The sequence below is a fragment of the Mesorhizobium sanjuanii genome, assembly GCF_002529485.1.
GTDB classification, from domain to species: Bacteria; Pseudomonadota; Alphaproteobacteria; order Rhizobiales; family Rhizobiaceae; genus Mesorhizobium; species Mesorhizobium sanjuanii.
This window is the reverse complement of sequence record NZ_NWQG01000013.1, coordinates 1-82,865: the sequence shown is the minus strand read 5'-3', so window position 1 is coordinate 82,865 and position 82,865 is coordinate 1. Positions and strand designations below refer to the sequence as shown.

Here is an 82,865-nt window from a genome sequence, read left to right as displayed (position 1 = left end):
GTATTCCGGGATGACTTGAGGTCAATTGCGCAGATAGGGTACCTTCTTACAGAAAATCAACCCGGTCACATCGCTACTGCACGGTGAAGCCGCCTTGCCGAGGTAAGATGAAGCTGCAAGTCTAAAAGGGCCTGGGACAAACGATACAGCCTGAGATGCTCGTGCGGCCAGAACGCTCGGACAATGCATTCGAGCAAAGAGGGATATCCGTGACGGGCGGCGAGAGCGCTCGACGGTCGCCACAACTCATTCGGCGCCAGCCGGAACACGAGCCGAGCCGACCGGTGCGCAGAGGCTGGTTGCCGCGCCGATCAAGTCGGACACGTCCGCCTCGGTCGTCGCGAAAGAGGTGACGAACCTCACGATTCCGGGCTCCCAGCGATCATGGTAGAAGCGGAATCCCATGTCGAGGAGCCCTCGGATCAGGGGCGTGGGAAGTCGGCAGAACAGGATGTTGGCCTCGGGGCGCTGCTGGATTTTCACGCCCGGCACCAGGGCCAACCCCCGCGCGAGCGCCGATGCCATCGAATTGGCATGGGTCGCGTTGCGAAGCCAGACGCCGTCCCTCAGATAATGGTCCATTTGCGCCGCCATGAAGCGCATCTTGGAACTCAACTGGCCGGCTCGCTTTTGGCGAAAAGCTATCGTGCTCGCGAGATCTCTGCGGAACGAGACGACCGCATCGACCCCAAACGTTCCATTCTTGGTGGCGCCAAATGACACAAGGTCGACGCCGGCCTTCCACGTCATCTCGGCCGGCGAGCAGCGCAGAGTGACGAGGGCGTTGGCGAAGCGAGCACCGTCCATGTGGAGCGGCAGGTTCGCTGACCGGCAGATATGTCCGATCGCCTTGATTTCGTCGAGCGCGTAGACCGATCCCATCTCGGTCGCCTGCGTGATGCTGACGCTGGAGGGCTGGACCGAGTGGATATCGCCCGCCATACGCGTTGCATTGGCCGCCAAGGCGTCGATGTCGATTTTGCCGGCCCCGCCTGGAAGCTGCACCAACTTCGCACCGGCGGTGTAGAACTCCGGCGCGCCGCACTCGTCGCGGTTGATGTGCGCGTCGGCGTGCGAGAGGATGCTGCCCCATGGCGGGGTAATCGCCGCGAGCGCCAGCGCGTTCGCCGCCGACCCCGTCGAAACGAGGAACACGTCGACCGCATGCTCGAACAGCTCGGCGAGCTGGCGCTCGACGGTATGCGTCAGCTCATCGTTGCCGTAGGGAGCCGCCTGACCCGACGCGCATGCGGTGATGGCTGCGATCACCTCGGGGGAGACGCCGGCGATGTTGTCGCTGGTGAAGCCGCGGGGGCGGGTCTGCTTGCTTTCGTTCATGGTCTTGACGCTCTTTTCTGCCATTGAGCGTCCAAGCTAGACGGTTCGCCACGCGCTATATTGAACGATATTCAAACCGAGAGGTAACGTGCCGGCGTCACCCCCAACACGGCCTTGAAATGCCGGGTCAGGTGGCTCTGGTCCGCGAACCCGACCGCGACGGCGACTTCGGCGACCTGCTGACCTCGCCTCAGCAGCCGTCGCGCCTCGTCAATGCGAACCTGGATCAGGTAGCGGGTGGGGGGCAACCCGAAATGCGCCTTGAAGCCATCGATCAACGTCGCCTTGGAGCATCCGGCGAGGGCGGCCAGGGCGGCGAGCTGCAGAACTTCGTCAAAGTGGGCATGGATGAAGTCACGCACGTCGCGGAACCTCGACGGCACGAATTTTGGCTCTGCAACGCGCGACCTGCCGACTTGTGCGAGGACGTGGGGCAGGAAACGGATTAGATACTCCTCGATCTCCAGTGCCGAGCTATGCCCATGCTCAAGCAGGCGCCAAAACGCGCTGAGGCCGTGTGCAACTGGGGCATTCTCCTGGAACGGGCTTTTGAAGTCGATCGTTCCGGGTTCGTTTTGGCCGCTGTCCTCAAGGACTTGCCGGACAAGGCCTTCGGGCATGTAGAAGATCTTCTGGGTCCAGCCAAGATCGTCACCAGCACCCCCGAAATGCGGTTCGCCGGGCGCGAAGGTCGCGATGGTGCCGCTACCGGCGTGCCAAACCTCACCTCGGCACCAGACATCGTGGACGCCTCGCTCGATCAGCCCGATTAGATACTCGTTGTGGACATGCTTGGAGAAATCCTGCCGGTGATAGTCCGCCGCCAGGTAATCGAGCCCGCCAAGGACATCGGAGTGCTTCATCACCGCACGATTGCGCGGCGGCCGGCCCGGGGGTTGAGAGCGACTACGCGCCTTTTCGTCGCATTCTACGGCGGTATCGGCCACTTGATGATCAATCCAGGTCGGTCGTCACAACGATATCGTGCTCTCGTAGCGAATTTCAAACCGAAGCAGGATTAATTGCCGCAAGAAGAGGGGCCTGCTGCAGGGGGGCAGCGGATTGGCGGGATTAATCGTGTTTCAAGCTTGGGATGTGGACCCGAGCGACGCGTGGCCGGATGGCCGATATCAAGAAGAAGACCAAGCGCTATCCCCTCCGATCTGACGCATGAGGAATGGTCGCGGATACAACCGTTCCTGCCGGGCGCGGCCAAGACCGGGCGGCGCGTGGCGACGGAGCTGCGCGAGGGCTTGAACGCGATCCGCTACAAGCCCGATCGCGTGGCGGCTGGCGCATGCTGCCAAAGGATTTCCTGCCCATATCGGTCGCGGTCGAGACGCCTTACGGACACGCCCACGGACTGCGCCAACTGGCTGGAACGTCCCCCCGCCTGACGGCGAAGCAGCAGGCGACGATCAAGGCGCTGAGCGCAGAATACGCCAGAGTACGAGCGTGCCAACGAACTGGCGGCCGATGTTGACGAACGGCTACCGGGGGCGGCCACGGCTACACTCATTGTCGGATCTTCGACGAAGTCGGACATGAGACACAGCGCTATCAGAATGATCGCGTTGTTTTGCAATGATTTTCTCATTTGGCACGACACATGCGGGGGCTCTCCCGCATGAGCGCTCCGTCAATCTCGATTGATGCGAGCAGGATTCAATCAAGGCGCAGTGCGTCGCTTCTGAAGATCAAGGAGAGAAAAGTATGGCGAGAGCGCGAATTGGCGTGGCGCGGGCAATGACAGCGGCTGTCGTCCTCATCGTTGCGGGACAGGCCGGCGCGGCAGATGTTCATCAAGCCGCGAGCGTCCCGCAGGCAGAAGCCTGCGTCGCGGAAGCGCCAAGCCCCTGGCAGATCCGCCTGCGTGCGTTGGGGGTGATCACCGAGGATTCGGGCTATGTCAATGCGGTGCCCGGCTCCGGTCTTTCGTATTCGAACACCGTGACGCCGGAACTCGATATTTCGTACTTCTTCACGGACAACATCGCCGCCGAACTCATACTCGGCACCACCTATGCCAACATCGATGGCCAAGGTGCGATCGGCGGGCTGGGCAAGGTCGGCAAGGTTTGGCTGCTGCCGCCAACGGTGACATTGCAGTATCATTTTACCGATTTCGGCGCCTTCGAGCCCTATATCGGCGCCGGCGTGAACTATACGATCTTCTATCATCAGCAAGTCGGCAGCGCCGATGATCTCAAGGTTAAGAACACATTCGGCGCCGCGCTGCAGGTCGGATTCGACTACATGGTGGACCAGCACTGGGGCGTCAACTTCGACGTGAAGAAGCTTTTCCTCAAGCCCGACTTCGACGTCACTGTCGCCGGCGCCAAGCTCACGGGCAAGGCCAAGCTCGATCCCTGGTTGATAGGCGCAGGTCTCACCTACCGCTTCTGAGGACGAACCACACAAAAGGGGCACTTTCGAAGTCCGCGCGCGGATCATCCGTGCCGAGAAGTGGACCCGCGATGGTTCTTAAAGGAGTTGTTGGCATGCGCGTAGAAAACGATCATTGCGACGTGATCGGTGTGCCGGCCGCTCCCACGCAACTTGATCGTCTTTCTTCTGCGATTCTGCAGCAGGGGGGGATGGCGCGAGTGTCGCTGCCAGGCGGTGTGGTGGCCTGGGCGGCAGGCCGTCACCAGACGATCAGGCAGATGCTTTCCGACCACCGTTTCAACAAGGACTGGCGACAGTGGCGGGCGCTGCAGGACGGCGAGATTCCCGAGGATCATCCGCTGATCGGGATATGCAAAGTGGACAACATGACCACGGCGCACGGCGCCGATCACCGTCGCTTGCGCGGCCTGCTGTCCAGCAGCTTCGCGCCCAGTCGTATCGCCTTGCTGGCGCCACGGATCGAACAATGCGTCGATCGACTCCTGGCCGAGATGGCGCAGCGCGGCGGCAGTGCCGATCTGATTTGCGAGTTCGCCGTTCCGCTGCCCACCAACGTGATTGCCGAACTGTTCGGTTTGCCGGACGAACAGCGTGAAGAGATCGTCGCGCTCACCTACAGCCTGGCCAACACCTCCGCCACAGCCGAAGAGGTGCGACAGACGCGGCAGCGCATCCCGGAGTTCTTCCGTCGCCTTATCGCGCTCAAGCGGGGCCAGCTCGGCGATGATCTGGCTTCGGCCCTGATCGTCGCCCGCGACAAAGGCGAGCTCGTTTCCGACACCGAGCTCATCGACATGCTGTTCATGGTGCTCTCTGCGGGCTTCGTGACCACCGCCGGCGTCATCGGCAATGGCGTGCTGGCATTGCTGACGCATCCGCAGCAACTGCACTTGGTGCGCAGCGGCCAAGTTCCGTGGTCACAGGCGATCGAGGAGATCCTGCGCTGGGGCAGCTCAGCGGCCAATCTGCCGTTCCGCTATGCCACCCAGGACGTGGAGATCGACGGATGCATGGTCCGCCGCGGCGATGCCGTCCTGATGGCGTTCCATGCGGCGAACCGGGACGAAAAGGCCTTCGGTCCCGGCGCCGACAGGTTCGATGTCACCCGGCGGCACAACCCGCATTTGTCATTCGGCGAGGGGCCGCATTCCTGCCTGGGCGCTGCGCTGGCGCGCCTGGAATTGCGCTGCGCCTTCCCCGCGCTGTTCGGGCGGCTGGAGGATCTGGCGCTGACCATCGCTGCGGAGGACGTCGTCTACATGCCGTCTTACGTCATTCGCTGCCCGCAGCGTCTGCCGGTCACCTTCCGCGCTTCCATCGCTTAGAGAGTCCGGCATTCACCCCGGATTCGGTGATTCTCGGTTCGCCGGGATGGCTGGTCTCGCACGAGGGGGCGAGCATGCCCGGTTACGCACGATCGTGGCGCCGGCCTTCAGCAACCGCAGGGCGAAGCTGCTCGCGCAGCAGGTCGAGGCGATCGCCGCGCAATTGTTCGAGACGCTGGCGGCCCAGCCCCAGCCCGCCGACCTGAGGCGCCACCTCTCCTTTCCGCTTCCGGCCATGGTCATCAGCGCGCTGGAATGCGCAAGCACGCTGAGCGAAGCCGAGCGGGGTACAAATACTGTGATTCCCGGCGGACCGTGACAACCTGGCCCGACTTTACGCCCTTGAGCCCGGCGACCTCGATCTGATCCGGCGTCGCCGATGGGGACAAGGACCTCTCCGAGCCTGCACTGATGAGAGGCCGCATCGTATGCAGCTTTGGGCGAAAGAGACCGATCAGCACAAGGGCATTATTCGCATCATCACATAAACATCTCGTTATATGTATTGACAAGGAGCGAAGCGGCTGTGATTGTGCGCATGTCGTGGTTCTCCGCGCGGCACTGCCGTAGCGGAGCTAAGAGGGAAGCCGGTGCGATGCCGGCGCTGCCCCCGCAACTGTTAGCGGCGAGCCAAGCCCATTGGTGTCACTGAGGCGAACGGCCTCGGGAAGACGGGCAGAGGCTTTGACCCGCGAGCCAGGAGACCTGCCACGACGAACAACGTCCACGGGCGGGGTGTCTCGGTGGCCGCGGTAGCCCGGCTTCGTGCCGCCTGCTCGCGCGTTCCTTGTCCCCACGCCCCAACCATCGGGGTATGGCATGACTGTCTCTCAACGAATTCCTGTGGCGACGCTCGGCGTGCCGCGTATCGGTCGACGGCGGGAACTGAAATTCGCGCTTGAAAGCTACTGGTCCGGAAAATCTCCCGCTGCCGACCTGCTCGCGATGGCGAAGGCGCTACGCGCCGCTAGCTGGAGGGAGCAGCACGATCGCGGCGTGTCGAAAATCCCCTCCAACGATTTCTCGCTTTATGACCATGTGCTCGACACCGTTGCCATGGTCGGCGCCGTGCCGGCACGATACGCCTGGACTGACTGCGAGGTCCCACTCGATATCTATTTCGCAATGGCGCGCGGCAACCAAGATCAGGCCGCTGATTGCGGACATGCCGGTGACGAGCATGCGGCCAACGGGCATGGCCTTGCCGCGATGGAAATGACCAAATGGTTCGACACCAACTATCACTACATTGTGCCGGAACTTACCGACGATCAGAGCTTTGCCCTCTCGTCGGCGAAACCGGTCGATCATTTCCTCGAGGCCAAGGCGCTCGGCATCCACACGCGCCCGGTCCTGCTTGGACCGGTTACTTTTCTCAAGTTGGCGAAGTCACCTGAGGAAGGTTTCAACCCTATCGCGCTCCTGCCACGGCTGCTGCCCGTCTACGAGGAGCTCCTGCGGAGGCTGAAGCTCGCGGGAGCCGATTGGGTGCAGATCGATGAGCCGGCGCTCGTGGTCGATCTGGTTCCCAATGAACGGGATGCGCTCCAATTCGCCTACTGCCGGCTGTCAAAAGCAGCACCGGAGTTGAAGATCATGGTCGCTACCTATTTCGGATCGCTGGGAGACAATCTCGAGACCGCAATTTCTCTGCCCGTGGCGGGACTGCACGTCGATCTCGTGCGCGCTCCAGAGCAGTTGGAGACCGTCGGCCGGCTCGCGCAGAAGGAACTTGTGCTCTCGCTCGGACTGATCGACGGCCGCAACGTCTGGCGTGCGAACCTGCCTGCCATACTTGACCGCATCAAGCCGATCGTCGCCGGCTGGCCGCTGGACCGCGTGGAGATCGCCCCATCCTGCTCGATGCTGCATGTGCCGATCGACCTGGACATGGAGACGGAACTCGATGCGGATGTGAAGTCGTGGCTCGCCTTCGCGGCGCAAAAGACCGGCGAGCTGGTCGTGCTCGCCCGTGCCCTGGCCGAAGGCCGGGACGCGGTCGCCGCCGAACTGGAGGCGTCGGCTGAGGCTGCCGCCGTTCGCGCGACATCCGCGAAGGTGCATGATCCGCTCGTCGAAGGCCGGGTCGCCAGCATCAAGGTCGGCATGACGCGCCGGAAGAGCGCATTCGCCGTGCGCTCCAAGCTTCAGGCCGACACGTTTGGCTTGCCTTCCTTTCCCACCACGACGATCGGCTCCTTCCCGCAAACAGCCGAGGTTCGCAAGGCGCGGGCAGCCCATGCCAAAGGCGATTTGAGTTACGTCGACTATGAGGCGTTCCTGAAGAAAGAGATAGAAGCCGCCGTTCGCTGGCAAGAAGAGATCGGACTCGACGTGCTGGTCCACGGCGAATTCGAGCGCAACGATATGGTGCAGTATTTCGCTGAGCAGCTCTGCGGCTTCGCCTTCACGCAACACGGGTGGGTGCAGAGCTATGGCTCGCGCTTTGTGCGACCCCCGATCATCATTGGAGATGTGTCGCGACAAAATCCGATGACACTACACTGGTGGCGATATGCCCAGTCGCTGACGCCAAAGCCGATGAAGGGCATGCTTACCGGCCCGGTGACGATCCTCAACTGGTCCTTCGTCCGAGACGATCTTCCGCGCTCAGCCGTCTGCCGCCAGGTCGCGCTCGCCATTCGCGATGAAGCGAGCGACCTCGAAAAGGCCGGCGCCAGGATGATCCAGATCGACGAAGCGGCACTGCGCGAGGGCTTGCCGCTGCGCGAGGCCGACTGGGAGGCCTATCTCGACTGGGCCGTCGAATGCTTCCGGCTGGCTTCAACGGCGGTCGGCGATGCGACCCAGATCCACACCCATATGTGCTACTCCGAGTTCGGCGATATCGTGGACGCGATTGCCGAAATGGATGCCGATGTGATCTCCATTGAAACCTCGCGCTCGCAGATGGAACTGCTCGATACGCTTCGAACCTTCAAGTATCCGAACGGGATCGGTCCTGGCGTCTATGACATTCACTCGCCGCGGGTCCCGGAAGTGGGGGAGATTTCCAACCTCATCATGCTTGCGCGCGAGCGATTGTTGGATGGCCAACTGTGGGTGAATCCCGACTGCGGTCTCAAAACGCGCAGATGGCAGGAGGTCCGCCCTGCCCTGATGAACATGGTGGCTGCGGCACGCGCAATTCGGGAAAAATCGCAGACCGCGTAGGGCTCGCTCACCCTCCCCCGCCGGGGTCGCCGGGGTCGTGTCCCATCAGGTGGTGTAGCTCGGCGGTTACGAAGCCGCTCGCGAGCGCGCCGTTAGTAGCGAGTGAGCGGCGTGTCGGTGGTCATCGGCGCTTTCCGGTAGGGTTTGGTTGTTGACGCCAACCCATTTCGGAAGGACCACCGATGACCGACGACATGATGAACCTGCGCACGCTCGTGGAGAAGACCCCGGATGCCGATCTGCTGCGCGAGATGATCGGCTTTGCCGCCGAGCGGCTTATGGAGCTGGAGGTGGGCGCGGCCACCGACGCCGGCTATGGCGAGAAGACCCCGCTGCGGCTCGCCCAGCGCAATGGGTACCGCGACCGGGACTGGGAGACGCGGGCCGGCACGGTTGAGCTGCGCATCCCGAAGCTCAGGAAGGGAAGCTACTTCCCGGGTTTCCTCGAACCGCGCCGCATGGCCGAGAAGGCGCTGACCGCCGTCATCCAGGAACTTATGTGCAAGGCATCTCGACCCGGTCGGTTGACGACTTGGTCAAGGCCATGGGGATGAGCGGCATCTCCAAGAGCCAGGTCTCGCGGCTGTGCGAGGAGATCGACGGCAAGGTGAAGGCCTTCCTTGAGCGGCCGATCGAGGGCGATTGGCCATACCTGTGGATCGACGCCACTTACCTGAAGGTCCGCCGCGGTGGGCGGATCGTCTCGGTCGCCGTCATCATCGCCGTCGGCGTCAACGCGGACGGCCGGCGCGAGGTGCTTGGCATGGAGATCGGCACGTCGGAGGCCGAGCCGATCTGGACCGAGTTCCTGCGCAAGCTGACCCGTCGCGGCCTGCGCGGCGTCAAGCTCGTCGTCTCCGACGCACATGAAGGCCTCAAGGCGGCTGTCACCAAGGTGCTCAGCGCCACTTGGCAGAGGTGCCGCGTCCACTCCATGAGGAACGTGCTGGCGCACGCCGGCAAGAGCGGCCGCAGGGTCGTCTCGGCCTTCATCGCCACCGCTTTCGCCCAGGAAACGCCCGAGGCCGCAAGCGCCCAATGGCGCGCCGTCGCCGACCAGATCCGGCCGAAGGTGCCGAAGCTGGCGACAATCATGGATGACGCCGAGCCCGACGTGCTGGCCTACATGACCGTCCCGAAGGAACATCGCGCCAAGCTCCACTCGACGAATCCGATCGAGCGTCTCAACGGCGAGATCAAGCGGCGCACCGAGGTCGTCGGAATCTTCCCGAACGACGATGCGATCGTGCGCCTCGTCGGCGCTATCCTGCTCGAACAGAACGATGAATGGGCAGTGCAGCGGGCCAGATACATGACCCTGGAAACGATCAGCCAGATGAGCGATGATCCCCTCATCAGCCTGCCAGCCGTGGCACGCTGATCAGCCCGGCCCATGCCGGAGAGCACGGCGACCAATGCCGCCAGCTACACCACGCCCCGGGACACGATCCTCGCCGGCGGTGAGCGGCGACTCCACACTCGGAAGATCTAGTCTAGGGAAGTCCATCCGGCGCACCCAAGGAAATCGAGCTGCCGAAGCGCCTCGGCAACCTTGGCCTGGCGGAGGCCCTTGTCATGGCGCGTCGAAGTCAGCTGTTCCAGAGGCCGCCGTTGGCGGACGATCGAAGGAGGCTTGGGCCTCAAATGAGCCGGCCAGAAACGAGACGGCTCACAGCCAGCCAGTTTCGGATTATTCCCTTTTGGGATCATCCAGTATCACTATCGTCTCCCCGATCTTGATCGCCGAAACCCCGCTCCCGACCATCGGGAGAGGCATTGGCGATCACGCGGCGCCGGTCCGCGGAGCGTGTTCCGGGAAACCGGATGCAGGGCCAAGCTGGGGGAAGGTTCAAACGGCACTTCTGGAGACTTTTGAGGCGGCATCGACGCTCCACCATCTGCAGCGGGCCAACTCCCGCTCAATGGCCCGGTCTGCCTCTGTTTCCAATCACGATCACCGCGACGGCGAAGCCGAGCGGCCGCAGCTGGCTGGCGGACCCCCGTGTTTTGATGGTGAAGATCCGGCGCCGGACCAGGAAAGCCATCGCGGAAAGTGCGGGGTTGGCTTGCTCCTGGCCGATGCCGGCAAAGGTGTTCGGACCGCGCCCAATCGCGATGCGCAGATGCCCGAAATTCATGAGCGGCGTCCTAAATCTCAATCGCTGCGCAGAATGCGTGCTTCGAGCGCGGCTGCGACGAAAGCTCGTCGGGCGGCTGGTGGATGGGTCTTACCGCGTAACACCTGCAGGCAGGTGTCCATCGCGATCCTGCGTTTGTCGGTCTCATGATGCAGATCCCGCAGCAAGATAGCGGCCGCGTCTTTGACGTCGGACACAACACGCTCCGAGCTGCGGCGGCTAAGCTGAACAACGACTGGCCTCTCAAATCTGATCAACCCGGTCATCCCCCTCCTCCACAGCCACTATGCGGCAAACAGCCCGGGTCGCATTTCTTTACTCAGCCGAACGCGACGGCTGCATCTGCGCCACTGAGCTTGCGTGCGACCTGCGGTTTTGCAGTCGGTGGTGAGGAACAGCTTCTCATTCGCGTGGTCTAGCTGTGAAACCTGGACATAGTGCACCCTTTGACGCGCCTCGCCAGTCTCAAACAAGTCGTCGAGGTCTACACCTGCACTTTTCCACTGCCCGATCTGCAGGCGGCGATCCACTGCATCGCGGAGGTTGCATCTTCCAATATGGCGACCCGCTTCGCAAAACCGAAAAAGGCGTTGCGCGCCGTGCTTACCGGCTTGCGCCCATCGTATGCATCGTAGCATGCCCTCAGGGCGGCTTCGTGGATCAGGTCTCTGCGGTCTTCCGGCCATTCGTTGAGAAAATCGATTGCATCGGCAAGGCCGGCAATCTCTTGGATGATGTGCGTTGCGCGCCTCACGAAAAGCGGGCTGCTGAAAGCCTCAGCGTTCATTAGTTCCTCCAACCTTCCAAATAGCCAATTTGTGTGAAGAGGCGCCGCATCGACGCGAGCCGACCCTGGCACAATGTGTTGTCAGGGCGATGACGGTTCAAGAGGAAGATCCGTAACAGCGGCCGGGTGTGTAGCGATCCGCCAGCACGTCATGCAAATGGCTTGGTTGCCATCAAACGCGGTCGTCACTATTAAGCTATGAAGTGATTCTTAACCGGCTAGTCTAATTCCGCAGGAGCGTTTTCATGACCGACGAAACCGAGAGCAAAGCTGACAACCTCATCGAACTCACCGCCCATGTCGTCTCAGCCTATGTTTCGAACAATCCGGTTCCCGTCGGTGAACTGCCTGGGCTTATCGGCCAGATCCACATCGCATTGAAAGGCACTGCTGGTGGCGCCGCACCAGAAAAGCCGGAAGCTCTCAAGCCTGCCGTACCGATCAGGAAATCGGTTATGCCCGATTACATCGTCAGCCTTGAGGACGGTAAGAAGTTCAAGTCGCTCAAGCGTCACCTGGCTACCCACTATGGCCTTACGCCCGACGAATATCGCGCGAAATGGGGGCTGCCGGCGGACTATCCCATGGTGGCGCCGAATTACGCTGCGGCGCGCTCGGCATTGGCCAAGACCATGGGTCTGGGCCGCAAGCCGAAGGAACCGGGAACGCCGGTACCTGCCAAGCGTGCCCGCAAGAAAGCCGCAGCCTGACCGCAATTTTTTAAGGATCGACTAAGCGGATCCGACATCATTTCGCACTTGCGATATAGAATTTGTGCATTGCAATATCCGCGACGATCGGTATGATCATGGTGTCGGCCATCTACTCCTCCCAGATGTGGTGCCGACGCTGAATGGGGCGCACCTCCTCCCGCGTCTCATTCGAAATAGAGCCCGCTGCCACCTCCTCCCGGTAGCGGGCCTTTTCTTTGTCTGAGGCGCGATTTCGGTGGGGCCAACGCCTTTGGCTCTAAGCGAGCCGAATGCTCCGAACTTCCAGGCCTTTCTTGCCCTGCCCGCATTGGACAAACACCTTCTGACCCTCCATCAGCATGCTCAGTCCTGAGCGGGTCAGCGCGGTGGCATGTCTGGTGTTGTCAAGTGTGCGACAGAAGAGTGTTCAGCCGAACCCTTAGCTGGATTTAGCTAAATCGTTGACCAAACAGCATATCTAACCTCATTGTCATCCTGCGAGAGTTGGCACGAATCTTGAGCGTTGATGCGGGGCGGCGGCAAAAACCGCCGACCGGCTGTGCGGCACGTGCAGGTGCTGTATTCAGCACCGCTCGGCGCGTGCCGCCGCCGGCATCGACAAGCGTGTGACGGTCCACACGCTCAGGCATAGCTTCGCCACGCATTTGCTGGAGAACGGCACCGACATTCGCATTATTCAAGGTGCTGCTCGGCCACAACACCCTCGGCGAAGGCACTCAACGCTAGGCTACCTGAGCCCGGTCGAGTTCGAGGAACAAGCTATGCTAGCTTAACCTCGTGTCCGAAAAACCGACAGCAGGCCACACGCAGCTAGCCAACGACCACCTTCCCAAGCCTTGCAACCTTCATCCATGGCCGAACGTCGGCTTCGTCGTCAATGCGTATTCCAATGGCAGTCCGAATCAGATGAAGCTTAAACTTCGTCGTACCCATACAAGTCCCAAGTGCCACCGTCGTCATTCGACGTTTTGTGTCAGCCGTGTCCGATCGAAGACGTTTATGTTCGGGACGGGACACACTGGGGCACAAATATTCCGCCGGCGCGGCGTGAAACATCCGGGTTTGTGCCTCTTACTCGTACGATTCTTCGGTGGCACGCGGATTGCATGGGACAGGGTGAAGAGCCGTCACGACCATAGTGGCCCGGCAGTGTCCGACGGAGGAGGTCTATATGAGACTTGCTCGAACAATCCAACATCCAAGGAGTAGCTCATGCGGGTAGCTGTAGTATGGAACCACGATCATGCGGGCGTGATCAACCGGTTCGGTCAGCCGGTTCAGGAGGTCTGCGACCGCCAGGAGGTCGAAAGCTTGCTGGCGGCATTGCAAGAAGGCGGTCACGAGACGCTGCTGTGCGAAGGCGACAAGGAGCTGCTCGCTACGCTGGAGCGGTTCATGCCTCCTGATCCGCAATCCCGCCCCTCCGGAATTGTCTTCAATAGGGCCAGCGGAATTCAAGGCGAGAGCCGTTTCAGCCAAGTTCCAGCCATGCTTGAGTTGGCCGGCGTTCCATATACTGGATCGAGCCCGCTTGGACACGGCCTGTCGATGGACAAGCTCATCGCCAAGACGCTGATCCGCGATCGCGGTGTGCCGACGCCTAACTTCCGCGTGATGCGTAACGGCACCGACAGTACCGGTGACCTGCGGTTTCCTTTGGTAGTGAAGTCTCGTTGCGGAACCAGTAGCTTCGGATTGCAGCTGGCACATGAGCCTGCTCAGTTGGATGAGGCCGTAGAAATAATCCGCACTCGATACCGGCAAGATGCGCTCGTGGAGGAATACATCGAGGGGCGGGAAATCACCGTGGCGCTGCTGGGAAACGACGAGCTCGAACTGTTGCCTCTGGTGGAGCAGGACTTTGGCGACCGAAAAATCCGTATGATGACTTGGGAGGCGAAGTTTATGGCGGACGGGCCGCAGAAAATTTGCCCGGCTCAAATAGGAAGCAAACTTGCGGCAAGGCTGCGGGATGTTTCGGTTGCGAGTTTCCATGCCTGCCAATGCCGGGACTACGCTCGCGTTGATTTCCGGATCGACCACTCTGGCCAGCCCTTCGTCCTGGACGTCAACGCAGATCCGGCACTCGGCATGGGTACTTCATATCCCCTAGCCGCGATGGCCGCCGGATACAGCTTCTCAAACTTGGTCAACCGCATCCTCGATGTCGCCCACGTGCGGTATTTCGGAGTCGGCATCCCCAAGGCCTGACACGCGCCGAATCGCGACCAGCGGAAGAGCGGCGCGGCGCGTGCCCAAGGACTGCTAGGCAGCGGGCAGGATCTATCTCAGGCTCCCCGTCGACACGGCCAATGAGACGGCCAAGGCTTTCTATGAAAGCTCGGCATCGGCCCGTCGAGTTGCGAGCAGGTCCAGAAGACCAGCGGCAAGGCCTTCTTCGCCTTTGCCGATGCGCCAGAGGAGTGACGATGAAAGCCTTCTACGCCAATGAACAAAAACGCCACAAGCCCAAAGCGTACCTCTCCAGCGGCACAGCCCGGCCCCACCCTGAAAAGCCGGAACGGGTCGAGATATTGTTAGCTGGCGCATCATCAGCCGGTTTGACCGTTGAACGGCCCAAGAATCATGGCCTTGGGCCGATCACCGCCGTGCACACACCCGAATATCTCGACTTCCTGGAGCACATTTTCGCGCGGTGGCAGCGCATCGATGGCGCCTCGGCAGAAGTTATCCCGAATATCCATCCAATCACCCGCAACGGCTCTTACCCCGCTTCGGCGGTCGGCCAGGCCGGCTATCATATGGCCGACACCGTGTGCCCGATCTCAACCGAGACCTGGAAGAGCGCGCTCTGGAGCGCCTGGAGCGCAGTCGAAGCCGCCGAAGCCGTGAAAGCAGGGGCGCCTTCGGCCTACGCGCTTTGCAGACCGCCCGGCCACCATGCGTTCGCTGACGTCGCTGGCGGCTTCTGCTTTATCAACAATTCGGCGGTCGCGGCGCTGGCCCTGCGCAGGAGTGCTGCGCGCGTCGCGATCCTCGACGTCGACTTACATCACGGGAACGGCACGCAAGGCATCTTCTACGCAAGGCCTGACGTGCTCACCGTCTCGCTGCATGCCGACCCGGTGTGCTTCTATCCCTTTTTCTGGGGCTACGCCAGCGAGCGCGGCGAAGGCGCCGGCCTCGGCTACAACCTCAACCTGCCGCTGCCACACAAATCCGGCGACGCGGCATTTCTAGAAGCGCTCGCAATTGCCCTCCGGCGCATTCTCGCCTTTGCGCCCGAAGCACTGGTGGTGGCGCTCGGTCTCGACGCCTTTGAGGGCGATCCGTTCGGTGGCCTGTCGGTGACGACGCTTGGCTTCTCGCGCATCGGCGAGGCGATAGCCGGGCTCGACCTGCCGACGGTCATCGTCCAGGAAGGCGGCTATCTTTGCGATGCGCTCGGTGACAACCTCACCGCTTTCCTGACCGGCTTCGGCGGTAGGAGAGGCCCTGGATGAGCGGCTCGACACCAAAGGTCTCGAAGCGCTGGCCCGGCAACAGGACATAAGCGCTCGAGATTGCCAAGGGCATCGCTGAGTCAGATTTTGAAACAAACACGGCTACTGGGCCGAACAAAGGAACTCAACAAATGAGCCGAAATCAGGCTTGTCGATGTCATCCGTCGACTTCGAATCCTTGTGGTTCTGACATAGTAAGCGAAGGAAAAGCCCAGTATACTCAATGGGCTCTTCAACCCAGTTCGTCAGTCGCGGATAGCGGGCCGACTATCTGGCTATACTGCGAGATTGGCCTTGACCTCGGAGAGGTCGTGCAGCCAAGCAGCTCCTGCGGCAGCCATCGCCGGGCCCGCGCAGCAGGCGATCGAGGGCGTTCTTGAGGAAATGCACGTAAGGGCCGTTGAACAAGTCCGTTTCAGCGGGCTGCGTCGAGACGAGATGTGATCCGCTATACGGTAGCTCAAATCAGTCATCGAACGGAGGAGGGCGGCAATGAACGCGTCCACTCTTGGGACTATGGCCGTTATCGGCAACGGGGTGATCGGACACGGAATCGCGGAGGTGTTCGCGAAGGCGGGCTGGGAGGTCTGTCTCATTGGTCGCAGCCAGGAGAGTCTCGAGAGAGCGCTCCAACGGATTGGCGCGAGCCTCAACGAATTTGTTCAGGCTGAATTGCTGAGCGCTTCGTCCGCGAAAGCAGCGGTGGCTAGGATCCGAACTTCAACCCAGTTACAAGCAACGGCAGCGGCGGAATTCGTTATCGAAGCCGTTCCTGAGGACATGGAGCTCAAGCTCGACATATTCTCCAAACTCGACGGGATCTGTCAATCCGGTACCGTCCTCGCGACTTCCAGCGGCCATCCGGCCAGTGCCGTCGACAAAGGCGTCGAGCACAAGGAGCGAGTCATTGCTGCCCATTTTTGGTATCCGCCCCAGTTGCTTCCGCTCGTTGAGGTTTGTGGCAGTCGTGCCACGACCAAGGCCGTGATCGCGCGTACATGCGCGATTCTTGGCGGGGTTGGAAAGAAGCCCGTCGTCATCGATTGCGAAGTGCCTGGATTCATCGGCAATCGCATCCAATTTGCAGCACTTCGTGAGGCTTGGGCGCTTTGGGCTGCGGGTGTTGCTTCGGCCAAAGCAATCGACTCGGTGATCCGGCATTCGATCGGACGACGGCTTGCTGTGACCGGACCAATCGAATCAGCGGATCTGGGCGGTCTTGACACAATGTATCATTTTGCTCGTTTCCTGCTGCCGTCGCTCGACACTTCGTCTGAGCCACCCGAACAGGTTGCGGCTTTAGTGCGGGGTGGGCATTGCGGAGTCCCCAGCGGCAAGGGTGTGTATGATTGGACCGAACGAGATAGCACAGGACTGCTGTCAGCACGGCGCCGTGAACTGATGCGATGGCTGCAAGTGGACCAGCAAGGATCGTGACTCTGATAACGCGCTCGGACTCGCGCAGCAACCGTACGCCAAATAGTGCAAGGCGGCACAAACCGGGGCTCAGCCGATCCGGCCCGAGATCCCGGTAGATGTCTCGGGCTTTCCTAAGAAAGGCGAATAGGATTCTTCCGGAGGCGACGGGGAATTCGCGCGGCGGTCAACGCATCTCGTTGTCGCATGTCCGACCAAGTCGGACATGCGAACAGCAGTACTAGCGCTACCATGTTGTTGTAAAAGGATTCTCTCCTTTGGCAAGGTTCATGCGTGTCCGCAAACGCGTCACCGACCGGGAGAATCGTTCATGACCACGCTCACCGACTATGCTGTTGCCGCCGTCACGTCGGAGCTCCTCGCGAAAAGCTGCAGATTGACGGCGGCGCCATCGACGAGGTCAGCATCCCTCCTCTTTTCAGCTCGAGCGAAGTTCCGATGACCCGTATTGCGGATGAGATGAGGCACGGGTTCGGCGACGCTGCATGGCAAGAGCGCCATGCTGTTACTCGCGTTGACCAGTTGCGCGAATGGATGGGAGTCGACACCGACGGCAGCCTCATCCGAGACATTCAGCTCGGCCTCGCGCGTGCGCCAATGGCGATGCGGATCACGCCTTATCTGCTGAACCTGATTGACTGGTCGAACTTCCTTCAAGACCCAATCCGCAAGCAATTCATTCCCGTTGGAAGCGAAATTCTTCCATCTCACCCGTTACTAAAAATGGATTCGTTGCATGAACGAGAAAGTTCACCTGTAGATGGACTGGTGCATCGCTACCAGGACAAAGCACTTTTGCTCGCAACGGATAGGTGCCCGGTCTATTGTCGTTTTTGCACCCGCAGTTACAGCGTTGGTCTAGACACGGACTCGGTCTCGAAGAAACGGGCGTCGCCATTCCAGATGCGCTGGAATACTATCTTGACATATCTTCGTGCGAGCCCAGCCATTGTTGACGTAGTAGTGTCGGGAGGAGATTGCTTTCGGCTCAAACCTTCCCGACTTTTGGCGATCGGCATGGGGCTTCTGTCCATCCCCTCAATTCGCCGCATCCGATTCGCGACGAAAGGCCTCGCTGTACTGCCTATGAAAGTTACAAGCGATCATGAATGGACTGATGCTCTTGTCAACATTAGCGATTTTGGTCGGGATCAGGACGTAGAAATTTCATTTCACACCCACTTCAACCACCCTGGAGAAATCACCGACTACACGATTGCGGCTGCAGAGCTTCTTTTCAAGCGGGGAATAAGGATGCGCAATCAGTCGGTTCTGCTGGCTGGTGTCAATGACGATCCCGAGGTTATGAAACAGCTCGTCAAAAAACTCTCAGACCTACATATACAGCCGTACTACGTGTACACTTGTGATCTTGTCGACGGAATCGAGCACATGCGGTGCTCGGTAAAACTAGCGTGTCAGATAGAAAAGGCCGTACGCGGGATCACGGCTGGGTATAACACTCCGTTGTTCGTCATAGATACGCCGGGAGGTGGTGGAAAGCGCGACGTCCACAGCTTCGAGCATTATGACAGACAAACAGGGCTTGCTGTATACCGGGCTCCATCTGTCCGGCCTAACCAGCTGTTCACATATCCGGATCCTTTGCAGTCTCTCTCTCCAGATGCGCAGGCGGCATGGTTAGATCCCCAGCGCGCCAAACGCATATTGAGCGATGCGGTTGAGACCGCTCGAGTAAAATCGATGGCGGTTTGAATGAGCAACTCTGCTGCATGCAAAAGAGTTATCGCGAAGCCTGAGTTTGACGAGGGCAGCGTATCCAGGAATCCGGAAGTGCAGCTATCGCCTGATGCCGTAGCACGGCCACCGTCGCACCTATTCTATCTGTCTAGCCTGCGCCGACCACTGGTCGACCGCGCCGAAGGCATCTATATGTGGACGCAGGACGGCCGCCGCTTCATCGACGGCTCTAGCGGTCCGATGGTCGCCAATATCGGCCATTCCAACCGCAACGTGCTCGACGCCATGAAGCGGCAGATGGACCGCGCCACTTTCGCCTATCGCCTGCATTTCGAGAACGAACCGGCCGAAGAACTGGCGCGTGAACTGGCTGAAAAACTGCCGGAAGGCATTGACCGCATCTTCTTCGTCTCAGGCGGTTCCGAGGCGACAGAATCCTGCATCAAGCTGGCGCGGCAATGGGCGGTCGCCACCGGCCAGGCCAGTCGCTGGAAGGTGATCACACACTTCCCCTCCTATCATGGTGGCACGCTGGGTTCGCTCTCGATCACCGGCGACGTTGCGCTGACCGAAACGTTTGAGCCGATGATGCGCGTCATGCCGACCGTGCCGGCGCCGACGGCATGGCGCGACCGGGACAACCTTTCGATGGAACAGCGCGGCATCCGTTATGCCGACATGCTGGAGGAGAAGATCCTGGCCGAAAGTCCGGAGAGCGTAGTCGCCTTCATCATGGAACCGATCGGCGGTGCGGCGACCGCAGCCCTGCTGGCGCCGGACAATTATTATGCGCGCATCCGCGAAATCTGCGACCGATACGGCATCCTGCTCATCCATGACGAAGTGATGAGCGGTGCCGGCCGCACCGGCAAATTCCTCGGCGGCGACCACTGGAACTGCAGGCCCGACATCGTCGCGCTGTCCAAGGGGCTGGGCTCCGGCTATGCGCCGCTTGGGGCGCTGGCTGCACCGATGCGGCTGGTGCAGCCGTTGCTCGCCTCCGGCGGCTTCCAGCACGGCCACACCTATGCCGGCAATCCGCTGGCCTGTGCCGCCGGGCTGGCTGTGCTCGGCGAGATGGACCGGCTCGACCTGATCGCCAATGCAGCCGCGATGGGCGATGTGCTGATGGACGAGCTGAAGGGGTTGGCGAAACGGTTTCCATTCATCGCCGACGTGCGCGGCAAGGGCCTGCTCACCGGCGCGGAAATGGTTGCCGATCCCGAGACGCTACGACCGATCGAGCGGAACAAGAACGCCACGCAGCGGCTGCTCGACCTCGCCTATGAACGCGGGTTGATCATCTATGGCCGTAGGGTCAAGGGCGGCGTCGACGGCGACAATTTCATGGTCGCGCCGCCAATGATCGTCACCAGGGAACAAGTCGGCGAGATCGTCTCCATCATCGGCGACTCGTTACAGGCGCTCGCCGGCGAACTCGAGCTGCCGGTCGAAGGGTAAAAAGCATGGCGCCGCGAAGAGTCATCATCACCTGCGCCGTCACCGGCTCGGTGCACACGCCATCCATGTCGCCCTACCTGCCACTGACGCCCGACCAGATCGCAACCGATGCGATCGCCGCAGCCGGAGCCGGTGCTTCTAGGCGGTGACCGGGTGGCGCTTTGAGGCGATGGTCCCAGATGGTAGCGTTCCTTCGCTTTCCCCTCTGTCTTGCCGAACATCTCCCCCACTTGGGGGAAAATTGGCCATCACGACGGCCTTCACCAAACTCAAAACCCGCAGGAAGAGGGCCAGCGCCCTAACTGCCGATCTCCCCAGTCCGTACACCCAAGTGGGGAGATGTTCGGCAAGACAGTGGAGAAGCGTGCTCGCGCCCTACTCTCAATGAGCACGGCCACAGCCGTGCAAACCGTCACGCTGCGCCCCGGCCGGGCCAACGACGTCGAGACCGTTCTTGCCGCGCTGCTGCGCCTCGGCACCGATAGCGGCGCGCATAAGGAAATCAAATCGATGCCAGAAGATCTGCACCGCCACGGCTTCGGCGACAAACCGGCCTTCTCGACTCTGATCGCGGAGGTGGATGACCAGTTCGCCGGCCCATGCCTGCACTTTCCGTGGCCAGGGAGTGCCGAGCTGCGGGCGGTGCCTATCTGAGGCTCTCGGTCGATACCGACAGCGAGACGGCCAAGGCCTTCTATGAAAAGCTTGGCATTGGCCGGTCGGACTATGAGCAGGTGCAAAGGATTGTCGCCGGGCTTTTTTTGCCTTTGCCGACGCGCTTGGGGGTGCGGGAAGGGCTCGCCGGCAATGGCGACGCCGAGGCCGTCCGTGATGTTAAAATCGGACGGTGCCTGGCGGTTGGGATTATGGCGCTGCGTCGGTGACGGCAACCCGAGCGGCTTGTTCGGGGCAGACGTGCGCAGAACACATTCAGAGCGGACCGGCCCCAATGGCGACGACATAGGGACAAGCTGTCATTTGATTTCAATTGGTTACACATTGTCCAGTGCCGAATAAATCCAGCACCCGCTACGTCTGCGACTAGATTGCTGCGAGCGCTCCGTCAACTGCTGAAAGGATTTCGCGCGCATCATTTTCGATCATCGGGGTGGAAAGCGCGAAGAGGCCGTAACTCGCCGAAAGTACTCCCCGATCGAGCAGACCCTTGTGGAACAGGTTGAGCTTCTTACGTTCGGACGCTCCCGGATAAACCGACCGGTAGTCCGTGATCGGCAGCGCAGTAAAATGAACCTTGAAAAGCGAGCCGAGGCCGACGCACTGTCCGTTGAGGCCATGGCGCGCCAAAGAATTCGTGATCCCTTTACGAAGCAGGGCGCCGATAGAGTCCAGATGCTCAAAGCTGGCCGGGGTCAGCGCGCGCATCGCCGCCAAGCCGGCTCGCATAGTCACTGGGTTGGCGGTGAAAGTGCCGGCGTGCGGCAAGGCAGGCTTGCCGCGGGTCGGATCGAACACTGCCATCACCTCGGCACGGCCACCGACGGCACCAACCGGAAAGCCGCCGCCGATGATTTTGCCAAGGGCCGTCAGGTCTGGTTCGATGCCCCAGAGGCCCTGCGCACCAGAGTAGCCCAGGCGGAGTGAGATCACCTCGTCGAAGATTACCAGCGAGCCGGCAGAATGAGCGATCTTGACCATCGCCCCTAGGTAGTTCTTCTGGGCGGGAATCAGTCCAGCGCGGTTCGGCATTGGGTCGATCAGAACACCCGCTATCGTTTTGCCATGCGCGTCAAAGACAGCACGCAGCGCCTCTGTATCGTTGAATGGCACCGCGATCACATCGTTAAGTACTCCTGCGGGGGTGCCTTTCGCATATGCTGTAGAGGCTGGCATGTCACCCCAATTGGCGGGCGAGCTGTCGAGGCTGACTTCCGCAAAGTCATAAGAGCCATGGTACGCGCCTTCGATCTTGACGATTTTCGGTCGACCGGTGAACGCCCGAGCCGCCTTGATCGCCATCATGACACCTTCCGTGCCAGAGTTGGCGAAGCGAACCTGCTCGACCGACGGGAGGCGCTCGACCAACAGTTCGGCAAGATCAAGCTCGCTCTCGGTGGGCGCTCCGAAAGCCGTTCCGTGGGGCATCTGACTTACCACCGCCGCCGTGACGTCGGGATGACCATAGCCATGGATCATTGCTGTGAAATTGTTGATGCAGTCGTAGTAGACGTTGCCGTCGATGTCCCAAATGTGACAACCTTCGCCGCGGTCGGCGTATATCGGAAAAGGGTCGATGAAGACAGTTGTCCGCGTATTCCCGCCCGGCATGACCTTGCGGGCACGCTCGTACATCTCGCGGGATTTCGGCATTGAATCTGGATAGTGGTGCATGATCTCGCAAATCGAAAAGAAAGAAGTTTAGGGTTGGGTCGTGAAAAGCGCTGCGATCCTCCTTCAATCACTTGGTCATGATCGTCTGGCTCTGCTCGCGCAGATACTGCGGCAAGAACCAGGTGCCGAGACCACCCTTGCCACTGACCCCAGTCCCCTTCCAGCCGCAGAACGGCTGCGCACCTGGCCACGCGCCCGTGGTCGCCCCACTCGCGCGGTTTGCATAGAGAACGCCCGCTTCGGCAAAGTCTAGGAAGTACTGCAACTCACTTTGATCATTGGTGAAGATGCCAGCCGACAAGCCGTAGGCGATGTTGTTGCCCTCGTGGAGGGCAGCGTCCAGACTGTCAAAGCTGCGGACGACCAGAAAAGGCATAAAGAGTTCCTCGCGGGTCAGCCGGCTAGGACCGTGCAGTTCGACAATCGTCGGCAACACATAATTGTCGGGAAAGCCTTGTCCCAGTGCAGCGCCCCCAAAGTGCACCGTGCCCGTGCCTTCGACTTCAGCCAACCCCGTCTTGTACCGATCGACTGTGGCGTCGCCGTAGACAGGACCCATGAAGGTCTCGGCCTTGCGAGGATCGCCCACGACCAGCTTCCCAGAAAACACTACGAGCTTGTCAATAAATTCAGCTTTGACCTTCTCATCGACGTACACGACCGAACACGCCGAGCACTTTTGCCCTTGCAAGCCGAATGCAGAACGCGCCACGCCCTGCGCCGCCCGATCGAGATCAGCTTTGCTGGTCACGTACGCGGGGTTCTTTCCGCCCATTTCTGCAATGACAGGCTTCATATATGGCAGCGTCGCCAGGTGACGGAAAATGCTCATCCCGGTCTTGTGGGAACCGGTAAATGCTACACCATCGATGCCATCCTCGGTGACAAGAAGGCGGCCCACCTCGCCGTCGCCCAGCACGATATTAAAGACACCTTCCGGCAGTCCTGCCACGCGCAGCGTTTCGGCGAGCAGCAACCCGGTCAGTGAGCAGCCGGGCGAGGGCTTGTAAACCACCGCGTTGCCCGTCAGCAGGGCGCCGGAAACCATGTTAGTTGACAAGGCCAGCGGAAAATTGAAAGGAGCGATTACCGCGAAGACGCCATATGGTTTCAAGATGCTCGCGGCCGTCTCGTTCTCGACCAGTTCGTTCATCGGCCGAACAAATCCGTTGTTCGCTTTTAATTCAGAAGCGTAATACGCGACAAAGTCGAGGCATTCCTCGGCTTCGCCGATAGCTTCTATGCGGGACTTTCCGATTTCGTAGAGCGCCGCGAGGCCAAGGTCAAACTTACGTTCCGCCAGGGCCTCAAGCCACCGTGCGCCGAATGCGAGACGATCGTCGAGTGTCGAACGATTCCACAATTTCGCGCCGGCTCGCGCAGCCTTGATCGCGGACTTGACGTCGGTCGCGGTTGATACTGGGAACTTGCCAAGAGAGATCGTCTTTTCGATAGGGCTGAGGATTTCTGTCCTTGAGCCCGTCGCGAATGGCGTTGACCAGTCGCTCGCAAGCATATTCTTCTCGAAGTCGGGCATTATTGTATCGAGGTGAGCGTGAACCGGAGAAAAATCCACTCCGATGTTCGAGTATGTCACGCGCGGAAGTTCAGCCATTTTCAGTCTCCGAAAAACGGTATTTGTACCGACCGATAATCAGGATTTCCCTTCCGTGTCAATCTAGAACACCATAAAATGGATCTAAATACCGTATTTCGGATCGCCATCGCAAGATCGATCCGGCCTCGTCTAATCCACTGAGAACCGCCCTAGGCCCGTCGCAGCTGAGCTGGGGGCGCATTTAACATACGGTCGGCAAGTAGAGGCGCCGCCCTGGTTGGCCGGCGCAGCGACTGCTTCAGAATTAGGCCGATCAGACACAATGCCGTCGGCGCAATGAAGAATGACCCATCCCTGTCGGACATGGTCGCGCCACTCGCTGCCGACGCACCCGTCGTTTCAGATGCTCGCGTTCTTCCCGCCCCAGACCCGGAGGCGCCCTCGGTCGGCGTGTCGCGTTTGCCATCGCTGCACCCGCCATCGAATAGGCGCACAGCTTACAGTGTAACGAACTTCAGATGACTAGGTCTCGATGATCTCGAAGCTATATCGCATTCGCGCGCAAACTCGCGACACCCGGAGCGATCGGCGCATATGACCGCAGTTGTTGGTTCCAGCCAGGCTCTCACGCTTCTCGCTTATAGCCTACGGTCTTTTCTTCCCATTTGGAGTAAAGACATTTGCAAACTCGGCAGCCGTCTGCTGCAGCTTCGTTACCAATAGCGAGAGCGGCTGGCTTCCCATTCTCTCAGCCGGCCCTGTCATTCCCAGGGCGTAAATTGGAGCCTGCCCTTCCATCAGAACGATAGGGCACGCGATCGTAAATAAACCTCTCACCTGCTCGCCGTTCTCAACGGCATAACCCTGCACGCGGATCCGATGGTACTCCTCCTCCAGTTCCGCTCTATCAACTATCGTGTGAGGCGTGAGTCTCTTCAGTTCAGTCTGCAAGATCGCCTCGCGCAGACTTGGTTCCTGCATGGCAGCTAAAAGCTTGCCTGTTGCCGTTGCGTGCGGAGGTAGGATGTGACCGGGAGTGACGTAGACTCCTACACTTGCATCCGGCGATTCCATAACCAGGGACCGCACGGTCGCCCCATAGAGCCGTACGATAAAGCAAGTCTCTCCGCTCTCCTCTGCGAGAGACTTGAGCAGGCGCTTGCTAGCGAGCTCAATCCACGCGGTATCTGATTGAAGGATTTGAGATAAACGCGGGCCTAGGATGAATGAGCCTCGCCGTTTGCCAGATACCAAAAGGTCGCTTGCCGCCAGGGCAGAGAGGAGCCGATTGACCGTCGTCTTCGGCAGACCCAGCATGGTCTCGAGATCACGTGTAGTCAGACCGTCCGGCGCGCTGACGACCGTTTCCAGGACCGTGACATAACGCTCCAAAGGTCCGGATTTCGGCTCGTGGATCTTGCTGACGGGCAAGTTGGCTATCCCTTCTTCGATACATCGCGTCCCGACGAAGCTAGATCGGATTCAGGGTCTCCGGTCAAGGAGGTGCAGGCGCGACCTCTGCCTTGCGATGTAATGCAAATCAGCGCGATCGGGCGATCCGTTTTGTGATCTCACGCCCCTAATGTACCCGCCAACCCCCTTGACTCCCGCGCCGCTGCGGTAATAAATCCGAAAACTGGTCACAATGTCCGAAAAGCGGGAGCCACTGGTCGATGTCAAATGTAATTCTTCCGCCCCCCGGAACCCCGGCCGGCGACGAAGAAATAGTGGTAATGACGGCTCGCGGAATGCCGCCGCTCGCTCCGGCCAGTGGCCGCGACCGCGGCGTGGGACCATTTCCTCGAATGGTTCTTCGGGGTGCGACGGTTATCGATGGCACCGGGGCTCCTCCAATGGGGCCCATCGACATCGTGGTTGAGAATGGCCGCATAACCCAGATCGTAAGTGTCGGCTTTCCCGGGTTGCCGATCGACCCAGAACGCCGCCCACCTCAAGGGGACTTCGAGGTTGACTGCCATGGGAAATGGGTAACTCCGGGATTCATCGATTCCCATGTACACATCGGTCACTTTCTCCACGCGTCGAACGGAGAGCAGGCACCTGTCGAATACGTCTATAAACTGTGGTTGGCGCACGGCATCACGACCGTCCGCGATATGTGGTCGGCAAACGGGCTGGGCTGGACGCTCCAACAAAAAGCCGCATCTGAAGCCAACGAGATCACCGCGCCCCGGATCATGGCCTATGCCGGCTTTCCATCGAACGACGAATTCCTCAACATCATTCACACGCCGGAAGAAGGGCGGACCTGGTTGCGAGGAATCGCGGAAAGAGGCGCAGACGGGGTCAAGTTCTACGGCGCCTCGCCGGCTATCTTCAAAGCCGCCCTCGAGGAATCGAAAGCGCTTGGCCTGCGCACTGGCTGTCATCACCCACAAATGGCGCTGTCCAGGCTTAACGCGCTAACGACGGCCAGCTGGGGGCTTACAAGCACCGAACACTTTTACGGTGTTCCCGAAGCCATGTTCGAGCGAACCAGCATACAGCCATACCCGGCCAACTACGATTTCATGGACGAATACCTGCGCTACAACAGCAGCAGCCAGAACTTCATACATGCGGCTGAGCCTGGCAGCACGAAGTGGAACGAAACGCTCGACCGTTTCCTCGAGCTTGACCACACGTTCGTCCCCACCCTTGCCATCCTGGAGGCCAACCGGGACCTGATGCGGGCTCGGCGCGCCGACTGGCATGACAAATATACGCATAAGAACCTGTGGGACTTTTTTGAGCCGCAGCGCCAAAACCATGGTTCGTATTGGTTTCAGTGGTCGACGCGAAACGAGGTCGAATGGAAGGAACATTTCCGTCGATGGTCTGCATTCGTGTACGACTATATGAAGAAAGGCGGGCGCGTTTGCCCGGCCAGTGACGCAGGATTCCTTTATCAAATTGATGGCTTCTGCTTCATCCGCGATCTCGAATGGTTCCAAGAAGCCGGTTTCCACCCTCTGGAAATCATCCGAGCCGCAACGATGCGCGCCTCAGAGCTCATGGGGCTGGCCGACGAAATCGGCACTGTCGAGGTAGGGAAGTGCGCCGACCTACTAGTCCACCAAGAAAATCCGCTCGGGGATTTGAAATTCCTTTATGGGACGGGCGCGCTGCGCCTCAATGACGCGACAGGTCGGTCAGAATGGCGCCGTGGCCTCCAGTATACAATACGCAACGGCGTGGTCTACGATACGGCCGAACTGCTGGCGGATGTGCGTGAGATCGTGGCGCAAAGCTGGGCTGGAGCGAACATTGACACGTTGCTGGGTCAAGACAACGTATGAGCTTCAATGCCCAACGATTCTACCCGCAAATCTTTCTGCTGACCGGCTTTCTCGGAAGCGGAAAAACTTCGCTAATCCTTGACCACATACGGGATCCAGGGACCGCGAATACTGGCGTTATTGTCAACGAGGTAGGTCAGATCGACGTGGATGGGGCGCTCATAACGACGGGGCGCACTGGGTTCCCCGTCGCGACACTCGATAACGGCTGCGTATGCTGTTCGCTCAACAGCGACCTGCCCAACGCCATCTTGGAACTGCTCGCGGAGAGGGAGGCAGCAGGAGGGCAACCGTTCGAGCGCATCATTATCGAAACGAGCGGCGTGTCGAAGCCTTCTCCCATTCTGAGATCGCTCCTAAATACCGGGATGCCTCTGCGCACAACAGTTTTGTCGACCTATGATTGCGAACAGGGGCCAGACATGACAGCTCGCTTCGAGGAAGCCGTTGCTCAGCTCGCGGCCGCGCAGACGATCGTCGTCAGCAAGGTGGATCGCGCTGACGACCTCGCATCGAGCAGGGCGAGCCAAGCCGCCGCGTATCTGAATCCGCTCGCGGCGATCGTGAACGAGCGCGACCGGACGCAACGGGCGCGGCTTGCCTTTGCTGGTATTCAAATGCCACTTCGATCGAGTTTTTCCATAGTGGCGCGTCAGGAGCCGAACAACTCCAAGCACACCAGGATGAACGTTTTCTTGATCAAATTTGAAGAGCCCAAATGGGATCAACTTTCTGAGTGGATTGAGAACTTGGTCGGGTACTGCGGTGATCGCCTGTTGCGGACGAAAGGATTCGTCCGGACGGAGGGACGTCGAGTCCTTATTCAAGGAGTTGGCGGGTCATTTGACCCTCCGCGCGAGATCGCAGACGGATTGGAGCGCGAGGATGGGCTGGTCATCATCACGCGCGACCTAGCTCGAGAGGACTTCTCCACCATAGAGCCTCCGCTGAAGCTGCAAGTGCATGGACTTTAAAGGCCCGAGATCATGAAGAAAATCCTGCAACTGATCGCCAAACGGATTGCATTCGGCGCTGCGACGCTCTTCATCGTCTCTCTGATCCTGTTCGTTGGAGTGGAACTGCTACCCGGCGATGCCGCCCAATCCATACTGGGCCGGGATGCGACTCCCGAAAATGTTGCCGCTTTGCGGCAAGAGCTTGGTCTCAACGTGTCACCTGCCGAACGGTACATCAATTGGCTGGGCGGGGTTCTGAGGGGCGATCTGGGTCAATCAGTAGTGACCCACCGCAAGATTTCCGATCTCATCAGCACTCGAATCTGGAACACGCTGTTCCTAGGAGGCTTCGCCGCTGTCTTCGCAGTGCCGTTTGCGCTGGGCTTTGGGATACTGTCCGCGACTCACAGGCATTCACTGTTCGACCGGGCGATCAATATCACTGCGTCGATTTCGATCTCGCTCCCTGAATACTTTCTTTGCTATCTCCTCATACTCGTCTTCAGCGCCAAGACTGGACTCTTCCCGGGCATCTCGAACATTCGCCCCGATCTCAATTTCGGCGAACGTCTTTACCGTACAGCGCTACCAGCGTTTGCCCTCACCCTTGGGGTGTTCGGCTATATGATGCGCATGACCCGCGCGGCGATCGTCAATCTTTTGGCGCAGCCATACATCCAGATGGCGCGGCTCAAAGGCGCGACGCCGGGTAGCGTAATCGTGCGGCACGCGCTCCCTAACGCATTCGCCCCGATCATCAACGTCGTGGCCCTCAGCCTGGCTTATCTCGTCGTTGGTGTCGTGGTGGTGGAAGTCATCTTCGTCTACCCGGGCGTCGGTCAGCTTCTGGTCGACTCCGTCGCCCGCAGGGATGTTCCGGTCGTTCAGGCATGCAGTATGTTCTTCGCGCTGACGTACGTTTCGCTGAACCTGATCGCCGACGTTTTGACAATTCTAACCAATCCCCGCCTTCTCCACCCGCGCTGAGTCAGAGGAGCTACATGACTGATCTTGCAATCCGACGCAGCGTCACGGTCTGGCTCGCGATCGGCGCCACCGGACTTGTCTTTGCGGTCTTGGCGAATGCCGCCTGGGCCCAGGGGAATCGAGGCGCAATCGCTCTTGCAGCCGCCGCTTTTGGCGGGATGGCTACGATCCTCTTAAGGTGGACGCAAGGCCGGTGCGTAGAGTTCGGGATCCTGCTTGCCTCGCTCCTCTACGGATCCGCCGTTGCGGCTGCGCAAACCCGCTTTGCGGCATTCCCTGCCTCGGGCATTGCCGGCTTGATCGCAGTCCAAGCCATGACGTTGCTGGCCGGGAGGCAAGCGCGCCTGCTGAGATCCGCTCCGGTTTCTGCCTGGATTGGCCTCATCCTCATAGGGGGGTACATCTTCGTCTGGGCGCTAGCGCCCATCCTGGCACCCTACTCTGAATCGCAGATCGTAGGAGTTGAGTATGTACCGTGGGGACCCAACTTCCTGTTGGGTACGGATTATCTGGGCCGCGACATGCTGAGCCGGCTTCTGTATGCGACAAGGAATACGATCGCCATTGCCCTGGCCGCGACATTGATTGGATTTCTCAGCGGCACCGCCGCGGGTCTGCTTGCTGCCACGATCGGAGGCTGGGTCGACAACGCGCTCGGCCGGTTCATGGATATTGCAATGGCCATCCCGCAACTCATTTTCGCTTTGTTGATCCTTACGCTTACGGGTACCTCGATCACGGCGCTGATACTCGTCATCGCCTTCGCCGACGCGACGCGCGTGTTTCGCCTCGTGCGAGCGGTTTCATCAAACGTTCTTGCGCTCGATTTCGTTGAGGCAGCCCGCTTACGCGGCGAGGGCCTCAACTGGATCATGCGGCGAGAAGTCTTGCCCAACATCAATGCACCGCTTCTGGCGGAGTTCGGGATGCGATTCTGCTTTGCGATCCTTTTCGTCAGCAGTTTGTCGTTTCTAGGCTTAGGTATGCAGCCTCCAACTGCCGATTGGGGAAGTATGGTTCGAGAAAACGCTGGGCTCATTGTGTACGGCGAGGTCGCACCGCTATTGCCTGCCGGAACCATTGCTGTGTTGGCGGTCGCGATCAACCTGACGGTTGACTGGTTGTTGTATCGAGCGAGTGGACTGAAAGCATGAGCGGCGTAAGCGTATCCACCGACCCATTGCTCCAGATCACCGGCCTCACGGTTGAGGTAAGAGCGGATGATACCTGGCGCCCGGTGCTCCACGAGTTGGATCTTACGTTGCATCGCGGCGAAGTGCTCGGTCTCATAGGGGAATCCGGTGCCGGTAAGTCCACTGCTGGCCTCGCCGCGCTCGGCTATGTAAGGAACGGCAGCCGCTTCGCAGAAGGGTCAATCCGCTTCGACGGGCGAGAGCTCGTGGGGGCACCTGAAAGGCAATTGCGGGCGCTACGCGGGCTACGGGTAGCCTACGTGGCGCAAAGCGCCGCTGCATCCTTCAATCCGGCATGGAACCTCATCACCCAATACACAGAAATACCGGTCAAGCGGCGGCTCAGGACAAGGCAACAGGCGGAAGCCGACGCCCAGAATATGTTTAAGACGCTGCTCCTGCCCGACCCAAAAGGCATCGGGTACCGCTATCCGCATCAGGTTTCGGGCGGCCAGCTTCAACGCGCCATGATTGCCATGGCAATGTCATGCCAGCCTGAGCTAATCGTCTTCGACGAACCGACGACGGCGCTGGACGTGACGACACAGGTAGAGGTACTCACGGCAATCAAGCTGATTGTCGAACGGTTTGGTACCGCGGCGCTGTATATCTCGCACGACCTCGCGGTTGTCACCCAGCTCGCCGATCGCATCATGGTGCTCAGGCATGGCTGCAAGGTCGAGGAAGGCGATACCCGTCAGATACTCGACAAGCCGCGAGAACCTTATACGAAAGCGCTGCTCGGCCAGAAAATCGAGCGACGGCGGTCTACCCCATCGCCTGCGGGCCAGCCGCTCCTCCGCATCGACAGCCTGAGCGCGGCCTACGCACGACGAGTAAGCGTCCTTCAGAACGTAACTTTTGAGGTGGGACGTAAGCAGACGGTCGCCGTCGTTGGTGAGTCGGGCAGTGGAAAGAGTTCGCTCGCTCGTGCGATCACCGGCCTTCTGACGCCGACCCGAGGCACGATTGCGCTGGACGGAAAACTACTTTCTCCCCGCATGCAACAGCGGTCCCGCTCCGACCTGAAGCGCATCCAGATGATTTATCAATCGCCTGACACCGCACTTAATCCGAGGCAACAAATCGGAGAAGTGCTGGGACGGCCGCTTGAATTCTACCTCGGTCTGCGAGGCAAAGCCCAGGAAAGATACGTAGCTAGACTGCTTGAGATGATTGACTTGGACCAAAGCTTTGCGCGTCGGTTTCCCGAGGATCTGTCTGGAGGGGAAAAGCAACGCATCTGTATCGCGCGCGCGCTGGCTGCGGAGCCAGAACTTATCATATGCGATGAAGTAACATCTGCTCTTGATCAGCTCGTCGCTCAAGACATACTACGATTGCTTCAGCGCTTGCAGCAAGAGCTCTCGGCCTCCTTCCTATTCATTACGCACGACCTGGCAACAGTAAAGGCCATCGCTGACCAGATCGTCGTCATGCAAAACGGAATGGTCGTCGATCAGGGGTCGCGGGATTCCGTCTTGAAGCCGCCACTCCACCCCTATACTAACCTTCTGCTCTCCTCTGAACCGAAGCTTGACCCGAATTGGCTCACGCAGCTGCTGGCGACTAGAGCACAAGCATACGGTTAGGGTTCAGCAGCGAAAGCTATCGGCTTGATCCAGGTCTGCTCAACGCTATGTCAAGAGAGGCCCTCGCGTTGCCGCTTTTCGCACGGGCTGCGTCTCCGACATGAACTTTCCACAGTAAGCCGCTCACCGGAAGCAATTTCGGGAGCCCGCAACTCCCCGCGCCGGCGCGTTGCACCTAATAGCGCTGTGCCGATCTTTCAAAAGGTTACGGTGCTCTTGGTCGTGGCATTCAAACCCGTCCTATCATCGGTGTAAACCCCCAGATCCAAGTGGATGCCGGTCCATCTGTTCGAAATACGGCGCCGTTTCAACGTCGATTGCGTGATGCACGCGCCGCTGCATCACACTGGTCTTGCCGCCATAAACCTGCGTGCTTATCCTTGCCCACGGCCTGTGACCGCTTCTCGGGGGCGCAAGTCTCTATAAACGCGGCCAAATCTGGTTATTAGTCGACCTCGAATGGAATAGCGTCCAACGTTTGTCACCCTCTCCACCGCTTCGCTGTTGACATTCCTGTGTGTTTGGAATTGTGTATCGGAAATAGGGACGAAGTCCCGAAAATCGGTGCGGCCGATTGTCGACCGCGAAAGGGGAGGTTGATATGGACAAATTGCACGGGCTTGACATGGATGCGCGGCTTGGGAGGCTTGACCGGCGCTCCTTCCTGAAGGCGGCATCCGCCTTGGGTATCACCGCCGCATTGTCGCTGTCGACTGCCAACCGCGTCTTCGCTCAGACGCCGAAAAAGGGCGGTCACTTCCGCATCGGCACGGGTGGCGGCTCCACGACGGATACCTATGACCCGGGCACTTACAACAACAGCGTCCTGCGAATGATAGCTGGCTCTGTCTGCAACTACCTCATGGAGGTCGACAGCCGAGGAGAAGCGACTCCGGAACTCGCGGAGAGCGTTGAGACCGTCGACGGCCTCCGTTTCATCATCAAGCTCCGCAAGGGCATTGAATTCCACAACGGCAAGACATTCGGCCCCGAAGATGTGATCGCTTCGTACAATCACCATCGCGGCGAGGGTTCAACCTCAGCTGTCAAGGGCCTCATGTCGCAGATCACCGAAATAAAGGCGGACGGCCCGAGCACGGTCGTCCTCTCCCTCTCGGCTCCCAACGCAGACTTTCCCGCAATCTTGTCGGACTATCACCTACCTATCTTTGCCGCCGACGGCGATCGCATCGACACATCACAGATGGTTGGAACGGGAGGCTACACCATATCATCCAACGAACCAGGCGTCCGTGCAATTCTGCAGCGTCATCCGAACTACTGGCGCGAAGGCCGAGGCAATTTTGACTCCGCCGAGATCCTGGTGGTGGCGGACGTCGTCGCCAACACCAACGCGCTCATCTCTGGGGAGGTCGACGCGATTGAAGGTTGCGATGTGAGCACCGTCGACCTGCTGGTGAAGCGCGAAGGGATCAAGATCCTCGAAGTGACCGGCAAACAGTACAACTCAATGCTGATGTTCACTGACGTCGAGCCCTTCACCGACAACAAGGTCAGGCTCGCCCTCAAACACGCTATCGACCGCGAGGCCATCGTAAAATCGGTATTGAAAGGCTACGGCAAGGTCGGGAACGACAATCCGATTACGCCTTCGTACCGGTTTTACAACGACCAGTTGGCGCAGCGAGTCTACGATCCTGACAAAGCGAAATTCCTCCTAAAGCAGGCCGGCCATGACAGCCTAGAAGTCGAGCTCTCGACGTCCGCCGCGGCCTTCACGGGCGCGGTGGACGTGGCCGTGCTGTTCAAGGAGCAGGCTGCCGCCGCTGGCATCAACGTGAGCATCAAGCGCGAGCCGGATGACGGATATTGGGCGAATGTGTGGCAAAAGAAGCCGTTCATCATGGGGTCCATGCTTGGCCGCGCGACTGCCGACTGGATGTTCTCAACATCGTTCGCGTCCGACGCGTCTTGGAACGATACACATTGGAAGAACGAGCGCTTTAACCTCCTTCTAAAGCAGGCCCGTTCCGAGGTGGACGATACCAAGCGCAAGGAAATGTACTTTGAAATGCAGCAGATCGTTCACGACGAAGGCGGCACGATCGTTCATTCACTTCCCAGCCTAGTCGATGCGGTCAACGATAAGGTGCAGCATGGCCCACTCGCCAGCAACTTGAACCTGGATGGAAACCGCTGCATCGATCGCTGGTGGTTCGCCTGAGAGTATACGTAAGACCTCCCAAGAAAAGGGCCCGGCTATCGCCGGGCCCTTTTTCATTCGGTAGTGTAGCGTGACAAGAAGCCTGCCGCCGCGGTCTAAAGGGTCTCCGCCGATACATTGCCGTCGCTCTGCGCCCGACGGTTAGCAGATTTCCTGGGACGGAGCCGTTACGCTATTCGCTGACCGGAAGGGCTTGAGGCGTCTGACCGTAGTAATTGCGAAATACCGGACTCAAGTGCGATCCGTCACAAAAGCAGCACTCCAATGCGATTACGGAAATCGACTTGTTCGTTCTCTGCAAAGATGGCGGGCATGATCGAGCCGTAACTGTGTGGAGACCGCCTGGAGTTCGAAGCGGAAGCGGCGCTCGGCCAGCCGTTTGCTTAGGTTCGGCTAGGCGACAAATGGTCAGCGGGGCCTCGAGGTGATGTTGCATCCGCAGGCTGCTGATTATCGGGGCGATGTGCGCCAAACTGGCTAGGCCCCAAATCGATCCCGGGAAGGTTCGTGCCGGCGCGGATGACGGCACACAAGTCGAGGATTCTCGTGGCGCTCGCTTTGGTCAATAAGATGGCGCGGACCATCTGGGCCATGGTGAAGAAGAATGAGGACTACAGGGATCCGGTGCCGGCTTCAGGCCGATTTTGCCGCATGTCGGTCAAGCCGCCCCGGCCCGCTTGCGGCCGCGGTAAGCAAAGCAGAGCAAAACATGTCGGCTCGCATCAGCAAGGGGGCGTAATCGGCAGAGCGTGGCAAGTTGCCGCCGGCTGCCAGCGTGCTCAGGGTGTTGCGGTAATAGCTTTGCAGCCGGGAAATCACGACGCGATCGGTCTCTCCGCATTTACACGTAGTGCTGCCGAGCAAGCTTGAGCGCCGTTTCAACAGCTCCCGAGCCGTCGCTTAGTCAGCACGAGACCAAAAGGTCGGCGAGCCGCTGGCAGGTTCGCTCGTGAAGAAGGAATTGTGCCCGTATCCGCCTTTTGCGACTTGCCGCGCAAATCGCGTCCGCATCGAGGCGGTTTCCGTGGCCAATGTATGACAGAGGCCCACCCCCGCTGTCTTCGAGCCAACTGCCCCGTCCTGAGGTCAAGAGTGGTGGCGTCGACGGCTGGTACGACGGAGCACGTGGCTCATCAGAAACTCCTACGAGTGCCGGCCGGCACGTAACCTACAACCGCGATTGACGAGACCATACATGCGAAGTATGTACCCGGTAAACGGAATTTTGTCCCTAAAAACGGTTTTCATTCACTCGCACCGATAGATTGGCCACCAGATGCATCACATCACGACTTCTGATTTCAAATTCCAGCCCTATTGGTGGGATGCTGCGGCACCTACTGTAATTGAAGCAGACAACCCCGATGCCGAATATGATGTCGTGGTTGTCGGCAGTGGATACACCGGCGTCAGCGCGGCGCTCCATCTAGCGCGCGCCGGGCGCAGCGTCGCGATTTTCGATCGGCAGGATCCGGGCGCGGGCGCTTCACGCCGCAATGCGGGCTTCATCGGAAGGGTGCTTAAGAAGTCGTATTCCGACCTCTCGGCTTCAAAGGGTAAGGGAGACGCCAAGGCCATCTATGCCGAACTTCACTCCGCCTACCGCTTCACGCTGGATCTCATTGAAAGCGAGGCCATCGCCTGCTTCGCTTCACGCCCGGGCCGCTTCATCGGCGCGACGTCGAAGGGGCATTTCGATGCGCTTGCAGCGGATCTCGGCAGGATGCAAGCAGAGATGGGCTTCGACTATGCGATGGTGCCAGCAGGACGCCAACGGGAAGAACTGGGCACCGATCTTTACCTGGGCGGAGCGGTGATTCCAGACAGTGGCTGCCTTCATCCAGGTCTCTACCACAAGGGCTTGCTTGACCGTGCCATGGCGGCGGGGGTCACCGTTTTCGGTCGCACTGAGGTAGAGGAGATCAGGGCGTCTAGCACTGGAAGCAGCGAAATCCGCACCACCAAAGGGGTCGTAAGGGCACGTGACGTGGTGGTGGGCACCAATGGCTACACTACAAACTTGGGGTGGTTCCGCCGCCGCATTGTTCCTTTCCGTGCCTATATGGCTGCGACCGAGGAGATGCCGCGGCCGCTGTTGGAGAAGCTCATCCCCCTTGGACGGACAGTCGTCGATTCCAACACGAACATCGACTTCTTCCGTCCTGCACCGGATTCGAACCGGATCTTGTTCGGTGGCGCAACTGCGGCACCGCTTGGGGGGCAAGACGAGATCGTAAGGCGCATGAAAGCGATTCTCGATCGCGTGCTGCCTGACGCGCGTGAACTGAGGTTGAGCCATGCGTGGAGCGGCTATTGTGCTGGGACGTTCGACCTGATGCCGCATATGGGCAGCAACGGGCGCGTCCACTACGGCATGGGCTATAATTTCTCCGGCATCACTCTGGGAACTACCTTCGGCAGGAAAATCGCCGGGCGCATTCTCGGCGAGCCTGGCGTGGACAGCATGTTCGCAACCAGCAAATTTCCAACGATGCCCCTCTATAGCGGAAGGCCATGGTTTCTCGGCCTCGTCATGCGTTATTTTGATTGGCACGACCGCCAGATCGCGCGGCGCGGGACTTGATTTGGACTAGCCGCGCTTCTTTCGACCTAGCGAGAAGACATTGGCAAATTCAGCGGCTGTCCGCTCGAGCTTTTCCTGGAGAACCGGCACAAGTTGTGATCCAATGCGTTCCGCGGGGCCTGTGATACCGAGCGCATATATCGGCGGCTGATCCGGCACCAGAATAACCGGATAGACGATGGTGAAGAGGCCGCCTATGTGCTCGCCATTCTCGATAGCATAGCCCTGCTTCCATGTCTTTCGATACTCTGCCGCATGGGGCAGCAGAACGTGGCCGGGTAGAACACCGCCGACACTTGCATCGGGCGGTTCCATGACGATTGACTGTATTGTGGCCCCGTAAAGTCGTGCAATAAAGCAAGTCTCTCCGGTCTCCTCGGCGAGGGCCTTCAGGAGTCGCTTGCTGGCGAGTTGTAACCAGGCATTGTCTGACTGGAGGATTTGCGAAAGCCTTCGGCCAAGCTTGAACGTGCCACGTCGGCCGCCCTTTTCGATCAAATCGCTGGCGGTCAGCGCGGATAGCAGTCTGTTCACCGTGGTCCGGGGCAGCCCAAGCATCACCTCGAGTTCACGCGTATTGAGCCCATCGGGCGGGCCGAGAACGGCTTCGAGGATGGCGATATACCGCTCGAGCGGACCGGATTTCGGTTCACGGTTCCTAGTCGAGGTCACGGCAAGATTCCCTCCCTTTGATCCGCTTCTACGAAGGATTTGTGTTGCTTGGTCAACCTTATCGGGCCTCGAAGGCTCTAACGTAGCGTTAACTCTCAGCGATACGCTCATGCTCCTCATCAGTCAGCTAGGCCGTAAAGGTGAACTCACGAAAGACGAATGCGGTGGGCGGTCGAAGTCCCCATTATGCCGGCGCAATAATAGGGCCTTATGCGAATTCTTCGACTAGTACCCTCGGCGAAGACCGCCATGTGCTTCCCGCCCAACAGCTCTGTAGTATGTTAGGCTAACTCATCGACGTTGCCGTTCAATCGGAAACCCATGATGCCAACTGCTGACTTAAGAATCACCGGCAGGCCGATCTCCGCGGCAGCGCTTTCTACGTCCGCAGCACCTTGCCAAGCGATAAGCTGCTATAGGAACGCCGACTACGCGAGAAGCTGACGTTGACGAAATTGTCGCAGTATAATCGATACGGGGTTTGGTCCTGGCAGATCGAAATGCCGTAAAAGCTTGCCAACTGTCCCATATACCACCTCGTCGGCGCTCGTAATGCCAGCAACGTCATGGGTCGCGCAGCCGAGAACATTCGCGGATCAGCGCGTCGAGATTGCTGTATCGACACGGATTGCCTCGACCCTTTCCGCCGCGAGATAGTCGTACCGAGCTGGATCGGCCGACGGAGCAATTGGACGAAGGCCAGACGCCGGGCTGCTTGGACGAATAGCAGACCATTGCTGCTCGTGCCTTCATGCAGGATGAGCGCTCTTCTTGCCATTGGCTGTTAACTCCGACCTTGCATCCTTTGCGGCCGTGCGAGTGAACATAGCAAAGCTTTCAGCCGTGCTTGACCTCGGACCCTCGTTGAGATTGCCGTCAAATTTGCGAGGGACCATACCACTATCAGCGACTTGCGGTCGTGAAAGTTCTGTAAACTTATTTGAAGGATTTGTTTCAACGGTCGATGATCGGCGGTGTGGCACGGCTTGCGGCGCGGCACTCAGCGGATCTTCCTCATATTTGGTGCAGGGGCGCCGTCTGTTTCTACTGTCGTTAGGCGGCTGCCAGCAGTCTGTTTCTCAGCAGCGTATACCCGGAGCGCCCTTACATCTGGCGCTTGATGGTTTTGAGACGGTTGATCTGTCCCTCGACGGGATTGGTGCTCCAGGGCTGGGTGATTGCGGCCCGAACAGCGTCAATGTCACGCCCGATACCTGCTGCAAGAGAAACCAGTTCGCTGTCCGTGGTGTGCTCGATCCATTGCTCGAGGCCGGCATCATCGTCGCCGCAGGGCGACCGTCTACAGGTGGACCTCCGCCCGCGAGGTGCATTTTAGTATACGATGATTCCACGGGACGAAATCCCGACGCGGGAGAGGCTTGCGCGACAATGTGCTTCGGGCCCGTCAGATTGATCAGCCACCCGCTTCGCGGACTTCATCGAGGCCAGCGGCATGGGCCGCGCTTGGGGGCCGGACATCGCTGGCCCAACCCAAACCGCCATCCCCATGTGCGTCGCCGGTCTGCGTCAGCACTATCACACCGTCTGGCATGACAAGCCCCGGCCCGGTTCATCGCGTCGTTGAGCGCTTGGCATCAATCATCCAGCAGCCGGGTTACTGTCTTTCTTTACTGCTACAGTCTATCGGCGCGGCGGCTCCGCGGTTTTTAACGGCAACCTCGGCCCGAGCATCCACTCGAAATGATGGTATAGTCACTGGCGGTTCGTTGGTACACACCCAATTCCGAGTGAGAATACAAGCAGCGCGTTGTATGTTACAACGCCCAACTATGATCGGCTCTGGCGATCCGTTGCTCGCGAGCTCCCTGCGGCCCATCTGTCAACTTAAATAACTCAAGTAAGGACTGTACAACGGAAAAGTCACAGATTCAGGCCTTTTGGCGATTACTGCCAATGCCGTGATCGCGTTGTAGTAGGCGACTTCTGTCGGCATTCCAATGTCCGCATGCGCCAGCGCGTGCAATACAGGTCCATGTGAAAAATCGATATTGAACGAAATCGAGGTCGATAAGCTGCGAACAGGTGGAGGGTTCCTGGTGGCATATACAGGATGTCGCCAGCACATACGGTGACGACGACGGGTGTCGCTTGCTCATATTGCGGAAAAGCGCACATGGTCCGGTTGCTCGGGATCCACATCAAACCACGTGCAACTGCGGGACCACAGCACTTAGCTTGGCTAGGTGGAAGGATGGTGAACTGCTTGTCGCCGTAAATCTGGAAGAAGAGGTTGTGACTTAGCAAGGTGTCGAAGTGGAGTGGGGTAACGGTGCCGGCCGGGCCCATGAAGAACTGGGAGTAGCGCCACCAATGCGAGCGATACGACGGATCGAGAAAATTTGCCGGAAAGGGCTGACAATCCTCCGCCAGATTTTCCACCAAGCCGAGTAGGGGAATGTCATGGAAGTACGGATCTGCCGTCGCGTTCGATGAGGCCCCATACCCCTCCGGCGGTTGCTCCATGACGAACCGAGCGTAATCTGCGAGCCGCCAGGAGGAAACTTTGATTTCGCTCCTGTCTAAGCGTCTTGACGGGCACAGTGAGTGATCCGGCGATCTCTTCAAAATACTGCGGCGACCAGCGCTGGCAGGCCTTCCGGGGGAGCATGAGGTTTTGTGGGGTAGTCACGTTGCGGCCGACCAGACAGACACTTTCTGTGGCGCAGTTCCGGCCCGCTTAGAGAGCCTCCGTGGCCAACCGCCCCACAGTTCCTCTTGCTCTCCAATCTGATTTGCTGGCCCTTGGGAATCCCCTTCGATTCAATCCAAATTCATCCCGCTCTAGGCCGTTCGCTGCGCGACATGATCGAGACCGCCCATGATCTTCAGGGGCACGATCGCCAAGTATTTCCTCGACCTCAACTGCGAACGGACGATGGAGGGGCTGAAAGCCGCCCTCGCCCGAGGCCTCAAATGCGGGCGACGCAGGAAACTCAGCGAGGCTGATATGAAGAAGGCCCCGGCGATATTGAAGATGTCGAGATTCCGGGGCGCACATCGATAAGCACCTTGGCGTGTCACGCACGACGTTCTACGCCTACTTTCCGGCTGCCCGACGCAAGAAAAAGGCCGCGTAATGCCAATCCGTTCGCATCGCCGCTGGTTTTATCCCGTCGATTGGCGACAATTGTCGGAATGGGTGCGCTTCGAGCGTGCCAATGGCCGCTGCGAGCGCTGCGGCCGGCCGCATAGCAAGACTGTCTCCCACCTGAGCGATTGGCCGATGGTACGACGAGGACGCCGGCAGCTGGCGCGACGCTGACGGCCGGGCGGTCGCAAACTCCCTGCCCTGCCCGAATGCGTTGGCCTCACGAGGTCCGCATGCTCAACGGAGCGAGCCGGCTGATTGTCGGACCTCATTGTAAGCCGGATTGAGCGAAGCTGCGGGTCGGCCTGGCGCTATAGGGATTGTAGCCTGGAGGAGCCGTCGGGATTGTCTTCGCCAGGCCGATGAACGGCGCTCGCGATTCGACCACAGCGATGGACAACATGGCGGAAGGCAAAACCGTGATGGCGTGAGCCGTCAGACAGGCAGCAATGGCCTCTATCGCCGGGCTGGCTGCTTGCGGCTTTGTGCGGTGGGACAAAGGTCCGGGTGCCGGCGCGTATGGCGACGGGGTCGAACCAGATGATGTGGACGCACCCGGCGTGATCATGAAGTGTCATTCCAGAAGGGGTTCGGCGGCGCCTGCCCGCACCGCCAGGTGGCGAGCGTAACCATCGCCCCTCCGAAAAGACCGGCCGGGCCACAATCGTCGCCGGGGCGGGTAAGGAGCAAAGAATCGCGCAGCGCCGCTTCATCCTCGATGCGCCCCGCCTGCCTTGCCGTCACCGCGGCCGCCGCAAGCGCCAGCCGCTACCGCCAGGCGCCAGCCCATTTTTCGTCCCGGCGCACCACCGCGTCGAGCGCGCCGATGGCGGCGCCGGCGGTGATGGCAATGTCCTGAACCTCTTTTCCCGCAAGGCTTTGCGCATCCGGGACGGTCCGGCGCAACCAAGCAGGCACCGTTGCTATCGGCGCGGAGCCTGCGAGTGCACCGACGGGTGTGCCTTGGTGGCGCGGGAAAGGTTTAGGCCGAAGAATCATCGACGAGAAGCATGATTCACGACGGCGGTTTTGGCAAGCATTACCGCCAATAACCGCCGCGCTTGTCGATAAGCCTTTACGTCCGATAACTTGGGCGGGTTCAACCGATCGCTGCAACACACTCAGCGAACTTCTCCGCTGGGGTCTGATAGAGCAAGGTCTTTCTGGGGCGTTCGTTGAGCTGCCGCGCGATGGCGCTGAGCTTTGCCTGGCTGTGCAGGGATAGGTCGGTGCCACGTGGCAGATATTGGCGCAGTAGTCGGTTGGTGTTTTCATTCGAGCCGCGCTGCCAGGGCGATCGAGGATCGCAGAAGTAGACCTCGACGTCCGTGGCCAGCGTCAGCCGCTGGTGGTCGGCAAGCTCTTTGCCTCGGTCCCACGTCAGCGATTGATAGAGCTCTCCGGGCAATTTCTGCGACTGCTTGATTAGGGCTGAGACGACGCTTTCGGTATCTTTATTGGCGACCTTGATCAGCATCACATAGCGCGAGTGACGCTCGACCAGCGTCGCCACGTAGCTGTTCTTGGACCCGCCGATGAGGTCGCCCTCCCAGTGGCCGGGAACTGCTCGATCTTCGACGGTGGCGGGCCGTTCGCTGATGGAGATTGCATCCTTGATCTGGCCCAGCCCACTCCGCTTCATGCTGGCGTGCCGGGAACGGCGGATCGTGCGCCTGGCTCTAAGATGCTCCAGCAGTTCCTTTTTCAGCACTCCGCGTGCCTGAATGAACAGGCTGCGATAGATCGTTTCGTGCGACACCTGATTATGCGGCTCCCCTGGGTAGGTGCGCTTGAGCCAGCCGGCAATCTGCTCTGGCGACCATTTCCGCTGCAGCTTGACCGATACTGTCCGGGCTAGGGACGGACAGCAAGCCAGCTTGCACAGCTTGGGGCGCAGGGCCCGATCCCAAGCGGCGTGATCGGAACGTGCTGCTCTATACCGATCAGGCCCGCCATTGCGAAGGACCTCACGACTGATCGTGGACGGCGATCGACCCAGTGTGTGGGCGATCGAACGCAAAGAGCACCGCGTACTGAGCCCTCGGGATATCTCCTCCCGCTCGCCCAGACTGAGCGCCTTGGGCGCCCGTCGCCGCTCGGCTGGTCGAATGCCGCCGGCTGGGGAGATCACCGAGAACACCGATGATGACGCCCGATCAAACCGCCGCCCAATCGACTTCATCGACTCGCCAGCCTGCCATCGATCCCAGATCTCCGATCGCTGGGCGGCAGAATAATAGATGCGACGTCGCTGCTTCATGGCCCACACTCCATCTTTGATGAAAGACTAGTGTGTTGCCCTCACCGATTGAGCCCACCTGCCTTATCGGACGTATGGCGAGCCTGCTGTTGGTCATCCAAAAATGCAGTTGCAAGGTGAACGCAAGGTGGTCTCCATGCATCGGCTACCGCAACAGCATGTCTGCAGTATATCAGGCGCAATTGTTAGTTCGCCAGGCAACTTTGACGGGCTCGTGTTAAATGACGTTACGATATATTGTAAACGAGGTAACGTATGATACATACATGTCGCGCAACGCGCTCCCGACGAAGATCGAGAATCGCCGCTAGACTAGTTCGCAGACAGTCAGGTATGCGCGCAAAGGCCCAGGATCCGAAGGCGATTAAGACGTGCGCCTGTCGTTAGGCGATCGACCAGTATCATCATTGGTCAGCACGACGCCAAATAGAAGAACCGAACCATCGTCGTGCTGCTTTGTCATTCGCGCTCTTCGCAAATGCTGTTCGGCAGCGAAACACAAAACGACACCAGATTTTTGCTGCCGCTGAACCTGAAAGTTGTGGTGAGCTTACCATTGACAGCGATTTGTGGTCGCAAAGATTCCATGAATTTGCTTGAAAGATCTGTTGCAATGCCTAAACAAGAACGCAACGAGATTGGCGAGGTGCTGGTAAGACGGCAAGCTGGCGAACTCCTTCAAAGCGAGGTCGCTGAATCAACACCTTACAGAGGGAGGCGATCGGCGCCACCTCTACCTAAGTGACAGTGCTAACCTGCACCGGGCACCTGATCCGCCATCTGCTTGAGTTCGTGTCGAGCAAGGTCGCGAAGCCGTTGTGCCGACGCTCAGCGCCATCTGCCGGGGGGCGGACGCTAAGCCGGCATGAAGGCTCTTGAAGACTTCGAGAACCCGGCGATCACTCAAGCTGGCGGCGCGGCTGGCAGCACGTCGTGCCGGTCTTCGCCTATCCGAGTGTGCGCAGCATCATCTACACAACGGATACGGGGGTCGAAATGTCCGCGGCGTGTCGGCGCCATCTCCAATAGCGCTTAACCCCTGGTCACTCAGGTCGCACCAGATCGATATGGCTGACGCGGAGGGCATGACGATAGTGGGGTTCCTTTTGCCCATCTTCGGCCCGCTGATGTATTGCTGGCTGAAGCCGGAGATCTCGGCAAGCTGCTTCTGCGTAAAGCCGGCCTTCTTCCTGATCCTGCGTGCATTTCGTCCGACTAGCTTGCGCGCTCCATGCGAAGGTCAGCAAGTCAAAGCCATTGAGTTTATGCCATCGATGTGCCCGAACCATCTGCCGCCGGGGGCAGCAAATCCAGGCTACGATTTTGGTGACTTGTCGCTTGCCAAGCAGCACAAGCTATCGGTCACGCAAGCGACGCACACGTGCGAGAACCTCGCAAGGGTCGATTTCGAGCGCTTCCGCTACATCGAGGAACTCAATGACGTCCATGCGACGTTCACCGCCCTCATACTTGGCCACGAAAGACTGCGGGCGGCGAAGCGCTTCGGCAACCTTGGCCTGGGTTAAGCCCTTGTTCTTGCGCGCAGCTATCAGCTGTTCCAGCAGCCGGCGTTGGCGGGGCGATCGAAGGGATTTCGGCATCAGATGAACCGGCCAGAAGGGAACCGGCTCATCGACTAATCCCAGTTTCGGATTATCCCATTTTAGGATAAATTTGCAATCCACAAGGCAGGCCGCGCCATGGAGCAAACTGTATGGTCGAGACCATGTCGAAGAAAAGCGGGCTCAATTCATGGGCGGCGGTTGCGCGCCATCAAAATCGATTTCGGCAATCCGGGATGGACCGACCGCCTTTGTTACTGCGGCGGCCTAATCAACTCACAAGGATCAACGTCAAGCGCTTTTGCGAGCCGGCCAAGCACACTGACACTTGCGGAAACCCGAGCACGCTCGATCGAGCCCACATAGCGCATGCTCAGCTCTGCGCGGGCAGCCAATTCTTCCTGCGTCAGGTCCTGATCATGGCGCAAACGACGCATGTTGATCGCCATGACTTCCGTGAGGTCCATGGCGAGATAGGGACCAGAACCGGAACTATCGTTCTAGGAACTATCGTTCCTATTCGCTATGGTGAGCCAACCGAGGAGAAGCCGTGCCCGATCACAACAAACCCCAAACCGGCAAGAGGGTCGCGATGAAACGCAAAGTCCAAGACGAAGTCCCCTGGTCGGACAGCCTGACCGCTTACGACAATGAGCACTTCACGATCTATATGAGGCTCCTGGACGCGTCCGCCGACGATGCCAGCGAAGACGAGATGGCGCAGCTCGTCCTCGGCATCGATCCGATGCGAGAACCTAAGCGCGCCCGAATGGCGGTTCGCAGCCATCTCGATCGGGCAAACTGGATGGTTACGACTGGATACAAAGAACTCTTCGCGCGCTGACCGCCTCCAGGTGAGCTATTCCAACCATCTTAGACGAGGAAATCCCGATAGCCACGATCCATGAGCATGTGACCGCGCCGGACGGCACGGCGGATTCGATCGCGAAGGTGGTTGCGCGGATCCGTCCAGTCGGCCTGGACGCGTTGCTGGGCCAACAGGGCCATTGCGATTTGGCGGTGCGATGCCCCGCCTTGTGAGCCGTCGAGCGCCTGGAGGACAAAGCGCAGACGGCTGGCGCGCGCTTCGGGGGGAAACAGCCTGTCGGGAAGTTGTCCAGTCGCGTAAAGAGCATTGAGGCATTCGAGCGCATTCAGGTGCTGCCTCATTCGATCGGCGGGCCAGATCGCGTCGACGGAAAGCCGAACGGGGCGCAAAACCTCCGCGCCCGCCACGACAAGCTGCAGGTTCCGGTGAGCATTTCGCAGCACGACGTGCTGGCGACCGTCCGCTGTGATCACGATTGCTACCCGACAGGGCAATGCAGCGAGATCAAACGAAAGAGTTTCGGGCGACATTGCCTTTTCCGCAATGACCGGCAGGACATGGCGGCATTGGCGGGAGCACCAGAACACAGCCGCATCAGGCCTCAAGGAGCTTGCGAAACAGGAGCCCCCACCGCGTCAGATCGAGCAACGATCTCACCACTTCTACTTCGAAGCGCCTTTCTGCAATTTCTGCCTGCTCAAGGGCACGCCTCAAGTCACGCTGGAAGGCCGGATTGCGCCGCAGGAATTCCCAGGCCCAGCCGCGTCGGGTCAGGTAGCGCGTATAGCGATAGGATTTCTCATCCTGCCAGTCCGGCCAGTCGGCGTCATTACCTATCATAACCATGTCAGGCGCCCGTGCAGAGCACGGGCGCCCGCAGCACGGGACCGCCAAGAACGCCGTTGTGGCGGGCCGCAGCAAGGCTCTCCTCTGACACATCCAAAAAGCCGGCAACGGCGCGCGTGGTGCCGATTGTCGGGGGCGGACCTATCCGGTCCAGCGGCCATCCGGCGCGACGCAGGGTTCGCTCCATGCGCAAATCCGTGACCGTGACGATATGGGTCAGCCGCCGCGACAAACCGAACTCGATCATGCCGGCGAGGAGTTCATAGGTGGCAACAGCAATGCTCCCACTGCCCTTCGGTGCAGATGGTGGGAGATCAAGGGCGAAACAGCTGCTTTCCCAGACACTCGGTTCCTCGGATGCCGTTCTCCCCTCCAAGAGCCTCGAAAAGACATCTCGCAGCATCGTCGGCCCCGTCGAGGGCAGAAGGCGTACGCCGCCCCCGACGCGACCGGCGGAATCGCGCAACACAAGATAGTGCGGTTTCAGGGGATCGAATGAATCGATCTCGAAGCCGCCGGTCGTGCGCACGTTCCGGCCGAGCCGCTCCTTGAAGACGCGGTAGCGCAGGCGGTGCATTTCGTGAAGTTCGTCGGCAAAGGCGCCGTACCAGCCGGACGCGATAAGCTCAATCATGATGGTCTCCTCGCAGGTATGGTCCTGCCATTGGAGGGGAACCTTCATGCCGCGACTGCCTGTGCATTTGCACAGGTAGATCAAAGAGGGATTCTGTCCCTCAGAGAATTGATGATCGTGAGGTGGCCAGCAGCGTCACCGCCTGATTTTTGGTGCGCACGCCGAGCTTCTTCTTGGCATTGTCCAGATGGAAAGCGGCCGTGCGCTCCTTGATGCCCAAGATGCAGCCGATCTCCCAGGCGGACTTGCCCTTTGCCGTCCATTGCAGGCATTCGTACTCACGGGGCGTCAGCGAAACACCATCCACCGCCAGACCGCCCGAAAGCTTGCGGCGAACAGAGATGTGAAAGCACATCGCCATAATCTCGAGCGCCTGTTCATATTGCTCGGCGAAGCGCATGAAGGTCGGATCAAGTCTGTCTGCCGCGAAGGTCATCGCAGCGACACCGCCGCGGCGATCAACAAGTGGAATCGTCAGTCCGCAGCAGATGCCGAATTCGGCAGCCTCATCGAAAAGCTGTTGCTGTCGCGTTGAAATGCCGGCATGGCCTAATCCCGGTCCCCACTGAAATGGACATTCGCTGCATCTTGCCCATTGTATGACCGGGTCGATCCTTTCATATTGGTGGCGCAAGTAGTGCGACGCCCAGCCCGAATGATAGTTCGATATCAGCCTGGGTTTTGTGACGCGATCAGACACCAGAGACAGATAGGCGAATGCGGGAATGTCGAAGGCGCCGGCAGCGTTGGCCAATGCGTTATGGAAATCGACTTCGTCGACGCTCAAAGACAACTGTTCCAGCAAAGTTTCGAAGACGAGCTGCATTTTCTCCTGCGGCTGTTTTCAATAATACATGTGGTTTTCTGGCTTCTTGCCAGCTACGGCGAGGAGAGTCGCCCCCGAGATATTCGACGCTGGAGAAAATTCACCGCGGTGACTACTCCCCGGACCTTCGCCGTGGCGGCGCTGTTTGCGTCGGGTGGCGGGGCCCATGCCGAAACAGGCCTGAAAGGCACGTGAGAAATGGCTGCGGTTGGAAAAACCCGTGGCAAGCGCCACTTCGACGAGCGGAAGGTTCGACTGCAGCAGGATCTCGTCGGCCTTCTCCAACCGCAGAGATCGATAGAACTGCATCACGCCCTGTCCCAACTGTTCCGTTGCCAGCCGCTCCAATTGTCGCACCCTGTCTGGACGTCCAAGCGGCCCAACGTCTTAGCCTTCATAACCCTGTCGCTATGCAAACGAGTACCGTTGCCCGGCTGTTCGTCGATGAATTTGTAGCTGTACATCTCACGTGGCGAACAGCGTTCCTAGTCCCGTCAGCGGCTGAGTATACCCGGCTATTCGCAAGGCATCCCACAGCATCGCCTGGTGGGCAGTAATCACAGGCTTACCTAAGCTATTTTCCAGAGAATCGATAATACTGGAAGTGCGAAGACCTGTACAAGGGATGAATATCGCCTGGGCATCGGGCGAATTGATAGCTTGGCCAGCCGCTTGAATGCTCTGCGGCGTGACGTTAATTATTTCATAGTCATTTTCAATCTGAAACGAGCCGCAGCAAACGACCGAAATCCCAGCGCCTCTCAAGCAACCGATCATTGCCTCGGTGACTTTATCCGGGTACGGAGTCAACATTGAAACACGCGCAATCCCAAGCTCTCGGAAAGCCTTGTACGCGCCGGTCATGGGCGACGTTAGCTTTGCTCCGGGAACAGTCCGATGAAGTTCTGCTTCGAGTTTAGCTTGCGAGATAAGGGCAGATCCAGATGTGCAAGCGTATGCAAACACATCCACTGCCTGGCGCGGAACAAACAACTCCGCTGCCTTTGCTATCTCATGTGCATGGCCCTGCAAATTCTCAATGGTGATCGGATTGTGCGTCTCAATCCGGGTAGCGGATATGCTCACTCCATCATCCGGCAACATTTTCCGCAGTTCATACTCGGTGACCACATCCGTCGAGAGAGCAATCAAGCCGATGACGACCTGTCCTGCCATTCCAGCATCGAGTGAGGCTTCAACATGCTTGATCGGTATTGTGCTCATGACGGTCTGGCCTCATTTGCTGAACGCTGAAGGGTTCTGACTATGGCCCAGGCAGCGCGCGCCGCGCGCAGCACATCATCGTCCGAAACTCCGAACTCTGAGGTATGGACATGGGTCCTGTTTCCCAAGGCTTCATTGTGGCAGCCGAACCAGAAATAAACTGATGGGAGTTTCTCAGCGTAGAATCCGAAGTCGTCAGCTCCCGCGAGAGGCCTCGTCGGGACGAGCGATTCAATCCCATAGATATTGGCAATCGCCTTTTTTGCTCGCTGACTAATGTTCGGATCGTTGACGACAGGTGGTTCTCCGGAAACCAGTTTGAACTTAGCCTCTCCGCGATGCATCGCGGCGATGTGGGTGGCGAGTTTTTCGAGGCGTGCGCCGAGTCTATGACGCGCTTCCGGTGATCGGGTGCGCAGTGTGCCATCGAGAACTGCTCGATCGCAGACGATGTTGGTTGCCTCACCGCCGTGGAAACGACCGATAGTAATTACAGCGGCTTCATCCGCGTGGCTTTCCCGAGAAATCAGCTTCTGGACTTCGGTGACGAAACTGGAGGCCATAGCTATGGCGTCGATACCTAACTCGGGCCACGCGTCGTGGCTTTTCTGCCCCATGAAGACGATCTGAAATTCATCGGAAGACTTGGTTACCGGACCTGCCAGGACCGAAAATTTCCCAGATGGTATTTCCGGGTTCGCGTGCATGCCCACCGCGCAATCGAATCCGTTTAAGAGACCCTGCTCAGCAACCGTCCGGCCGCCAAGCGGCTCAGCCTCCTCCGCAGGCTGAAAGATGACGCGGACTTTGCCCGCGAAATGCTGGCGATAGGCAATAGCCGCCAAAGCGACCCCAAGCGCAGCCGACGCATGTGCGTCGTGGCCGCATGCATGCATTTTTCCAGGAACGCGCGACCGGTATGGGAGGTCAGGTCGCGCCTCTTCGATCGGCAATGCATCGATGTCACCGCGAACGACGACATTGAACGGAAAACCATTGCCTTCACCGACTACATCGATGAACAGGCCAGTCTTGTGAAAGACGTCAGCATTCCGGATCCCCGCACAAGCCAGAAACTCAGCAATTTTTGCCTGAGTCTTGTACTCTTCGTTCGAAAGCTCCGGATTTTCATGCATGTAGTGTCGGAGAGAGAGGATTTTCTCCTCGCTCCACGCCGGCAGACCAAATCCCTCGTCGCCGAGGCCGAGTTCCATGCCGTTGAATGTGCGCATCAGTCGATCACAATTAATTGTCGTGGAGAGTTCGCCAGGCATTCCGGCTGACTGTCAGTGATCAAAATGCTCTCGGTGATTTCGATGCCCCAGTCGCCGAACCAGAGGCCAGACATAAAGTGGAAAGTCATTCCGGGACGCAACTCGGTACGGTCGCCGGTCCGGAAGCTCGCGGAGTGTTCGCCCCAGTCCGGGGGATAGGCAAGGCCGATCGAGTAGCCGGTACGGCTTGGCTTTTTCAGTCCGTAACTTTCAATGACTCCGTAGTAGGCCTGCGCAACGTCTTCGCAGGCATTGCCCGGTACAGCCTTCTCGAGTCCAGCCGCCATACCCTCAAGCACGGCCGTTTCCGCGTCGATGAACTTCTGGTCAGGCCTACCGAGGTAAAAGGTTCTCGAGAGTGGGCAATGGTACCGCTTGTGGACGCCCGCGAGTTCGAAGAAGATGCTTTCCCCTGAACGAAGCTCACGATCAGACCACGTTAGGTGGGGCGCGGAGGCATCGATCCCGGCGCCGATCATGGGAACTGCCGCGGGGTAATCACCCCAAATGCCGTCAACGCCATGAATGGCGGTATGATAGATCTCAGCAACTACGTCCGATTGCTTGACGCCGGGCCGAAGCACTTCGGCTACCCGCTGATGCATGGCTGTCGCGATTTTGCCCGCCGCGCGCATGTACTCGATTTCGCGAGGCGACTTGACGATCCTCTGCCACTTCACGAGACGGGTGGTATCCTTGAACAGCGCATTTGGAAGCACCGTGGACAGCGCCTCAAAAGCCGCGTGAGTGAAGTAGTAGTTGTCTTTCTCAATCCCGATGACACCTTTTGACCAGCCAAGATCGGCAATCAGCGAACCGAGCGCAGTCATTGGGTGATACTGAGATGATTGAACGTAGTGGTCTCCATAGGACTTGATCCGGCTCTCATCCATGTAGACAGTTCTGCGCGCGCCGTTGGCATCCATTTCGCGGCCGAACCAGATGGGGTCTTCGTCCTGGCGAACGAGCACACACTGATGCACGTAGAATGACCAGCCGTCATAACCGGTGATCCATGCCATGTTTGCGGGGTCTGTGACGATCAGAAGGTCAACACCATCGCGCTGCATTGCTTTTCGGGTCGCCTCGAGCCGAGCTCGATACTCTGAAATTTCGAAGCGTAACGTTGGTGCGGTCATGTTAGCCCTTTTGTTCTACTGCTCAAGAAGCACGAAGGTTCAGATAGTTTTCAAGAAGCTTGATGATGGCCGCGGAGCATAGACTGACAATCAGGAAGCCGGCTGCCACGAGCGTGATTGGTTCGAGATAGCGATAGTTGAAGTTGGCCTGGGCAAGAGCCTCACCCATCAGGTCCATTACGGTTATCGCGGAGAGTATCGGCGTCTCCTTGAACATCGCGATCACATAGTTCCCCAGCGGCGGTATCATCGGCGGGATCGCTTGAGGCAGAACAATTTCTGTCCAGGTCTGTCGGGACGTCAGGTTGCACGCTCTTGCCGCTTCCCACTGGCCAACGGGAACGTTGATAATTCCCGCCCGGTAGACCTCCGACAAATAGGTGCCGTAGTGCAGCCCGAGACCGATCACGCCTGCTGCAAAAGGAGACAGAAGCACTCCAAGGTCGGGCAGAACATAGAAGAGGAAGTAGAGCTGCACCAGCAGCGGCGTTCGCCTGATCCCTTCCGTGACAATTACGGCCGTCCGTCGTAAGGAATTGACCGGCGACATCTTCGCTACTGCAAACAAGAGACCAATGACCATCGCAACGACGGACGACACTAGTGTAATCTCCACCGTCACGATGAGCCCCTGGATCAGGGCAGGCACTATTTCCGTAACAAAATCCCAACTCCAGTCCATGTCTCCTCACGCTCCCATAATCGCCATGCCGCGGCTAGATCGTCTCTCCAGCCAGCGCACCAGGCCCATAAGGACCGAGGCGATCACAAGGTAAGTGACCAAAATCAGCATGAACGGCATTGCGGTCTCACCGGTTTGAGAACGCACCATCTGCGCTTGAAACGTCAGTTCGGATACGGTGACGAGCGAGGCAACCGCCGTGCTTTTCATGATTTCGATGGCGAGATTGCCGAAGCTCGGCAGCATCACGACGACTGCCTGCGGGAGTATGATCCACCACATGGCCTGACGACGGCTTAAGTTCAGCGCGATTGTGGCTTCTTTCTGATCGCGTCCGACAACCTGAACTGCGGCTCGAACGACCTCTGCCCCGTAAGCACTCCCATTCAAGCCGATCGCGAGAAAACCTGCTTGCACAGGGCTCAGGGAAATTCCGGCCAGGGGGAGCACGAAATAGGCGGCAAACAGCTGGACGAAGATCGACGTCCCACGGAAGAACTCCACGTAGATGCGCGAGACAGCACGAACCCCCAGCAGCCGGGACAGCAGAGCCAGTCCCGCCACGAACGCCATTAGCAATGCGAGTACACAACTAAGGACCGTGAGCTCAATGGTTGCCAACGCTCCACTGAGGATGAACTGCCCATATCCGAGAGTGGGTTCTAAGTTTTGCACGCCATCATCACCAATTATTTGCTGGCCCGCTGGATCTAAAGCGCCTTGCCGTCACGCCCGTTGTCCCGCCGCGATCACCTTGCGCAAGAAGCTCTTCGTGCGTTCGTGGTGCGGTGACTGGAAGATTTCGCCGGGAGGCCCATCTTCGATGATCTTGCCCTGTTCAAAGAAGAGAACCCGATCGGCAAAGTCCCTCGCAAAGCCCATCTCGTGGGTCACGAGAAGCATCGTCATATCCGTTTCGTTTCGCAGATCGGTGATGACGTTGAGCACCTCCTCGACCAGTTCCGGATCGAGCGCGGATGTAATTTCATCAAGGAGCATGATTTTTGGCTGCAGCGCGAGCGCCCGTGCGATGGCTACACGCTGCTTCTGACCACCCGATAACCTCGACGGATACTCGTCCGCCTTGTTTGCTAACCCTACTTTGTCGAGGAACTGCAAAGCTCGCTCATTCGCCTCCAGCTTTGTCAATCGTCCGGTCAGGACCGGCGCCAACGCCACGTTCTGAAGTGCCGTTTTATGCGGGAACAGATTGAAGTGCTGGAATACCATGCCAATGTCGGCCCGCATTTTGCGTAGGTGCGATTCCGATGCGGGAAGATTCTTGCCGTTTTTCTGCTCGCGGGTGAGCGACACGCCGTTGATCAGGACGTTGCCTGAGCTGATGGTCTCAAGTGTCATCAAGATCCGCAGAATGGTAGTCTTCCCGGAACCAGATGGACCGATAAGGGCCAGATGCTCGCCAGGCTTCACAGAAAAAGAAAGCTGGTTCAGCACGTTGAAAGTGCCGTAGCTTTTTCCTACGCCTCGGAATTCGATTATCGGCGCTGCGGCAGACTGATCTGGTGCAATATACAGTCTCATCGAGAAGGCTCCTTTCTCGGGAAATGCTTCGCCGCTTGACGGATCATCGCCAAGCCGCGTGATTTTCGAGCGGAGATTCTAGCGGCACATCTCAGCAGTCGACTTGGCTTTCGAGAGCAGCTCAACATTCGCCTGCAGACCATACTTCGACATAATGTTAGCGAACTCCCCGCTCGCAACCAGCTTCTCGAGACCGGTGTTGTAGGCGTCGCGTAGCGCGGTATCAGATTTGTTGAAGGCCGCCGCCGCACAATCAATCGGCGTATCAGAGATAGGGATTACGGCTTCAAGAGAGTCATCACCGGAGCGTTTCTTCATGTCGAGGACACCATCTCCGTTGAGAGCAATAGCGTCGATGCGCCCGTCCTGAAGCATTTTGACCGCGCTCGTATTATCAGGGAAGTTGACGATGTTCCCCAATTTGATCCCTCGGGCGACAGCATCCTTGCCTTGAGTACCTCCAGCCGGAACACCGATCTTTATGCCGAGTTCAGCGGCCTGGTTATAGCTGTTCACACGCCCGGCCATGTCGTGGCGCAAGAGAAAAGCTTGCGCGGTGCACATCACCGGCTCCGAGAAGATAACCTGCTGGCAACGCTCCGGGCGGATGTTAAGACCACCCGACGAAACCATCTTAACACGATTAGCTTGAAGCGCCGGAATCATTGCGCCGTAGGCCATGGTAACGCCTGAGAATTGTTTGAAGCCAGATTCCTCGAGAGCGGCTCGGTCAATATCCGGACCAGCACCAGACAATGTTCCATCGGGCTTCAGTTCAGTGTAAGGGGGCTCGTTGCCAATGGCCACAGAAACATCCTGACTGACGTCTAGATCTTGTGCCGAAGTGGACGTGATGGTCAACACTGCTAGCATTGCTCCAAGCGCCAGGCCGCATGGACGGATATCAACTCGAAAAAGCTGACTGCGAGTCTTCGGTGCCATTGCTGTTCCCCTTTGCGTTAGTTTCTCTATCGATTGCGTAGCTTCTGTTGCAGCGCCAGCTTTTGCAGCACTAGCGTTTAGGTCAGACCGTTGGCCCAGCGCATCTTCAAGCCCGCCAGAGGTCCATTTGATCTGGGGTTCCGCTCCCATGTTTGGTCGCCTTCATTAAACATGATAATTGTGGAAAATTTAGTCAATTGCCAAAATTGTACAAGAACAATAAACATGCTGGATCGACTGCCTCTCAGGCTTGCAGTAAGGTGGGTATTCGAGCAACCGGCTAGGGATGAAGCATGACAATTTGGGCACCCTCAAAGGAGGGTCTTTCACAACCATACTTTCAGGCTATTGCCGATCAGATTTCTCAGGCCGTTTTGCGCGGCGAGCTCAAACCGGGCGAGCAGTTGCCGCCTCAGCGGCAGCTTGCACATAAACTTGGCGTATCGCTGCCTACCGTGTCACGCGCTTATGAGGAGCTTGCTCGCCGAGGTTTCACAGCTGGAGAAACGGGGCGCGGAACGTTTATTCGCAACAATAACCCGAACCCAGAGGCAGTGTCGCCCTATGTTCCGGAGCGGCAATCGGGTCTCATCGATTTGTCAATATTAAAGCCGATCTGCGATACCATACATCTTGAACGCATGAAGTCCGCGCTTGCCGCGCTTGCCGTCGATATTCCTCCGAGCACGGTCCTCGGTTCGCGCCCAAGCGCTATGTTTGCGCGTCACCGCTCAATCGCTGTGGAATGGCTCAGGCGCTGCGGTTTGGAGGCGGACGAAAAAACTATCCATCTCACCAACGGCGGGACGCCGTCGCTGACAGTCGCTTTGATGACTGCTTGTCAGCCTGGCATGATGATTGCCACGGAAGCAACGGGGCTTCACGTCATGCTGCCTTTGGCCTCGTATTTAGGGGTGAAGGTCCAGGGGGTGCAGATAGATGACTGCGGAATTGTTCCGGAAGCGTTGGAGAGCGCATGCCAGCATAACAAAATCCGTGCGCTTTTCATGATGCCAAATGCTCTGGGTCCAACCGCCTTCTTAATGGATGAGAGCAGACGTATCGCGATTGTGGAGATCGCCCGGAAGCACGACCTAATCATCATCGAGGATGATGCGCTTGGCCCACTCGTCGACAAGAGGCCGCCGCCATTTCAAGTACTCGCACCAGAGCGAACGTTGTATATTACTAGCTTTACTAAGCCTGTGATGCCTGGGTTGCGCACTGGCTATCTGGTCGCGCCAGAGCGCCTTCTCCCAGCCGTCGAGAATCGGCAACTTGTCACGAACTGGACCGCGACTCCCTTAATCGCGGAAATTGCGGCCCGATGGGTTGAAGATGGGACTTGCCTAGAGCTAGTCGAATGGCAGCGAGCCTCTCTCGCCCGACGTCACAAACTTGTCGCGAAGGTTATGAGAGAATTTCCGTATCGGTTTCATCCGCAGAGCCTGCATATCTGGCTTCCGCTTGGTCCAAGATATCCCGAAGACGAATTCGTGTCACATGCGCGTAAGCAAGGGGTGGCAGTTGCGCGGGGTGCAGCGTTCGCGATTTCTGAATCTCAGCCGGCAGTGCGAATATCGGTTGGGTCCACGACAGAAGAAGACCTGGAAAGAGGGTTGACCGTGATTCACAATTTGCTGCACAGCGAGCCGGAGCCGATCCTCTTCGACCTGTAAGGCTTTGATCATCCAAGCCAACTCCCAGGCGAACTGACGAATTGTTCACCAGATCATGCAGATACTTTTCCGTTCGTATCCGATGAAGGCCGCCTTGCAGGATTAGCCGAGGCGTAGCTGACTGTCGATATGGATATCCCTATTAACAATCATCATCTCACTCGCCTCGATGTTGTTGACATGGGCCGTCGCCGCCGATGGTCGCAAGAAGCGATGCCTCGGATCGTGTGCGCGACTTTGGCGCCGTTTCGCGGCTTGTCTCCCCTTCGGAATTGTCAAGTTGCGCAACGGGAGCGTCGATTCTCAACATATTCGGGCACTGCGCTGTTTGCGACACATCGGAACGCGAAACGGCGTGGTCGAGATGAAGACGCAAATCCGCTGTCCTGCCGACATCTGCCCGACCAGCGCGTCCTGCGCATCGTCCTCGATCGCATCACGCGGCTTGTGACATGCCTACGGGGGCCGACGTCCCGAAAAACAAACCCGCCGACGGCAACCCGCAGATTCTCGCCTTCCACCACGGCGGGCACCGCCCGTTTGCGACCAAGCCGAAAGATCAACATCATGACCCCTTGGCACCTCATCATTGGTCACGCTCCCGGCCGTTGATTTAGGAGTACTAGGCCTCTTTAAACACAATTTTGCAAAACCTTAATCCCTATCATTTCTGCGAATGATATCTTCCAGGCCGCTGCAGTTCGGAGCAAAGATTCTTAGAACAAGGATCTTTGCCAGAGGCCGCGGCGATTGCTTCGGAACTTTGGTCAAGCGACCGGTAGCCGCCTGGGAAACGAGACAAATCCTCGGGGAAGCGTGGCGTGTTTGGCCGCTGGCTTTGTTAGCATCGCAGGGCCTGCGGCGCCGGGGTGCTTAACACTGCCAATGTTGGGGTGCGAGGCGCGGTGGTGTTCGCTTGGAGGATTCGAATGGTCAATGATTCCCAGAGCTTCTCGTTGCGACGCAACGTCCAGTATTGCGAGCCCTGCTTAGCAGCGATTTTGCCGACACCTGCGTGCTCGCTGAGCGCGCCGGCGCGGTGGTTGGCTGGTTGTCGGCCTATCGACGCCGAGCGACCCATCCACGCGCTTGATAGCCATCGACCCCATCGCATGCTTTGAAGCCTTGCAGGCATGCCCGCCTGCCTAGCCAATACCTAAGGAGGCAACGATGACCGACCAAAATGCAAGGTATCGCGAGGAGGAATTCGCGATCTTCAACCATCTCGAGTCAGAAGTTCGCAGCTACGCCCGCAGCTGTCCCGTCGTTTTCGCGACGGCACGAGGCGCCCAGCTGTTTGCGCGCGATGGGACAGCCTATCTCGACTTTCTCATGGGATGCTCAAGTTTAAACTATGGCCACAATCCCCCTGAGCTGAAGGCCGCGCTCACAGACTACATTGCGAGTGACGGCATCACCCATGGCCTTGATCTGTATAACGAAGCCAAGGAGTCTTTTTTGCGGGAATTGGAGGAGACGATTCTTAGACCGCGACAACTCGACTACGTCGTTCAGTTTCCCGGTCCGACCGGGGCTAACGCGATCGAGGCTGCCCTCAAGCTAGCGCGCAAGGTAACTGGTCGGTCCAACATCATAGCCTTCACCAATGGCTTTCATGGCCTGAGCCTTGGCGCTCTTTCCTGCACCGGCAGCCGATTCCACCGCGCTGCCGCCGGCCAGTTGCTCGGCGCCGTCACGCGGCTACCCTATGACGGCTATCTTGGATCCGCTGTAGACACCGCCGACTACCTTGATCACCTGCTCTCTGATCCCTCCAGCGGAGTGGATCTCCCGGCTGCGGTGATTCTCGAGACAGTCCAGGGCGAAGGTGGCCTGAATGTCGCCGGCCCGGAGTGGCTGCGCAAGGTGGCCGCCATTGTGCGCACTCACGGGGCATTGCTGATCGTCGACGATATCCAGGCGGGAATTGGCCGGACCGATGCGTTCTTCAGCTTCGAGGCGGCCGGTTTCCGCCCGGACATCGTAACAATGGCCAAATCGATATCGGGCTATGGTTTGCCTATGGCTGTCTTGCTAATTGACCGATTACTAGATGTGTGGCAGCCGGGAGAGCACACCGGCACATTCCGCGGCAACTGCCATGCTTTCGTCACCGCCCGCGCAGCCCTGCAGCACTTCTGGCGAACGGACAGTTTGGCAGCTTGCGTCAGGGAAAAAGGCAACCTGCTGAAAAGTCGCCTTGATCAGATCGCGGGAAAGTACGACCCAAGTCGAGTGTCAGCTAAAGGTCGGGGTATGATGCGGGGCATCGATCTGAAGTCTGGCGAGATTGCCAGTCAGGTCGTTAGGACCGCCTTTCAGAGGGGCCTCGTCGTCGAGGCCGCCGGTCCTAAAGACGAGGTCGTGAAATGCCTGCCGCCCCTTGTCATTGGGGAGGATCAGCTTAGCCAAGGCCTCGAGATCCTCGAGGACGCGATCGACAGCGTGATCGGCGGATAGTGAAGACGGCAGCTTGGGAGGTGAACCATTGTGGCCCGGCGGATCCAGACGACGGGCTGGGAAAGCGTGCGGTTACTCCTCGGGATGGGCTTCTCCTTCCATATCATCACGATCCTTTCGGGCACCTCACTCAAGATGCACTATCGGAACCACCTTGAGGCGGTTTATCTCTGGAACGGGCTCTATCGAGGATTCCCAAGCGGATGACGTCCATGTCATCGTCGTCATTCTAGCTGCCTTACACCGTACTACGGACACAGCAGCAGACCAAAATAAGACGGCCCGTCGAATTTCGATGGATCTGCCGTCGTTAGCTGTCCGTTGGGACTTCGCATTGTACGACATTGCGATGCGGGAAGCTCGCGACATTTGGCCTGATTTTCAGTGCATATCAATCTAACGCTAGAGTACCCTGCAATGCATGACGACGCGACCGCCCTTGAGGTATCCACATATATCTGCTCGCTTGACCGAAAGGCCCGCAAAGCGGGCGTGCGTTTCAGGATGGGGGACGATTTTGAGGAGTACCTTTCAATTACCAGTAAGATTGCCGGGAAATATCCTACCTTTCCGAACTTCCGCCCGGATTGTTCACAGCTTGAGCCCGGCAAGGCTTTTTGGGTGGTTGGAGAAGATAGATTCAGTAAAGTAGCGCATGTCCAGGCAGTTCGTGTGGATGATCTGGCGCCCACCAATTTGGCTGACCATCTTGAGTCATTGAAAGCCTGCTATGTGGATCCTGCAAGGCATGCCGGCCCGGGTTCGTCGTGTGTTTGTGTCGCGCCGACTGCTCGGATCATAAGCGGGATCGTAGCGTATCATGGCGATTTATGGCTCCGAAGTGACCTTAGAGGACGGGGCTTAGCACGCACGCTTGCAGGTGTTGCTTTTGGGCTGGCATGGGCGAAATGGTCCCCCGATTTCATCTATGCTCTTGTGCCTTCTTGGCTTATCCAAAAGGGAGTCGCCGATCAGTACGGCTACCTTCACAGAGAAGCACACGGATCCGTCCTGAGTTTACCTGATCGAGACATCGAAGATGATGACTGGCTCATTTGGCTAACTCAACCCGAGTTATCCCAGCTAATCAAATCCTCGGCGACTGAAACGATCGAGCGGCTTTCCTGAGCAAAGCTTTGGTTTTTACTTGTCGGATTTAGACTAGACGTCACAGAAGGCGCTATCCACGTCAACCCGCGAGGGACCAGGACCGACGGACGTAGAGCTCGCTGCATCATGGTTGATCCCTTGTGAAACCAACCAACGCGAGCCAGCGCTCGAACTTCATCAAAAGTGAGTCGAGCCCTTTTTGGGTGCCGATCCAGGGTTCCCATTCCGTGCATGGCCGACAAAAAAGCCCTGGGCCATCAATCACACGTGAAATGTGCGGCGCTCATGTTATGGCACGCAAACGGCTGATGAAGGTGCGCGAAATTCCTAGTTTGTCGACCAAGTGGTCAAAACAGACTGCGGCATTTGCGCCATCGGCCACCATGGCTATGTCATCGGTGAGATCGAAAAGCAGATGGCGGCGGATGAGGAGTTTAAGAGCATAAGTAAGCAGTTTGGCGATCGGGATTTTTTGTTCCCAGAGATCGTCGCCTACCTGCGATCGGACGATATCTGGAACCAGACTCGCCGGTGGCGCACTGGTCAGAGAATCACAAACTGCAGTAGGATAACCCGCCTACGAAACGATACGCCCCGGAGAGATGATGACCCCGCTCGGACTCCAAGCAACCGCTCGGCTATGTTTCTGAACACGCCGACTGTTGCAGGGTTGCCGGCTTTGGCTTTGCGCTGTCCAAACAACTATCGCGCTGGTTTGCTCGAGGCATCGCGCCGAGGACGATTACCATTTCTGAGAGGATTGATGATGCGCCTTACCTTTGCCGATGAGCTTGAATAGGCTGCAAATCAGATAGCGGACGCATTCCGCGTGGATATGCACGTGACGCTGCGCAGGACGTTCTTGCAACCGCCATCCGATTCTATTTTAAGCGTAAAAGCGTCGTGGTTGCCAGGCTGGCGACCCTCCTGATGGTCGCGGTCAGCGTTGCGACGAAGGAAGCCACCGATGTGGGGCAATGTGCCGCGCCTCGCTGCTCGTGGGCGACGAGATCGACTATCTGCCGGTCGTGCCCGGCGGTGAAAACTTTCCTAGCCCTAGTTTAAGTTTAGAACGCGGCTGCAGCACGGCATTACACCCAAGCGTCCAATTGTGATGGCAGGCCGCGCATGATGATCTTTTGAGGAGCATGCGACGCTAAATGCCCTACCAATGGCCCGCAGATTGGGAGTGCGTTGAGGTAATATTGCACGTTATCAAATTGCACGGCCGGCTCATACCAGCCCGTATAAAGGCCGCGCGGGTCTTGGCGGAGACCAAGACCGGCGCATTTCAGTACGGCCTCTTTTCTGGTCCAGAGCTCCAAGAACTTCCGCACAGTCAACTCGCTCGGACTGTCTTCAAAAACTCCTGCCTCTTGGTCGGTCATAATGTGGCAAGCCAACTGGCGGTAATCTGCCAGGGGGCGCCAACGCTCAATATCTATCCCGACCAAGCCCAAAGCTGATACGGCGACGGCGGACCAATCGTGGCTATGAGACTGGCTCACTTCAATACCGTGCGCCGGTAATTGGGGCTTGCCGAAGCGCGAAACGGTCATCTGGAGATCTCTGGGCGGAACATGCAAGTGCGCTGCAAGGATGATTCGAAAAGCGCTCTTTGCCTGAAGATATGAAAGGCGCGTGTCCATGTGACGAATTTTTTCCGCCCGTTCCCGCTCAGCTGGACTCAGCACTTCGCGCATGTGTAACGCCGGGACCGTCAGCTGTGCATGCCGGAAAACCCAAACGTCGATTGCGCCCGTCTGCCTATTCGAATGCATGCATCAAAGCTTGCTCCACCACAAAACAGTCAAGACGTTGACGTTTTGGCCATTTATACCCTTCAACTGCCTTACGTGTCTTGGGTCGTCGTTACGGACTAGGAGCCACTTCTACACTGCCGATGGCTCGCGATGTGTAAAGATATATGAAGCCACGTAAACGATCGCGAAGCGGGTTGTTACCACGGCTGCCCACCTTTTTGAATCGTTTCAAAAAGCATATCCCAGCAATTATAAATCCGCGTAAATATGTATTGTTTAATGCGGCAACGAACGACACAATAATTCTCCTAAACTTCAAACCGTCTCCAAGAGAAGGCGGGTAGGCTCTCCATACCACTACATGGCTGGAGAAAGCCATGAATCATGTTACGCGTCCGCTATCGCATGGCCAGATGGGGCTTTGGATCCATAATCAAAAAAGACCAACCGGGAGCGGATACAACCTGCCAGTCGAGTTGCACAGAAAGGTAGCGTTCGACATTGAGGTCTTGCGCCGCGGGCTCCAGGCATTGATAGATCGCCATGAAATGCTGCGCACGACCTTTCACCAGGAAGGTGAGCAGGTCGTTCAGCGCATTCATGAGGCAGCCCTTCTGAGTTTTGAGGTCGTTCGGCTACAAGGTCTCGAAGAGGCGGACTTCTATCACTCCATCGCAGCGGAAGCTCGCTCGCCTTTCGATCTGGAACATGGGCCCTTGTTTCGCGCACACCTGTTCATGCGCAGTGCCAGGGAAGAGGTTCTCCTCCTCAATTTCCATCACATCGTTTCAGACAGCTAGCATTCGCACCTCCTGCACGAGTTCGGCAGGCTCTGGCGACACGGATATACCGGATCTTACCACGGCGGCTCCTTACAAGGACTTCGTAGCTGGCAAGAGCGCCTACTTGCCGGGGACGACGGCGAACGCACGTGGGCCTACTGGCGCAGCCAGTTTGTTGAACATGAACCTGACCTGGCTCTTCCGACCGACAGACCGCGAGCCGCGCTTGCCACGCACACCGGGTCGGTTTTCTCCGTTTATATTGAGATGCCGCTGGTCGCGCGCTTGGAGCAACTGGCGCACCAGAAAAAAGTGACTCTCGCCATCGTGCTGCTTGCTTCCTGTTATGTCCTGCTGCTGGAGTGCGCCCCTAGGGGTGGACAGACCGTCCTGAGGAATTGACCATGGCTGTCGGGTTTTCGAAGCAGAACCATGGCAAGACATCGTAGTTGCAGCATCACGTTTAAGCGTCAGGTGCCCGCCTGACGGCCGCCGCCTTGCGCGCCGCAAATCGGGCGCAGAAAGCCACCGCCAGGTTGCGTTCACCATTCCGATCGCGGCTCCCAAGGCGGATTCAAACGATCGTCGCAACACCGTATTCACTGATGGCTGCAAATCGTCAAGCGCCTCTGCCGGCGTTTTCCAACCCAGGTCTTTCTCGGTCGGGCATTGAGGGCCGTTGCCACGGCGGTGATCTCATCAGCGCTGTGGATGCTCAGGTCGGTGCCTTTCGGGAAGTGCTGACGCAGCAGCCCATTGGTGTTCTCGTTGTACGCTGCCAAGGGCTTTGCGGGTCGCAGAAGTAGACCTAGACACCCGCATCGATCTTGAGGCGATCGTGCTGGGCCATTTCGGCTAGGTGATGATGGTGCGCGTAATTGCGTCGCGCACGGCTTCGGCCCGTGTCCCGCGAGAGCAGGGCCATTCTTCATGCGCGGAGTTTCGCCATGCCCCCGCGAGCCGGGAAGATGCAGCAACATCGTGAAGCGTGTCGTACGCTCAACCAGCGTGCCGATCGCCGAGCTGCCAAGACCAAGGATGAGGTCTCCTTCCCAGTGACCCGGCACCGCGCGATCGGCCGCTTCGGCGGGGCGTTGACTGATCATGATCTCCGGCAAGACAAAGCTCTTACCTCGACTGCGTACGCGGGCTCTGGGGACCCGCAGCACGCGCCCCGTTCGCGAGCAGGTCGACAGTTCGCGGCGTAGCGCTCCCCGACCCTGAACGAAGAGGGCTTGATAGATGGCTTCGTGGCTGATGCGTAATCGTCTTGTCGTCCGGCAAGTCGATCGGCAAGCGTCGGGCGATCTGCTCCGGGCTCCAAGCCCTGGCCCATCGCCGATCCTTTCGCGGACCGTGCCGGCGGCCCTTCAACCGAACGGCCGCACCAGGAACGGCGGCGCCACTTGGGGACATGTCGACGCCGGCCAGTCGCTGCTCCACTTAAGTGCGCAAGGTTGCGTTGAGCGCAAGCTTGGTCGGTTTGGGCCGACAGGCCGATCGGTCGGCGTGCCATTGGGCTGTCGATGCACGATATTCCAGCCCGCCGCTGCGCGTCGCGGCATTGCGTCGTAGCTCACGGGAGATGGTCGAGAGGCGGATCGGCGAAGCCGGGGTCCGATCTCGCGTCTCGAAAGGCCCTGAACGCGAAAAGTGCGATCTCCTCACGTTCCGCAAACGAGAGATACCGCCCGGACGACGGCTTGGTCGAAGATCTGAACATCGCTGGTGGCATGCTGCCTGCCTGTCGGAACAATCTGGTTCCGACAAGTTGCGACATACCAGCCGCCAGCGCAGCATCTTCGCTGGTCATTCCCTGCGCTAACAAGAATCGCTGGAGTTCAGATCGCCCCGCTACTGGCGGACGTCCCGGTGACGGCAACGGCGCTCGTGCAGAACGGTGTGATCGTCGCTTTCGAATGCCCATCGCAACCTACCTTCGTTTAGGTGTTGCGACGATCGTTTGAATCCGCCCAATATGCCGCCGAGACTTACCAGCAGCTTCTCGCCGGCCACGGTCTGGCCGGCTCGATGGGCCGCAAGGGCAATCCTTATGACAACGCAAAGGCAAAGAGCTTCATGAAGACCCTGAAGCTCGCGGCGGTCTATCCGATGGCGATTGAAACCTCCGACGACGTTGCCGAGCACCTTCCCCACTTCATCGACGAGGTCTACAACAAACGCAGGCTCCATTCGGCGTTGGGATATCTCAGCCCGCAACAGTTCGAGGATCAACATCTGGCAGACGGCCAAAACCGCAGCCTGATCAGTGTCCACCCCTAGGGGCGCACTCCATTTGCATGGCAATTTTTATGGAGGTTTTTTCACCCTGTCGGATTCTACCGGCGACATTCACAAGTATTGCGCGGGCTTGGAGAAGGCCTGCACAAAGCGTGGCGCTCAATTTATCTATGACGCTGCGGTGACCCGGATTGAACACCGGAATTGCTTTAACCTCGTTTGCACAGCTGGGGGCGCCGATCAGACGTTGGAAGCCGACGGCATTGTTGTGCGTGCGGGAACAAATAGTCGCGATATCGCTGTGATGTTCGGGGATCGCATCAATATTTATCCGGTGAAAGGGTATTCAATTACAGTGGATTTGGATGGGTTGGCGGCAGATTCCTCGGCGCCTTGGGTAAGCATTCTGGACGACCGGGCCAAAATTTGTGACCAGCCGCCTCGGTGCAGCGCGCCTGCGCGTCGCAGGTACCGCAGAGTTCAACGGCGTCAATTTCGACATCCGCGAAGATCGCATCAGACCTTTGGTCGACTGGACGCGGATGGTGTTCCCGAAAGTCGCAACTGAACACGTTGTGCCGTGGGCAGGGCTGCGGCCGATGATGCCGAACATGATGCCCCGGGTCGGCAAAGGCCGAGTTCCAGGTGTCTTCTATAATACGGGTCATGGACATCTCGGGTGGACGCTTTCTGCCGCAACATCGGCCATGCTGGCCACGGTTGTGGCTGCGGATATTCCGGTCGATGCTCGTTTGGCGGGCGTAGAAGACGCCGCCGCTAACAAGCTCAAGGGAAAATCAAATGACCAAGCTGACTTGGAAGTTGCCAATTCCATCATTATCGGGCTTGGTCGACGGCAAGCGGGAAGGGTCTTAAGCCCCGGAGCGTTGCGGTTCTGGATGCTGGCGGCCACTTGGTCGCGTTTCAGAAGCAGGACGGGCTTCAATGCTCCGCTTTGAAATTGCATTCGGCAAGGCGTACGGAGCTCTGGCCGTCGGTTTCGGTTCGCGCTGGCTCGACAAAGCATCAGGCGACCGCCCTCACTTTGTAGCCGGCCTGACCGCTTTATTAGGCGGCAAGATTCTTGGGGCGTGCTAGTGCTAGACCAGGCCGGTCGGTTGCTCGCCGGAGATACATCTGACAACGATGAAGCAGCGGCCGTGGAAGCAATTGAGATTGGCGGTTTGAATGCTCAGGCGGCCTGATTGAGGCTACCCACTGAAGCGCCTCGCGCTCGTAGAGAGACGCAAATCTGGCGGGCGATCAGGCACATTTGAAATAGCATCTGCGCCGTCAGCGCGATTTTGGCATCTTTCGTGCACTGAGCGCCTTTAGGATGGTGGTAGATGCAGCCGCCACGGCCGAGAACGTTGGATAGACAGGGTTATAGAATGGATCTAGAGGCCTCCTACGGCTTTGCGCCAACCGAGTTCGAAGACCGCGTTGTACGGGCTCAGCGGTTAATGGAGCTACATCACCTTGACGGCCTATTGCTCACTTCGATGGACAATATTCGATACTTTATCGGTGTCGATTCCACGTTCTGGGAGAGCTACACCCGGCCCTGGTTCGTGCTAGTGCCTGCTACCGGGGCGCCCCTTGCGATCATTCCAGAGATCGGAAGGGCGATCATTGAGAAGACATGGATCAAGGAAATCAGATCCTGGTCGTCGCCTCGGCCCGAGGACGAAGGGACCTCTCTTGTTGTCGCTGCGATATCCGACCTGCCCCGGCGACACGGACGGGTCGGGGCTGAGCTTGGTTTCGAACTGCGACTGGGAATGCCGGTAACGCAATTGAATGCGATCATTGGCGATCTGAAAGGCGTCGAGATTGTTGACGGCGCAAGCCTCATTTGGCAGCTCCGCATGATCAAGAGCCCGGCCGAGGTCAGTAAAATCAAAAAGGCAGTCGGCATCGCGGGTGCCGTATACGCCCAAGTCCCCGGTTTCGTTAAAATCGGCGATACCGAGCGTACGATTCTTCGGGAATTCCGCGGTCGCCTGAATATGGGAGGTGCCAGCGCTATTCCAACCCTCATTTGCAGATCCGACGTCGGCGGGCCTTTCGAGATTACAGGCGGGCCAAGGAACCGACCGATCGCCGATGGCGACCTGCTCTTCATAGACACGGGTACCACCTTTGATGGGTATTTTTGCGACTACGATCGCAACTACCAGGTTGGTAGGGCTACAGATGCCTTACGGTATGCTCAAGAGAAGGTGTGGGACGCGCACGAGATTGGGCTTCAAGCGGCAACAGCAGGGGTTACGGCAGGATTTGTCTTTGAGCAGATGGCTAAGGCACTCTCTTCGGGTGGGGCGGACCTCAATAGCAACGGACGCATGGGGCATGGACTTGGGTTGCGGCTAACCGAACCGCCGTCAATTCGACTGGAGGACAATACGGTGTTGCAGCCAGGCATGGTGCTCTGCATTGAGCCTGCCTTGGAGTACGAGCCCGGTAAAATCGTCCTGCATGAGGAAACAGTCGTGATCACTGACGGAAAGGCCCAACTGCTCACGGTTCGGGCGCCGAAGCAGCTAGCGCAGATACGCTGATAAGGTGCTGGCCTAGGCATTCGCGCGAAATTTGGCGGCGAGTCAGTCAGATTCTGCGGGTCATATAATCGAAAGTTCCCTTGCTACCGCCGCAAACGCCGCCACGGCGCGATCGATGTCGGAAGTGGAATGCGCCGCCGACATCTGTGTGCGGATGCGCGCCTGGCCCTTCGGCACCACCGGGAAGGAAAAGCCGATGACATAGATGCCGCGCTTCAACATGCGCGCCGCCATCTCCTGCGCCAAGCTGGCGTCGCCCAGCATCACCGGGATGATCGGGTGGTCCGCGCCGGCCAGCGTGAAGCCGAGCTTACCCATCTCAGATCGGAACCGCGCCGCATTGGCATAGAGGCGTTTGCGCAAGGCATCGCCATTGCGGATCAGGTCGAAGACCTTGATCGAGGCGCCGGCGATCGCCGGCATCAGCGTGTTGGAGAACAGATAGGGTCGCGAGCGCTGGCGCAACCAGTCGACCACCTGACTTCTGCCGGAGGTGTAGCCACCGGAAGCGCCGCCCAGCGCCTTGCCCAGCGTACCGGTGATGATATCCACCCTGCCCTCGACACCGCAATGTTCGGCCGAGCCACGGCCGTTTTTGCCGACGAAGCCGACCGCGTGGCTGTCGTCGACCATGACCATGGCATCGTATTTGTCGGCAAGGTCGCAAACACCCTTCAGGTTGGCGATGATGCCGTCCATGGAAAACACGCCGTCGGTGGCGATCAAGCGGAAGCGGCAATCCTTCGCCTCCTTCAGCCGCGCCTCGAGATCGGCCATGTCGTTGTTGGCATAGCGGAAGCGCTTGGCCTTCGACAGTCTGACACCGTCGATGATCGAGGCATGGTTCAGCGCATCCGAGATGATCGCGTCTTCCTCGCCAAGCAGCGTCTCGAACAAGCCGCCATTGGCGTCGAAGCAGGAGCCGTAGAGGATCGTGTCTTCCAGGCCAAGGAAGGACGAGATCGTCGCTTCGAGCTCCTTGTGCTCCTCCTGCGTGCCGCAGATGAAGCGCACCGACGCCATGCCGTAGCCATAGCGGTCCAGAGCCTGCGAGGCCGCCTTTCGCAACTCGGCGCTGTCGGCGAGGCCGAGATAGTTGTTGGCGCAAAAATTCAGCACGTTCTCGCCACCGACCTCGATTTGCCCCGATTGCATCGAGGAAATCACCCGCTCGGATTTGTAAAGGCCCGCAGACTTCAGGCCCGCGAGTTCGTTCGAGAGATGAGAAATGAAGGCGTCGGTCAAGGCAGCAAGTCCTCGCCGCACGGGCGAGGATCTCTCCACAATATTTCGCCGTCCTACGCGTAATTTACCGGGGTCGACCATGCCGGGTCGGCATGCTTCTTCCAATACAGCTCAGTCAACTGACGTGTGAGGGCGCCGATCTTGCCGTCGCCTACAACGGTTTCGTCTATCTTGGACACCGGCATGATCCCGCCGGCGGTAGACGTGATGAAAACCTCATCGGAGCCCTTCAGCTCGTCGCGATCAATGTCGCCGGCGCTGACGGGTAGGCTGAGTTCGTCGCAAAGATCAAATACGGTCTGCCTGGTAATGCCCGCAAGGACGCCATAAGCCGGTGTCTTCAAGCGGCCGTCCTTGACGGTGAAAACGTTGAAGCCAGGCCCCTCGGCAATGTTGTCATTGATGTCGACAATCAATCCCGTTTCGGCACCGTAGTCGTACGCATCGAACAGGCCTTTCACCAGATCGAGCCAGTGATAGTTCTTGATGGTCGGATCGATCGACTTGGGCGGGATCCGGACGGTGTTGCTGATGGCGACATGTAGGCCGCGCTCCATCTGCTCCTTGTTGGCAACCGACCCGAAAGGCACCGCGAATGCGATGAACCTGTTCTCCGACTGGCGGGGGTCGCGGCTAAAGGTGGGCGAGCAGCCCCGCGTGCAGATCATTTCGACATAGGCCGACTTGTGCCCGGACAGCGCCACACAGGTCGACAGGATCTTTTCGATCTCACTGCGGTCATAGGGAAGCTTCATGCGCAGCTTTTCCATTCCGCGGAAGAACCGGTCCAGGTGCAGTTCCAGCCTGAAGAACCTCCCGTCCCAAACATGAACGGTGTCGTAGGTGGCGTCGGAATGCAGAAAGCCCCAGTCCAGAACGGACACCTTGGCTTCGGACATCGGCAGGTACTGATCATCCATGAAAGCTACGCCGTGAGGATAATGCCGTGGATCGCAGTGCCGTTGCTCTATGGCTGGGAGAGTCGTTGCAGCTTCGACTGCAGCAAGTGTCATTCCTGAGTCCTCCAAATCTTGCAATACAGGGGCTACGCACACACCCGGTTACGATTTGCCGCCGAGGGACCGCCCAGCGGCTCCACGTCCTAGCAATTCAAGTGCTGGCGCATCTTCAGACACCCAGCACGCTGCGCGTGCCAGATGTCGTCGCCGCTATCGACTGGCGCATGACCCCTTTCGGGGCTGCCCCGGTCATCCAGTAGTCCATTAAATTGCAGACTTCGATGCGCTGATTGCGATCAAACTGGCCCTCCGGCTGCAACGACCGCTTCAAAAAGGGGCAGAAGTGACGGAAACGTTCAGCCGTACCACAGCTACAACAGAGCCCGAGGCTCAAACTTCACGCGGTCCAGAGCAATCATGCTCTTGAATTTGCGCACATTGGGATTTGTGTAGAGTTTCGTCTTTACAAAAATGTCAAAGGCTTCGACGTCCTCCACCGCTACAATAAGAACAAAGTCAGCATCACCTGTCACCATATAGCATTGAGTGACTTCTTTTGCCGCCCTCATTGCTCGCTTGAACTCGTCGACTAGATCTAAACGCTCGCGATCGAGCTCCACCGTTACGACCACGGTCAGCGACTTCCCAAGTGCTTTGGGGTCAACCAGGGAGATATCAGCGGTGATAACGCCATCGGCGCGTAACTTGTTGACGCGGCGCATGCATGAGGCAGCAGATGAGCCCACGAGATCCGCAAGTTCGGCAAACGACAACCTGTTGTTCTTTTGAAGAGCGCCCAGTATCCGCCGGTCAAGGTCATCAAGCATCCCAGCACCTTAGAGGCGAAGCCACGATTATGCAAAGCGTACCGAAACGCTGGTTGCAAAATCGGAAGCTCAATGAAACGCTACCCCATTCAAAAGTGCCATTATTGCAAACGTCGCGGATATGCGAGCGTTTCTTTTCACCGGAATGCAAATTTTGGCCAAACTATTCCAAACGCTTAGGGCAGATTATGCACATAGGCACGGACCACGGCCCTGCGATGGCCGCCAGACGTCGCTTAAGGGAGTCTGCATGCACTCAGTCGACGAGCTTTATCACCTGACCGACGAGATCACGGCCTGGCGCCGGCATCTTCATCAAAACCCCGAACTCGACTTTGCTGTGCACGAGACGGCACAGTTTGTTGCAGACAAGCTGGCGTCCTTTGGAATCAACCACATTGAAACTGGCATGGCCGGCACCGGCATAGTCGCTTTGATCCAGGGCGAGGGTGGCGAGGGGCCGACAATTGGCCTGCGAGCAGATATGGACGCCCTGCCGATCCATGAAGCGACGGGAAAGGATTGGGCCTCGAAGATCCCCGGGAAGATGCACGCCTGCGGTCATGACGGCCACATGGCCATGCTGCTTGGTGCTGCCAAGTACCTCGGTAGGAGACGGAATTTCAGGGGCGGAGTCGCGCTTATCTTCCAACCGGCCGAGGAGGTCGAATTGCCCTCGGGCGGGCTCAAGATGGTCGAAGACGGCTTTTTGGACCGTTTTCAAATTTCCCAGGTCTTCGGGATGCACAACTGGCCAGGACTCGATGTTGGTAAGTTCGCCATTTGCGCTGGCCCGATGATGGCCTCGCAGGATGATTTTGACATCGTTGTAAAGGGTCGCGGCGGGCACGCTGCAGCCCCGCACTTAACAGTTGATCCGGTCGTAATAGCCGCTCAGGTCATTATTGGCCTGCAGGCCTTAGTATCGCGCAGCACCGATCCCGTCGAGTCGCTGGTAATCTCCGTCACGAAACTCCGCGCCTCGAATGCTTATAACGTGATTGCCGATGAAGTCGAACTGGCAGGAACAGTCCGCGCGTTGGCCCCTGCCCTGCGTGACTTCGCCGAGACTCAGCTGGAGATCACTGCGCGGACAATTGCGCAAGCCTTCGGAGGAGACATTGCCTACCGGTACCGCCGATCGGTTCCAGCGACCGTGAATGATACGGCTGCCACAGCTCTTGCCGTCCGCGCGGCTGGAGGTACAGGCGCGGCAGCGATAGACGAGATGTTCAGACCGGTCATGGGTGCAGAGGATTTCGCTTACATGCTTCAGGCTCGCCCCGGAGCTCTCATATTCATCGGCAACGGCCCGTCGGCCGCTTTGCACAATACAGCCTACGACTTTGATGACGCTGCAATCCCATACGGAATGGCCTACTGGGTAAACGTCGTCGAGGCCGCTCTCGGAAGCGCCGCCCGCTGAGGTCCCAGCGTTTCAAACACCTCGGATTTGCGTTTTATCCGTTTCACGCATCCAGAAGTTTTGGCGGAATAGTATCTAACGAGTGTTCCATGATGCCCAAGAATTGGCGGTGGACCAGTGCTCATCCCACGTATTTGAAATTCTGTCTGTCCGCGGTGAAAGGGTGAAAGGCGTTGGCTGCCGCCGCTGCGTCCACCTTCATATGAGGAGAACTAAATGCCCCTATCCATCAACCGCGAGGTTTTTATCACGTGCGCTGTGACTGGTGCAGCGGACACCGCATCAACGTCCCGCAACGTACCTCGCTCACCGAAAGAGATTGCAGCCGCGGCCGTCGAGGCCGCCAAGGCGGGCGCTGCAGTTGTCCACATACATGTTCGTGATCCTGAGACCGGTGCCCCTTCCAACAGTCATGATTTGTATAAAGAGGTTACCGACCGAATTCGACAGGCAGATACTGACGTAGTTCTGAATATTACGGCCGGTATGGGTGGAGACCTTCTACTTGGAGGTGTGGAGCAACCGCTTCCCCTAGACCCGAGAACCGACCTTTTGGGGGTCACGGAAAGATTTGCCCATATCGTTAAGTGCGTTCCAGAAATTTGTACGCTGGACTGCGGCACGATGAATTTCAACGCCGGCGATCTTATTATGACCAACTCGCCAGCGACGCTTCGTGTTCTGTCGAAAATGATGACCGATTTCGGCGTTCGTCCTGAGATCGAGATATTTGATACCGGGCAGCTGTGGTTTGCCAAGCAACTCGTCGAGGAAGGCTTAATTAAAGATCCCGTCTTGGTTCAACTTTGCATGGGGGTGCCTTGGGGTGCACCGAATGACCTGCTCACCTTTGCGGCAATGGTGAATAGCATCCCTTCGAACTGGACATTTTCAGCATTTGCTATCGGCCGCCACGCGATGGCCTATCCAGCAGCTGCCGTTCTAGCCGGCGGCAATGTCCGCGTAGGGCTCGAGGATAATCTGTACGCTGCAAAAGGTCAGTTTGCCACGAACGGTCAGCTCGTCGAGAAGGCTGTCAATATCGTTGAAAATATGGGCTCGCGGATCATCGGCCCAGAAGAAGTTCGTCGTAAACTAGAACTAACGAAACGCTGAGCCGTACTTGCAGCGCTCGTCCCCAATCGGCAGTAAGGCGGACGTTGACGAGCCCATCATAGGCGGCGGCTGGATTGCCCGCTTTCATCTGGCCGGCGTCGATGTGGCGAATGCCAAGAGGACTATCCCTTCTGACGATGGCACCTTTGCCCAAACGCGGCAGTCTCACCTTTTATGCGCCTCGAAGAAGTGGTTGCCTACCCAGAAGGCGTGCCTGAAACCGGGATGTGAACCGTAGCGTACTGACCAAGGCGCTGCTGGCCATTCCAAAGCTCTAACCATATGGGAGCAGTTGCTTACACTGACCCTGGAGCGCCTTCCTACCCCGTCGGCGTCAAGGGGCGTAACGCACATGAACATTTCCGCCACTTTTGTCTAATTTTGATGTGTGCGTTGCGAACTGCAGGCCATTTTGATCGCAATGCCAGTACGAACGCGCTAAACTCACGATCGGGCGACCGAAATCGGCCTCATTTGGCCAATGCTTCGCTCAGAAAGCGGGCAAGCGGGTCAAATAGTCGCGAGACAACAGGGGAGTGCCCGGGCAGTGACGAAAGCGTAGGCACAGCTTCCAACTCAATCACAAAGTCGAATTGCTGGTCCAACACCCTTCTCGCAACTCAAGGAAATATTTAGCGCTATGGGCCGCCCCGATCCCAAAAACGTTAAGCAAGTTGGATGTATCGGTTCAGGAACCATAGGAGCGGGATTTGCAGCTCAGTTCCTTGCCAACGGATATGATGTGATCGCACAGGATCCGGGCAGAGATGCCCGCGACTTCCTTGAGCGACTGCTTGACCAGGCGTGGCCAGTGCTTGAGCAGATTGGGTTGAAGACAGGCGCTTCGCGGGAACGTCTTCGCTTTACTCACGACATCGAGGAAGCGGTTTCTGGGGCGGAGTTCGTCCAGGAAAGCGTCCCTGAAGACCTTGAGTTCAAAGTGCGCGTTTATGAGAGGCTTGAAGAGCTGGTCCCGCCGGAAATCGTTATTGGCTCGAGTACGTCAAGCTTTCCAATGACCGAAATTCAAAAGCGCTGCAAGTATCCCGAACGCACGGTTGTGGCGCGTCCCATTAATCCGCCATACCTTATTATTATCCCGCTCATCGAAATCATCGGCGGAGAAAAGACCGACGTCGCTATTTTGGACTGGGCGGCTGCGTTTTACGAAGCAGCTGGAAACCGCGTTCTCCGCATGGAGAAAGAGATCAACGGCTTCATGGCCAACAGGCTTCAAACTGCTCTGTTTCGTGAAGCGCTACATATGATCGCGGCAGGACAAGCTACTGTCGCCCAGGTTGATGACTGCCTAACTGACGGATTAGGGCTACGATGGTCATGCATGGGCCCTTTCGCAACATTTAGTTTGGCAGCGGGTGACCGTGGCTTAGGCCCATTTATGGATCTTCTTGGAAGTGTAGAGTGGCGGGCACCTTTGGTCACAGAGTCCCCGTTGCCAGATTGGAGCCCCGAGCTGCGCGCGCGTATCGTTGATCAGGCGCAGGAGGTTATTGCTGGAAGAACGATTCCGCTGATCGAAGAACGAAACAACACGATTCGCGACGTTAGCCGAGCGAATGCTTCGGGAGGTCGTAGCGGTATCATACGTTAAGTACTCCATACACGCGGCCCCGCCCCGCAAATATGGTGAAAACAGGGGTGAAGTTCGTTGAGGATGCGGAGGTGTCTCATAAGTTGCTTTCTGTGTTGCGACCGCATCCTCAGAAGACAATAATGCTGATAAGCCGACGGCTGAATTTACTGAGAGGATGGCTGAGAAATGATCTCCGAGAAAACGCAAAACTTTTGGAACAACAATATTATATGGGACATGCTTTTCCCACTTGACCTACCCAACCAGTCATATGGCTGTCCGCCAAAGTATCTTGATCATTATGTTGACGCGGGAGTGTCGTTTACTGCAATCTCATTTGCTGAAGACGCCAGCGACCTTGATTACGCTGTCAAGGGCATTGCATCCCAAAGGCGGCTAATTCATTCAAAGCCCGACAAGTTTATCCATGCACTGACTGTCGACGATGTTGTGCGTGCAAAGACTGAAGGAAAACTGGCTGTCGGAATGCAGACCCACGGCACCGCTTGGTTTGGAAAGAATGTTGGTGTCTTGGAGGTATTTCGGGAGCTCGGACTGCGTGTCGTTCAGCTAGTCTTTAATGCTTCAAATTTTGTCGGGGGAGGATGTTCCGACCAAGCCGACGGTGGTCTGACAAGCTATGGTAAGCAAGTTGTGCGCGAAATCGAGCGCCTGAAGATGGTCGTAGATCTTGCTCATACCGGATATCGTACTACGCTTGACGTATTGAACATGGCGGAGAGACCGCTGATGTTCTCGCATGTCGGCATAATGGCTCTTCATGAACACTACAGAAATCTTCGCGACGACCAAATATTGGCACTGGCGGCGAACGGTGGAGTGATTGGTCTCTCAGGAAACAATGCCTATATCGGCGATGAACACGGGGCGATGTCGGCCATATTCAAGCATCTGGATCACGTTGTCCAGCTTGTCGGCCCGGACTATGTCGGTTTTGGTTTTGACTTTGTGTTTGAGACTGACTTGCTGGACCAGTGGGCTCGCGAGATGGTGAGCGAATGGCCCGACTTTGCAGATCCGAACTGGAAAGGGTTTCGCTTTCAGAGGCCCCAGGATGTAATTAATCTGGTGCAGTTGATGTTTGATCACGGCTATCCCGAAGATGCAGTCAAAAAGATTGTGTCACGAAATTTCATGAGGTTGTGCAAAGAAATCTGGTGAAACCAATCACACAATTGGCGTTTAACCGAAGTACGACATCGTATACGGTTGGCGTGAGCTGACAAGAGGGCGTTTTAAGCACTTTTTCACGGTTGGGAATGATCGGAGAGTTTGGTCGAGATCACCAAACTTGATTTCAGGCGATGACTGCCTAGACCGCGATTTTGCGCTTACGCGTTAAGCGCCATCGGTTAGATGCGGAGCAGACTACAGCCAATGCAGCAATCCTCTCATCACCTCTATTATCCTCGTCATCTTCTTCAGACCAAGTAGGTATCAACATGCGTGATGGAAAGCCGTCCACAAAGCTGGGTTGCCTGTTTGCACAACTCCGTGAGGAATCCCTCTCTGGGGAGCCTCGTGTTTGTCTTGAAACGATGTCGGGGATGACACGACAGGTGGAAGGACTACGGTCGGAATCGCGTTTTGGTGGGCTCGCCATGACAATTGATGAACCGGTCAGCTTTGGCGGCACAGGAACAGCCCCGAATCCAGCCGAAGTGATGCTCGCCGCGCTTGGCGCCAGCATTGAAGTGACGGTCCGATGCTATGCCGATTTTTTGGGCGTGCAGGTAAGGTCAATCGGGGTGGAGTTGTCGGCAGAGATGAACAGTCAAGGTTTTTTTGGAACGGGGGCCGGTATTCGATCTGGCTTTCCTGCAATTTCTGCGGTCGTGAAAATCGTCAGTGACGAAGAGCCAGATGCCTTTTCCGAACTGCTAGAGATTGCCGAGCGTTGTTGCCCCGTACTCGATAATGTAAAACGTCCTACCCAAGTGACGCTGTCCCTTGATGTTGTGAAGCCTCGTGAAAACTCCGTGAATCTGGAGCAAACCGTTTGAATTTATCCCGTCGATCGTGAACCATTTGACCGCTAGGGCAACACGTAGTCTGGGGCATCTCTCGGACTGATGAGTAGCTTAAGGGAGTTGAGCGAGCGAAACTGAGCTTCTCGTCCGATCTCGTGGCTTACGACACGATGCCCGGGATCAAGTCGTCTGCGGTACTCCGAAATGGGAGGTACACGGTCAGCCGCAGATTGCGAGCGTTGTTGGCTTGGAAAGTCGTGCGTGTGAACTTTCGCGCATTTCCTGCTGAGTAAGGTTGTTTTCGTCCCTGAGGACGGGCACGTATTGCCTATGTGGCTCAGCGGCGTTGCGGACATCGATGCCGAAGCCATGAAGCTGGCTGCACCGGGACCGTTTAATGCTGTCAGGACTCCTGCCGCCCTCGGTGGATGATCGCGTCCGGTTTTTGATCGGAATGCCGTCCGGTAAATCGTCGGAATCCGACTGCCGACTGTAAATCCACGAATGGCGCGCTCCGCGATCAGGTTGTCGGGTTCGAACTGGCCATCGTAGAGGAAGCGATTGAACGCGCGCCATCGCTTGGTGCCGTAGGCGAAGGCCTTCGCCATATCGGCATGGCGCGACAAACCCTTGCCCTGGCACATGAGCTGTCGTCGCAGTGCGCGGACCAGTGGTCGGGTCCGCCTTCGTCGTGCGGCCAATCGCTCGGCGGGCGGCATTCCCCGTATCTCTTCCTCGATCCGGTAGATCGCCTGGATCCCGGCCATGGCCGTCGTGCTGAGCTCGGTCGGCTGGCTGTCGTGAACGTCGAATATCTTGCGACGCAGATGGGCCAGGCAGGCAGCTTCTCGAATTGCGCCACCCTTGTAGAGCTGGTTTTAGCCGCTGCGGTCGTCGGCGACATAAGCCCAGAGCGCGCCCTTGTGCCTCTTGCCGGTGCTGGGCGCTAGGATCGGAAGCCGCGTGTCGTCGGTGTGAATCTTGCTGCGGGTACGGCCGAAATCTCGGATGCGGTCGTAGATCCAACTCCGCCAGGACGATACGCAGTGCCGTCGGATCGACGGTGCCGTCGATCCGCAATCGCGCGCCGTTCGGAAAGGCCCGGCCGGGTCCGGGCAATCGGCGACGGGACGCTCGACCTCGGGCAGATCGTTCACTTCGATCCGCCGGAAAATTTCCATCCCCCAATCGGCCTCGAGCTCGCCGCCGTCCATCTGCTTGCGCCAGGCATAGAGCTGTGACTGAGCTACGCCGAACGCCTCCGCGACCTCAGTCACCGACGACCGAGCAACGCGCGTTTCTCCGTGCAACTCCACAGCCTTCTTTGCCGCACGCGCCCGCGCACCGTTGTAAGCTCTTCGGTCGCTGCGGCGCCGCTGATCTCGGCGACCATATCGTCCCTCGCATGTTCCAATGTCATGGCGCGAAAGCTCCATGTTCATCGGCCTATTGCAAGGTGCCTTGGCGCATCGCTTACGACCGGAGTACAGGCCGCCGAAGATCTTCAGGACGATTGAGCGAACGAGGCTAACCAAATCTGGGATCGCCCCGGTGTCGAACAACCGCTGGCCATTGGTTCGTGATCAGATGGTGCCTGATCCAGGAATAGGGCTGCGGCGAGATCGTCGCACCCTAACATGGCCACACCGCCCACCAGCATAGCCCTGCCGCACTGTCTCAATATCATGATGGCGCCGCGTGCAACGCCGGGCCGTTCATCCCGATGGTTACGCTTACAGCAGATTCTGTGATCTCTTTAGAGGCTTCGAGCGGCGGCTGACGCCGACGATGCGCCAGGTGCATGTCGCCGGAGACAAGGTGTTCGTCGACTATTCCGGCAAGAAGCTGCCGATCGTGGACCGCAAGGCCGGCGAGATCCGCGAGGCCGAGATCTTTCTCGGGGTGCTCGGCGCGTCGAGCTACATTCGCCGAGGCGACCTGGAGCCAGACCCTGCCGGACTGGATTGGCTCGCATATGCGCATGTTCCGCTTCTTTGGCGGCGTCCCGCGCCTGATTGTTCCTGACAACCTGAAGTCCGGTGTGAACCGTGCAAGCTTTTACGATCCGGAGATCAACCGCAGCTTCGGCATGATGGCTTCGCACTACGGTGTCGGCGTTCTGCCGGCGCGACCGAAGGTCGAAGTGGAGTCCGTTTCGCGCAGAGCTGCATTCTAGGCCGGCTGCGTAACCAGACCTTCTTTTCGCTGCACGAAGCCAATGCCGCTGTCCGGGAGGCTGTCGAGCGGATTAACACCCACGTCATGCGGCGATTGGACCAATGCCGTCGCGACCTGTTCGAGACGATGGAACGGCCAGCGCTCGCCGCACTACCAGCCGAGGAATACGAGTTCGCTGAGTGGCGGCTGGCGCGGGTATCGACAGACTATCATGTCGAGTTCGAACGCTATTTCTACTCCGTGCCGCACGGCCTCATTCGCCAGCAGGTGGATGTCCGGGCGACGAGCCGAATGATCGAGATATTCTTCAAGGGCAAGCGCGTCGCTGCCCATCAGCGCCGCTATGGCGGGGCTCGTTTTGGAACCGATCCGGACCACATGCCCAGTTCGCACCGCCGCTACGCGGAATGGTCGTCGGAGCGCTTCCGGCGCTGGGCTCGTTCGATCGGTCTACAGACCGAGGGGCTCGTCATCGCCATCCTTGCCAGCCGGCCGCATCCGGAACAGGGATTCAGTAGATGCCTCGGCGTTCTCAAGCTCTACCAGACGATCGACACAGCGCATGCCGAAGCCGTTTCGGCCCGTGCTCTCGAGATCGGCGGCCTGAACTGCAAAACCATCAGCGCCCTCATCAAATCCCACAAAGCCTCCAGGCACACCGCCGAACCTGCCGCCGTGGGCGAGCACGCCAATCTTCGCGGCCCAGGCTACTTTCATTAAGGAGATAATCAACAAATGCTGACCAACCCCACCATCGACATGCTGCGCGAACTCGGCCTTTCCGGCATGGCAAACGCGTTCCAGGAACTGGAGACGCAGCCGGAGGCAAGAGCCCTCCAGCATGGCGAATGGCTTGCCCTCCTACTCGAACGGGAGGCGACAACGCGCCGTCGAAGCGCTTCGAGGCCAGAGCCCGTGCCGCCAGATTACGTCATGACGCCCAGATCGAGAACGCCGATTTCCGCGCAACTCGCGGTCTCGATCGCAATCTCTTCATGAAGCTGACGACATGCGACTGGATCAGACAGCACCATAGCTTGCTCCTGATCGGACCGGCTGGCGTCGGAAAGAGCTGGCCGGCCTGCGCGCTCGGCCACAAGGCATGCCGCGAGGATCTTTCGGTCGCATGCCACCGTGTACCGCGCCTCTTCGCGACGCTCGCCCTTGCCTGCGGTGACGGCCGCTACGCGAAGCTGCTCAAGAGCCTATGTCGGCATCGAGCACCCAGTTCACAGCAAGAGACGGACAGGGGCACCCCGCAAGGGGCGGGCATCAGCCCGCTCCTCGCCAATATCTTCCTGCACTACATCCTCGATCTCTGGGCCCACCAATGGCGACATCGCCATGCACGCGGTTGTGTTGTGATCGTGCGCTACGCTGACGACTTCGTCATGGGCTTTGAGAAGAAGGCCGATGCAGAGGAGATGCTGTTGGCCCTCAAGGCGCGGCTGGCCGGCTTTGGCCTGACGCTCCATGAGGACAAGACGCGGCTGATCGAGTTTGGCCGGTTCGCGGCCCTCTTACGACAGCGGCGTGGCGAGCGGCGGCCAGACACCTTCGCCTTCCTGGGCTTCACCCACTACTGCGGCGGACCCGGGATGGCCGGTTCATCGTGAAGCACAAGACGGAAGGGAAACGCCTGACGCGCAAGCTGACGGCGCTGCGCCAAGATGCCTGGCGGCTCATGCACGCGCCACTGGCTGCGCAGCACAGGTGGTTCGCCGCCGTTCTGCGTGGACACTACGGCTACTACGGCAGGCCGCACAACTACCCAGCGCTCAACGGATTCCATCGGCAAATGCGCCGGATATGGCTACGGTGTCTGAGACGGCGCAGCCAGAAAAGCCGGCGCATGGGCTGGTCGGAGTTCGAGACCCTGACGGCGCGCTTCCCCTGCCAACTCCGCGCATCACTCGAACTTGGGCGCAAGCAGGGATATGACGCGGGTTACCCTCGGGAAGAGCCGGGTGCGGGAAATCCGCCCGCCCGGATCTATGAGGGCGAAAGCCGAATGGCTGAGCTACTCGACCACGACCTTTTAACCTTTTAACGCATCAAATTTGAACCTCTAAGCGCTCTCGTGACGTTTATCGGATCGAACGCTCCCGTCAATCTTCTCACTATTTTGAAATGACGGTTGCGGTTGCAGCGTCATTTTGAGCGAAATCACCACGAGTGTTACGATCTAATAATAATAGCGGGCGACTGAGATGTTACTTCAAATGGAAAAGTCTCACAGGCACCGCTATCCGCCGCGCTGACGGCAACTGGTGCGCGCAGTGTGCCAGAGTTCTGATGCGCGAATACATGAATTTCCGAGATCTGAATCCTCTCGATGCGCCTCTCGGACGATCGCTTTCGCAAAGGTTGGAGGGCTGAGGAATGACTATTGTCGAGGGCTTTCCTGCATCAGGAGCAGAACAATGACCCCATCCCTCTCCCTTGCTGGTCGCCGAGCTATCGTCTCAGCTGCGGCCTCCGGTATTGGCCGCGTTATCGCCGAGACGCTCGCGGAAGCGGGAGCCAGGGTGGAAGTTTGCGATGTTGATGAGCAAAAGGTCGCAGATATAAATCAGCGTCATGGCTCTATTGGTGCGACCTGTTGCGACCTTGCTGATGCAGGCGATACGCAGCGCTTCTTCACTGCCGCAGTTGAGCGGCTGGGCGGAATCGACATTCTCATCAACAATGCCGGCATAGCAGGCCCGATCGAACTTGCAGAATCCATGACACTGGAGGCTTGGAACCGGACGTTGGCGGTAAATCTCACAAGTCATTTTGTGCTTGCCCGTCTCTCCGCTCCTCTTATGCGACAGGCCGGTGGCGGAGCTATAGTAAATATTTCGTCGACAGCAGGCCTGGAGGGCAATGCGCGACGGTCACCCTACAACGCTTCGAAATGGGGGGTCATCGGACTTGCCAAGAGCCTCGCCAAGGAATTGGGTCCTTCGAAGATACGAGTCAACGTCATCTGTCCCGGCTGGGTTGAAGGCGATCGTCTAGAGCGTGTAATCGCCGAGGAAGCTTCTAACCTGGCAATCGACCGCGACGAGGTCCGTGCACGCTTTATGTCGGCATCGTCGCTGGGCATAGGGGTGCTGCCAAATGATATCGCGGCTATGGCGCTCTTTCTTGTCTCGGATGCAGGCAAGCGTATGTCGGGACATATCTTCACGGTGGATGCCGACGCGATGTGAATCTTGACGTTGAGACCAACATAATGCGCCGACTTTCGGCCCCGCTTACGAGGCAAAAACAAGGGGAATCCTCGATGGTCTCTCGTAGTGATCGAGTCCTCTCTGCGGCAACACAGGAAAGGACTAGATTGAAGTGCATTTGGTCGTGATTGTCTAGGCAGACGATTAAGAACAACGGTGCTCAACTCAAGGAAATGTCGATAATCTACCAACAAATGGGAGCCGGAATTATGAAGTTAAGGTCAATCATTGTCGCTTGCAGCTTTCTGGCGGTTTTGCCCAACGCCGCATCTGCCGATGAACCTATCACGTTCACCTCTTGGGGCGGGTCCTACCAGGACGCCATGCGCCATATCTTTTGGGAACCGATCAGTAAGAAACTAGGGATTCCGTTCAAAGAAGACACCGGTGCATCACTCGGCATAGCCGGTATTCGCACTCAGGTTCAGTCTGGAGCGGTTCTCTGGGACGTGGTCGATTTGTCAATTCCTGACTGCGCCACTGGGGCAGCCGAAGGATTGTTCGAGCCTCTGGACTACGCAGTAATCAATACCGAGGGGATCGATCCACGTTTCGTCACACCGTCCTGGGTCGCGGGCCCATGGTCCACCGGTGCCTACTTAGCTTGGCGAAAAGGATTATTCGCTGAAAATCCTCCAAAAACGTACGCCGACTTTTGGGATGTGAAGAAATATCCAGGCCGCCGGGCGCTCTATGACGCGCCGCAAGAGACGCTCGAAGTAGCGGAAATGGCAGACGGTATACCAACTGACAAGCTCTATCCAATTGATATTCCCAAAGCTCTAGAAAAGTTGCGGGAGATCAAGTCTGACATAACAGTCTGGTATACTGGTGGGCAGCAGCAAATCGACCTCGTCCGAAACGGTGAAATCGACATATTGTATGGGTGGCAGGTTAGAATGGATCCCCTCTACAAAGAGGGTGTGATCGACAGGAGCCTAGATCAGTCTATCCTTGTCCCTCAATGTTTGGTGGTTCCTAAGGGTGCCAAACACAAAAAATTGGCTATGAAATTTATAGCGTCGATGCTGTCACCTGAAGTTCAAAGGACAATTCCCGAAAGCTTTACAGCTGTGCCTATCAATCAGAAGGTATTCAGCGATAACATGTTGACCCCGGAGGTCATTCAGACGTTGCCCAGAATGAAAGACGCAGCCGGGTACGCGCTAAAGAATGCGGAATACTGGTCGACCCCAGGCATCTTGAGCAAAGCTCAGGAGCAGTGGGATGCCTTTAAGCAAGAGTAACAGTGCTGTGACTCAGATCAGTTCGAGCCTGGGATCGCGATCCTGAGCTCGAACTGAAGACGTTGATAGCACCAAAAGCGCCAGACGCATTCGTTTGATACTGCGGTTCAAAGGCTCGATAAATGACTGACCACACGGCGGATACCGTAAAAACCGAGCCGGGCATTCTGGGAATCGCCGGGGTTCCGGTTCGAATTCAGGGCCTTTCCAAAAGCTACGCCAGATTGCCAGTATTGAAGTCGATCAATCTGACAATAAGGCCTGGTGAGTTTCTCAC

The 82,865-nt window shown here is 58.3% G+C and carries 70 protein-coding genes, 13 pseudogenes and 1 riboswitch; of the genes and pseudogenes, 47 read left to right on the top strand and 36 right to left on the bottom strand.

Annotated features, from left to right (window positions below; all coding sequences use genetic code 11):
• Positions 1-246: 246 nt before the first annotated feature.
• Together CN311_RS03220 and CN311_RS03215 are read right to left on the bottom strand one after the other, a co-directional pair.
• Entirely contained in the window at positions 247-1,362 is a 1,116-nt protein-coding gene (locus CN311_RS03220; RefSeq protein ID WP_245440708.1) for a threonine aldolase family protein, read from the bottom strand.
• Between the two features lie 47 nt (positions 1,363-1,409).
• Complete coding sequence (locus tag CN311_RS03215; protein ID WP_097571960.1) at positions 1,410-2,285, bottom strand: AraC family transcriptional regulator; 876 nt, start codon at positions 2,283-2,285, stop codon at positions 1,410-1,412.
• 799 nt (positions 2,286-3,084) lie between these two features.
• On the opposite strand from CN311_RS03215, the gene CN311_RS03205 reads away from it, so the two are divergent.
• The 5 genes and pseudogenes from CN311_RS03205 to CN311_RS03185 all read left to right on the top strand — a co-directional run bounded on the left by CN311_RS03205 (position 3,085) and on the right by CN311_RS03185 (position 9,627).
• Complete coding sequence (locus tag CN311_RS03205; protein WP_425351049.1) at positions 3,085-3,744, top strand: OmpW/AlkL family protein; 660 nt, start codon at positions 3,085-3,087, stop codon at positions 3,742-3,744.
• A gap of 95 nt (positions 3,745-3,839) precedes the next feature.
• Complete coding sequence (locus tag CN311_RS03200) at positions 3,840-5,072, top strand: cytochrome P450 family protein (RefSeq protein ID WP_097571957.1); 1,233 nt, start codon at positions 3,840-3,842, stop codon at positions 5,070-5,072.
• An 8-nt stretch (positions 5,073-5,080) separates the two neighbouring features.
• Positions 5,081-5,325, top strand: a pseudogene (locus tag CN311_RS03195) (cytochrome P450); the annotation flags it as partial.
• Positions 5,326-5,599: 274 nt separating this feature from the next.
• Positions 5,600-5,799, top strand: a riboswitch (cobalamin riboswitch).
• 116 nt (positions 5,800-5,915) lie between these two features.
• A complete protein-coding gene (metE, locus tag CN311_RS03190) occupies positions 5,916-8,246 on the top strand; it encodes a 5-methyltetrahydropteroyltriglutamate--homocysteine S-methyltransferase (protein ID WP_097571956.1) in 2,331 nt (776 codons plus the stop codon).
• A gap of 182 nt (positions 8,247-8,428) precedes the next feature.
• A pseudogene (locus CN311_RS03185) lies at positions 8,429-9,627 on the top strand (IS256 family transposase).
• Positions 9,628-10,165: 538 nt separating this feature from the next.
• Here the strand turns inward: CN311_RS03185 and CN311_RS03180 are convergent.
• The 3 genes from CN311_RS03180 to CN311_RS03170 all read right to left on the bottom strand — a co-directional run bounded on the left by CN311_RS03180 (position 10,166) and on the right by CN311_RS03170 (position 11,171).
• Positions 10,166-10,384 carry a hypothetical protein gene (locus tag CN311_RS03180; RefSeq protein ID WP_097571955.1) on the bottom strand — a complete coding sequence of 73 codons (219 nt, stop codon included), beginning with the start codon at positions 10,382-10,384 and terminating at the stop codon, positions 10,166-10,168.
• A 17-nt stretch (positions 10,385-10,401) separates the two neighbouring features.
• The gene (locus CN311_RS03175) at positions 10,402-10,650 is read right to left on the bottom strand and encodes a DUF982 domain-containing protein (protein WP_097571954.1); all 249 of its coding nucleotides are present in this window, start codon (positions 10,648-10,650) and stop codon (positions 10,402-10,404) included.
• A 218-nt stretch (positions 10,651-10,868) separates the two neighbouring features.
• Entirely contained in the window at positions 10,869-11,171 is a 303-nt protein-coding gene (locus CN311_RS03170) for a DUF982 domain-containing protein (RefSeq protein WP_097571953.1), read from the bottom strand.
• A gap of 245 nt (positions 11,172-11,416) precedes the next feature.
• On the opposite strand from CN311_RS03170, the gene CN311_RS03165 reads away from it, so the two are divergent.
• The 10 genes and pseudogenes from CN311_RS03165 (at position 11,417) to CN311_RS33730 (ending at position 20,831) form a co-directional block, all read left to right on the top strand.
• Positions 11,417-11,881, top strand: a complete 465-nt coding sequence (locus CN311_RS03165) for a Ros/MucR family transcriptional regulator (protein ID WP_097571952.1) — start codon at positions 11,417-11,419, stop codon at positions 11,879-11,881.
• A 550-nt stretch (positions 11,882-12,431) separates the two neighbouring features.
• Positions 12,432-12,589, top strand: a pseudogene (locus CN311_RS03155) (tyrosine-type recombinase/integrase); the annotation flags it as partial.
• A gap of 507 nt (positions 12,590-13,096) precedes the next feature.
• Entirely contained in the window at positions 13,097-14,095 is a 999-nt protein-coding gene (locus CN311_RS03150) for a D-alanine--D-alanine ligase family protein (RefSeq protein ID WP_097571951.1), read from the top strand.
• A 218-nt stretch (positions 14,096-14,313) separates the two neighbouring features.
• Positions 14,314-15,348, top strand: coding sequence for a histone deacetylase family protein (locus CN311_RS03140; protein WP_097571950.1), 1,035 nt, complete (start codon positions 14,314-14,316; stop codon positions 15,346-15,348).
• 492 nt (positions 15,349-15,840) lie between these two features.
• Positions 15,841-16,785, top strand: coding sequence for a 3-hydroxyacyl-CoA dehydrogenase family protein (locus CN311_RS03135; RefSeq protein WP_097571949.1), 945 nt, complete (start codon positions 15,841-15,843; stop codon positions 16,783-16,785).
• 438 nt (positions 16,786-17,223) lie between these two features.
• The gene (locus tag CN311_RS03130) at positions 17,224-18,501 is read left to right on the top strand and encodes a KamA family radical SAM protein (RefSeq protein WP_097571948.1); all 1,278 of its coding nucleotides are present in this window, start codon (positions 17,224-17,226) and stop codon (positions 18,499-18,501) included.
• Positions 18,502-18,579: 78 nt separating this feature from the next.
• Complete coding sequence (locus CN311_RS03125) at positions 18,580-19,947, top strand: aminotransferase family protein (RefSeq protein ID WP_097571947.1); 1,368 nt, start codon at positions 18,580-18,582, stop codon at positions 19,945-19,947.
• Between the two features lie 5 nt (positions 19,948-19,952).
• A pseudogene (locus CN311_RS03120) lies at positions 19,953-20,087 on the top strand (3-keto-5-aminohexanoate cleavage protein); the annotation flags it as partial.
• 262 nt (positions 20,088-20,349) lie between these two features.
• Positions 20,350-20,601: a GNAT family N-acetyltransferase gene (locus tag CN311_RS33735; protein ID WP_342586602.1), complete on the top strand. Its 252-nt coding sequence runs from the start codon at positions 20,350-20,352 to the stop codon at positions 20,599-20,601.
• Entirely contained in the window at positions 20,547-20,831 is a 285-nt protein-coding gene (locus CN311_RS33730) for an N-acetyltransferase (RefSeq protein ID WP_342586601.1), read from the top strand. The genes CN311_RS33735 and CN311_RS33730 overlap by 55 nt, the downstream gene beginning before the upstream one ends.
• Before the next feature lie 157 nt (positions 20,832-20,988).
• Here the strand turns inward: CN311_RS33730 and CN311_RS03110 are convergent, their stop codons facing one another.
• The 3 genes from CN311_RS03110 to CN311_RS03100 all read right to left on the bottom strand — a co-directional run bounded on the left by CN311_RS03110 (position 20,989) and on the right by CN311_RS03100 (position 25,285).
• Entirely contained in the window at positions 20,989-22,275 is a 1,287-nt protein-coding gene (locus CN311_RS03110) for an aspartate aminotransferase family protein (RefSeq protein ID WP_245440706.1), read from the bottom strand.
• Between the two features lie 88 nt (positions 22,276-22,363).
• Positions 22,364-23,911 (bottom strand): aldehyde dehydrogenase family protein, encoded by a 1,548-nt coding sequence (locus tag CN311_RS03105; protein WP_097571945.1) that lies wholly within the window; start codon positions 23,909-23,911, stop codon positions 22,364-22,366.
• A 588-nt stretch (positions 23,912-24,499) separates the two neighbouring features.
• Positions 24,500-25,285, bottom strand: coding sequence for an IclR family transcriptional regulator (locus CN311_RS03100; protein ID WP_115504227.1), 786 nt, complete (start codon positions 25,283-25,285; stop codon positions 24,500-24,502).
• A 422-nt stretch (positions 25,286-25,707) separates the two neighbouring features.
• Here CN311_RS03100 and CN311_RS03095 point away from each other — a divergent pair, with 422 nt between their 5' ends.
• From CN311_RS03095 to CN311_RS03070, 6 genes are all read left to right on the top strand, one after another.
• Positions 25,708-27,153: an amidohydrolase family protein gene (locus CN311_RS03095; protein WP_342586600.1), complete on the top strand. Its 1,446-nt coding sequence runs from the start codon at positions 25,708-25,710 to the stop codon at positions 27,151-27,153.
• Positions 27,150-28,127, top strand: coding sequence for a CobW family GTP-binding protein (locus CN311_RS03090; RefSeq protein ID WP_097571942.1), 978 nt, complete (start codon positions 27,150-27,152; stop codon positions 28,125-28,127). The genes CN311_RS03095 and CN311_RS03090 overlap by 4 nt, the downstream gene beginning before the upstream one ends.
• Positions 28,128-28,139: 12 nt before the next feature.
• Complete coding sequence (locus CN311_RS03085; RefSeq protein WP_097571941.1) at positions 28,140-29,096, top strand: ABC transporter permease; 957 nt, start codon at positions 28,140-28,142, stop codon at positions 29,094-29,096.
• A gap of 14 nt (positions 29,097-29,110) precedes the next feature.
• Positions 29,111-30,250 (top strand): ABC transporter permease, encoded by a 1,140-nt coding sequence (locus CN311_RS03080; RefSeq protein ID WP_342586599.1) that lies wholly within the window; start codon positions 29,111-29,113, stop codon positions 30,248-30,250.
• On the top strand, positions 30,247-31,881 hold the full coding sequence (locus CN311_RS03075) for an ABC transporter ATP-binding protein (protein ID WP_097571940.1): 1,635 nt from the start codon (positions 30,247-30,249) through the stop codon (positions 31,879-31,881). The genes CN311_RS03080 and CN311_RS03075 overlap by 4 nt, the downstream gene beginning before the upstream one ends.
• Positions 31,882-32,482: 601 nt before the next feature.
• Complete coding sequence (locus CN311_RS03070; protein WP_245440705.1) at positions 32,483-34,066, top strand: ABC transporter substrate-binding protein; 1,584 nt, start codon at positions 32,483-32,485, stop codon at positions 34,064-34,066.
• Positions 34,067-34,238: 172 nt separating this feature from the next.
• Here the strand turns inward: CN311_RS03070 and CN311_RS33815 are convergent, their stop codons facing one another.
• Positions 34,239-34,502 carry an AraC family transcriptional regulator gene (locus tag CN311_RS33815; RefSeq protein WP_425351048.1) on the bottom strand — a complete coding sequence of 88 codons (264 nt, stop codon included), beginning with the start codon at positions 34,500-34,502 and terminating at the stop codon, positions 34,239-34,241.
• Between the two features lie 840 nt (positions 34,503-35,342).
• Between CN311_RS33815 and CN311_RS03055 the strand changes: the two genes are divergently transcribed.
• The gene (locus CN311_RS03055) at positions 35,343-36,650 is read left to right on the top strand and encodes an NAD(P)/FAD-dependent oxidoreductase (protein ID WP_097571937.1); all 1,308 of its coding nucleotides are present in this window, start codon (positions 35,343-35,345) and stop codon (positions 36,648-36,650) included.
• 6 nt (positions 36,651-36,656) lie between these two features.
• Here the strand turns inward: CN311_RS03055 and CN311_RS03050 are convergent, their stop codons facing one another.
• From CN311_RS03050 to CN311_RS03030, 6 genes and pseudogenes are all read right to left on the bottom strand, one after another.
• Entirely contained in the window at positions 36,657-37,322 is a 666-nt protein-coding gene (locus CN311_RS03050; RefSeq protein WP_165779568.1) for an IclR family transcriptional regulator, read from the bottom strand.
• Positions 37,323-37,452: 130 nt separating this feature from the next.
• A pseudogene (locus CN311_RS33220) lies at positions 37,453-38,100 on the bottom strand (ATP-grasp domain-containing protein); the annotation flags it as partial.
• Between the two features lie 1,127 nt (positions 38,101-39,227).
• Positions 39,228-39,806 (bottom strand): cupin-like domain-containing protein, encoded by a 579-nt coding sequence (locus tag CN311_RS33810; protein WP_097571935.1) that lies wholly within the window; start codon positions 39,804-39,806, stop codon positions 39,228-39,230.
• Between the two features lie 1,279 nt (positions 39,807-41,085).
• A pseudogene (locus CN311_RS33805) lies at positions 41,086-41,196 on the bottom strand (DUF1403 family protein); the annotation flags it as partial.
• 3 nt (positions 41,197-41,199) lie between these two features.
• The gene (locus CN311_RS33800) at positions 41,200-41,337 is read right to left on the bottom strand and encodes a hypothetical protein (RefSeq protein ID WP_425351047.1); all 138 of its coding nucleotides are present in this window, start codon (positions 41,335-41,337) and stop codon (positions 41,200-41,202) included.
• Between the two features lie 193 nt (positions 41,338-41,530).
• Positions 41,531-42,691, bottom strand: coding sequence for an IS30 family transposase (locus CN311_RS03030; RefSeq protein WP_097571933.1), 1,161 nt, complete (start codon positions 42,689-42,691; stop codon positions 41,531-41,533).
• A gap of 478 nt (positions 42,692-43,169) precedes the next feature.
• On the opposite strand from CN311_RS03030, the gene CN311_RS32860 reads away from it, so the two are divergent.
• Complete coding sequence (locus CN311_RS32860; protein WP_208866415.1) at positions 43,170-43,436, top strand: hypothetical protein; 267 nt, start codon at positions 43,170-43,172, stop codon at positions 43,434-43,436.
• A 2-nt stretch (positions 43,437-43,438) separates the two neighbouring features.
• Positions 43,439-43,708 (top strand): annotated as a pseudogene (locus CN311_RS33795) (transposase); the annotation flags it as partial.
• Here CN311_RS33795 and CN311_RS33725 read toward each other — a convergent pair.
• From CN311_RS33725 to CN311_RS03015, 3 genes are all read right to left on the bottom strand, one after another.
• The gene (locus CN311_RS33725) at positions 43,659-43,844 is read right to left on the bottom strand and encodes a hypothetical protein (protein ID WP_342586603.1); all 186 of its coding nucleotides are present in this window, start codon (positions 43,842-43,844) and stop codon (positions 43,659-43,661) included. The pseudogene CN311_RS33795 and the gene CN311_RS33725 sit on opposite strands and share 50 nt — an antisense overlap.
• Positions 43,845-44,046: 202 nt before the next feature.
• Positions 44,047-44,292 (bottom strand): helix-turn-helix domain-containing protein, encoded by a 246-nt coding sequence (locus tag CN311_RS03020; protein WP_080680407.1) that lies wholly within the window; start codon positions 44,290-44,292, stop codon positions 44,047-44,049.
• Positions 44,293-44,507: 215 nt separating this feature from the next.
• Positions 44,508-44,720: a helix-turn-helix domain-containing protein gene (locus CN311_RS03015; RefSeq protein ID WP_097571932.1), complete on the bottom strand. Its 213-nt coding sequence runs from the start codon at positions 44,718-44,720 to the stop codon at positions 44,508-44,510.
• A gap of 125 nt (positions 44,721-44,845) precedes the next feature.
• Here CN311_RS03015 and CN311_RS03010 point away from each other — a divergent pair, with 125 nt between their 5' ends.
• On the top strand, positions 44,846-45,097 hold the full coding sequence (locus CN311_RS03010) for a DNA -binding domain-containing protein (protein WP_097571964.1): 252 nt from the start codon (positions 44,846-44,848) through the stop codon (positions 45,095-45,097).
• 29 nt (positions 45,098-45,126) lie between these two features.
• Here the strand turns inward: CN311_RS03010 and CN311_RS03005 are convergent, their stop codons facing one another.
• The 12 genes from CN311_RS03005 to ehuB all read right to left on the bottom strand — a co-directional run bounded on the left by CN311_RS03005 (position 45,127) and on the right by ehuB (position 54,191).
• Positions 45,127-45,612 (bottom strand): DUF2285 domain-containing protein, encoded by a 486-nt coding sequence (locus tag CN311_RS03005; RefSeq protein WP_245440704.1) that lies wholly within the window; start codon positions 45,610-45,612, stop codon positions 45,127-45,129.
• Between the two features lie 64 nt (positions 45,613-45,676).
• Complete coding sequence (locus tag CN311_RS03000) at positions 45,677-45,928, bottom strand: transcriptional regulator domain-containing protein (RefSeq protein ID WP_133117124.1); 252 nt, start codon at positions 45,926-45,928, stop codon at positions 45,677-45,679.
• 1 nt (position 45,929) lies between these two features.
• Positions 45,930-46,562: an acyl-homoserine-lactone synthase gene (locus CN311_RS02995; protein ID WP_097571963.1), complete on the bottom strand. Its 633-nt coding sequence runs from the start codon at positions 46,560-46,562 to the stop codon at positions 45,930-45,932.
• A gap of 100 nt (positions 46,563-46,662) precedes the next feature.
• Positions 46,663-47,388, bottom strand: coding sequence for a LuxR family transcriptional regulator (locus CN311_RS02990; protein WP_097571929.1), 726 nt, complete (start codon positions 47,386-47,388; stop codon positions 46,663-46,665).
• Between the two features lie 18 nt (positions 47,389-47,406).
• Positions 47,407-47,736 carry a helix-turn-helix domain-containing protein gene (locus CN311_RS02985; protein WP_245440703.1) on the bottom strand — a complete coding sequence of 110 codons (330 nt, stop codon included), beginning with the start codon at positions 47,734-47,736 and terminating at the stop codon, positions 47,407-47,409.
• Positions 47,737-47,853: 117 nt separating this feature from the next.
• A complete protein-coding gene (locus CN311_RS02980) occupies positions 47,854-48,612 on the bottom strand; it encodes a maleate cis-trans isomerase family protein (RefSeq protein WP_097571928.1) in 759 nt (252 codons plus the stop codon).
• On the bottom strand, positions 48,609-49,844 hold the full coding sequence (locus CN311_RS02975) for a M20 metallopeptidase family protein (RefSeq protein WP_208866414.1): 1,236 nt from the start codon (positions 49,842-49,844) through the stop codon (positions 48,609-48,611). The genes CN311_RS02980 and CN311_RS02975 overlap by 4 nt, the downstream gene beginning before the upstream one ends.
• Positions 49,844-51,025, bottom strand: a complete 1,182-nt coding sequence (locus CN311_RS02970) for a M24 family metallopeptidase (RefSeq protein ID WP_097571927.1) — start codon at positions 51,023-51,025, stop codon at positions 49,844-49,846. Before CN311_RS02970 ends, CN311_RS02975 begins: the two co-directional genes overlap by 1 nt.
• Before the next feature lie 22 nt (positions 51,026-51,047).
• Positions 51,048-51,707, bottom strand: coding sequence for an ectoine/hydroxyectoine ABC transporter permease subunit EhuD (ehuD, locus tag CN311_RS02965; RefSeq protein ID WP_097571926.1), 660 nt, complete (start codon positions 51,705-51,707; stop codon positions 51,048-51,050).
• Positions 51,708-51,713: 6 nt separating this feature from the next.
• A complete protein-coding gene (gene ehuC, locus CN311_RS02960) occupies positions 51,714-52,382 on the bottom strand; it encodes an ectoine/hydroxyectoine ABC transporter permease subunit EhuC (RefSeq protein ID WP_097571925.1) in 669 nt (222 codons plus the stop codon).
• 51 nt (positions 52,383-52,433) lie between these two features.
• Positions 52,434-53,249: an ectoine/hydroxyectoine ABC transporter ATP-binding protein EhuA gene (ehuA, locus tag CN311_RS02955; RefSeq protein WP_097571924.1), complete on the bottom strand. Its 816-nt coding sequence runs from the start codon at positions 53,247-53,249 to the stop codon at positions 52,434-52,436.
• A gap of 78 nt (positions 53,250-53,327) precedes the next feature.
• Positions 53,328-54,191: an ectoine/hydroxyectoine ABC transporter substrate-binding protein EhuB gene (gene ehuB / locus CN311_RS02950; protein ID WP_165779567.1), complete on the bottom strand. Its 864-nt coding sequence runs from the start codon at positions 54,189-54,191 to the stop codon at positions 53,328-53,330.
• Positions 54,192-54,484: 293 nt separating this feature from the next.
• Here ehuB and ehuR point away from each other — a divergent pair, with 293 nt between their 5' ends.
• From ehuR to CN311_RS02930, 4 genes are all read left to right on the top strand, one after another.
• Complete coding sequence (gene ehuR / locus CN311_RS02945; protein WP_097571922.1) at positions 54,485-55,870, top strand: MocR-like ectoine utilization transcription factor EhuR; 1,386 nt, start codon at positions 54,485-54,487, stop codon at positions 55,868-55,870.
• A 1,170-nt stretch (positions 55,871-57,040) separates the two neighbouring features.
• A complete protein-coding gene (gene ectB, locus CN311_RS02940) occupies positions 57,041-58,330 on the top strand; it encodes a diaminobutyrate--2-oxoglutarate transaminase (RefSeq protein ID WP_097571921.1) in 1,290 nt (429 codons plus the stop codon).
• Between the two features lie 84 nt (positions 58,331-58,414).
• Positions 58,415-58,537, top strand: a complete 123-nt coding sequence (locus CN311_RS33205) for an ectoine synthase (RefSeq protein WP_245440710.1) — start codon at positions 58,415-58,417, stop codon at positions 58,535-58,537.
• 210 nt (positions 58,538-58,747) lie between these two features.
• Positions 58,748-59,458, top strand: coding sequence for a hypothetical protein (locus CN311_RS02930; protein ID WP_097571920.1), 711 nt, complete (start codon positions 58,748-58,750; stop codon positions 59,456-59,458).
• A 1,073-nt stretch (positions 59,459-60,531) separates the two neighbouring features.
• On the opposite strand, the gene CN311_RS02920 is transcribed toward CN311_RS02930, so the two are convergent.
• Positions 60,532-61,143, bottom strand: a complete 612-nt coding sequence (locus CN311_RS02920) for a 4'-phosphopantetheinyl transferase family protein (RefSeq protein WP_165779566.1) — start codon at positions 61,141-61,143, stop codon at positions 60,532-60,534.
• A 437-nt stretch (positions 61,144-61,580) separates the two neighbouring features.
• Between CN311_RS02920 and CN311_RS33195 the strand changes: the two are divergent.
• Positions 61,581-62,387: pseudogene (locus tag CN311_RS33195) on the top strand (condensation domain-containing protein).
• Between the two features lie 213 nt (positions 62,388-62,600).
• On the opposite strand, the pseudogene CN311_RS02910 reads toward CN311_RS33195, so the two are convergent.
• Positions 62,601-63,912 (bottom strand): annotated as a pseudogene (locus tag CN311_RS02910) (IS30 family transposase); the annotation flags it as partial.
• 23 nt (positions 63,913-63,935) lie between these two features.
• On the opposite strand from CN311_RS02910, the gene CN311_RS02905 reads away from it, so the two are divergent.
• From CN311_RS02905 to CN311_RS02890, 4 genes and pseudogenes are all read left to right on the top strand, one after another.
• Positions 63,936-64,268: an integrase core domain-containing protein gene (locus CN311_RS02905; RefSeq protein ID WP_208866412.1), complete on the top strand. Its 333-nt coding sequence runs from the start codon at positions 63,936-63,938 to the stop codon at positions 64,266-64,268.
• Between the two features lie 13 nt (positions 64,269-64,281).
• Positions 64,282-64,984: pseudogene (locus tag CN311_RS02900) on the top strand (FAD-dependent oxidoreductase); the annotation flags it as partial.
• 57 nt (positions 64,985-65,041) lie between these two features.
• A pseudogene (locus CN311_RS02895) lies at positions 65,042-65,431 on the top strand (GlcG/HbpS family heme-binding protein).
• A 141-nt stretch (positions 65,432-65,572) separates the two neighbouring features.
• Positions 65,573-66,787: a M24 family metallopeptidase gene (locus tag CN311_RS02890; protein WP_342586598.1), complete on the top strand. Its 1,215-nt coding sequence runs from the start codon at positions 65,573-65,575 to the stop codon at positions 66,785-66,787.
• A 60-nt stretch (positions 66,788-66,847) separates the two neighbouring features.
• On the opposite strand, the gene CN311_RS02885 is transcribed toward CN311_RS02890, so the two are convergent.
• The 3 genes from CN311_RS02885 to CN311_RS02875 all read right to left on the bottom strand — a co-directional run bounded on the left by CN311_RS02885 (position 66,848) and on the right by CN311_RS02875 (position 69,818).
• The gene (locus tag CN311_RS02885) at positions 66,848-68,032 is read right to left on the bottom strand and encodes a glycine C-acetyltransferase (protein ID WP_097571915.1); all 1,185 of its coding nucleotides are present in this window, start codon (positions 68,030-68,032) and stop codon (positions 66,848-66,850) included.
• 53 nt (positions 68,033-68,085) lie between these two features.
• Entirely contained in the window at positions 68,086-68,952 is an 867-nt protein-coding gene (locus CN311_RS02880) for an aminotransferase class IV (protein ID WP_425351046.1), read from the bottom strand.
• 410 nt (positions 68,953-69,362) lie between these two features.
• Positions 69,363-69,818 carry an Lrp/AsnC family transcriptional regulator gene (locus tag CN311_RS02875; RefSeq protein ID WP_097571913.1) on the bottom strand — a complete coding sequence of 152 codons (456 nt, stop codon included), beginning with the start codon at positions 69,816-69,818 and terminating at the stop codon, positions 69,363-69,365.
• A 250-nt stretch (positions 69,819-70,068) separates the two neighbouring features.
• Between CN311_RS02875 and CN311_RS02870 the strand changes: the two genes are divergently transcribed.
• The 5 genes from CN311_RS02870 to CN311_RS02850 all read left to right on the top strand — a co-directional run bounded on the left by CN311_RS02870 (position 70,069) and on the right by CN311_RS02850 (position 75,978).
• On the top strand, positions 70,069-71,244 hold the full coding sequence (locus CN311_RS02870; protein WP_097571912.1) for an amidohydrolase: 1,176 nt from the start codon (positions 70,069-70,071) through the stop codon (positions 71,242-71,244).
• A 216-nt stretch (positions 71,245-71,460) separates the two neighbouring features.
• Positions 71,461-72,360 (top strand): 3-dehydrocarnitine:acetyl-CoA trimethylamine transferase BcoG, encoded by a 900-nt coding sequence (bcoG, locus tag CN311_RS02865; protein ID WP_097571911.1) that lies wholly within the window; start codon positions 71,461-71,463, stop codon positions 72,358-72,360.
• A gap of 640 nt (positions 72,361-73,000) precedes the next feature.
• Positions 73,001-73,972 carry a 3-hydroxyacyl-CoA dehydrogenase NAD-binding domain-containing protein gene (locus tag CN311_RS02860; RefSeq protein WP_097571910.1) on the top strand — a complete coding sequence of 324 codons (972 nt, stop codon included), beginning with the start codon at positions 73,001-73,003 and terminating at the stop codon, positions 73,970-73,972.
• A gap of 168 nt (positions 73,973-74,140) precedes the next feature.
• Complete coding sequence (locus CN311_RS02855) at positions 74,141-75,136, top strand: dipeptidase (protein ID WP_097571909.1); 996 nt, start codon at positions 74,141-74,143, stop codon at positions 75,134-75,136.
• Positions 75,137-75,576: 440 nt separating this feature from the next.
• Positions 75,577-75,978 (top strand): OsmC family protein, encoded by a 402-nt coding sequence (locus CN311_RS02850; protein WP_165779565.1) that lies wholly within the window; start codon positions 75,577-75,579, stop codon positions 75,976-75,978.
• Positions 75,979-76,010: 32 nt separating this feature from the next.
• On the opposite strand, the pseudogene CN311_RS33190 reads toward CN311_RS02850, so the two are convergent.
• Positions 76,011-77,126: pseudogene (locus CN311_RS33190) on the bottom strand (IS66 family transposase).
• Between the two features lie 517 nt (positions 77,127-77,643).
• On the opposite strand from CN311_RS33190, the gene CN311_RS32855 reads away from it, so the two are divergent.
• From CN311_RS32855 to CN311_RS02815, 8 genes and pseudogenes are all read left to right on the top strand, one after another.
• Positions 77,644-77,970, top strand: coding sequence for a transposase (locus tag CN311_RS32855; RefSeq protein ID WP_208866410.1), 327 nt, complete (start codon positions 77,644-77,646; stop codon positions 77,968-77,970).
• Complete coding sequence (locus CN311_RS32850; RefSeq protein WP_208866409.1) at positions 77,921-78,121, top strand: transposase; 201 nt, start codon at positions 77,921-77,923, stop codon at positions 78,119-78,121. Before CN311_RS32855 ends, CN311_RS32850 begins: the two co-directional genes overlap by 50 nt.
• Positions 78,122-78,207: 86 nt before the next feature.
• The gene (locus CN311_RS32845) at positions 78,208-78,843 is read left to right on the top strand and encodes a Mu transposase domain-containing protein (RefSeq protein WP_208866407.1); all 636 of its coding nucleotides are present in this window, start codon (positions 78,208-78,210) and stop codon (positions 78,841-78,843) included.
• A gap of 15 nt (positions 78,844-78,858) precedes the next feature.
• Positions 78,859-79,337, top strand: a pseudogene (locus CN311_RS02830) (ATP-binding protein); the annotation flags it as partial.
• Positions 79,317-79,739 (top strand): reverse transcriptase domain-containing protein, encoded by a 423-nt coding sequence (locus CN311_RS33185; RefSeq protein WP_245440709.1) that lies wholly within the window; start codon positions 79,317-79,319, stop codon positions 79,737-79,739. The pseudogene CN311_RS02830 and the gene CN311_RS33185, both read left to right, overlap by 21 nt.
• The gene (locus CN311_RS33180; RefSeq protein ID WP_245440702.1) at positions 79,736-80,173 is read left to right on the top strand and encodes a hypothetical protein; all 438 of its coding nucleotides are present in this window, start codon (positions 79,736-79,738) and stop codon (positions 80,171-80,173) included. Before CN311_RS33185 ends, CN311_RS33180 begins: the two co-directional genes overlap by 4 nt.
• A 373-nt stretch (positions 80,174-80,546) precedes the next feature.
• The gene (locus CN311_RS02820) at positions 80,547-81,320 is read left to right on the top strand and encodes an SDR family oxidoreductase (RefSeq protein ID WP_097571906.1); all 774 of its coding nucleotides are present in this window, start codon (positions 80,547-80,549) and stop codon (positions 81,318-81,320) included.
• A 149-nt stretch (positions 81,321-81,469) separates the two neighbouring features.
• A complete protein-coding gene (locus CN311_RS02815; RefSeq protein ID WP_097571905.1) occupies positions 81,470-82,588 on the top strand; it encodes an ABC transporter substrate-binding protein in 1,119 nt (372 codons plus the stop codon).
• Positions 82,589-82,865 lie beyond the last annotated feature (277 nt).

Bases quoted from the DNA above. Each gene is read 5' to 3' on its own strand.
- CN311_RS03220 (WP_245440708.1), bottom strand. From the start codon at position 1,362: ATGGCAGAAAAGAGCGTCAAGACCATGAACGAAAGCAAGCAGACCCGC.
- CN311_RS03205 (WP_425351049.1), top strand. From the start codon at position 3,085: ATGACAGCGGCTGTCGTCCTCATCGTTGCGGGACAGGCCGGCGCGGCA.
- CN311_RS03200 (WP_097571957.1), top strand. From the start codon at position 3,840: ATGCGCGTAGAAAACGATCATTGCGACGTGATCGGTGTGCCGGCCGCT.
- CN311_RS03180 (WP_097571955.1), bottom strand. From the start codon at position 10,384: ATGAATTTCGGGCATCTGCGCATCGCGATTGGGCGCGGTCCGAACACC.
- CN311_RS03175 (WP_097571954.1), bottom strand. From the start codon at position 10,650: ATGACCGGGTTGATCAGATTTGAGAGGCCAGTCGTTGTTCAGCTTAGC.
- CN311_RS03170 (WP_097571953.1), bottom strand. From the start codon at position 11,171: ATGAACGCTGAGGCTTTCAGCAGCCCGCTTTTCGTGAGGCGCGCAACG.
- CN311_RS03165 (WP_097571952.1), top strand. From the start codon at position 11,417: ATGACCGACGAAACCGAGAGCAAAGCTGACAACCTCATCGAACTCACC.
- CN311_RS03150 (WP_097571951.1), top strand. From the start codon at position 13,097: ATGCGGGTAGCTGTAGTATGGAACCACGATCATGCGGGCGTGATCAAC.
- CN311_RS03140 (WP_097571950.1), top strand. From the start codon at position 14,314: ATGAAAGCCTTCTACGCCAATGAACAAAAACGCCACAAGCCCAAAGCG.
- CN311_RS03135 (WP_097571949.1), top strand. From the start codon at position 15,841: ATGAACGCGTCCACTCTTGGGACTATGGCCGTTATCGGCAACGGGGTG.
- CN311_RS03130 (WP_097571948.1), top strand. From the start codon at position 17,224: ATGACCCGTATTGCGGATGAGATGAGGCACGGGTTCGGCGACGCTGCA.
- CN311_RS33730 (WP_342586601.1), top strand. From the start codon at position 20,547: ATGCCTGCACTTTCCGTGGCCAGGGAGTGCCGAGCTGCGGGCGGTGCC.
- CN311_RS03110 (WP_245440706.1), bottom strand. From the start codon at position 22,275: ATGCCGAAATCCCGCGAGATGTACGAGCGTGCCCGCAAGGTCATGCCG.
- CN311_RS03105 (WP_097571945.1), bottom strand. From the start codon at position 23,911: ATGGCTGAACTTCCGCGCGTGACATACTCGAACATCGGAGTGGATTTT.
- CN311_RS03095 (WP_342586600.1), top strand. From the start codon at position 25,708: ATGGGGCCCATCGACATCGTGGTTGAGAATGGCCGCATAACCCAGATC.
- CN311_RS03090 (WP_097571942.1), top strand. From the start codon at position 27,150: ATGAGCTTCAATGCCCAACGATTCTACCCGCAAATCTTTCTGCTGACC.
- CN311_RS03085 (WP_097571941.1), top strand. From the start codon at position 28,140: ATGAAGAAAATCCTGCAACTGATCGCCAAACGGATTGCATTCGGCGCT.
- CN311_RS03080 (WP_342586599.1), top strand. From the start codon at position 29,111: ATGACTGATCTTGCAATCCGACGCAGCGTCACGGTCTGGCTCGCGATC.
- CN311_RS03075 (WP_097571940.1), top strand. From the start codon at position 30,247: ATGAGCGGCGTAAGCGTATCCACCGACCCATTGCTCCAGATCACCGGC.
- CN311_RS03070 (WP_245440705.1), top strand. From the start codon at position 32,483: ATGGACAAATTGCACGGGCTTGACATGGATGCGCGGCTTGGGAGGCTT.
- CN311_RS33815 (WP_425351048.1), bottom strand. From the start codon at position 34,502: ATGCAACATCACCTCGAGGCCCCGCTGACCATTTGTCGCCTAGCCGAA.
- CN311_RS03055 (WP_097571937.1), top strand. From the start codon at position 35,343: ATGCATCACATCACGACTTCTGATTTCAAATTCCAGCCCTATTGGTGG.
- CN311_RS33810 (WP_097571935.1), bottom strand. From the start codon at position 39,806: ATGGAGCAACCGCCGGAGGGGTATGGGGCCTCATCGAACGCGACGGCA.
- CN311_RS03030 (WP_097571933.1), bottom strand. From the start codon at position 42,691: ATGAAGCAGCGACGTCGCATCTATTATTCTGCCGCCCAGCGATCGGAG.
- CN311_RS32860 (WP_208866415.1), top strand. From the start codon at position 43,170: ATGCTGTTCGGCAGCGAAACACAAAACGACACCAGATTTTTGCTGCCG.
- CN311_RS03020 (WP_080680407.1), bottom strand. From the start codon at position 44,292: ATGCCGAAATCCCTTCGATCGCCCCGCCAACGCCGGCTGCTGGAACAG.
- CN311_RS03015 (WP_097571932.1), bottom strand. From the start codon at position 44,720: ATGGACCTCACGGAAGTCATGGCGATCAACATGCGTCGTTTGCGCCAT.
- CN311_RS03010 (WP_097571964.1), top strand. From the start codon at position 44,846: ATGAAACGCAAAGTCCAAGACGAAGTCCCCTGGTCGGACAGCCTGACC.
- CN311_RS03005 (WP_245440704.1), bottom strand. From the start codon at position 45,612: ATGTCGCCCGAAACTCTTTCGTTTGATCTCGCTGCATTGCCCTGTCGG.
- CN311_RS03000 (WP_133117124.1), bottom strand. From the start codon at position 45,928: ATGGTTATGATAGGTAATGACGCCGACTGGCCGGACTGGCAGGATGAG.
- CN311_RS02995 (WP_097571963.1), bottom strand. From the start codon at position 46,562: ATGATTGAGCTTATCGCGTCCGGCTGGTACGGCGCCTTTGCCGACGAA.
- CN311_RS02990 (WP_097571929.1), bottom strand. From the start codon at position 47,388: ATGCAGCTCGTCTTCGAAACTTTGCTGGAACAGTTGTCTTTGAGCGTC.
- CN311_RS02980 (WP_097571928.1), bottom strand. From the start codon at position 48,612: ATGAGCACAATACCGATCAAGCATGTTGAAGCCTCACTCGATGCTGGA.
- CN311_RS02975 (WP_208866414.1), bottom strand. From the start codon at position 49,844: ATGCGCACATTCAACGGCATGGAACTCGGCCTCGGCGACGAGGGATTT.
- CN311_RS02970 (WP_097571927.1), bottom strand. From the start codon at position 51,025: ATGACCGCACCAACGTTACGCTTCGAAATTTCAGAGTATCGAGCTCGG.
- ehuD (WP_097571926.1), bottom strand. From the start codon at position 51,707: ATGGACTGGAGTTGGGATTTTGTTACGGAAATAGTGCCTGCCCTGATC.
- ehuA (WP_097571924.1), bottom strand. From the start codon at position 53,249: ATGAGACTGTATATTGCACCAGATCAGTCTGCCGCAGCGCCGATAATC.
- ehuB (WP_165779567.1), bottom strand. From the start codon at position 54,191: ATGGCACCGAAGACTCGCAGTCAGCTTTTTCGAGTTGATATCCGTCCA.
- ehuR (WP_097571922.1), top strand. From the start codon at position 54,485: ATGACAATTTGGGCACCCTCAAAGGAGGGTCTTTCACAACCATACTTT.
- ectB (WP_097571921.1), top strand. From the start codon at position 57,041: ATGACCGACCAAAATGCAAGGTATCGCGAGGAGGAATTCGCGATCTTC.
- CN311_RS33205 (WP_245440710.1), top strand. From the start codon at position 58,415: ATGGGCTTCTCCTTCCATATCATCACGATCCTTTCGGGCACCTCACTC.
- CN311_RS02930 (WP_097571920.1), top strand. From the start codon at position 58,748: ATGCATGACGACGCGACCGCCCTTGAGGTATCCACATATATCTGCTCG.
- CN311_RS02920 (WP_165779566.1), bottom strand. From the start codon at position 61,143: ATGCGCGAAGTGCTGAGTCCAGCTGAGCGGGAACGGGCGGAAAAAATT.
- CN311_RS02890 (WP_342586598.1), top strand. From the start codon at position 65,573: ATGCAGCCGCCACGGCCGAGAACGTTGGATAGACAGGGTTATAGAATG.
- CN311_RS02880 (WP_425351046.1), bottom strand. From the start codon at position 68,952: ATGGATGATCAGTACCTGCCGATGTCCGAAGCCAAGGTGTCCGTTCTG.
- CN311_RS02875 (WP_097571913.1), bottom strand. From the start codon at position 69,818: ATGCTTGATGACCTTGACCGGCGGATACTGGGCGCTCTTCAAAAGAAC.
- CN311_RS02870 (WP_097571912.1), top strand. From the start codon at position 70,069: ATGCACTCAGTCGACGAGCTTTATCACCTGACCGACGAGATCACGGCC.
- bcoG (WP_097571911.1), top strand. From the start codon at position 71,461: ATGCCCCTATCCATCAACCGCGAGGTTTTTATCACGTGCGCTGTGACT.
- CN311_RS02860 (WP_097571910.1), top strand. From the start codon at position 73,001: ATGGGCCGCCCCGATCCCAAAAACGTTAAGCAAGTTGGATGTATCGGT.
- CN311_RS02855 (WP_097571909.1), top strand. From the start codon at position 74,141: ATGATCTCCGAGAAAACGCAAAACTTTTGGAACAACAATATTATATGG.
- CN311_RS02850 (WP_165779565.1), top strand. From the start codon at position 75,577: ATGACAATTGATGAACCGGTCAGCTTTGGCGGCACAGGAACAGCCCCG.
- CN311_RS32850 (WP_208866409.1), top strand. From the start codon at position 77,921: ATGCGCATGTTCCGCTTCTTTGGCGGCGTCCCGCGCCTGATTGTTCCT.
- CN311_RS32845 (WP_208866407.1), top strand. From the start codon at position 78,208: ATGCGGCGATTGGACCAATGCCGTCGCGACCTGTTCGAGACGATGGAA.
- CN311_RS02820 (WP_097571906.1), top strand. From the start codon at position 80,547: ATGACCCCATCCCTCTCCCTTGCTGGTCGCCGAGCTATCGTCTCAGCT.